The sequence below is a fragment of the Pantoea sp. BR_17 genome, from assembly GCF_041955125.1.
Classification (GTDB): Bacteria; Pseudomonadota; Gammaproteobacteria; order Enterobacterales; family Enterobacteriaceae; genus Pantoea; species Pantoea stewartii.
Window position 1 is genome coordinate 57672 of record NZ_JAVAXT010000002.1, and the last position, 115343, is coordinate 173014.

Here is a 115343-nt window from a genome sequence, read left to right on the forward strand (position 1 = left end):
CCGCGCTGATGGGGAGATCACTCACCAAAAACTCCGCTAATGGCTGTGTTAAGATGGCGCGCATTGTAGCACTCATCCGTGAGGATTACCGGAGACCGCCATGGCGTTACAGCGCTTATTTTTTGCTATTGCCCCACCCGAAGACCTGCAACAGCAACTGGTGCAGTGGCGAGCTGATACCTTCAGTGAGGAGGCAGGTCGCCCGATTGCGGCCGCGAACCTTCATCTGACGCTGGCTTTTTTGGGCGAGGTCTCAGCGGAGACCTCAAAACAGCTGCAAACCCTGGCCTCGCGCATCCATCAGCCTGCTTTTGATGTGACGTTAGATGATGCGGGGCACTGGCCGCGCCCCGGCGTGGTCTGGCTGGGCTGTCAGCGCCCACCCCGGGGATTGCTGCAGCTGGCAAGTCTGCTGCGTGCCCAGGCCGCCCGGCACGGCTGTGAGCAGCCCGCTCAGCCTTTTCATCCACACATCACCCTGCTGCGCTCGGCGACGCAACCCGTTGCCCTGCCCCCTCGCGGCTTTCTCTGGCGCTTTACGGCCAGTCAGTTTTCGCTTTTTGCCTCAGAGTACGTAAAAGGGCGGACGCGCTACCGAACACTGGCCACCTGGCCGTTACAGTCATAATCAGGAGCCCTATGCTTTTTTCTCCCGCCCTCAAACCGGCACGTCTGATTACCCGTTACAAACGCTTTCTGGCGGATGTCATTACGCCGGAAGGCGAGACGCTCACCATCCATTGTGCCAACACCGGCGCCATGACCGGTTGTGCTACGCCGGGTGATACCGTGTGGTACTCCACGTCCGACAGCCTGACACGCAAGTACCCGCACAGTTGGGAGATGACCGAGACGCAGCAAGGCCACTGGATTTGCGTGAATACGTTGCGCGCGAATCAACTGGTAAAGGAGGCGTTAAGCGAAAACCGAATTCTGCCGCTGTCGGGCTACGAAGCGTGTCGGGCTGAAGTAAAATACGGCAGCGAAAAAAGTCGAATTGATTTCCTGCTTACAGCACAGGACCGACCTGAGTGCTATATTGAGGTGAAATCCGTAACGCTTTTACAGGAAGGTAAAGGCTATTTTCCGGATGCGGTGACGATTCGAGGACAAAAACACCTGCGCGAGCTGAGTCAGGCTGCGGCAGAAGGTCATCGGGCCGTTTTGTTGTTTGCCGTTCTGCACTCGGGGATTGAGGACGTTTCCCCGGCGCGTCACATCGATGCGGCTTACGCAGAACAACTGGTACAGGCGCGGCTGAGTGGCGTGGAAATTTTGGCGTACCGGGCAGAACTGTCATCAGAAGGCATGTTTATTACAACGGCTGTTGACGTAACGTTGTAATATCAGTGGCATCCTTCTGTGATAGGACTATCTTCTGTCAGGGGCCAACTACGCTGTTCCTCACAGGCTTGTCAAGATGGGCGCAGGAATAATTGCCAACCTTGACAGCTTCTGTTATTTATAGCGGCCTGTTTTTCCCCGTTGGGGGATCGATGTACCCAAGAGTGCGTCATCAATGAAGGTTAGTGTGAATATACTGGCCGATGGCAATCGAAGGGTATAGTGCGTGTTATCCAGGAGAAACAACATGCAAGAAGGGCAAAACCGTAAAACATCGTCCCTGAGTATTCTCGCCATCGCTGGGGTGGAGCCTTATCAGGAGAAGCCGGGCGAAGAGTATATGAATGACGCGCAACTGGACCATTTTCGCAAGATTCTGGAAGCCTGGCGTAATCAATTGCGGGACGAAGTTGATCGCACCGTTACACACATGCAGGATGAAGCCGCTAACTTTCCGGACCCGGTTGACCGTGCCGCTCAGGAAGAGGAATTCAGCCTGGAACTGCGTAACCGCGATCGCGAGCGCAAGCTCATTAAAAAGATCGAAAAAACGCTGAAGAAAGTTGAAGATGACGACTTTGGCTATTGCGATTCCTGTGGCGTTGAGATCGGTATCCGCCGTCTTGAAGCGCGTCCGACGGCCGATCTGTGCATCGACTGTAAGACACTGGCAGAAATTCGTGAGAAGCAAATGGCGGGCTAATGTTGCCGTCTGACTGCAGCCATGCGGCGGGAAAAGGCCCTCTTTTTCCGCCGTCTGGTTCATGAAACCTATGGCATTCTCATCCTGTATCGGGCGCTTTGCGCCGTCTCCCTCTGGTGAACTCCACTTTGGATCGCTGATCGCTGCCTTAGGCAGTTACCTTAGCGCACGCGCGCAGCATGGCCGCTGGCTGGTGCGCATTGAGGATATTGATCCTCCCCGTGAAGTCGCAGGGGCCGCCACGCGTATTCTGCACCAGTTAGAACAGTACGGTTTGCACTGGGACGGTGAAGTCATGTGGCAGTCACAGCGCCATGACGCTTATCGGGACGCCCTGCAGTGGTTAAGAGCGCACCGGCAGAGTTATTACTGCACCTGCAGCCGAAGCCGCATTCAGCAGCTGGGTGGTTTTTACGACGGGCACTGTCGGGATGCAGGTTCAGGTCCGGAGAATGCGGCACTGCGGTTGCGTCAGCATGCGCCAGTTTTCCAGTTTGAAGACCGGTTACGGGGCACGCTTGTGGCCGATCGGCGGCTGGCTGAAGAGGATTTTATTATTCATCGTCGCGACGGCCTGTTTGCCTACAATCTGGCCGTGGTGGTTGATGACCATCATCAGGGCGTCACCGAGATCGTGCGTGGCGCAGACTTAATCGAGCCGACGGTGCGGCAGATTGCCCTTTATCGACAGTTTGGCTGGGCCGTTCCGGATTATCTGCATTTGCCGTTGGCCATCACTGCTGACGGACACAAACTTTCTAAGCAAAATCATGCGCCCGCGCTGCCGGATGGCGATCCGCGCCCGTGCCTGGTGCAGGCCTTACGGTTTCTGGGACAGCCGGTCAGCGAAGGCTGGCAGGACGATTCTCAGGAGAAACTGCTGTCTGATGCTGTGAAGCAGTGGAATATCGCTTTGATACCGCATGATAACGCCCTGAGAGCGGATGCATAGACAACAGCATTCTCAAATGATTCACAACAGGCTATGATTAGCCGCTGATTTTACCTACACCCTAATTGTCACTGTCGAGGTGTCCCATTTTTACCCGAGTCGCTAATTTTTGCCGGAAAGTCCTGAAGCGTGATGACGAGGAAGCACCAGCAGAGGTTGAACCTGAGAGTCATATGACCATCATTCCTCGTGAAAGCCACACCATCTCACGTAAAGACATCAGCGAAAATGCCCTCAAGGTGCTGTATCGTCTGAATAAAGCCGGTTATGAGGCCTACCTGGTGGGCGGTGGCGTTCGCGATTTACTGCTGGGGCAGAAGCCTAAAGACTTCGACGTGACCACAAACGCCACGCCGGAGCAGATGCGTAAACTGTTCCGCAACTGCCGTCTGGTTGGCCGCCGTTTTCGTCTGGCACATGTGATGTTTGGTCCGGAAGTGATCGAAGTGGCTACGTTCCGCGGTCATCATCAGATTGAAGAGAACAGCGAAGATCACAACAATTCCCAGCGTGCCCAGAGCGGTATGCTGCTACGGGACAATATTTTCGGCAGTATTGAAGATGATGCCCAACGGCGTGATTTAACCATTAACAGCCTGTATTACAGCGTGGCCGATTTTTCGGTGCGGGATTATGTTGGCGGCCTGAACGATCTGCAACAAGGCATCATTCGGTTGATCGGCGATCCGGAAACACGCTATCGCGAAGATCCGGTGCGCATGCTGCGCGTCGCGCGCTTCGCGGCCAAACTGAATATGCGCATTGCTCCTGAAACGGCAGAGCCCATTCCCCGCCTGGCATCGCTGTTACGCGATGTACCTGCTGCGCGCCTGTTTGAAGAGTCGCTAAAGCTGCTTCAGGCCGGTTATGGCTACAGCACCTGGCTAAAACTGTGTGAATATCAGTTATTCCAGCCGCTGTTCCCTACGCTGGCACGCAACTTTACCGAACAGGGCGACAGCCATATGGAGCGCATGCTCGCCCAGGTGCTGAAGAATACGGACAACCGCATTCAAAATGATATGCGCGTCAATCCGGCGTTTCTGTTCGCGGCCATGTTCTGGTATCCGCAGCTTGAAGCCGCCGAGCGCATTGCGCAGGAAAGCGGCCTGACTTATTACGATGCGTTTGCCCTGGCGATGAATGATACGCTGGATGAAGCCTGCCGCGCGCTGGCCATTCCTAAGCGCATTACGTCGCTGATTCGTGATATCTGGCAGTTGCAGTTACGCATGTCCCGTCGTCACGGTAAACGCGCCTGGAAGCTGATGGAGCATCCGAAGTTCCGTGCGGCTTATGATCTGCTGGCCCTGCGGGCTGAAGTGGAAAATAACCCGGAGCTGCTGCGCCTGAGTAAGTGGTGGGGAGAGTTCCAGGTCGCTGCGCCGCCGCAGCAGAAAACCATGCTCAACACGCTGGGAGACGATCCGGCACCGCGCAGCCGTACGCGCCGCCCGCGTCGTCGTTCTTCCGCGCCCCGTCGTGATAACTCTAACGCGTCATGACGCGCGTTTATCTGGCATTAGGCAGTAACCTTGCCGATCCGCTGCATCAGATTGATGCAGCGTTGTCAGCGCTGGATGCGCTCACCGGTGTTCAGCGCATCGCCACCTCGTCCTTTTACCGCACGCCACCTTATGGCCCACCCGATCAGCCCGACTATCTCAATGCGGCGGTGGCCCTCGAGACCACCTTGTCGGCTGAGGCCTTACTGGATGAGACGCAGCGCATCGAGCGGGAACATGGCCGGGTGCGCAAAGCCGAGCGCTGGGGGCCACGCACGCTGGATATTGATATTATGCTGTTTGGTTCAGAGCAGATTCACAGCGAACGCCTGATCGTCCCCCATTACGATATGCTGAACCGTGCGTTTATGCTGGTGCCGCTGCTGGAAATTGCGCCCGATCTGCGCCTGCCTGATGGCCGTCCGCTCCAGCCGATTATGGCAACGCTTGACTGCGCCAGCATCCGTCCCTGGCACAGCTGACCATCTATTCGCGCGTCACAGATTCCGCTCAGCAACGCGATACAGTAAAATGCGTTCATCTGAATTTCTGAGCTGAGATCGTCATGAAACCCACCACCCTTTCTCATCTGCGTCAGTGCAAAGCGAGCGGTAAAAAATTCGCGACGCTGACCGCTTACGATTTTAGTTTTGCCCGCCTGTTTGCTGACGAAGGCATTCAGGTTCTGCTGGTTGGTGACTCGCTTGGCATGACGGTGCAGGGTCATGATTCCACGCTGCCCGTCACGGTAAGTGATATTGCTTACCATACCGCCGCCGTCCGTCGTGGTGCGCCTCACTCGCTCCTGTTAGCCGATTTGCCTTTCATGAGTTATGCCACACCACAGCAAACTTTTGATAACGCGGCGCAGCTCATGCGCGCCGGGGCCAATATGGTGAAGCTGGAAGGCGGCGCATGGCTGGCCGACAGCGTGCGCATGCTGACCGAACGCGCCGTGCCCGTGTGTGGTCATCTGGGCTTAACGCCACAGTCCGTAAATATTTTTGGCGGCTATAAAGTGCAGGGACGTGATGAAGCCGGTGCAGAGCAGCTTATGGCTGACGCGCTGGCGCTTGAGGCCGCAGGCGCACAGCTGATGGTGCTGGAATGCGTACCGGTTGCCCTGGCCCAGCGCGTAACGCAGGCACTGGCGATTCCGGTGATTGGTATTGGCGCAGGCAACGTGACTGATGGACAAATTCTGGTGATGCACGATGCGTTTGGCATTACCGGTGGGCATATCCCTAAATTTGCAAAAAATTTCCTGGCGGAGACAGGCGATATCCGTGCCGCCATTCGCCGCTATATTGCTGAGGTTGAAGCAGGAAGCTACCCCGCAGCGGAACACAGTTTCCAGTAATTCAGGAGAATGGCAGTGCTGATCATCGACACTCTGCCCATGCTGCGCCGTGAAGTGCGCCGCTGGCGTCAGCAAGGTAAACGTATTGCGTTAGTGCCCACGATGGGCAATCTGCACGAAGGGCATTTAACGCTGGTAGATGAAGCGCGTGAGCGGGCCGATATTGTGATCGTGTCGGTTTTCGTTAACCCGATGCAGTTTGATCGGCCTGACGATCTGGCGCGCTACCCGCGCACGCTGCAGGAAGACTGTGAGAAACTGAACCGCCATGCGGTGGATGTCGTCTTTGCGCCCTCGCCTCCTGAGGTGTATCCACACGGGCTGGCTAATCAGACCTTTGTTGAAGTGCCGGTGCTTTCATCTTTACTGGAAGGCGCCAGTCGTCCCGGCCATTTTCGCGGCGTGGCGACCATCGTCAGCAAGTTGTTTAATCTGGTTCAGCCCGATATCGCCTGCTTCGGCGAGAAAGATTTCCAGCAGTTAGCCATCATTCGTAAAATGGTGGCAGACATGGGGTTCGATATCGAGATTGTCGGCGTGCCTACGGTGCGAGCCAGGGACGGTCTGGCCCTGAGTTCACGTAACGGCTACCTCACTGAAGATGAGCGTAAGCTGGCACCTGGCCTCAGCCAGGTGATGAATGCGATGGCCGCCCGACTGGCTAATGGTGAACGGCAGATTGACGATATTATTGAAGACGCAACGCGGTCGCTGCAGGAAAAAGGATTGCGTCCGGATGGCCTGGCCATCTGTGATGCGGAAACGCTGCAGCCTCTGACGGTGGACAGTCAGCGAGCCGTCGTGTTAATGGCCGCCTGGCTGGGGAATGCACGGCTGATCGATAATCAACAGGTAGACCTCACGCAGTAGTCTTGCAGGCTGAGGGTCACTCTTTTTGGCTGTATAACAAGGTTTCTGACTATGATTCGCACGGTTTTACAAGGCAAACTGCATCGCGTTAAAGTCACGCAGGCGGACCTCAACTATGAAGGCTCCTGCGCCATCGATCAGGATTTCCTTGATGCTTCTGGCATCCTGCAATATGAAGCTATCGATATTTATAACGTGACCAACGGTCAGCGTTTCTCTACTTATGCCATTGCCGCTGAACGCGGATCGAAAATCATTTCGGTCAACGGTGCGGCCGCGCGCTGTGCCTGTGAAGGCGACATCCTGATTATCTGCTCGTATGTCCAGGTCGATGATGCAGAAGCGCGCCAGTGGCAACCTAAAGTGGCCTACTTTGAAGGTGATAACCAGATGAAGCGTCTGGCGAAAGCCCTGCCGGTGCAGCTGGCCTGAGTCTGGTCGCATAAAAAAAGCAGCGCTAACGCTGCTTTTTTTTCGCCGGTATCAGGTCCGCAATCCGCGGCCCCGCTGAATCAGAAAATACACGGCGATATAAAACACCACGATAAAGGCAATCAGTACCGACATGGTCAAGGTCAGAGGAACATCGTGAATGCCCAGAAAGCCAAAGCGGAAACCGCTGATCATATAAACCACCGGATTAAGTTTTGATACTGCCTGCCAGAAGGGCGGTAACAGCGTCAGCGAATAAAACACGCCGCCCAGATACGTTAGCGGTGTCAGCACAAACGTGGGGATCAGGCTGATATCGTCAAACGTGCGGGCAAACACCGCATTAATCAGTCCCGCCAGCGAGAACAGTACCGCGGTTAGCAGCAGCGTAATGGCCACCATCAGCCATGAATGCACATGAAACGGCACAAAGAACAGCGAAACGGCGGTCACCAGCACACCGACACAGATCCCGCGCGCAACGCCGCCGCCGACATAGCCAGCGATAATAATGTGCGTCGGTACCGGTGCCACCAGCAACTCTTCAATATTGCGCTGAAACTTGGCGCTAAAGAACGACGATGCCACGTTGGCATACGCATTGGTGATCACCGACATCATAATGAGCCCTGGCACAATGAACTGCATATAGCTGAAGCCGTTCATATCGCCGATGCGCGCACCGATGAGGTTACCGAAGATGATAAAATACAGCGTCATGGTGATCACGGGCGGCACCAGCGTCTGGATCCAGATGCGGGCGAACCGGTTCACCTCTTTGGCCCAGATGCTTTTTAACGCCACCCAGTACAAATGTGTCATGCTTTTGCTCCTGTTTTTCCTTGCGTCAGGCCGACGAACAGCTCTTCCAGACGATTCGCTTTATTACGCATACTGAGAACCTGAACGCCCTGTGCGCTGAGCTGGCTAAACACGCTGTTCAGCCCCTGCTCACGCAGGACTTCAACTTCGAGCGTCGAGGTATCCACTAACCGGTACTGGAAACCTTCCAGCGACGGTAACGGGCTGCGCGGGGCCAGATCCAGAATGAAGGTTTCGGATTTGAGCTTCGACAGCAGGGATTTCATTGAGGTGTTTTCAACCAGTTCACCATTTTGAATAATGCCGATATTGCGGCACAGCATTTCCGCTTCTTCAAGATAGTGAGTCGTCAAAATGATGGTCGTCCCCTGCGCATTCAAATCTTTCAGGAAAACCCACATCGACCGACGCAGTTCAATATCCACCCCGGCGGTAGGTTCATCCAGAATCAACAGTTTGGGCGCGTGCATCAGAGCACGGGCGATCATCAGACGGCGCTTCATCCCGCCAGACAACATGCGCGCCCTTTCGTGACGTTTCTCCCACAGGTCGAGCTGTTTAAGGTACTTTTCGGCCCGCTGAAGGGCCTCACGGCGCTCGACACCATAGTAACCGGCCTGGTTCACCACGATCTGCATGACCGTCTCGAACGGGTTGAAATTGAACTCCTGCGGCACCAGGCCCAGCTGGCGTTTGGCATTGACGACATCTTTTTCCAGATCGTAACCAAAGACGCGGACGCTGCCTTCCGACTTATTCACCAGCGAACTGATAATCCCGATGGTGGTCGATTTGCCCGCGCCGTTGGGTCCCAGTAGCGCATAAAAATCACCGGCTTCAACGTTAAGATCGATGCCCTTGAGCGCCTGTACGCCGCCGGGATAGGTCTTGGTCAGCCGGGAAAGTTCCAGTGCATAGGTCATTCTGAATACATACCCTGTTTTATGGCATTGTAATGCCGTTTGAATTTAGGAAGCCTTCGCCTATAGTACGCGCACGCAAATGCGCAGTAACAGGTTGCTTAACGCCATGACAGACATTGATACCCTGATCAGTAATAACCGCGAGTGGTCCAGATTACTGGTCAAAGAAGATCCTGGTTTTTTTGAGCGACTGGCTCAGGCGCAAAAACCACGTTTCCTTTGGATTGGCTGTTCAGACAGTCGCGTCCCCGCAGAACGTCTGACCGGTCTTGAGCCAGGTGAACTGTTTGTCCACCGTAACGTTGCCAATCTGGTTATCCATACCGATCTTAACTGCCTTTCTGTGGTGCAGTACGCGGTTGAAGTGCTGGAAGTTGAACACATCATCGTGTGCGGCCACTATGGCTGCGGTGGCGTGCAGGCTGCCATGGATAACCCGGAGTTAGGGCTCATTGATAACTGGCTGCTGCACATTCGCGATCTCTGGTACAAGCATAGCGTGTTGCTGGGTGAACTGCCGCCCGATAAACGTCTGGATAAACTCTGCGAAATCAACGTTGTTGAGCAGGTCTACAATCTGGGGCATTCCACCATCTTGCAATCGGCCTGGAAGCGTGGACGTAAAGTCTCGCTACATGGCTGGGTCTACGGTATTCAGGATGGCTGCCTGCGTAACCTGAATGTTACCGCGAACAGCCGCGAAAATCTGGAGCAACGCTATCGTCACGGCATGGCTAACCTGTTAGTCAGTGGCGATTTTCACCGCCCCTGACGCACGCGCGCGACAAGCCTACACGAATCCAGAGGTCAGAGCCTTGGAAGAATGTGCGGTCACTCGCCTGAGGATTCGAGGGGAACCACTTTGCCAATGTAAGACAGATGGCGATAACGCTGCGCATAATCGATGCCAAAGCCCACCACGAATTCATCAGGGATAGCAAAGCCCACGAATTCAACCTGAACGTCGACTTCACGGCGTTCAGGCTTATCCAGCAGCGTACAGATGGCCAGAGATTTTGGCTCCCGCAGACGCAGGATTTCCCGCACTTTGCTGAGCGTATTGCCTGAATCAATGATGTCTTCAACGATTAACACGTCTTTACCGCGGATATCCTCATCCAGATCTTTGAGAATTTTGACATCGCGACTGCTGGACATCCCGCTGCCGTAACTGGAGGCGGTCATAAAATCCACTTCGTGCGGAACGTCAATCACGCGGCATAAATCCGCCATAAACATAAATGAGCCACGAAGTAGCCCTACCAGCACCATATCGCTGCCGCTGTCGCGGTAGTGGTCGGTAATTTCTTTGCCCAGTTCCGCGATGCGCGCGGCGATTGCCTGCTCAGGGATCATTACGTCAACAGTGTGTTTCATTGCCTTCAGCCCGGTCTCTCACAAAGCCACGCAGTCTACCATAACAGAAGTCCCTACTGACGCCGCGCAGAGAACGCAAACGTTTACGTGCACTAAAAATCTTCACCTGTGCGCAGGCAGTTGCACAAACAGCATTACCTTAGAACAACCCGGCATTTAGCCGCATTAATAGCTGCATGATACGATTTTATCGACATATCGTTATGCAGTTAGCGACCTTATTGGGAGATCTCAATGACTTCACCCTCAAGTAAAAAAACGCACGTCGGCGACCGCCCACTGCATCCCGAAACACAAATGCTGAACTACGGTTATGATCCGCGCCTGTCTGAAGGGGCCGTGAAACCGCCCGTCTTTTTGACCTCCACCTTTGTGTTTGACAGTGCAGAAGAAGGCCGCGATTTTTTTGATTATGTTTCCGGCCGCCGTCAGCCTCCCGAAGGTAAAAGTGGCGGACTGGTGTATTCCCGCTTTAATCATCCCAACAGTGAGATTGTTGAGGACCGCCTCGCTCTCTACGAACAGGCCGAAAGTTGCGCGCTGTTTGCCTCCGGCATGGCGGCCATTTCGACGGCGTTGCTGACCTTTACGCGACCAGGGGAAGTGATTTTGCATTCCCAGCCCCTGTACGGCGGTACGGAAACGCTGCTCAGTAAAACCCTGCACAACCTTGATATTCGTGCGGTGGGTTTCACTGACGGGCATGATGAAGCCAAAGTGCGCGAGGCCGCCCAGCGTGCAATGGCGCAGGGACGCGTCGCCATGATCCTGGTGGAAACGCCGGCAAACCCGACGAACAGCCTTGTGAATATCGCGCTGATGGCCCGTATTGCGGACGACATCGATCGTCAGCAGGGTTCACGCCCGGTCGTCGCCTGTGATAACACCTTACTGGGGCCGATTTTTCAGCAACCGCTCACGTTGGGCGCGGATTTATCGCTGTATTCCCTGACGAAATATGTGGGCGGTCACTCTGACCTGATTGCGGGTGCGGTGATGGGAAACAAAACACTTATGTCGCCGATCCGCGCTCTGCGTAGCGCTATTGGCACTCAGCTTGATCCGCATTCAAGCTGGATGATTGGCCGTTCGCTGGAAACGCTGTCGCTGCGCATGGAAAAAGCCTGCCACAACGCTGAAACCGTCGCCGCCTTTTTACGTACACATCCTGATGTCGCCGCCCTGCACTGGTTACCGTATCTGGATGCAGACAGCCCGGCAGGCAGAACCTATCGGGAACAATGCACCGGGGCCGGTTCAACCTTCTCTTTTGACATTGTCGGCGGACAACCTGCAGCGTTTCGTTTCCTGAATGCCCTGACGCTGTTTAAACAGGCCGTCAGTCTGGGCGGGACAGAATCGCTTGCCAGCCATCCTGCCACCACCACCCATTCTGGCGTGCCGGATACAGTGCGTCAGCGCATCGGGATCACCGACGCGACGATACGCTTATCCATCGGTATCGAGAACGCCGGGGATCTGGTGGAGGATATCCGTCTGGCGCTGGCGCAGGCCTGATATCAGGTCACGGTGAAGCCCAGCATCATGCCGGTGTCTTCATGCTCCAGTAAATGGCAATGCGCCATATACGCATGATCGGCGGCGGCAAGGTGGTTGAAGCGCACCAGCACTTCGCTACGCCAGCCGTCGACATTGACCATGTCTTTCCAGCCCTGACGGTGTGGCGCAGGTGGCTTGCCATTTTCAGAAAGAATACGGAACTGGGTGCCGTGAATATGGAAAGGATGCAGCATGCTGTCGCCTTCACCGGAAATGGTCCATTTTTCAACGGTGCCCTGCTTCACATCAAAGGCTGGCCGCGTCATATTAAATGGCTGGCCATTGATTTTATTGCCATTGTGAAAATCGTAGGCAGTCGCGGCCATCCCGTCATGGTCCATCTTCTGATGATCCATTCCCTGGGACGCGCTGTCGTGCTGCATCGCATGATCGTTACCGCCCATAGCCATATCATGGTGCGCACCGTTCCCCATCGCTTTTGCGCCATAGCGTGCCATCAGCGCCTGCATACCTTGCTGATCCAGTTGGGGATCCATACTGAGTTGTAACCAGCGCGATGACAGACCGTCCGTTTTCGGTATGGCCGGTAATGTGGCTAGCTGATCCGGTAAAGTCGCGCTGGCCATGATCCGCAGCGGAATGATATTGACCAGCGGCAGGGGCCGATCAAAGGGAGCCAGCGTCATGCCCATTTGCGAAACAGGTAGCGTCACGATATCAAAAGCCTTGCCATCGGACGTATCGACCATGACTTCAAAGCGCTCGCCCGGCAGGAGCGGAAGGGAATCGACCTTTATCGGCTCAGGCAGCAGACCGCCGTCACTGGCAATCACATACAGTGGGCGTTTATCGCTGGCAGCCAGATGCAGCGAACGGGCATTGCAGCCATTAAGCAAACGCAGACGTAACCATCCACGCGGTACGGCATGCTGAGGATACTGTGCACCGTTGGTCAGCATCATGTCGCCGAACCAGCCCACTGCGGCCCGCATAATATCAAGCTCATAATCGATGCGGTCACCGGATGAGGTGAGCTGTTTGTCCTGAAAAATCAGTGGAACATCGTCGGTGCCCCATTGATTAGGCAGACGAAGCGTCCCTGACGGCTGATCCTCTAACACAATCATGCCGGCCAGCCCCTGGGCAACCTGATGACCCGTTTTGCCATGCAGATGAGGATGATACCAGCAGGTGGCGGCAGGCTGGTCCGGCGTAAACGTCACCTGACGCGTGGCGCCCGGCGCAATGATTCCCTGCGGTCCACCGTCCACCTCGCCGGGGATTTCCAGACCGTGCCAGTGCAGGGTCGTCGCTTCACTAAGCCGGTTATGAATATTGATGGTGGCCGCCTTGCCACGCTGGAGCCGAATTGCGGGCCCCAACAGGCTGCCATTGTAGCCCCAGGTGGGTACGTCTTTGCCCTGCCACTGGCTGATGCCCGGCATCGCCGTCAGGCTGTACTCTCCTTTCGCATCCGCGTCCAGCAGGGAAGGAACCGGCAGCAGTGGCCGACTGGCCGCCATCAGGGATCGGCTCCAGAGCGGCAGCGCCCCTGCAGCACCCAGTGCCGCGCTCAGTTTCAGAAAGTGACGACGTTGCATAATCCGCATCCTTGTAACGAAATGACCTCAAGCCTAAACCCTGCCCTTATGGCAAGGTCAAGCATCAGCAGGCAGAATGCCCCAAAAATCGTAAATTGATCGAAAATCTTTACACAACTGTGCTAACGTCTTTCAGACGACTATTACATGAGAATATCTATGAAGAAGAGCATCAGGATCCTGCTACTGGCAGGACTCTTCGGCTTCTCCTCCACCAGCTTTGCCCTGAGCGAATCCGAAGCAGAAGATCTTGCCGATCTGACTGCGGTATTCGTTTATCTCAAGAACGACTGTGGCTATCAGGATTTGCCCGATGCGCAGATCCGCAAGGCGTTGGTGTTTTTTGCCCAGCAAAACCGCTGGGATTTAAGCAATTACAACAACTACAACATGAAAGCCCTGGGTGAAGACAGTTACCGTGATTTAAGCGGTATCGCGATTGCCAACGACAAAAAATGTAAGTCGCTGGCCAGAGATTCTCTCAGCTTGCTTGCCTATGTAAAGTAGCGCCCCAGCCCGCTCTCCCGTCAGACATTTGACCGTGCAACGACTATCATAGTTAGCTATGATGTTTCGCCGATTTTTATGGCAATGTCACGAAGGAGAGCCCCATCATGGCCCAAAACGAGATGTGGTATGAAACACTTCATACCGGCTTTGGCCAGTATTTTACCGTCGATAAAGAGCTTTATCGTGATAAAACGGCCCACCAGGATTTAATCATCTTTGAAAATGCGGCGATGGGCCGCGTTATGGCGCTGGATGGCGTGGTGCAAACGACCGAACGTGATGAATTTATCTATCACGAAATGATGACGCATGTGCCGTTGCTGGCGCATGGTGCCGCCAAAAGCGTACTGATTATTGGAGGGGGCGATGGCGCGATGTTGCGCGAAGTGTCCCGCCATACCGGCATTGAGAAAATCACCATGGTCGAGATCGACGCCGGCGTGGTGACCTTCTGTCGTCAGTATCTGCCGAACCACAGCGCCGGTGCGTACGACGATCCGCGTTTTAATCTGGTCATCGATGATGGTGTGAATTTCGTCAACCGCACCACCGAAAAGTTTGACGTTATCATCTCTGACTGTACCGATCCCATTGGGCCTGGCGAAAGCCTGTTTACGTCCGACTTTTATGCGGGCTGTAAAAATGCGCTGAATGAAAATGGGATCTTTGTTGCCCAGAACGGCGTTTGCTTCCTGCAGCAGGATGAAGCGGTTAACAGCCATCGTAAACTCAGCCATTACTTTGCCGATGTCAGTTTTTATCAGGCGGCCATCCCAACCTACTACGGCGGCATCATGACCTTTGCCTGGGCAAGCGATAATCCGGCCCTGCGCCAGCTTGATCCCGCCCTTCTGCAGGCGCGCTTTGCGGCCTCGGGCCTGAACTGCCGTTACTACACACCGGCGATCCACACGGGCAGCTTTGCTCTGCCACAATATCTGTTGAATGCTCTGTCAGAGACGCGCTGATCGATCATTTATAAGGGGGTGAATAAAATTGCAAAAGCTAAAACTGCATGGCTTCAATAATCTGACCAAAAGCCTGAGTTTTTGTATCTACGATATTTGCTATGCGAATACCGAAGCCGAGCGCGATGGTTATATTGCTTATATCGATGAGCAATACAATGCCAATCGCCTGACGGAAATTTTGACCGAAACCTGTTCGATTATTGGTGCGAATGTGCTGAACATTGCGCGCCAGGATTATGAGCCACAGGGTGCCAGCGTCACGATTTTGGTCAGTGAAGAACCTGTTGATCCTAAAGATATTGATACGTCTGAGCATCCCGGCCCGTTGCCTAATTCCGTGGTCGCGCATCTTGATAAAAGCCATATTTGTGTGCACACGTATCCGGAAAGCCATCCTGAAGGCGGCCTCTGTACCTTCCGTGCAGACATTGAGGTCTCAACCTGCGGCGTGATCTCACCGCTTAAGGCGCTCAATTACCTGATTCACCAGCTGGAATCTGACATTGTCACTGTGGATTACCGCGTACGGGGTTTTACACGTGATGTGAACGGCGTTAAACACTTTATCGACCATGAAATTAACTCCATCCAAAACTTCATGTCCGACGATATGAAGCGGATGTACGATATGGTTGATGTGAATGTTTACCAGGAAAACATCTTCCATACCAAGATGTTGCTGAAAGAATTCGATTTAAAACATTATCTCTTTAATACCCGCCCGGAAGATCTGACACCGCAGGAGCACAAACGCATTACTGACCTGCTGTGGAAAGAGATGCGTGAGATTTATTACGGTCGCAATATTCCGTCTGTGGGATTAAAAACCTACTAAGTTATGCCCCCTTTGCGGGGCATTCTCTCTTTCGTCTGCCTGTTATCTGTCACAGCCCGTTCAGGGCCACTTATTGCGCCCTGCGAACCAGGGTAGCCCCGGCTGCCTTTCTTTCGCGGCATGTGGTCTTGCGATGGTGAGACTGGCAGACCCGTTACGACGTTCTTCCGTGAAATAAATCAGCCGCCCCCTGCGTTCTGTTGTGCAGACGCTATTTCTGAGATCGTCCCGTAACGCCTGCCAGTAACAGGCCACAGTGTGGCACTAACACAAACTCACCACAGTAATCCCTGCCGAGCCGTTCGTCCCATGATAAAACATTAATTAAATTTACCATGAATACAGTAAGGATAATAAAGTTTTATGACACTATAAAAAAGACCAGCCTCCCTTTCCTCGCCTGGATTTTATGAGGAAAATCACACTTTAACGACCTGCTAAGTTACTTAATTTTCCATGAAAACTAAGATGATGGAGAAAAACCAGGAGCATTTAATTTATAAACACCTTTAAATCAATAAGATGAAAGATTGCGGATTAAAAACAGCGATAAAACATAAAAATAACTTAATGATTACCATTTGCTGTGATATACATTAGAAAACTTTAATATTTGATGATGTTTCTTGGTGGGGAGAGTGATATGAGTCACGGTTATTCTGTAGTAAACATAAATGAACTTAACATTTATGTGGAGTTAACAAAATGCAGTGTCCCGACCCGTAACAGGACCATCCTGATTAACGGTGCACTGGCAACCTCGTCTTCTTTCCGCAACTGGAAACGCTTCCTGGCGGATAAATCAGATGTCATTACGTTTGATCTTCCGTTCTCAGGCAAATCAAAACCCTTCAACGAACAGGGCTGCCATATCGTCACGCTTGATGATGAAGTCACGATTATTCGCGAGCTGATTTCAATTTATAAGCCCAATATTATTGCCTCAGCCTCCTGGGGCGGTGCATCGACTCTCAAGCTCTTGAATCACGGTGAAGAGGGCCTGGAACATGCCATCATCGCGTCCTATTCCTTTGAATTTAATGACCGTATGCGGACTTACGTGAAGCAAGCCAATCTGTTTTCAAAAGAGAAGAACTTTGTCGAGCTTGCGCATTTGATGAATGACGAAGTGGGTGCATATCTGCCGAATAAAATGAAGTTCTGCAACTTCAGGCATCTGACGTCGCTGGATGAGATTGAATACCGTCAGGGGCGTTTCCATCTTGAGCAGATTGCCACGCTGCGCAACCACGACTACAAAAACATTATTGATAACTCGGCCTGCCAGTTTCACTTTATCAACGGCGACCTGGATATTCATACGCCGCAAAAAAACATCGAAGAGATATGCGGCGAGTCGGATAAAACGCGCTTTTATCAAATCAGGGATGCGGGACATTTTCTGGATCTGGAAGGCAAGCGCAGCCGGGAAAGGACCGCAGCCGCCTTCAATACTATTTTTAGTCAGATTGGTGTCTGAGATGAAAGTGATTATTGGCGCACTGGGCTCAGCAGGCGATGTCTTTCCCTGTATTGAGATTGGCTCGCTGTTAAAAGAAAAGAATCATGATGTTTACCTGCTCGCTAACGACTATTTCAGATCTGAGGCAGTAGATCGCGGCCTGTCCTTTGTGGCGGTCGGCGACAAAGAGACTTATGTGAAAGCCGTCCAGGATCGGGCGTTATGGGACAAAAAGCACGCCCTGAAACGGATTTCACATTATATGGCGGAACAGCAGGAGGCGATGTTCGATGCCATGAGCGCTCTTGCCGAAGATGACGCCATCATCATTCACTCTTTATGGTGTTTTGCGGCGAAAGCCGTCAGCGAGAAATACCGGTTAAAGAAATATGCTATCAGCCTGACCAATTCAAATTTAAAATTGCAGCCCGGGCGTGTTATCCATGCGCTGGAAAAAAGCCTGCGTGTCAGTCTGAACTGGAAACTGGCTTTATTTCAACGGGCCCTGGTTTCGCCTGCACTCCAGCGTACCATCGACACGCTGCGACGCGACCATAATCTGCCCGCCTCTCGCAATATTTACGCTGACTGGGTCAATAACGAACCGCAGTCGATTGTGTTATACGAACCCTGGTTTTATCAAAAGAAAGCGCGCGAGGGATTTTATGCCGGTTTTTTACTGAACAAGAGCCGGGCGTCGCTGGATGACGATCGTATTACCGATTTTATTGACTCCCGTACGGTGGTCTTTTTTACCAGTTGGGCCCTGGCTGAACAATCATCCGTGACACGCGTTTTACAGGACTTAAAAACAGAAGGACTGAAGTGCGTGCTTGTTACGCCAACCGCAGCCGCGTTAGCGGTAAACGATGATGTGATGACGCTGCCGCATCTCAATATTGCCCTGACTGAAACCTGCTTATTTGCCATTCATCATGGCGGTATTGGCACCACCGCGCAGTTGCTCAAGAACGGGGTGCCTCAGCTGATTTATCCTCGCGCATTTGATCAGTTTGAAAATGCCCGCGCCCTTGAACGACTGGCCTGCGGCCTCAAGGGAAAAGGGATCAGGGAAATCAGAAAAATGGCGGCACTTGCACGTCAGAAGAAACACAACTGCGACTTTTATGCTGTGCAACTGGCTAATCAAACCCACAGAGGTCTTGAGCTGGAACGCTTTCTGACCCGTTAAACGCGTCTTCAGGCCAGGCATCGGGGTGCATGCCTGGCCTGAAGGCATCAGACTTGGAACGCCGCGGTTAACATGCGCAGACTGCGCGCCTGTTCAGTTAAGGACTGCGATGCCGAAGCCGACTGCTCCACCAGCGCGGCATTGCTTTGTGTGACGCTGTCCATCTGCGTGACGGCAATGCTGACCTGCGAAACGCCCTGCATTTGTTCCACTGATGCCAGCGCCAGACCATCCATATACTGTGCCAGTGACGCGACTTCACTTGCCGCTTTAAGAATACTCTGGGCGGTATGATCGGCCGCCTGTACGCCTTTCGCCACGCCGGTGACCGCTTCTTCAATCAGGTTACCGATTTCACGCGACGATGATGCGCTGCGCTGTGCCAGCGTACGGACTTCCGTTGCGACAACGGCAAAGCCACGACCGTGCTCACCCGCTCTTGCCGCTTCTACCGCCGCATTCAGCGCCAGAATGTTGGTCTGAAAAGCGATACTTTGAATAACCGCGGTAATCTCTTTCACTTTCGCCGCGCTCACCGAAATGCTGTGCATCGTGTGGCTCATTTCATTGACGGCTTTTTCGCTGGCGCGCGTCAGTGATTCCGTCTCCCGGGCCGAAGACGCTGTAGATTCAGCGACAGAGGTGTTATTGCGAACCGTCGCAGTAATTTGTTCCATGCTTGCCGCCGTCTGTTGCAATGCCGCAGCCTGCTCTTCCGTACGGGAGGACAGCTCGGTATTGCCCTGCGCAATTTCACTGGCCGCCAGTTCAACCGATGCCGCAGAATCTTTGATCTGGGTCACCAGGTTCCGCAAATGATTTTGCATGTTCGCCAGGGCCGTCAGCAGCTTTCCGGTTTCATCCTGACGGTTTACGGTAATCACAGAGGTCAGATCGCCCCGGGCAATGGTATCGGCCGTGTGCACCGCGACAGCCAGAGGACGAGAAATACTGCGGGAAATCAGCAGGCCCAGAATCAGGGAAATTCCCGCTGACAGTAGCAGTCCGGCCACCAGGATCACGCGCGTTTTGGTCCGCTCGCTAGTCAGTTCATCTTCACGCGATTTGAGTAATGATTTCTCCGTGACAATCATGGATTCAATCACGTTACGCATCGCATCCATTTGCACTTTACCTTTATCAGTCGCAAAGATGTCTAAAAAGTGTTGCTGGTCGAGGTTCCCCTGATTCAGACGCTCACGCGCCGCCATTACGTTACGGGCATAGCTTTCCAGCCAGTTCTTCTGTCTGCTTTCCAGATCGACTAAGCGTTGCTGCTGTACCGGATTGTCCTGCGTCAGCTGATGTGTACTCGCGGTGTAGTCGCTAAAGGCCTGTTTACCCTGATTAAAGGGTGCCAGCATTTGTGTCTGACCGCTAAGTGCATAACCCCGAAGGCCGGTTTCCATATTCAGCAGACTCTCGGTCACCTTATTCAGGCCTTCAACCACCTGATAGGTATGAACGTTAAGCTTGCTGGCCTGCGTGACGCGATTAAACCCCATATAAAACAGACTGCATACCACAATCATGACAAGCGTCATGGCACCAAACGCCATATAAAGGCGGGTTCTGATAGATGTATTGCTGAGCATAATATCTCCGCGAGTGGAAAGAGAATAATTAAATTCCATTAATTCACGAGAATAATGGCAAGGCACATTAATAAATCAGGCATATAAATTTAATGAAAAGCCTGACCACTCAACCGAACGGTGAGTGACGTAGAAGTGAACGCATCAATGTTAAGTTGATTATTAGCGCTCTCGCGGAAATTTCCACTGCGTTACAATTTAAATTAGCGTTAGCGGAAATAACGAGAAAACAGGGAGGAGGATAATTCCTGTTATCGCCCTGTTTTCACGGTGCACGTGGCAATAAATAACTGAAAAATCAAACAGATTAAGCATTCAAAAAGGACAGTGAAGCCTGTTTCGTTTTACCGAACAGTAAATTTGACTTAAGCGAGCAGTTGCATTCAGGTAACGAAATGTAACAGCATCATTGGGGAGTACAGCATTACACATCGAACAGGGAACGTAAGGATTTATTATATTTTAATAATGGAGAATATCGCGCCCTTTATTAAACAGGGCACAGCTATTCTCATCATTCCTCCAAATTTCCCCTGACTTATCCTGTCGAAACGCAATTCTGGCCTGCACATCTGCAGGCTCAGGTTTACTCATTCAGATACAGCTCCTCAATATAATGCAGCGCATCACAGAGCGTATCATCCGTCCCCAATCCCCCTGCTTTAGTGATAACGGGTAAATCATCGATGTCACTGTTTACGAAGGTGCCACACGGGATACAGGGCGCCACTTCGCCGTGGATACGGTAACCTTCTGCGCCGAGAGCATTCGCCACCGCGATCGCGATGTCGCCGCCCGTCAGGAACAGCCCACCCGTACGGGCACGATCCAGGATCGCTAAGGTGATATCCCCCATTCGCCGACTAAGCGTTTCGCCCAACGCCTCGCGACTCAATGCATATTTTCCGGTCAGCGCTGCAATCTGGTTACGGTCGTCCCCGTGGCTGCTGGTCTGCAGAACACAGTGCCTGTTCTGTGCAAGGATCTGGCACGCCTGCTCTACGATCTCTTTTTGCTCTTTCTCAGATGCAAGCAGGGTTTCGACCGCGATTCTGACCACGTCAGCCCGCCCCAGACGTTGCGCCTGGGCTACCTGACGCCGGGTCATTTCACTCATCGAGCCCGCCACCACCAGAACCGGAAGCGTTTGATCGCTGTCCATATAGCTGTCGGTCGGAAGCGCGTTGGCCAGTCCCGCCGCCCCAACCAGCAAAGGGCGCGCAGCCATTGAGAGAGCAGCCTGGGCAATCAGGGCCAGATCGTTATCGCTTTCTGCATCAATAATGACGATGCTGGCGGGCTGTTGGCGCAGGTTTTCAAGCCGGTCTGCGAGGTCGCCACGCCTGACGTCGTCCAGCGTCATCTCCCCGACAGGCAGATCGGTCTGTAAGCCGATCAGCGTGCGGATACGCGAGGAGATAATCGGTGTGCGCGGATCGCTGGCAAACTCGGTTTCCAGCAACGGGCGCTGGTGAACCCAGCATTCACCATTGCGCGTCATGCGCCCCGCAGACGGAATGGCTGCGGCGACAATCGCCAGCGTGGTTCCGCTGGCGGCCATAGCTGCAGCAATCTCTGCGCCGGGATTGCCACGAAAGGTAGAGTCGATTTTTTTATAGATCAGCACGCTGTTTTGCCCAGGGCGCACCCAGGGAGACAGCGCCTGTTTCACCGCAACCGCCGCCTGCTCAGCGCTGAGTGCCCGGCTGTCTGTGTTAATCACCAGCACATCAGCGCGACGTGAGGGCTTTTGCTGTGACGTCAGCATCACTTCCGTACGTGCCCCTTTTTTAGCCAGTTGCACGCCCGTATCATTCGCACCGGTAAAGTCGTCGGCAATAACGATCATTTTCATCGTGATTTTTCCGTAGATGAAGCGACAGCCCGTCGCTGATTACCTTTTGCCACCCAGGAAGGTCAGCATCGGCGTTAAAAGGGCGGTGACAATCACCGATGTCGCAATCAGCGGCGTTGCCGCGGCGACCACACAAGACAGAGCCGGATCGGCCTGCGCCAGCGCAGCCGGCGTGATGGCAGTTGTCCTGGCGGCGGCCCCCAGCACCAACGGGATAATCATCATTCCGCCAGGCATTTTTTCGATTGTTTCCTTAATCTTCATACCACCACCTTAGTGATTAATTATAATCACTATGATGATATTAAATCACAAGAATAAAATATGCGGCGGGAATCTCAGATTAAGACGCTGATAATTGAGCATTATCAATCAACAAAGGAGGTAAATGGCGATCGGTGTGCAAGCTTTCAATCATTTGCCCGACATAAATCGCCGCCAGGCGGCAATCACGGCCAGGAAATCTTCCTTACCGCAGAAGCACAGGCTTTCTTCATCGTAGTAATTCATGCCCTCTTCCATCTCATCGCCTTCGAAATTCAATGTATTCGCGCGGACAATGACCTCTTCATCATCCATCCAGAGCGTATATTCGCGCCCGATGCGCTGCCACTGGCGCTCACTGCCTGTAAGTTTTTGGGCTTCGGCTTCAACCTCATCCAGCACGCTGGCGTCATGCCCGACTTCTTCATTAAACCAGTGGCCTAATGCTTCATGGCCCATCGACATGCGCACTTTTACCTTGCCCGTGATGTCGCGTAAAAATTCATACTCCATGATCTTATCTCTTTGTCAGTTACTCGCGCTGTTATACCGCTATTTTTATTGCCGTGCACCTGCTTAGCGCGCCTATCCAGATTCCCTGGACGCCCCTTTTCAGGCATAAAAAAAGAGGAGCGCCGGGGCGCTCCTCTCAAACAGAACGATCGTCACCTGTCAGACTGCAGTCTGGAAAATCACGCCGTCTGCTTTTTCCGTGTACTGACTCAACTGGTCAAAGTTGAGATAGCGATAGGTGTCAGTGGCTGTTTTATCAACCTGTGCCATGAACTGCTGATACTCATCTGGCGTAGGCAGTTTACCTAACAGCGATGAGACGGCAGCCAGCTCCGCAGAGGCCAGATAGACATTAGCCCCTGTACCCAGACGGTTCGGGAAGTTACGGGTTGACGTCGAGACCACCGTTGCGCCGTCAGCCACACGTGCCTGGTTACCCATGCACAGTGAACAGCCCGGGATCTCAATACGCGCACCGCTCTTACCAAATACGCTGTAGTAACCTTCTTCTGTCAGCTGAGCCGCGTCCATTTTGGTCGGTGGTGCGACCCACAGACGGGTTGGTAACTGGCCTTTATGGCTGTCCAGCAACTTACCTGCCGCACGGAAGTGACCGATATTGGTCATGCACGAGCCGATAAAGACTTCATCAATCTTCTCGCCCTGCACATCAGACAGCAGACGCGCATCGTCCGGATCGTTTGGCGCACACAGAATCGGCTCTTTGATCTCAGCCAGATCGATGTCAATCACCGCGGCATATTCCGCATCGGCGTCGGCTTCAAGCAACTGTGGATCCGCCAGCCATTTCTCCATGCCTTCGATACGGCGCTCCAGCGTACGACGATCGCCGTAGCCTTCAGAGATCATCCATTTCAAGAGGACAATGTTAGAGGTCAGGTACTCTTTGATCGGCGCCTGATCCAGCTTAATGGTACAGCCTGCAGCAGAACGTTCTGCAGACGCATCGGTCAGTTCGAACGCCTGCTCCACTTTCAGATCGGGCAGACCTTCAATTTCAAGGATGCGGCCAGAGAAGATGTTCTTCTTGCCTTTCTTCTCGACGGTCAGCAGGCCCTGCTTAATGGCATACAGCGGAATGGCGTGAACCAGATCGCGCAGCGTAATGCCAGGCTGCATTTTACCTTTGAAACGTACCAGCACCGATTCCGGCATATCGAGCGGCATAACGCCCGTTGCCGCAGCAAAGGCGACCAGGCCCGAGCCTGCCGGGAACGAAATCCCGATAGGGAAACGCGTATGAGAATCGCCACCTGTTCCGACGGTATCCGGCAGCAGCATACGGTTCAGCCAGGAGTGAATAACCCCGTCACCCGGACGCAGAGAAACCCCGCCGCGGTTCATGATGAAGTCAGGTAACGTATGGTGCGTGTTCACATCCACCGGCTTAGGATAAGCCGCCGTGTGACAGAACGACTGCATGACCAGGTCAGCCGAAAAGCCCAGGCAGGCCAGGTCTTTCAGTTCGTCTCGGGTCATTGGACCGGTAGTATCCTGTGAGCCCACAGAGGTCATCTTAGGTTCGCAGTACGCACCGGGACGGATGCCGTCAACACCACAGGCACGGCCCACCATTTTCTGTGCCAGCGAGTAGCCACGTGTGCTTTCAGCCACGTCTTTCGCGATACGGAACACGGTACTGGCAGGCAGCCCCAGCGATTCGCGCGCTTTGGTCGTCAGGCCACGACCAATGATCAGGGGAATACGACCACCAGCACGGACTTCATCGATCAGAACGTCGGTTTTCAGTTCAAAACTGGCCAGCAGGTCGCCGGTTTCGTGGTTGCGGACTTCACCTTTGAAGGGATAGATATCAATGACATCGCCCATATTCAGGTTGTTCACATCCACTTCAATCGGCAGCGCGCCTGCATCTTCCATGGTGTTGAAGAAGATAGGGGCAATCTTGCCACCCAGCACAACGCCACCACCTTTTTTGTTTGGCACGTTCGGAATGTCATCGCCCATAAACCACAGCACCGAGTTGGTCGCCGATTTACGTGATGAACCGGTGCCTACAACGTCACCGACGTAGGCCAGCGGAAAACCTTTGGCCTGCAGCGCTTCAATTTGTTTGATCGGTCCGATGTTGCCTGGCTCATCTGGCTCAATGCCTTCGCGGGCATTTTTCAGCATTGCCAGCGCATGCAGAGGGATATCAGGACGTGACCAGGCATCCGGTGCCGGAGACAGATCGTCTGTATTGGTTTCGCCAGTGACTTTGAAAACCGTTACGGTAATTTTTTCAGCCAGCTCTGGACGTGACAGATACCATTCGGCATCCGCCCATGACTGCATCACCTGTTTCGCATGCGCGTTGCCTGCTTTGGCTTTTTCTTCAACGTCGTAAAAGCTGTCAAACATCAGCAACGTGTGGGAAAGCGCTTTTGCCGCAATCGGCGCGAGTTTCGCATCATCTAATGCTTCAATCAGAGGATGGATGTTGTAACCGCCCTGCATGGTACCGAGCAGTTCAACGGCTTTTTCAGGAGATACCAGAGGAGAGGTTGTTTCGCCTTTGGCGACAGCAGCCAGGAAACCTGCTTTAACATACGCCGCTTCATCGACGCCGGGTGGTACGCGGTTGACCAACAAATCGGTCAAAAATTCTTCTTCACCCGCAGGTGGATTTTTTAGCAGTTCAACCAGCGCGGCCATCTGGGAAGCATCTAATGGCTTAGGTACGATCCCTTGGGCAGCACGCTCGGCAACGTGCTTACGGTATTCTTCTAGCACGACGTTCTCCTCGCTCTCATTGTATGGGTTTCCGGTGCACCCTGATGACAACGCATTCCATGAGTAGGGTAAGGTGCCCGGTTCCGCGTGGGGCAGCATAGCAGGATTTCAACAGCTTGTTAATCTGTTTACAAAAAAGCAACATTGCGGTTTTCTGCAGCAGAATGCGCTACCTGAACAGAGATAAACGAAAAAAACGCAGGGCTTAATGCCCTGCCGGTTAACCCAGTCATTTCGCTGTAAGCTTAACGATCGATCATGCCATATTCTGCATCCGCATAGCGTTCACCCCGCACGTTTTGCGGCGCAAAGAGCCTGTCCAGCGTGTCACTGTCCGCCCCTGTCAGGACGACATTCGCTGCGGCACAGTTTTCTTCCAGATGATGGACCTTACTCGCTCCCGGAATCGGCACAATATCTTCCCCCTTCGCCATGACCCATGCCAGCGCCAGTTGTGCCGCAGTAATACCATAACTGTGTGCCATCTCAGTGAGCTGCGCGACTAACTTTTGGTTATGTTCCTGTGCCTGCTCCTGAAAACGGGGCAAACTGCGGCGGAAGTCATGCGGATCCAGCGCGTCCACGGACGTCAGTTTGCCCGTCAGGAAGCCCCGGCCCAACGGACTGTAAGGCACAAAACCGACATTCAGTTCACGACAGGTCGCCAGAATGTCCTGCTCGGGATCGCGGGTCCAGAGTGAGTATTCGCTTTGTAAGGCAGAGACGGGATGGACGGCACAGGCGCGCCGCAGCGTAGCAGATGAGACTTCAGACAACCCAATATAGCGGGCTTTTCCCTCTTTAATCAGATCCGCCATCGTGCCAATCACGTCTTCAATCGGTACGCTCGGATCAAAGCGGTGCTGGTAAAGCAGATCGATATGATCGGTTCCCAAACGGGTTAACGACCCTTCGACTGCGCGGCGAATATGCTGAGGCTGGCTGTTAACGCCCCTCATCTTTTCCCAGCCCTGACCTTCGCCAGTAATCGCAAAACCAAATTTTGTGGCCACTGTAATATTGTCGCGGCGGCCTTTAAGGGCTTTAGCGATGAGCACCTCGTTGGTAAAGGGACCGTAGATTTCGGCGGTATCCAGAAAGTTGATGCCCAGTTCAAACGCGCGCGACAGCGTATTTAATGCCTGCTGCTCATCATGATTGCCATAGGCGAAGGTCATGCCCATACAGCCGAGTCCCAGTGCTGAAACGCGTAATCCCTGATTACCCAATTGACGTTGTTGCATGATGTTTTCCTCTTTGTTGCGGTGTTATTGTTATAATCCTCATCAATACCAACAACAATTGCGCTATTCTTGCCCATTCAGTGAGGAAAATTCATCAATGACACTTTCGCGGGCCACCCTGCAGGAACTGGAAATGTTCAGCGCCATTGCGCACCACCGGAGCTTCCGCAAAGCCGCACAGGCACGCAACGTGACGCCGTCTGCGCTGAGCCACGCTATGCGTCATTTCGAACAACGGCTAGGAGTGAGATTACTCAACCGCACGACGCGCAGTGTCTCACTGACCGAGGCTGGACAACATTTCCTGCAGCGCATTCAGCCTGCCTTACTTGATTTATCGCAGGCCGTGGATGAACTTAACGACTGGCGAGCCCGGCCTCACGGTACGCTGAAACTCAATATGCCCCGCTCTGCAGAAGCGCTGTTTTTTGACAGCCTGATCCTGCCCTTTCTCCAGCGCTATCCGGACATTACGCTGGAAATTGACAGTAACGATGCGCTAGTGGATATCCTTGAAGCCGGTTTTGATGCAGGCATTCGCTACGGTGATGTGCTGGCGCAGGATATGATCGCCCTGCCCTTTGGCCCGGCAATGCGTACACTGGTTGTCGCAAGCCCGGCGTTTATCGAACGTCATGGTGCCCCGCAAACACCGGACGATCTGCTGCAGTTTCCCTGCATTGAGCGGCGTTTCCCGAGCGGGCAACGCTATCGCTGGGAATTCATGCACGCAGGGAAAAAGCGGGAAGTCGCCGTCAGTGGCTCTCTGGTGCTGGACAACAACGAACGAATATTGCAGGCCGCCCTTGCGGGAGCAGGGATTGCTTTTCTGCAGGAGGCCGTGGTCAGTGCCAGTCTGCGAAGTGGCTCACTCGTTGAGCTGTTAAGTCACTATACGGAGAATGCCGATGGCTTCTGGCTCTACTATCCCGGCAGGCGTTATGTCTCTGCACCATTACGTCATTTTATTGACTGGTTACGTGTTAATAATAACGAAGTGATCAACCATCAAAATTAACAGCAACATAAGAACCGAGAAATAATTATTTTAAAATAGTCATGAAAGAATCAGCATAAATAACATTTAAAATATAAAAGACAGAAATTTTTATTAATTAGCATTATGAAAAAATAAAAAACCAGGGGACAGTAAAATAATAAATGCGTAGACTGCGGTTGGGCGCCTGAAGCTTTCTGCTTTGGGTAAGAATCTGAGGTGGAAAGAGGAAGGAACCGCTCACATTAATCAGTCAACTAATGCGAGCGGAGGTCACTACCCTAACACCTCAACACTGTCAGGGTAGCCCCTCGCTCGATGAAAATCAAGAGAGGTGCCACCATGAAGTCGAAATACGGTTTGCTTGTTATTAGCGGGTTAATTCTCTTAGGATTGAGTTTATCAAACCGAGGTTCATTATGTGAGCTTCGCCTCAGAATAATGAGTGCTGAACTTTCGGCTGTCTTGAATTACGAAACCAGGCAGTAAAACTTCGTTAGTGGCGGAGTTTACTCCGCCCTATATGCCAGTGTAAATGTGTTAGCGCAGGCGCCCTTTCCTTTATTGATTTTCTTATTCGATAATAATCAGCATAAAAAAACGGCCCCATAAGGGGCCGCTATGACTGTCCTGAGACTTATTTCTTCTTCGCTTTCGCGTTAGGCAGATCGGTGATGCTGCCTTCAAAAATTTCAGCCGCCAGTCCTACGGATTCATGCAGGGTTGGGTGCGCATGAATGGTCAGCGCAATATCTTCTGCGTCACAGCCCATTTCAATGGCCAGACCGATTTCACCCAGCAGTTCACCGCCGTTCGTTCCGACAATGGCACCACCGATAACACGATGGGTCTCTTTGTCGAAAATCAGTTTGGTGATGCCATCTGCACAGTCAGAAGCAATCGCACGGCCTGATGCTGCCCACGGGAACGTGGTGGTTTCATAGCTGATGCCTTTCTCTTTCGCTTCTTTCTCAGTCAGACCGACCCAGGCAACTTCTGGCTCAGTATAGGCAATGGAAGGAATCACTTTCGGATCGAAGTAGTGTTTCAGACCTGAAATGACTTCTGCCGCAACATGGCCTTCATGCACGCCTTTGTGTGCCAGCATTGGCTGACCTACAATGTCGCCGATCGCATAAATGTGTGGCACATTGGTGCGCATCTGCTTGTCAACGCGGATGAAGCCGCGATCGTCAACTTCGACACCGGCTTTGTCAGCATCCAGGCCTTTACCGTTCGGTACACGACCAATCGCAACCAGAACCGCATCATAACGCTGAGCTTCGCCCGGCGCTTTTTTGCCTTCCATCGAAACATAGATACCGTCGTCCTTGGCTTCTACGGCGGTCACCTTGGTTTCCAGCATCAGGTTAAATTTCTTGCTGATACGTTTGGTAAAGACTTTAACCACGTCTTTATCGGCCGCCGGGATAACCTGGTCAAACATCTCGACCACGTCGATCTCTGAACCCAGCGCATGGTAAACCGTAGCCATTTCCAGACCGATGATTCCGCCACCCATAACCAGCAGACGCTTAGGCACTTCTTTCAGTTCCAGCGCGTCAGTGGAATCCCATACACGAGGATCTTCATGAGGAATGAACGGCAGTTCGATAGGACGTGAACCTGCAGCGATAATGGCGTTATCGAAGTTAATAGTGGTTGCGCCACCTTCACCTTCGACCACCAGCGTATTGGCACCGGTAAATTTGCCCAAGCCATTAACCACTTTCACTTTACGCCCTTTCGCCATGCCAGACAGGCCACCGGTCAGTTGGTTAATCACCTTCTCTTTCCAGCTACGGATTTTGTTGATATCCGTTTGCGGCTGACCAAACACAATGCCGTGTTCTTCGAGCGCTTTCGCTTCTTCAATCACTTTAGCAACGTGCAGCAGCGCTTTAGACGGGATACAGCCTACGTTAAGACAGACACCACCGAGGGTGCTGTAGCGCTCAACCAGTACGGTTTCCAGACCTAAGTCAGCGCAACGAAAAGCTGCAGAGTAACCTGCAGGACCTGCCCCAAGTACCACGACCTGAGTTTTAATCTCTGTACTCATCATGACCTCTTATTGGATTTCCGGCGGGTCAGACGCTGAGCCTATCCCATTAGGCTAGTTAACTGGCCATATTGCGTCTGCTGCTGCAAACATTCCCCTATCGGATTTGCCTGCCGTGACTCAATCTGACTGCGCCAATTATGCCTAATGGAATAGGCTCATAATGTCCTTATTCCACCGGGACATGTTCACCGCAAGAGTTTACAGAATTGTTAATAAACTGCCAACAGCGGTGCCCTGAATGTTACAAAAAGGCCGGCATTTGCCGGCCTTTTGCGCTTTTTACATAACCAGACGACGAATGTCTGACAGCATATTGCCAATAATAGTAATGAAACGTGCACCATCCGCACCGTCGATAACACGGTGATCGAAGGACAGAGAGATCGGCATCATCAGACGTGGTGCAAACTCTTTACCGTTCCATACAGGCTCCATTGCGGATTTGGACACGCCAAGGATGGCCACTTCCGGCGCGTTAACAATCGGCGCAAAGTGCGTGGTGCCCAGGCCGCCCAGGCTGGAGATGGTGAAACAACCTCCCTGCATATCGCCTGCGGTCAGTTTGCCATCGCGCGCCTTTTTAGAGACCGCCATCAGCTCACGAGACAGCTCGGTGATGCCCTTCTTGTTCACGTCTTTAAAGACCGGAACGACCAGACCATTTGGCGTATCGACCGCCACGCCGATGTTGATGTATTTTTTCAACGTCAGCTTCTGCGCGTCTTCAGACAGGGAGCTGTTGAAACGTGGCATCTGCTCAAGCGCTGCAGCGACAGCTTTCATGATGAAAACCACTGGCGTGTATTTCACGTCCAGTTTGCGCTTCTCAGCTTCGGCGTTCTGCTGCTTACGGAAAGCTTCCAGATCGGTAATATCGGTTTTATCAAAGTGGGTTACGTGTGGGATCATCACCCAGTTACGGCTCAGGTTGGCACCCGAGATTTTCTGGATACGGCCCAGTTCCACTTCTTCAACTTCACCGAACTTACTGAAGTCAACTTTCGGCCATGGCAGCATGCCCGGCAATCCGCCACCGCTGGCTGCGGCTGGCGCAGCCTCTGCGCGTTTCACTGCATCTTTCACGTAAGCCTGAACGTCTTCTTTCAGGATACGGCCTTTGCGTCCTGTGCCTTTCACCTTCGCCAGGTTAACGCCAAATTCACGCGCCAGGCGACGAATCACCGGCGTGGCATGCACATAGGCTTCATTCTCAGCAAACTCGCCTTTGCTGTCTGCCTTTGGTGCAGGGGCAGCGGCAGGCTTAGATTCCGCCGCCGCAGGCGCAGGGGCCGACTCTTTCTTAGTCGCCGATGCCGCGGCAGGGGCAGCGCCTTCCACTTCAAACACCATGATCAGCGAACCGGTGCTGACTTTATCGCCCGTCGCGACTTTCAGTTCTTTGACGGTGCCCGCGAACGGTGCCGGAACTTCCATCGACGCCTTATCGCCTTCCACTACAATCAGTGACTGCTCAGCCTCGACTTTATCGCCGACCTTCACCAGCACTTCGGTGACTTCAACTTCGTCGCCGCCGATGTCAGGTACGTTAACGTCTTTTGCCCCTGCGGCCGCAGCGGGTGCCGTCGCAGCCTCTTCTTTCACTTCTGGCTTCGCATCAGCAGCCGGTGCAGCACCCTCTGTTTCAAAGACCATGATGTGAGAGCCGGTATTCACTTTATCGCCGGTGGCGATTTTAATCGCTTTCACCACGCCCGCGAACGGTGCCGGGACTTCCATTGAGGCTTTGTCGCCTTCAACGACGATCAGCGATTGTTCAGCTTCAACTTTGTCGCCCACTTTCACCAGAATTTCGGTGACTTCGACTTCGTCACCACCGATATCTGGTACGTTAACGTCTTTGCTGGCGCTGGCAGACGCAGCGGCGGCAGGGGCGGCCTCAGCTTTTTTCTCTTGAGCTGGCGCCGGTGCCGCTTCAGCAGCACCTTCTGCGTCAAACATCATGATCAGCGAGCCGGTTTCCACTTTGTCACCGGTTGCGATTTTGATCTCTTTTACTACGCCGGCCTGCGGCGAAGGCACTTCCATAGAGGCTTTATCGCCTTCTACAGTGATCAGCGACTGCTCGGCTTCCACCTTATCGCCAACCTTGACCAGAATTTCGGTGACTTCAACTTCGTCTGACCCGATATCCGGTACCTTGATTTCAATAGCCATTACTCTGTTACCTCTTAAGCCAGACGCGGGTTAACTTTATCGGCATCGATCTTGAATTTCACGATCGCATCCGCCACGACTTTCTTATCGATTTCGCCACGTTTAGCCAGTTCACCCAGCGCGGCTACCACAACGTATGCTGCATCCACTTCAAAGTGGTGACGCAGATTTTCACGGCTGTCAGAGCGGCCAAAGCCGTCGGTGCCCAGCACACGGTAATCGCTTGAAGGCACGTAGCTGCGAACCTGCTCAGCAAACAGCTTCATGTAGTCGGTTGATGCGACAGCGGGTGCTTCATTCATCACCTGAGCGATGTAAGGCACACGCGGCGCTTCTGTCGGATGCAGCATGTTCCAGCGCTCACAATCCTGACCATCGCGGGCCAGTTCGGTGAACGAGGTGACGCTGTAAACGTCCGAACCGATGCCGTAATCAGCCGACAGGATCTGCGCGGCTTCACGCACATGGCGCAGGATAGAACCTGAACCCAACAGCTGAACTTTACCTTTGCTACCGTCTACGGTTTCCAGCTTGTAGATACCTTTACGGATACCTTCTTCGGCACCTTTCGGCATCGCTGGCATGTGGTAGTTTTCGTTCAGCGTAGTGATGTAGTAATAAATGTTTTCCTGCGCTTCACCGTACATGCGTACCAGACCGTCGTGCATGATGACAGCCACTTCGTAGGCATACGCTGGATCGTAGGAGATACAGTTTGGAATGGTCAGTGACTGAATATGGCTGTGACCATCTTCATGCTGCAGACCTTCACCATTTAGCGTAGTACGGCCTGAGGTACCGCCGACCAGGAAGCCGCGCGCCTGCTGGTCACCCGCCAGCCACATCAAATCACCAATGCGCTGGAAGCCAAACATCGAATAATAGATGTAGAACGGAATCATCGGCAGGTTGTTAGTGCTGTATGAGGTCGCCGCCGCCAGCCAGGACGATCCTGCGCCCAGCTCGTTGATCCCTTCCTGCAGAATCTGACCTTTCTCGTCTTCTTTATAGTAAGCCACCTGCTCGCGGTCCTGCGGCGTGTACTGCTGACCGTTCGGGCTGTAGATACCAATCTGACGGAACAGGCCTTCCATACCAAAGGTACGGGCTTCATCGGCAAGAATCGGTACCAGACGATCTTTAATCGACTTGTTCTTCAGCATCACATTCAGCGCACGCACAAACGCGATGGTGGTAGAGATCTCTTTGTTCTGCTCTTCCAGCAGCGCACTGAACTCTTCCAGAGCCGGCATTTCCAGCTTTTCCGTGAAGTTAGGCTGACGTGAAGGCAGGTAACCGCCTAACTTCTCGCGCTGACCATGCAGGTAGTTGTACTCTTCGGAGCCTTTCTCAAAGGTGATGTAAGGCAGCGACTCAATTTTGTCGTCTTCGACCGGCACGTTGAAACGATCACGGATATAGCGTACGCCATCCATGTTCATCTTCTTCACCTGGTGCGCGATGTTCTTGCCTTCTGCGGTGTCACCCATACCGTAACCTTTGATGGTATGAGCCAGAATCAGAACCGGCTTGCCTTTGGTGTCCTGCGCTTTTTTCAGTGCCGCGTAAATTTTCTTCGGATCGTGACCACCACGGTTCAGTGACCAAATCTCATCGTCTGACCAGTCTTTCACCAGCGCAGCGGTTTCCGGATATTTACCGAAGAAGTGCTCACGCACGTAGGCACCATCACGCGATTTAAACGTCTGGTAGTCGCCGTCGACGGTTTCATTCATCAGCTGGATCAGTTTACCGCTGGTGTCATTGCGCAGCAGTTCATCCCAACGACCGCCCCAGATAACCTTGATCACTTCCCAGCCAGCACCGGCAAAAATGCCTTCCAGCTCGTTGATGATCTTACCGTTACCGGTGACCGGTCCATCCAGACGCTGCAGGTTACAGTTGATGATAAAGACCAGGTTATCCAGTTTTTCACGGGTCGCGATAGTGATCGCACCTTTGGATTCTGGTTCATCCATCTCGCCGTCGCCCAGGAACGCGTAAACGGTCTGGCCAGAGGTGTCTTTCAGACCACGGTGTTCCAGGTACTTCAGGAACTTAGCCTGATAGATAGCATTGAGTGGGCCCAGGCCCATTGAAACGGTCGGGAACTGCCAGAACTCCGGCATCAGTTTTGGATGCGGATAAGAAGACAGGCCTTTGCCATCGACTTCCTGACGGAAGTTATTCATCTGCTCTTCGGTCAGACGGCCTTCCAGGAAAGCACGCGCATAGATACCCGGAGAAATGTGGCCCTGGAAGTACACCAGATCGCCGCCATCTTTCTCACTGCGCGCGCGGAAGAAGTGGTTAAAACACACTTCATAGATAGTGGCAGAAGACTGGAAGGAGGACATGTGGCCGCCAAGCTCCAGATCTTTCTTCGATGCGCGCAACACCGACATGATGGCATTCCAGCGGATAGCGGATCGGATACGACGTTCAAGTGAGGTGTTGCCCGGATATTCCGGTTCATCTTCAACGGCAATAGAGTTGATATAGTTACTGATAGCGGCAGCACCGCCAGCAACTTTCACACCGCCTTTACGGGCTGCACTCAGCACCTGATCAATCAGATACTGTGCACGTTCAACACCTTCTTCACGGATGACCGATTCGATCGCCTGTAGCCAGTCACGAGTTTCAATCGGATCCACGTCATTGTGTAAACGTTCTGACATGGGGGTATTCCTTATCTGTGTCTAATACGTTGAAAAATCGGGAGCCTGTTAACGTCAGGGAGACAGGCTCGTCGCACATGTCCGCACGATCTTTGCCGCGCGTTATTCCTTACGTTGCTGTAAACGACGTAGGGAGCGTTCTCGACGGCTCTGCTCCCGACTTCTGTCCAGCAAGATTTCCTCAATGAACGCCAGGTGACGGTGTGATGCCTCGCGTGCTTGTTCTGGCTCACGAGCCACAATCGCCTCAAAAATTCTGGCGCGGTGACCGCTCACTTTCGCCAGCATTTCCCGGCGAGAGTAGAGCAATTCAAAATTCTGTCGGACATTCTGTTCCAGCATAGGGCCCATTGATCGTAGCAAATGCAAAAGCACGACATTATGGGCCGCTTCTGTGACAGCGATCTGATACTTCATCACTGCGTCTGCTTCAGCGTCGAGATCGCCGCTGTCCTGCGCCTGTTGGATATGAAGATGACAGTCGCGAATACGCTGCAAATCTTCTTCTGTGCCACGCAGTGCCGCATAGTAAGCCGCAATGCCTTCTAAAGCGTGGCGCGTTTCCAGCAGATCAAACTGAGATTCCGGATGTTCGGCGAGTAGCTCTACGAGTGGATCGCTCATGCTCTGCCAGAGATGTTTTTGTACGAATGTTCCGCCGCCCTGACGGCGTAGTAACAATCCTTTCGCTTCTAATCGCTGGATTGCCTCACGGAGAGACGGACGTGAAACATCGAATTGTTTGGCGAGTTCGCGCTCGGGGAGCAACTTCTCTCCCGGCTGCAGCGTCCCTTCCATAATGAGGGATTCCAGTTGCTGCTCAATCGCATCGGAGAGTTTGGGTTGACGAATCTTGCTATAAGCCATCTTCCCTTCTTAAAGTATGCCGGTCAAACAAAGTAAATTGGTAATACCAATTCAAAAAAGGTGCCCGTAAAGTAACAAAGTATTCACCTTGTGTCTATACGGCATCTGTGACACTTCAGTGAAGGAATGCGGGATGCGCGCGTTAAATCCAGAGATAAAAGTGGAGAATCAGGCCATACCTGGACGTTAATTTTTTTAACCTTTACCAAAAATTACACAGCATGTATGACTAAACCGATTTAGCCATCAGCGCCTGGTCAGCGCGGTTTGCTGCCGTTTTTCTCATCGGGGGTTAATAAGACGGCAGACCGTTTGATTCTTTTTAAGCCAACTCGTACCGGGGCTGGCGAAAGCAGGTGCAAAGCCCTGCGCTTATCACTATTCTGTTGGTCAGGTTACAGCTGGCGGCATTACGCAAGTCTGACACCTTAAAAACATCAGTCTTAAGTGTATTTAATTCTTTACAGTCAGCACATTCTGAAGCGAAGAATAACAACATCATGAGGTGTGTATGGAACAACAGCACGGTGAATCGCTGAAGCGCGGTTTAAAAAATCGCCATATACAGTTGATCGCCTTGGGCGGTGCAGTGGGAACCGGCCTGTTTCTGGGCAGCGCGTCGGTCATCAAATCCGCAGGTCCCGCCGTTATTTTAGGCTATGCGATTGCCGGGTTTATCGCCTTTCTTATCATGCGTCAGCTGGGTGAAATGGTGGTCGAGGAGCCCGTTGCCGGGAGCTTCAGCCACTTTGCCTATAAATACTGGGGAAATTTTGCCGGTTTCGCCTCTGGCTGGAACTACTGGGTGCTGTATGTGCTGGTCGCCATGGCGGAGCTGAGTGCCGTCGGTAAATACATTCAGTTCTGGGCGCCCGATTTTCCCACCTGGGCATCAGCCGCTATCTTCTTCGTGCTGATTAATGCCATTAACCTGACGAACGTTAAGGTGTTTGGTGAAATGGAGTTCTGGTTTGCCATTATTAAAGTTATCGCGGTGATTGCGATGATCCTGTTTGGCGGCTGGTTACTGTTCAGTGGTACCGGTGGGCCGCAGGCAACCGTGCGTAACCTGTGGGAACACGGCGGCTTTATGCCGAATGGCCTCGGTGGGCTGGTGATGGTTATGGCGATTATCATGTTCTCCTTTGGCGGTCTGGAGCTGGTCGGGATTACGGCGGCAGAAGCGGACAATCCTGAAACCACGATTCCAAAAGCCACCAACCAGGTGCTGTGGCGTATCCTGATTTTCTATATCGGCTCGCTGGCAGTGCTGCTGTCATTAATGCCGTGGACGCGCGTGACTGAAGATACCAGCCCCTTTGTGTTTATCTTCCACGAACTGGGCGATGCCATGGTTGCCAATGCGCTGAACGTGGTGATCCTCACCGCCGCACTGTCGGTCTATAACAGCTGCGTTTACTGTAACAGCCGCATGTTGTTTGGTCTGGCACAGCAGGGCAATGCGCCAAAAGCGCTGCTGAGCGTGGACCGCCGCGGTGTGCCCGTGATGAGTATTCTGGTGTCAGCCGTCGCCACCGCGTTGTGCGTGCTGCTGAACTTCCTGATGCCGGGTGAGGCGTTTGGTCTGCTGATGTCGCTGGTCGTGTCTGCGCTGGTCATCAACTGGGCGATGATTAGCCTGGCGCACCTGAAATTCCGTAAAAAGAAAAACCAGCAGGGCGTTACCACCCGTTTCAAAGCGGTACTGTACCCTCTGGGTAACTGGGTTTGCCTGATCTTCCTGGCTGGCATCCTGGTCCTGATGGCGATGACGCCAGGCATGGCCATTTCCGTATGGCTCATTCCTGTCTGGCTGATCATCCTGGCTATTGGCTATTTCATCAAGAATAAGACGCAAAAAGCCTGACGGCATTGCCAGCCCGCCGACAGAAAGCGGCGGGCTGGCTCGGTAAACCCGACCCTGCTCACACTTCTCCTTGCACGGCTGTTTTGTCCATCATCCCAACAATTTCTTGCCGCGTCGTCTGTGGATTAAACATTAATAATCCTTTTATGTTTAATTCCTCTGCAGGTTACAACAATGACAGATAACCCCCTCTCATTCAGAGAAAAGCTGGGCTATGGCATGGGTGATGCGGGGTGCAACATGATCGGTGGCGCTGTCATGCTGTTCCTCAGCTATTTCTATACCGACGTTTTTGGCTTAGCACCGGCCTTAGTGGGCGTGCTGTTACTCTCGGTGCGCATTCTGGATGCCATCACCGACCCGATAATGGGCGCGATAGCTGACCGTACCAAAAGCCGCTGGGGACGTTTCCGTCCCTGGTTACTGTGGGTGTCAGTGCCCTACGTTATATTCAGTGTACTGATGTTTACCACGCCAGACTGGAGCTATCCCAGCAAGGTCGTCTGGGCCTTTACCACCTACTTTTTCATGTCCCTGGCCTATACCGCCATTAATATCCCCTACTGCTCGCTGGGTGGCGTCATGACTAACGATCCCGGTGAGCGTGTCTCCTGCCAGTCGTACCGGTTTGTCATGGTCGGCATTGCCACCCTGATTCTGTCACTGTCGTTGCTGCCGATGGCGGAATGGTTTGGCGGTGAGAACAAGGCGCGGGGTTATCAGATGGCGATGGCTGTGCTGGCCCTGGTGGGACTGGCAATGTTTCTGTTCTGCTTCGCCACCGTGCGGGAACGTATTCAGCCTGCCGTCCCTACTCATGATGAGCTGAAAAACGATTTGCGTGATGTGTGGAAGAACGATCAGTGGGTGCGCATCTTGCTGTTGACACTTTGCAATGTCTGCCCGGGTTTTATTCGTATGGCAGCAACCCTGTATTACGTGACCTGGGTCATGGGACAAACGGCGCACTTTGCCACGCTGTTTATCAGCCTGGGCGTGGTTGGCATGATGCTGGGTAGCACGCTGGCAAAAGTCCTCACCGAGCGCTGGTGTAAGTTGAAAGTCTTTTTCTGGACCAATATCGCCCTTGCCCTGTTCTCCTGCGGTTTCTACTGGCTTGATCCCCACGCCACCGTGACAGTCGTTATCGCTTACTTTCTGCTGAATGTCCTTCATCAAATTCCCTCCCCTTTACACTGGTCTTTGATGGCGGATGTGGACGATTACGGTGAATGGAAAACCGGTAAGCGTATTACCGGCATCAGCTTTTCAGGCAATCTGTTCTTTCTCAAGGTCGGACTGGCCGTCGCGGGGGCGATGGTCGGTTTTCTGCTCTCGGCTTACGGTTATGATGCAGGTGCGAAACAGCAATCGGCTCACGTGCTTAACGGCATTGTCCTGCTGTTTACCGTTATCCCCGGGGCTGGCTATTTGATTACCGCGGGCGTGGTGCGACTGATGAAAGTGGATCGCACATTAATGCAAACCATTCAACGCGATCTTGCCCTCCGCCAGATTCAGGCGCACGAAAAACACCCTACCGAGCTTCCGACTGGAGAGTTGAAATGAGCGAAAACTGGCCCAACCCCTTTATTGAACGGCGCGCCGATCCGTTTATCCTGCGCTACGGAGAACACTATTACTTTATTGCTTCCGTACCGGAATATGATCGTCTTGAGCTACGTCGTGCCAGCACGCTAACGGCCTTACGCACCGCGACACCCGTCGTGGTCTGGCGTAAACCCGATATTGGGCCGTTCAGTGAGCTGATCTGGGCACCGGAGTTGCATCGTATTGGAGAACACTGGGTTATCTATTTTGCCGCAGCGCCTTCGCGCGATATCAAAGATGGCTTGTTTCAGCACCGGATGTACGCGCTGGTGTGCAACGATGACGACCCGCTCAGTGGCCACTGGCAGCCCCCGCGCCAGGTGTTAAGTCATCTCGACAGTTTTGCGCTGGATGCCACCCACTTTGTTCACCAGGGGAAAAACTGGTACTTATGGGCGCAGAAAGATCCTGCAATTCCAGGGAATTCCAACCTCTATCTGGCTGAATTGCGTAATCCATGGACGCTCAAAGGCAAACCGGTGATGCTGAGCCGTCCGGAATATGAATGGGAGTGCGCGGGGTTTAGCGTCAACGAAGGCGCGGCAGCGATAGTGCATGGTGACTGGCTGTTTATTACCTATTCTGCCAGCGCAACGGATGAAAACTACTGCATGGGCCTGCTTTCCATTCCGCGTGATGCCGATCCGCTGAACGCGATGGCCTGGCAGAAATCAGCGCGTCCGGTCTTTGCAACCAGTTGGGAAAACCGCCAGTATGGACCGGGACACAGTTGTTTTACTCAGGATGAGGACGGGCGCGATCTGCTGGTCTATCACGCACGCAATTATACAGAAATTGAGGGCGATCCCCTTTGGGACGGTAATCGCCATACGCGTCTGAAATATTTTCACTGGCGTGAGGATGGCACACCCGACTTCGGGGTTCCCCCTGCCGACTACACCAACGTGCCGTAAATGGTCAGCAACGCCACAACCACCACCAGCACCAGCGAAATGCGCTTCGCCAGCGCCACGGCGACACGTGGCGTTGCGACCTTATCGCTGTGCGGATCGCGAGCCAGCGAAAACTGCGCCAGCGTGGTTAAAACCTGGTACTGCGAGTGGTGCCTGTCCGTCAGCGAGGCAAACCAGGCAGGCAAGGCTTTCTCACCGTGCCCCAGCAGCGCATAGGCAACGCCCGCCAGCCGCACCGGGAGCCAGTCAACCACATGCAGAATGCTGTCCACGCCAGACTGAGAGCGGGCCATGGGCGTGCAGTGTTTTGCCAGCCAGCTTTGCCAGGCGCGTAAAAACGCATACCCCACGAGTAACACCGGTCCCCAGGCACCGCCCACCACGAACCAAAACATCGGTGCCAGATAGAAACGGAAGTTAATCCAGATGAGCGCATTCTGAAGCTCACGAAGGAATTCGCGTTCGCTGCACTCAACAGGCACACCGTGGATCAGGGTTAACTCTGCCGCCATGGCCTGATGTGCCGCGGCGTCATCACGACTCGCCGCCTGCAAATACGTATGATAGTGCTGACGCACCACACCCGCTCCGATGCACAGTAACCCCACCACGATCCAGAACAGAAGCTGAGGAACACCGAACAAAATGCCTTTCAGGCTCCCGACCACCAGCGCGGTCAGGCCCATCGCGATAATCAGCATCAGCAGTGTGCGCATCACCGAAAAGTGCTGACGGCGACGAAACACAGGCTCCAGCCGGTGATCCAGTTGCCAGTGCTCCCCCAGCTTAAACAGCCGTTCCCAACCTAAAACCAGTAACAAGGTAAATAACGTCATAGTTACTCCAATTTTTGTTGCTGTAACCGCTGTTTAAAATCGTCCCAGTCAAACGCCGGGCCGGGATCGGTTTTCCGTCCCGGTGCAATATCACTGTGGCCGGTAATGCGCGCAGGCGTTAACGGATAATGGGCTAACAACGTCTGCGTGACCTGATGCAGAGCGGCGTATTGTGCCTCGGTATAAGGTTCAATATCCGTGCCCTCCAGTTCAATGCCAATTGAAAAGTCGTTGCAGTTTTCCCGCCCCTCAAACTGCGAGATGCCAGCGTGCCAGGCACGTTTATCAAAGGGAACATATTGCACGATTTCGCCATCACGTCGGATAAGGCAGTGCGCCGCAACGCGCAGATGAGCAATCTCAGCAAAGTAGGGATGCGCGTCGGCAGGCAGCGTGCCGGTGAACAGTTTATCAATCCACGGGCCGCCGAATTCGCCGGGCGGCAGGCTGATATTGTGAATGACCAGAAGGGATGGCGCTTCATTATGCGGCCGATCATTACAATGGGGGGACGGCACCTGTCGCACACCGGACAGCCAACCTTTTTCTACTTTCATGCTGGATTCTCTTCGCAGGACCGGTTTGAGAATAGCATGAATTTTAAGGGATTATTGCGTCAAAATGCGTTGCACTATCGGGCTGATAAACGCACATGTTAAGTATACTAAACAAAAAGTGACTAAGGACTGGTGCCTTCGCGCTATTCAGGCTATGGTAATCGCCTCTGTTACCTGACATTTACTGGAGCGGAACGCGTATGTCTGTGCGTCGCTATGATCCTGACAGTCGCCATCAGGCGCTGCTTGAACGTATTGAAAATGATATCCCCGAGGCCGTTGAACGCTCATTAAAGGAAGATCTCGGCGGTGAGACAGAGAGCGACCGCGACATTACCGCGCAGCTCCTGCCAGCCGACAGTCGGGCACATGCTCAGGTTATTACCCGTGAAGCCGGTGTTTTTTGTGGTAAACGCTGGGTCGAAGAGGTGTTTAACCAGCTAGGCGCGCACACCGCCCTGACATGGCATGTGGAAGATGGACAACATGTTATCCCGGATCAACCCCTGTTTGAGGTTGACGGGCCAGCCCGCCTGTTGCTGACGGCCGAACGCACCGCATTGAATTTTGTACAAACCTTGTCCGGCGTCGCCACGGAAGTCAGCCGCTATGTCGCGCTGCTGGAAGGCACACAGACACAGCTTCTGGATACACGCAAAACATTGCCAGGCCTGCGAACAGCGCTGAAATACGCCGTGCTGTGCGGTGGCGGCAGTAATCATCGCCTCGGCCTGTCCGATGCGTTTCTGATTAAAGAAAACCATATTATTGCCAGCGGCTCAATTCGTCAGGCCGTCGAAAAAGCCTTTTGGCTTTATCCGGATGTCCCTGTGGAAGTCGAAGTTGAATCGCTGAAAGAGCTGGAAGAGGCACTGGCTGCGGCGGCCGACATCATCATGCTGGACAATTTTTCCCTTCAGGCGATGCGCGAGGCGGTGAAGATCACGGCTGGTCGTGCGCTACTGGAGGTGTCAGGCAACGTCACCGAAACGACGATTCGGGACATCGCCGAGACCGGTGTGGATTATGTCTCTGTCGGCGCGCTGACCAAGCATGTGCGTGCTCTGGATCTGTCGATGCGCTTTCAGGCGCAATAATCTCTGTTGCCGTGCCGCCGGCACGGCCTGTTTTGTGCACCAGCATCCAGTGACGTAGTCCTGTTCCTGTAACCCACCAGATTTATTGCCTGCCCTTTTCCACTCTCCGGGTTTCCTGCTGTTATTACCGACAGCGTCTTCCTAGACTGCGGCCTTCTTACTCAGGAGGCACATATGCACTATCAACAAGGATTTACGTTGGTTGAACTAATGATTGTGGTCGGCATCGTGGCGATCCTCAGCGCTATCGGGCTGCCTGCCTATCAAAATTATCTGCAGCGCGCCGCGCTGACCGACATGCTGCAAACCATGGTGCCCTTTAAGACGGCCGTTGAGCTTTGCGCGATTGAACGCGGCGGGCCTGAACAGTGTCAGGCCGGGCAACGCGGTATTCCGCAGGGCACAACATCACGTTACGTGTCGGCGATCACCGTGGTCAACGGCATGATTACCCTGACCGGGCAGGAGAGCCTGAATGGATTAAGCGTAGAAATGCTGCCCGTCTGGGACAGTAACGAAGGCACGCTCGTCTGGCAGCGTACCTGTACCAGCACTAACACCACGTTACGCGACAACTGTCAGGAACAATTCCGCTTTGACAGTCGTGGGGGCACAAATGAGTAAACCCGACGATGCGGTAGCACTGATCTGTCAGCGCTACCGCGCCATCATCCTCGACCACAACGCGACGCATTTACGTCTTGCTGTCGCTGAGCAGGTTCCGCCAGGACTGGCCGAAGCCCTGCAATTTGCCAGCCCGTGTCAGATCGCTATTGAGTGCTGGCCGCAGGCCCGGCTCGAACAGGCTGAAGCGATGCATAGCCCCTTGTGTGCTAAAGAGGGTGCCGCCACAGAATCGGCAATCGATACCGCCAGCCAGCTTCTGCATCAGGCCGCACAGCGGCGGGCCTCAGACATCCATATTGAGCCTTATCAGCACAGCCTGCGTATTCGTCTGCGCATTGACGGCGTGTTGCATCCCCTGCCCCTGCAACGGGACATACAGCCAGCGGCTCTGCTGGCGCGGCTTAAAATTTTGGCCGGGCTGGATATTGCCGAACGTCGTCTGCCACAGGACGGTCAGTTCAGCCATGAGATTGACGGTCAGGTCGCTTCCTTTCGGCTCTCAACGTTGCTGACGCAGGGCGGAGAGAAAGCCGTCGTACGTTTGCTGCAGCGGGAAGGCGCTACACTGTCCCTGGACTCGCTGGGCTTACCCGCGGCACCGCTGCGCCTGCTCAAGGCTGCGCTGGCACAGCCCCAGGGCCTGATTCTGGTCACGGGCCCAACCGGCAGTGGAAAAACGTTTACCCTTTACAGCGGACTGAGCGCGATTAATCAGCCCGGAAAGAACATTTGCAGTGTGGAAGATCCCATTGAGATCCCTTTGCCGGGCATCAATCAGACGCAAATTAATCCAAAGTATGGGCTCGATTTTAATCGTGTGTTACGCGCGCTGCTTCGCCAGGATCCGGATGTCATCATGATAGGCGAAATACGTGACGGCGAGACCGCTGAAATTGCCGTAAAAGCCGCGCAAACCGGTCATCTTGTCCTCTCGACTTTGCACACTAACTCAACGGCTGAAACGCTAACGCGCTTACGCCAGATGGGCATTCCTGGTTATTTACTGGGCTCAGCGTTGCGCCTGATTATTGCTCAGCGCCTGGTCAGACGCCTGTGTCCGCACTGTCGTGAACCTGCACAGGCCGTGGCACATCTCCCGACGTCAGTCTGGCCAGGCACGTTACAAACCTGGCGGGCACCGGGTTGCGATCACTGCTTTTCGGGTTATTTTGGCCGTCTGGCTTTATTCGAACTCCTGCCCGTTACAGCCAAACTGCAAAATGCTATCGCCGCCGAAATGCCTCTGGAGGAGGTATTGGCGCTGGCAAAACAGCAAGGGATGCGCACGCTACAGGCTTCGGGGCTGGACGCTGTCAGCCGCGGCGAAACCTCTCTGGAGGAGATGCAGCGCGTTATTGGGCTCGAATCATGACGCACCTTTTTCTTTATCGCTGGTATGCTGTAGATACACAGGGCAGACTGCAAACGGGTTATCATCTGGCCCCCGACAGTGAGACGCTGTCTGACGACCTTTCGCGCCGGCACTTAGTGCCGGTGAGCGAGAAGCGGGAAAAAATGATGCGCCGACGTGACTGGCGGTCACAGCATAAAATTGATTTCATTCGCCAGCTCGCCACCCTGCTAAAGGCGGGCCTTCCTTTGTCGCAAAGCCTTGATCTGCTGGCATCAGGTCACCCGCATGCCGCCTGGCGGGCGTTGATGCAGGCCTTACAGCATCACGTCTTGCGTGGCGAGCCATTTTCGCAGGCATTACGCCAGTGGCCAGAGGTTTTTCCGCCACTTTTTGCTGCGCTGATGGCGGTCGGCGAGCTGACCGGTCAGTTGGATATCTGCTGCGAACAACTGGCGCAGCAACAAACACGTCAGCAGCATTTGCGCGCTAAGGTTCTGAAAGCCCTGCGTTATCCCCTGTTTATTCTGTTCGTGGCGTTGGCAGTCACCTGCGGTATGTTGCTGTTTGTGTTGCCGGAGTTTGTTTCCGTCTATGCCTCGTTTGACGCGCCTTTACCCGCCTTCACCGCCGCCGTTATCACCCTGTCCGACGCATTACAGGCGGGCGGATTGCCGTTAATCGGGGGCATTGCCCTGCTGGCGACGGGCTGGTACCACGCGCGGCGGTGCTCTGAAAACTGGCAGCGCTGTGAGCAACGCGCCCTGCTGCGTGTGCCGGTTATCGCCGGGCTATGGCAGGGCAGTCAACTGACGCAAATCTACAGTGTGTTGCAACTGACCCAGCAGGCAGGATTAACCCTGCTCCAGGGTCTTGATGCGGCCTGTGTCACGTTGTCATCGCGGCTGTGGCAGGATGCCATCAAGGCTATTCAGCAGCACATTGCGCAAGGCAATCCTCTGCATCAGGCGTTGCACGCGCATCCCCTGTTTACGCCACTTTGTCGTCAGTTGATTCGTGTGGGCGAAGAGTCAGGCGCACTGGATGTGATGCTGGCGCGTCTGGCTGAATGGCATGAAAGAGAAACGCTGACGCGGGCTGATAATCTGGCCGCCTCGCTGGAGCCCGTGATGATGGTGGTGATTGGCGGCATTGTCGGCACACTGGTGATCGCCATGTATCTGCCTGTGTTTGGGCTAGGTGAGGCCATGCAGTAAAGGTGCTCCGTTCCTTTACTGCATGCTGAGCAGGCGGGGTTAACGGGAAAAGATGCGGTTTTCCTGCTCGGCCACCCGAATAAACGTGGTGCGCTTGGTTAACTCTTTTAGCCGCTCAGCTCCCACATAGGTGCAGGCAGAACGAAGCCCGCCGAGAATATCGCGAAGGGTTTCTTCTACCGGCCCGCGCAAGGGGAGTTTCACTGTTTTCCCTTCTGCCGCACGATATTCCGCCACGCTTCCCGCATGACGTTTCATTGCGGATTCTGAGCTCATGCCGTAAAACAGCATAAACCGCTCGCCGTTTTCTTCTGTAATTCGGCCTTCGCACTCATCATGTGCCGCCAGCATACCGCCCAGCATGACAAAATCCGCGCCGCCACCAAACGCTTTGGCGATATCACCCGGCACAGCGCATCCGCCATCGCTGACGATTTGCCCACTCAGGCCGTGCGCCGCATCGGCGCACTCAATCACGGCAGAGAGCTGCGGATATCCCACGCCGGTTTTGACGCGCGTGGTGCAGACTGAGCCCGGTCCAATCCCCACCTTCACGATATCGGCTCCGGACAGGATTAGCTCTTCGACCATTTCCCCCGTGACGACGTTACCCGCACAAATCGTTTTGCCCGGGAAGATCTCACGCGCACGCTTCAGGAAATCGACAAAGTGCTCAGAATAACCATTGGCAACGTCAATACAGATGAACTGCAGGTCATCGCAAATGGCCATGACCGCGATAAGTTTGGTGAGATCGGCGTCTGAGGTGCCGGTAGATACCATCACATATTTCAGTACTGATGCCGGTACGCGTTGAACAAACGCCCGCCAGTCTTCCACACTGTAGTGTTTGTGTACGGCTGTTAAGACATTGAAACTGGCCAGCGCCTCGGCCATTGAAAAAGTCCCCACCGTATCCATGTTGGCCGCGATAACAGGTACGCCGCGCCAGTCCAGGCCGGAGTGTTTGAACGTAAAGCTGCGATCCAGTTCGACCTGAGATCGGCTTTTCAGCGTGGAGCGCTTTGGACGAATCAGTACGTCTTTAAAGCCCAGTTTCAAATCTTCTTCAATGCGCATACATAGTGTCCTGGTAAGAGGTTATTCATCGCCATGAAGGGCGTTATCACAAAGCCAGTCACCTCATGATACGCGCCATTTGCACCGCAACAAGAGTGCGAATTTCACTTTATTTACGCTACAATCCATCAGATTCGACGGCGTCTTTCTAACGAAATCGGACGCGCAACATGATCGTGTCGTAACGCTTTGGCTTACCTGTGACTGAACGACTATGAGAGTGAGAGTGAGAGATACGCCCTACACGGTGGCGCTGACCGGTGGCATTGGCAGCGGCAAGAGCACTATTGCCGCGTACTTTGCTGCAGAAGGCGTGACGATCATTGACGCTGATGTCATTGCCCGCGAGGTCGTCGAGCCGGGCACGCCTGCTCTGCAGGCGATTGTTGCACGCTATGGTGACAGTATTCTGACCGATCAGGGAACACTGCAACGTGCGCGATTAAGAGAGATTATTTTTGCGGCACCTGATGAAAAAAACTGGCTAAACGCGCTGCTTCATCCCCTGATTAACGCCCGCACACAGCAGCTTAAAGCGCAGGCGACCTCACCTTATGTCCTGTGGGTCGTGCCGTTGCTGGTTGAAAACCAGCTCCAGCATCAGGCCGATCGGGTTTTGGTTATCGACACCGATGAAGAAACACAGCTGAAACGTACGCTCGCACGCGACAACGTTTCTCCTGAGCAGGCTAAACGCATTCTTGCGGCACAGGCGACGCGCCAACAGCGCCTCGCCTGTGCCGATGATATTATTGATAACAGTGGCGCGCCTGAAAATGCGCTACCCCAGGTTGCCAGACTTCATCAGCGTTATCTGAAGCTTGCGGCAGCGAAACAGGATTAATCCATGAGTACAGTCGTTCTGTTTGAACATCCACTGAATGAAAAAATGCGCACCTGGCTGCGTGTCGAATTCCTGATCGATCAGTTGCATCAGGTTACGCCATTGGAAAATACCGCCACGGCACTGACTTTTTTTCGTCTGATCGGCGAACTGCTGGATATCTTTGAACGCGGCGACATGCGCACCGAATTGCTGAAAGAGCTTGAGCGTCAGCAAACCAAACTGCGCGCGTGGGCAGATGTGCCCGGCGTCGATATGTCCGTGGTGGATGCATTGCGCGACAAACTAAAAGCACAATCTGTTCTGCTTAACAGTGCGCCACGTATGGGGCAGCAACTGAGGGAAGATCGTCTGATTGCTCTGGTTCGTCAGCGGCTCAGTATTCCGGGCGGGTGCTGCAGTTTCGATCTGCCTGGTCTGCACATCTGGCTGCATCTGCCGCAGACAACACGTGATGCGCAGGTGACAAGCTGGATGGAAACCCTGATACCGCTGCACAGCACACTGGCCATGTTGCTCGATTTAATCCGTCAGTCGGGCACTTACCGTTTACAAACCAGTCTGAACGGTTTTTATCAGGATAATGCCGAAGGCGCCGATCTTCTGCGTCTGCAACTGGACATAGAGGACGCACTTTATCCTCAGGTATCCGGTCATAAGAGCCGTTTTGCGATACGTTTTATGCCACTGGACAGTGAGCGCGGTGAAGTCCCTGCGCGCCTCAACTTCCAACTGGCCTGTTGTTAGAGGTGAACATGCAGGAAGAAATTATGACCGTTAACTGTCCGCAGTGCGGTAAAACGGTTATCTGGGATGAACTGAGCCCGTGGCGGCCGTTTTGCAGCAAACGTTGTCAGTTAATTGACCTTGGCGAATGGGCTGCGGAAGAAAAGCGCATACCCAGCAGCGATGAGTTGAACGACAGTGACAACTGGAGTGAAGAAGAACGCTAAGTCACGCGGTGGGGCATAATGCCCCACCCTGTTACAGTTCGCCCGCCACCAGACGCGCTATCAGTTCATGATTTGCCGCCGGAAATTCTTCAGCGATCAGCGCCCGCTGTTCGACCCAACGCTGTGGCTGCCCCTCTTTGCCCCAGGGTTCACCTTTCCAGCCTTCGACCAGGAAAAAATGCAGCGTCACACGCAGATCGTCATAGGTATGATCTTTGATGCTAATGGCGCGGGCATCAGTCACCTCAATGCCGGTTTCTTCGAGCAGTTCGCGCACTAAACCCTGCTCAGGGCTTTCACCCGCTTCAATTTTACCGCCGGGAAATTCCCACTTATTGGCCATGTAGGAGGAAGCCGCACGCTGGGCAAGAAAAATGTGTTTATCGGCATTGCGGATAATGCCGACGGCAACCTGCAGGTGCTTCATGAAGGTATCCTGAAGAGTGGGTGAATGAGCGCTGATTCTAAAACATGTTAAGCGGGTTGTTAACCGCGCCATCGTTCAGCGGACAAAAAGCCAAAAAAAAGGAGCCAGAGGCTCCTTTTCAGTCAATACGTTATCAGGCCAGGCGACCATGACACTGTTTGTATTTCTTACCTGAACCGCATGGGCAAGGATCGTTACGTCCGACTTTACGCTCGCCGCCCTGCTGGGCAAGCGACTCGGCCGCCAGCACATCTTCGCTGACATGGCTGAGATGCTGCTGCTGCGCCAGACGCTCTGCCTCTTCGCGACGTTGCTGCTCCATCGCTTCCACTTCTTCTGGCATTCGCACCTGCACCTTGCTCAGTGTGCTGATGACTTCATACTTCAGCGTTTCAAGCATGGCGGCAAACATGGCAAACGATTCACGTTTATATTCCTGCTTCGGATCTTTCTGCGCGTAGCCACGTAAGTGGATGCCCTGACGCAGATAATCCATTGCCGCCAGGTGCTCTTTCCACAGGGAGTCCAGCGTTTGCAGCATCACGCCTTTCTCAAAGTTACGCATCATCTCCGCGCCCACGATCTCTTCTTTCGCCGCATAGCTATCGGCAGCGTGTTTCATAATGCGCTCACGCAGCGTCTCTTCATGCAGGTCCGGTTCTTTATCCAGCCATTCACTGATTGGCAGATCCAGATCGAAATCGTTACGCAGGCGCTCTTCCAGTCCCGGTACGTCCCACATTTCTTCCAGTGACTGCGGTGGAATGTAGCTGTCGATAATCGATTTATAGACGTCTTCGCGAATACTGTTGATGGTATCGGAGACATCAGAAACATCCAGCAGCTCATTACGCTGGCTATAGATCGCGCGGCGTTGGTCATTCGCCACATCATCGTATTCCAGCAGTTGCTTACGAATATCGAAGTTACGGCTTTCCACTTTACGCTGTGCGTTGGCAATCGCTTTGGTTACCCACGGGTGCTCAATGGCCTCGCCCGGCTTCATTCCCAGCTTGCGCATCATGTTAGAAACACGATCAGAGGCAAAAATACGCATCAGCGCATCTTCCATTGACAGGTAGAAACGTGAAGAACCCGCGTCCCCCTGACGACCCGCACGACCGCGCAGCTGGTTGTCAATACGACGCGATTCATGGCGTTCCGTACCGACGATATGTAAGCCACCTGACGCCAGCACGGCATCGTGACGAACCTGCCAGGCCGCTTTAATCGCCTCGATCTGCTCTTCAGTCGGATCCTGCAGCTCAGCGACTTCGGCATGCCAGCTACCGCCCAGCATAATATCGGTACCACGGCCCGCCATGTTGGTGGCGATGGTCACGGCACCCGGCTGACCAGCCTGAGCAACAATATCCGCTTCGCGGGCGTGGAATTTGGCGTTCAGAACATTGTGCTTAATGCCTGCGCGTGTCAGCTCGTTTGATACAACTTCTGACTTCTCGATCGAAATCGTACCTACCAGTACCGGTTGCCCTTTCGCGGTACGTTCGCGAATATCCTCAATAATGGCATCGATCTTCTCTTTCTCTGTCATGTAGACCAGATCGGCCAGATCTTTACGCACCATCGGACGGTTGGTTGGCACAACGATGGTATCGAGCTTGTAGATGGAGCTGAACTCAAACGCTTCTGTATCAGCCGTACCCGTCATACCGGCCAGCTTTTCATAGAGGCGGAAGTAGTTCTGGAAGGTGATCGATGCCAGCGTCTGGTTTTCGTTCTGGATTTCAACGCCTTCTTTGGCTTCAACGGCCTGATGCAGACCATCAGACCAGCGACGTCCTTGCATGGTACGACCGGTATGCTCATCGACAATGATGACTTCGCCATCTTTAACGATGTAATCAACATCGCGCGTGAACAGCGCATGTGCACGCAGCGCAGCCGTCACGTGATGCATCAGCATGATATTCGTCGGTGAATAGAGGGATTCACCTTCCACCATAATGCCCTGGCTCACCAGCAGCTCTTCGACTTTCACCAGGCCGCGCTCGGTCATGTGCGCCTGACGCGCTTTCTCGTCAACCCAGAAATCGCCTTCACCCTGGAAGTGGTCAGAATCTTCTTTTTCCTGACGGATCAGGTGAGGAATGATTTTGTTCACTTTGGTATAGAGTTCAGAGCTGTCTTCTGCCGGACCTGAGATGATCAGTGGCGTTCGCGCTTCGTCAATGAGGATGGAGTCGACCTCATCCACCAGCGCATAGTGCAGTTTACGCTGTACGCGCTCTTCAGGGCTGAACGCCATGTTGTCGCGCAGATAGTCGAAGCCATATTCGTTGTTCGTACCGTAAGTGATGTCCGCTGCATAGGCTTCACGTTTGGCAACGGAAGGCAGACCTGACATGTTGATACCGACACTCAGACCAAGAAATTCAAACAACGGGCGGTTATTTTCCGCATCACGCTGGGCCAGGTAATCGTTGACGGTAACAACATGAACGCCTTTACCGGTCAGGGCATTCAGGTAGGCTGGCAGCGTTGCCGTAAGCGTTTTACCTTCACCGGTACGCATCTCAGCAATACAGCGGTTGTTGAGTACCATACCGCCAATCAGCTGGACATCAAAGTGACGCATGCCAAAGACGCGTTTACTGGCTTCACGCACGGTTGCAAAGGCTTCCGGAAGTAAACTCTCCAGCGACTCGCCTTTTTTCAGGCGCTCACGGAACAGTTCCGTTTTCGCTTTCAGTTCTTCATCAGAGAGCTTTTCAAAATCCGGTTCCATCTTGTTGATGATATCAACGGTTTTACGCATGCGGCGCAAAGTACGATCATTGCTGCTACCAAAAACCTTGGTTAACATTTTGATTAACATAATAAATATATTCTCAATTCAGCCGAATCGTCGGACTGCGAAATCTAAAAGGGTGTAATGAAAGTGATTAGCAGAACAATGAAGCGGGGCCAGCACGGATACCGTGCACTTTGCCATGCCAGGCTGCTCGCGTCAGGGCAGGCGCGTCAGACACAGGCAGCAGAGACAAACCAAAGGCGTCGTATGTCTGTGCTGTCTGGGAGGTCAATAAGGCATGAAGTGAATCGATTAACGCCAGCTTTTGCGCGGCCAGCGGATGTACCTGCTCTTCCGCCTGAGACTGCGGCGTCAGCGTGAAAGAGAGGTGGCGGATAACCGTGCGAATGGCATGCTGGTGCCAGTAGTCAACCGTAAAACTGGGACGTCGCGAGGCTTCCTGAAGACGAATAAGATGATCGAAACGAACGGCATTGCCGATGAACAGGCTGCTGGCTGAGGATTCGGATCCGGTGTTAAGTTCCGCTGTTTGCGCACACGCCGGCAAGCCGAGACTGGCCGCCACCATTCCTAGCAGGAAATGAGGCCAGAAATAGCGTCTACCTATTTGTCGCCAGCGTAGAAGGATTCCGATCACAATTGTTCCATTGCGCATAACAATTTCATTATTCACTGCTGTTTTCAGCAGCATGCAGCCTGTAAAAGCGCCAGAGATAGTAACACTAATGTGGCGTGCCGACACCTGCGTTTAAAGCGACAACGGAAGAAATCGCACCTGATTGTGCAGCAATTCAGCAATTGTTTGCTTTAGCATGTGAAGAGTGTCGCAACACACAGAGAGCGAGGGCGGGGCAATAAAAAACGGCCGGAGCGACTGACCGGAGAGAGTGTCAGCGCAACCAGCCGTTTTTACGTTCTGATCAGGAATTAAGCCAGAACCAGATTTGGTGCTTTAAACGCCAGTGGCAATTCAGCTTCGTCTTCGAAGGTCGCCCATTCCCAGGCTTCCTGCTTAGCCAAAACGGCCTGCAGCAGTTTGTTGTTCAATGCATGGCCCGATTTGTACGCGGTAAACGCGCCGATAATGTTATGGCCACACATAAACAGATCGCCGATAGCGTCCAGCATTTTGTGACGGACAAACTCGTCTTCAAAACGCAGACCTTCTTCATTAAGCACGCGGAAATCATCAAGGCCTATCGCACAATCTAAACTACCGCCCAGGCACAGGCCTTTAGACTGCAGATATTCGATTTCATGCATGAAGCCAAAGGTGCGTGCACGGCTAATCTGACGAACAAACGCTTCGGCAGAAAATTTCATCTGGTAACGCTGAGAGCTGGCATCGATAGCCGGGTGTTTGAAATCAATAGTGAAATCAAGCGAAAAACCGTTATACGGTTTAATTTCCGCCCATTTATCACCATCTTCAACACGCACGGTTTGCTTAACGCGCACAAACTTCTTGGCGCTACTGAGCTGCTCGATACCTGCATCCATCAGCAGATAGATAAAAGGCGCTGCGCTGCCATCCATAATCGGGATTTCAGGTGCATCGACTTCCACAATAATGTTGTCGATGCCCAGGCCCGCCAGTGCGGCATTTAAGTGTTCAACTGTCGAAATACGCACGCCTTCATCATTCACCAGGCAGGTACTCAGCATGGTGTCGCGCACGTATTTTGCATCAGCCGGAAAATCAACCGGGGGATTCAAGTCGGTGCGACGATAGATGACCCCGGTATTAGCCGGTGCAGGGCGCAACGTCAGGCTGACTTTCTTGCCGGTATGTAAACCGACACCTGTCGCCTGAACAATACGTTTTAATGTCCTTTGTTTGATCATCGTAATTATCTCGCAATATTACTTTCCGACCGCCAGTATACGTTACCAGCGGGCGAACACTTTAGCACAAAGAGCGGGAAAACCCAATTATAAGGTTATTCCTAGTCGGCCTGCTTACGCAAAAACGCCGGGATATCAAGGTAATCTGGCTCTTTGTTCGATTGCGCATTCTGATCGTTCACCACTTTCGCTGCAGGTTTCTGCTCCTGCGGCAGCGGCGACATACCGTGCTGCTGGTAACGGTGATCCATCACTGGCTGGCTGGCCGGTTTGTTGGTGACCAGCGTGATTTCAGGACGCTTGTCCATACCAATACCGGTTGCCACCACGGTGACGCGCAGTTCATCGTTCATTTCTGGATCCAGAGAGGTACCGATAACCACGGTGGCGTTGTCTGAGGCGAAGGCGCGGATGGTATTACCCACGGTTTCGAACTCATCCAGACGCAGGTCAAAGCCCGCCGTGATGTTGACCAGCACGCCACGCGCACCAGACAGGTCGATATCTTCCAGCAGTGGGCTGGAAATCGCCATCTCAGCAGCTTCTTCCGCACGATCTTCACCGCATGCCACGCCAGAGCCCATCATGGCATAACCCATTTCTGACATGACGGTACGCACGTCAGCAAAGTCGACGTTCATCAGGCCAGGGCGGGTAATCAGTTCAGCGATACCCTGCACTGCGCCTTTCAGTACGTCGTTGGCTGCGCCAAAAGCGTCGAGCAGCGAAATGCCGCGCCCAAGCACTTTTAACAGCTTGTCGTTAGGAATGGTGATCAGTGAATCGACGTGCTTAGACAGCTCTGCGATCCCCTGCTCGGCAAACGCCATGCGCTTCTTGCCTTCGAAGTTGAAAGGCTTGGTCACGACCGCAACGGTCAGAATACCTAAATCTTTCGCCACTTCAGCTACAACAGGCGCTGCACCGGTACCGGTACCGCCACCCATTCCCGCTGCGATGAACACCATGTCTGCCCCTTCCAGCGCAGAACGCAGTGCTTCGCGATCTTCCTCTGCAGAGTTACGGCCCACTTCCGGGTTCGCACCCGCACCCAGCCCTTTGGTAATGTTATTACCGATCTGGATGGTCTGGCCGACCGCTGTTTTACGCAGCGCCTGGGCGTCGGTGTTAACAGCGAAGAATTCCACACCTTCGATACGCTCGCGTACCATGTGCTCTACGGCGTTGCCGCCGCCACCGCCGACGCCGATGACTTTAATCACCGCGTCATTGGTTAATTCCATAGGTTCAAACATGATTTCTCTCCGTTATGTGCCTGTCGCCTGGAGATCACAAAAGAAAACAGCATGATCCCCTTTTACAAAAATTAAAACTCTTTTTTTAACCAACTATTGATACGTTTAAACCAGTTGCCGACTGAAACCCGCTTTTCCGCCTCTGCGTCACCGTTCATGTGTGACTCTTTGCCGTAATGCAACAGCCCTACCGCCGTGGAATAGTAAGACTCCTGCGCGTAGTCCGTCAGGCCAGTAATGTTCAGCGGCTGTCCAATGCGCACCTGCGTATGGAATACGCGCTGCGCGCAGGCGGCCAGACCTTCAATCTGCGCCGCACCGCCGGTTAATACAATCCCCGCAGCAAGATGGTGTTTCACTCCCTGCTGGCGAAGCTGCTCTTGCAACTGCAAAATCTCGTCATTGACCAGATTTAAAAGTTCGGTGTAACGCGGCTCAATTACCTCAGCCAGCGTCTGACGCTGTAAGCTCCGTGGCGGACGTCCGCCAACGCTCGGCACTTCAACGTTCTCATCTTTTCCAACAATCGATCCCAGCGCGCAACCATGCCGGACTTTAATCGCTTCCGCATCGGTAGGCGGCGTGCCAAAGGCGTACGCAATATCGCTGGTAACTACATTGCCCGCATAGGGAATGACCTTCGTGTGGCGCAGTGCACCGCCAGTATAGACGGCGATATCCATTGTGCCGCCCCCGATATCCACCACGCAAACGCCCAGTTCGCGTTCATCTTCGGTCAGTACAGCAAAGCTGGACGCCAGACCGGCAAAAATCAGTTGGTCAACTTTGAGGCCACAACGTTCAACGGCTTTAACAATATTTTTCGCCATATCATTGTGACAGGTGATCAAATGGACTTTCGCCTGCATACGTACACCGGAAAGGCCGACCGGGTTCTTGATGCCTTCCTGGTAATCGATGGCATATTCCTGAGGAATAACGTGCAGAATGCGATGCTCGTCACGAACGCGCACAGACTTTGCCGTGTGCACCACATTCTCTACATCATCCTGAGTCACTTCCTCTTCTGAAATCGGAACCATCCCGATTTCGTTCTGGCAGCTGATATGTTTGCCCGATAATGCAAGGTAGACGGAGGAAATCTGGCAATCCGCCATCAACTCAGCCTGATCAATGGCGCGCTGTACGCATTTCACCACCGACTCAAGATCGTTAACGCCACCTTTATCCATACCGCGGGACGGACAACTGCCGACCCCAATAATATTGACCATACCATCGGGCAGAATTTCCCCAACCAGGGCGGCGACTTTCGCAGTGCCGATTTCGAGTCCAACTACCAGTTTTCTGTCCGTTGCCTTGATCATTGTTGTTTAGCCTGTGCCTGGTTTTGTTGCTGATTACTGTCCTGTGGCTCCATCACTATCGGTGTCCAGCCAACGGAGGCGCCAGAGTCATAGCGTAAATCAACGGAGTTGATGCGCTTGTGTTCATTCTCGCCTTGTTGCTGCAACACCGGATAAAGCTCAATAAAACGATTCAGACGCTTCATGGTATCGGTACGGCCCAGTTCGATACGTACATCGTCACTGGTCACCAGCTGCCATGAACGTCGTGCCGTCATCGACGCCACCTTCAGGGTAAACTTCCTGGCTTTCAGCACATCATCCATACTGTGATAGCCCGCCAGGACCTCTTTTTCACTGCCTTCTGGCCCATACAACATGGGCAACGCTTCTTTGCCCATATGATTGGCCGGTACGCTAAATGACACGCCGTCGCTGTCCACCATATGCGCGTCGTTCCAGCGTGCCACCGGCGTGTACTCAACCAGATGAATCTTCAGTTCATCAGGCCACTGTTTGCGCACACTGACCTGTTTAATCCACGGCAACCGTTCAATCTGCTGCTGGATAATGTTCACATCCTGCGACATAAAGGTGCCGGGTGGCCCCAGGGATAAAATCGCCTGGCGGATGTCGTCGTGGGTGGTGTAATGCAACTCACCGGTGACCACCAGTTTCGACAGGGGTAAGCGGGATGCATCGTTCATCCACTTCAGCACCACTAATCCACCCGCAATCATTATGCCCATCACCATCAGCAGAAAGACGATGCCAAACAGCCGGGCACCGTTACTGCGGCCGGTGCGTGCCCGCTCCTGCGCCTCACGATTGCGTACATTCATCGCCGCCTGTGACATATCAGTCGGCCAGTTCCAGAATGCGTACGACCAGTTGAGAAAAGGTCAGTCCCGCCTGCTTTGCTGCCATCGGCACTAAGCTGTGGCTGGTCATGCCCGGGGAAGTATTGGCTTCCAGCAACTGAAAGCGGCCTTCACCATCGGTCATCACATCGACACGACCCCAACCCTGACATCCCAGCGCCTGCCAGGCAGACCACACCAGCTGTTGTAATTCTGCTTCACGCTCTGCACTCAGCCCTGCGGGACAGAAGTACTGAGTATCGTCAGAAATGTATTTAGCTTCATAGTCATAGAACTCGCTGGCAGTCTTTATTTTTATCGCTGGCAGAATCTGATCGCCCAGAATCCCCACGGTATATTCTTCACCACTCAGAAACGCCTCGATAAGCACGTTATCGTCGTGACGAAATGCCTCTTCCAGCGCGGCCATCAGATCACCCTGCTGATTAACCCGGCTGATGCCAACGCTGGATCCTTCACTGCTCGGTTTAACAAACAGAGGGAAGCCCAGCGCGGCAATCGCCGCCGCTGTCGCAGCGTCCAGACCCGACTGCATCTGTGCACGGGTCATCCAGACAAACTTACCTGCCGGCAGTCCCCTGCCCTGCCACAGTAATTTGGTACGCAGCTTATCCATGGTCACCGCCGACGCCATGACCCCGCTGCCGGTATAAGGCAGTTGCAGGAATTCAAGCACGGCCTGAAGCGTGCCGTCTTCGCCACCGCGACCATGCAGCGCGATAAAGACTTTGTCGAAGCCCTGCGCTTTCAGATCCAGTACAGACTGCTCGCGTGTATCAATACCGTGCGCATCAATGCCCGCTTCACGTAAACCGGCCAGTACGGCAGCCCCGGACATCAGGGAGACCTCGCGTTCGGCTGAGGTGCCACCCATCAAAACAGCCACTTTAGACATGACGGCCCTCCACTTTGCGCTCTGGCTGCAGTTTGCATTCCGCCAGTTTACGCGCCACTTTCCCGACGTTACCTGCGCCCTGAACCAGAATCAGATCGTTACCTGACAATAACGGCGCCAGCATCTCGACTAACGCATCATGCTCCGGCACCAGAATGGGGTCGACTTTACCGCGGTTGCGGATTGCACGACACAGCGCACGGCTGTCAGCACCCGGAATCGGCGTTTCGCCGGCGGCATACACATCCAGCATCAGTAAAACGTCGACCTGTGACAGCACGTTGGCAAAATCGTCAAACAGGTCGCGCGTGCGGGTATACCGGTGAGGCTGAAAGACCATCGCCAGTTTTTTATCCGGCCAGCCTGCGCGCGCCGCTTTAATGGTGGCATCCACTTCCGTTGGATGATGGCCATAATCATCAACCAGCATAGCCGTGCCAGGCGTGCCGTTGACCGGTTCGGTAGCAAACTCGCCCAACTGATCGAAACGACGGCCGGTTCCCTGGAAGCTCTCCAGCGCCGCCAGAATCGCGCTGTCTTCAATGCCTTCTTCGCTGGCAACCGCAACCGCTGCCGCCGCATTCAACGCGTTATGCCGTCCCGGCGCATTCAGCGTGATCGCGAGTGGTGCCTTGTCCTGACGAATCAGGTTGAAATGCACCTGAGCGCCACGCTGTTCAAAATCTTCAATGCGGAAGTCCGCATCCTCGCTGAAACCATAGGTCGTAATCTGACGTCCTACACGCGGTAACAAGTCGCGAATCACCGCATCATCAACGCACATCACCGCACGGCCATAGAAGGGCAGGTTGTGCAGAAAATTGATAAACGTCTGCTTCAGGTTTTCGAAATCACCCTGATACGTGTCCATATGATCGGCTTCGATATTGGTCACGACGGCAACCATCGGCTGCAGATGCAGGAAGGACGCATCGCTCTCATCCGCCTCAGCGATCAGATAACGGCTGCTGCCCAGACGCGCATGCGTGCCCGCCGCTTTCACCAATCCACCGTTAACGAAGGTCGGATCCAGACCACCTTCGGCATAAATGCTGGAGACCATCGCCGTTGTCGTGGTTTTGCCGTGCGTTCCGGCGATCGCAATGCCATGACGAAAGCGCATCAGTTCTGCCAGCATCTCAGCGCGACGAATCACCGGGATACGTTGCTCGCGTGCCGCAACCAGCTCAGGGTTATCCTGAGAAACCGCACTGGAGACCACGACGACACTGGCATCCGTCACGTTTTCCGGGCGGTGATTGAAGTAAATCGTTGCGCCCAGATTGATCAGATTTTGGGTTACCGGGTTAGGCGCCAGATCAGAACCGCTAATATGGTAGCCTTCATTCGCTAACACTTCGGCAATACCGCCCATGCCAGCACCGCCGATGCCGACAAAGTGAATGTGCCGGACGCGACGCATCTCGGGCACGATTGAACGCAGTTTTGCCAGTTGTTGTGTATTCATTACGCTTTCTTATACCTACTCATTCAGTTTGTGCTCAGGTTGTTGAGCACGGGCCAGCCAGGCTGACCTGATTCTTTAACGTGCGGCGCGAGCCACTTCCTGTGCAACCCGTTCGGTGGCATCAGGTACCGCTACCGCGTGGGCCTTTTCTGCCATCGCGAGTAATGTTGGACGGTCCCAGTGACGCAACGTTTCCGCTACCGCCTCCGCAGTAAACTGCGGCTGCTCAAAAATTTTGGCTGCCCCTGCGCCTTCAAGCGGCAGGGCATTCCAGTACTGCTGGCGATCTTTGTGCTGAAACGGCACGAAAATCGCCGGTAAGCCTGCGGCAGCGATTTCGCTTACCGTTAATGCGCCAGAGCGGCAAATCACCACGTCGGCCCAGGCATACGCAGCGGCCATATCATCAATAAACTCGGTCACTTTATGCTGCGGCTGACCGGCTTGCTGATAGGCCTGTTGGACTTCTTGCAAGGCGCCCTTACCCGTTTGATGCCAGAGGGTAATGGTCTCGCCCAACCTGGCGGCAATCTGAGGCAACGTCTGGTTCAGAATGCGCGCGCCCTGACTGCCCCCGATAACCAGAATACGAATCGGTCCACTGCGGCCAGCCAGCCGTTGAGCCGGTGACGGCAGCGCCAGCACATCGGTACGCACCGGATTACCCACAACGTCCGCGTGCGGAAAGGCGCCCGGGAAGGCCTGCATGACCTTGGTGGCAATTTTAGCCAGCCATTTATTGGTGAGCCCGGCAATACCGTTCTGCTCATGGAGTACCACTGGCACCCCGCAACTCCAGGCGGCCAGACCACCGGGCCCCGATACATAACCGCCCATGCCGAGCACCACATCGGGCTTCCAGGCTTTGATAATCTTGCGCGCCTGACGCCAGGCGTTGAAGATGCGTACCGGCGCTAACAACAGCGCTTTACTGCCTTTACCGCGTAATCCACTGATGCGGATAAAATCAATGTCGATACCGTGCTTCGGTACCAGGTCGGCTTCCATACGATCGGCCGTGCCTAACCAGCGCACCTGCCAGCCCTGCGCCTCAAGATGATGCGCCACAGCCAGCCCCGGGAAAACATGCCCACCGGTTCCTCCTGCCATGACCATCAATCGTTTACCGCTCATCGACCACCCCGGGTAAACGCCTGCGCTTTAGCCAGACGCGTTTCATAATCAATACGTAACAAAAATACGATGGCCGTCGACATAATGAGCAGGCTCGAGCCACCGTAACTAATCAGCGGTAATGTCAGACCTTTTGTCGGCAACATCCCCGCCGCCGCACCCACGTTGACCAGCGCCTGAAAGCTGAACCAGACGCCGATTGAGCAGGCCAGAAAGCCGGAGAAACGTTGGTCAAGTTCAAGTGCGCGGCGGCCAATCGACATGGCGCGAAAAGCCACGAAGAATACCATTAACAGGGCTAAAACCACACCGATGTAACCCAGTTCTTCTCCGATAATCGAGAAAATAAAGTCGGTATGTGCTTCCGGCAGGTATTCCAGTTTCTGTACCGAATTGCCCAGTCCCTGGCCCCAGAATTCGCCGCGGCCAAACGCCATCAGTGACTGAGTAAGCTGGTAGCCGCTGCCGAACGGATCTTCCCACGGATTCCAGAAAGAGGTCACACGGCGCATACGATAGGGCTCGGCGATGATTAACAACACTACTGCGAAGATGCCGGAACCGATAATCGCCAGGAACTGCCACAGCTTTGCCCCCGCCAGGAAGAGCATCGCGAGCGTCGTGACAAACAGCACCACCACCGTACCCAGATCGGGCTGAGCGAGCAGCAGCACCGCCAGCACGACCATCACCCCCATCGGCTTACAGAAGCCCCAGAAGTTATTGCGGACTTCCTCAACCTTACGCACCAGATAACTGGCGAGATAACAGAAGAGCGTGAGCTTAGACAGTTCCGCTGGCTGAATACGCAGTGGACCCAGTGCAATCCAGCGTGATGCCCCGTTTACGGAGCTTCCTACGACCAGCACAATCAGCAGCATGACGACCGACGCCATCAACATCACGTTGCTGTAGCGCTGCCAGAAATCCATGGGTACGCGCAGCGTGACCAGGGCGATACCAAACGCCAGCGCAATATAGAACGCATCACGCTTGGCAAAGTAGAACGGATCGTCATTCAGACGCTGTCCCACCGGCATTGAAGCCGATGTCACCATCACAAACCCGATTGCAGCCAGCCCCAGGGTCAGCCAGAGCAAAGTCCGGTCATAGAGCACCTGCGAGGTATCGTCGCTCTCACGCGCGCCCATCACCCAGTTACTCAGGCGACCTGACAGATAATTCACAATGCCCGCTCCAGGAATACGCATCAGCTTAACTCCCTGGCCAGTTGCGCGAAGACATCGCCGCGCTGTTCAAAATTGCGGAACTGGTCAAGGCTGGCGCAGGCCGGGGAAAGCAGGACCATGTCGCCTGGCTGTACCTGTTTTGCAATCTGCGCCATTGCCTCCTGCAGCGTTTCGGTCCTGACCGCCACGTCAAGGCGGAGCGCGGCCAGTGCATCACCATCGCGCCCAAAGCAAAACAGCCGGATACGATCGCCCTGCAGATACGGCTGCAATGGAGAGAAATCCGCAGATTTGCCATCACCTCCCAGCAGTAACCAGAGCGTACCGTCAACCTGTAATCCCTTCAGAGCCGCTTCCGTACTGCCCACATTGGTTGCTTTTGAATCATTGATCCAGCGCACACCGCGGCTTTCATGAACCAGCTGGAAACGGTGCGCCAGACCTGAATAAGCCGCCAGTGCGGACAGACTGGTCGAGCGTGGCAGACCAACCGCATCGGCCAGCGCCAGCGCGGCGAGCGCATTGGTGTAGTTATGCTGTCCGACCAGCGTCATCTCGTCTGTGTTCAGGACTTTTTCGCCTTTCGCCCGCAGCCAGACACTGCCCTGCTGCTTGTTCAGGTGATAATCGCCGATATCAATACCGAAACTGACACAGCGTGCGTCGGCGCCGCGTACCGGCATGGTCATGCCATCGTCGGCATTCACCACGCAAACCTGAGCGTTCTCGTAAATCCGCAGTTTTGCCGCGCGATACTGCTGCATACCTAACGGATAGCGATCCATATGATCTTCGGTCACGTTCAGGATCGTGGCCGCTGCGGCCTTCAGGCTGTAGGTGGTTTCTAACTGGAAGCTGGAAAGCTCCAGAACATAGAGCTGAGCGGGGACTTTCAGCAGGCTCAGCGCGGGCAACCCAATGTTACCGCCGACGCCTACCTGCCAACCGGCGGCTTTCGCCATTTCGCCGACTAACGTAGTGACCGTACTCTTTCCGTTTGAACCGGTGATCGCCACGATCGGTGCCTGTGCTTCCCGGCAAAACAGCTCAATGTCGCCGACGATTTCAATGCCCGCGTCTGCCGCTTCACACAATGCGGGATGGGCCAGGGCAATGCCGGGGCTGGCCACGATGAGATCCGCAGCCAGCAGCCAGTCGCGATTGAGACCGCCCACATAACGTTCCACCTGCTCAGGCAGTTTATCCAGCCCGGGCGGTGATACACGGGTATCCATCACGCGGGGCGTTACGCCCTGCGCTATAAAGAAATCAACACAGGACAGGCCGGTCAGGCCTAATCCGATGATGACGACTTTTCTCCCGCGGTAATCAGCCATGATTAACGTACCTTCAGCGTCGCCAGGCCAATCAGCACCAGCATGAGCGAAATAATCCAGAAGCGCACAATCACGCGCGGCTCTGGCCAGCCTTTCAGTTCGTAATGGTGATGGATCGGTGCCATGCGGAAAATACGCTGGCCACGCAGCTTGAACGATCCCACCTGCAGGATCACCGACAGCGTTTCAACCACAAACACGCCGCCCATAATCACTAATAAAAATTCCTGGCGCAGCAGGACAGCGATGGTACCGAGCGCGCCGCCCAGTGCCAGCGAGCCGACATCGCCCATAAAGACCTGAGCCGGATAAGTGTTAAACCAGAGGAAACCTAATCCAGCCCCAACAATCGCCGTACAGACGATAACCAGCTCACCTGCGTGACGCAGATAAGGAATGTGCAGGTAATCGGCAAACTTCACGTTACCGGTCGCCCAGGCGACCAGGGCGAAACCGGCCGCAACAAACACTGTCGGCATAATGGCCAGACCATCCAGCCCATCAGTCAGGTTGACGGCATTGCCGGTACCGACGATGACGAAATAGGCCAGCACAATGTAAAACAGGCCAAGCTGTGGCATCACATCTTTGAAAAACGGCACCACGAGTTCCGTCGCAGGCGTATCTTTACCGGCCAGATAGAGCGCAAAGGCGACACCGAGCGAAATCACCGACATCCAGAAGTATTTCCAGCGGGCAATCAGCCCCCTGGTATCCTTGCGAACCACTTTACGGTAATCATCAACAAAGCCAATGACGCCAAAGCCCACCAGCACCACCAGCACGCACCAGACGTAGGGATTAGAAGGATAAGCCCACATCAGCACCGACAACGTAATCGACGTCAGAATCATGATGCCGCCCATCGTCGGCGTTCCCCGCTTGCTGAAGTGCGATTCGGGACCATCATTACGGACAACCTGCCCGATCTGCAGCTTTTGCAGCCAGGCAATCAGACGCGGCCCCATCCACAGCGAAATAAACAGTGCGGTCAGCAGGCTGACAATGGCGCGAAACGTCAAATACGAAAAGACGTTAAAACCGGAATAAAATGCGACCAGATGCTCGGCCAGCCAAACTAACATGTTCCTTTCTCCTGTAAGCTCTGTACTACCTGCTCCATGGCGGCACTACGCGAACCTTTAATCAATACGGTCATTTCTTTGTGTTCGGACAGCAACTGGCGTAATCGTTCAGTCAGCGCCGTTTTATCGCTGAAATGTTCGCCAACTTCGCTACTTTCACTCATAAAGTGGCTGAACTGCCCGGTGCTTAATACCCGGTCAACGCCCGCAGCTTTGGCGGCCAGACCGACTTCGCGATGAAGTTGTTCACTTTCATCCCCTAATTCAGCCATATCGCCCACCACCATCACACGGTAGCCGGGCATTTCAGACAGCACCTGTGCCGCCGCAACCATCGATCCTACATTGGCGTTATAGCTGTCATCCAGGAGCAGTTGATGATCTGAGAGCCGGACAGGAAATAAGCGACCAGGAACGGACTGCAGGCTTTTCAGCCCGGTCTGCACCGCGCTAAGCGGTGCATCGACCGACAACGCAAGCGCCGCCGCCGCCAGAGCATTGGCGATATTGTGCCGACCGGGCAGAGGCAGAATAATGTCGATGTCACCACGGGGCGTATGCATGACAAAATGGGTGCCATCCTGGCGAATACGGATATCGCGCGCACCAAAGTCGCAGTCTGCGGCCTGCGGCGAGAAGCGCCATACCGTTTTACCGTGCAGGTTCTCCTGCCAGCGTGGCCAGTCATTGCTGTCAGCATTTAAAATCGCCGTTCCCTTTGCGGGCAGGCCGTAAAAAATTTCACCCTTCGCTTTTGCGACACCTTCAAGCGACCCGAAACCCTCAAGGTGCGCGGCAGCCAGATTATTGACCAGCGCCGCTTCCGGACGAACCAGGTCGGTGGTATAGGCGATTTCACCCTGATGATTAGCGCCAAGCTCAATCACGGCATACTGATGTTCTGGCGTGAGACGCAGCAGGGTCATGGGCACGCCAAAATCGTTATTCAGGTTACCGGCGGTATGCAGCGTTTCGCCGCACTGGCGTAAAATCGCTGCGGTCATTTCTTTCACTGACGTTTTACCGGATGAGCCGGTCAGCGCAACGACGCGGGCACTGACCTGCTGACGCACCCAGGACGCCAGCTTACCAAAGGCGATGCGCGTGTCTTTGACAACGACCTGCGGCACCGACACAGGTAAATGCTTACTTACCAGCAAGGCTTTCGCGCCCTTGGCAATCGCATCCTCGGCAAAGTCATGTGCATCGAAGCGCTCACCCACAATGGCAACAAACAGACTGTCTGCGGTGACCTTGCGGGTGTCTGTCGTGACGGTGTTGAACGTCAAATCGTCGCCGTGCAGCGTACCGCTGGTGACCTGCGCTAAGGTGCGTAATGAAACCGGAATCATGCAATGCCTCCTAACAGCGTGGCGACCGTAGCACGATCGGAGTAGTCCAGCCGCTGATGACCAATAATTTGATAATCTTCGTGGCCTTTACCGGCGACTAACACAATGTCGTCGGGCTGAGCCTGCATAATAGTGCTGGTGACTGCCTGTGCACGGCCCGCGACAACGCGAGCGCGGCCCGGATCAAGGAGGCCGCTCAGAATGTCCTGCACAATCGCCGCAGGATCTTCGCTGCGCGGATTATCGTCAGTAATCACGACCACATCGGCAAACTGTTCCGCAATGGCACCCATAAGTGGGCGCTTACCTTTGTCGCGATCGCCGCCACAGCCGAACAGGCACCATAGTTTACCTTTACAATGCAGGCGGGCGGCGGCCAGTGCTTTCTCTAATGCGTCGGGCGTGTGGGCATAATCCACCACGACAGTGGGTTTGCCCGGTGCGGTGAAGACTTCCATCCGTCCGGTAACCGGCTGCAGTTTTGCGGCAACGCGCAGTAAATCATCCAGTGCATAACCCAGCGCCAGCAGTGTGGCCAGCGCCAGCAACACGTTACTGACGTTAAAAGCCCCCATCAGACGACTGTCCAGTTCGCCATCGCCCCAACTGGAGCGGAAACGAATGTGGGCACCATTGTCGTGATAGTTCACCTCGGTTGCGCGAAGCCAGCGACCGTGGCAGCCAGGCTGCAGGTTATTTTCCATCGAGACAGCAACCGCATCAGGCAGGTTTGCCAGCCAGCGGCGTCCGACTTCATCGTCGGCATTCAGGATGGCCACGCCCACCTGATGTTCAGAGAAGAGCAGCCATTTAGCTGATTCGTACTGTTGCATATCGCCGTGATAATCCAGGTGATCGCGACTGAGGTTGGTAAAGACAGCAGCAGCGAACGGCAAGGCTGCGACACGATGCTGCACCAGACCGTGGGAGGAGATTTCCATGGCGGTCAGCGACGCGCCCTTGCTGGCCAGTTCATCCAGAGTATGCTGGACGTCCACAGCGGAGCCGGTGGTGTTTTCGGCAGGCACGAGCTGGCCGACCAGACCATTTCCCACCGTCCCCATCACCGCGCTGGTTTCACCCATCAGCTCAGCCCACTGGGCCAGCAGCTGACTCGTGGTCGTTTTGCCATTAGTGCCGGTGATGCCAATCAGTTTTTGTCTTTCGCCCGGCTGTTGGTAAAAACGCCCCGCCAGAGCGGAAAGACGCTGGGGTAACTGTGCAAGATAGATAACCGGCACGCCGTGCATTTCGCGTATTTCACCGTCGCTCGCTTCCCCTTCGGCTTCCGCAATCACGGCGGCCACGCCCTGGGCAATGGCCTGAGGAATGAAGCGGCGTCCATCAACCTGATGGCCGGCGATAGCGACAAACAGATCACCCGCAGCCGCCACGCGACTGTCCAGCGTCATGTCACGCAACGGGCGCGCAGGTGCACCGGGCACCCACGGTCCGAGTAAGTCGCGCAGGTTACGATCTGTCACTTGTTTCCTCACTTCTGTTTGTCACCAACTCGTTCTTGTCATTGGTCGGCAGCGCATCCGGCTCGATGTTCATGGTGCGCAGTACGCCGCCCATGATGGCACCAAACACCGGTGCAGAAACCGCACCACCATAATATTTACCGGCCTGAGGATCGTTGATGACCACAACAAGCGCAAAACGAGGACGGCTGGCAGGTGCCACGCCTGCGGTATAGGCGATGTATTTGTTCACATAACGCCCGTCCGGTCCGACTTTTTTCGCCGTACCGGTTTTAATGGCGACGCGATAACCTTTAATGGCGGCTTTCACGCCGCCCCCGCCCGGCAATGCAACGCTTTCCATCATATGCACCACGGTTTTCACCAGAGCTTCAGGAAATACGCGCTCACCGCCCACCGGCGGATCCACTTTGGTAATTGAGAGCGGGCGGGCGATACCAAAGCTGCCAATCGTTGCGTAGACTCGCGCTAACTGTAACGGCGTTACCATTAGCCCGTAGCCGAAAGAGAAGGTGGCCCTCTCTATGTCAGACCACCGTTGTTTTTTAGGGTATAAGCCACTGCTTTCCCCGACCAGCCCCAAATTGGTCGGTTTACCCAGACCAAAGCGCGAGTAAGTTTCTACCAGCGCTGAGGAGGGCATCGCTAACGCCAGTCGGGAAACACCGACGTTACTCGATTTCTGTAGTACGCCAGTCAGCGTGAGTTCGTTATAGCGCGCTACGTCTTTAATCTCATGACCATTTACGCGATACGGCACGGTGTTCAAAACGCTGTTCTCTTTCACCACGCCGCGTTGCAGCGCGGTCATCACCACCATCGGTTTTACCGTCGAGCCGGGTTCGAAAATGTCGGTGATGGCCCGGTTGCGCATCAGATCTTTTGGCGTGTCGCTGAGGTTATTGGGGTTATAGGCAGGGCTGTTCGCCATCGCCAGGACCTCACCGGTATTCACATCCACCAGAACCGCCGTTCCCGATTCGGCTTTGTTAAAGGCGACCGCATTATTCAGCTCACGGTACACCAGCGCCTGTAAACGCTCGTCAATACTCAGAGTGAGGTTATGTGCCGCACGACTGTCCACCGATGAAATGTCTTCGATAACGCGCCCATAGCGATCTTTACGCACGGTACGCTCGCCGGGCTCACCCGTCAGCCATTTGTCAAAGCTCTTTTCGATGCCTTCGATTCCCTGACCATCGATATTGGTGAAGCCAATCAGATGTGAGGTGACCTGTCCGGCAGGGTAATAACGGCGTGATTCTTCGCGCAGATGGATACCGGGCAGCTTGAGTTTTTTGACGTATTCACCAATGGCGGGATTGACCTGGCGGGCCAGATAGATGAACCGGCCTTTAGGATTGGCATTCACGCGGGCGGCCAGTTGATCAATGGGAACAGAAAGCGCATCTGAGAGCGCACGCCAGCGACTGTCGAGCGTGACACCGCCCGCATCATGCAGCTCTTTGGGATCGGCCCAGATGGCGTTAACCGGCACGCTGACCGCCAGCGGACGCCCGCCGCGGTCGCTGATCATCCCCCGCGAGGTGGGCACGGCCTGAACGCGCAGTGAACGTAAATCGCCCTCTTTAACCAGTTTGTCCGGATTAATGACCTGCAGCCAGGCCACGCGTGATAACAGCCCACCTAAGGCCAGTAAAATGCAACCGCATAACAACGCAAAACGCCAGCTTACAAAGCTGGCTTTATCTTCTGGTTTTTTTAACTTCAGCGTTCTTTTTACGCCGCTCATTAGCAGTAACAGGTCCTTATTTTTGCACCACGATGTTTTCCTGCGAAGGATCAACGTGCTGCATCTGCAGCTTCTCGGTGGCGATCCGCTCAACGCGGCTGTGATCGCCAAGGGCATTCTCTTCCAGAATTAAGTTGCGCCACTCAATGTCCAGCGCATCACGCTCAAGCACCAGTTGCTCTCGCTGGGCAGTCAGCAAGCGTGTTTTGTGCGTCGTTGTCACGACCAGCACGGCAGAAACCAGCACAGCAATCAGCAACAGAAAAGGGAGTTTCCCTTTACGCATAATGTCGCCCGCGATGACAGCGGGTAAGCTGTGCCGTTCGTTGCCAATCATGCGTCAGTTCGCTCCGCAATTCGTAAAACGGAACTGCGCGCACGGGGATTCTCTTTCACCTCCGTGTCGCCAGGTACCATTTTGCCCAGCAGCTTCAACTGACGCCCACCCAGTGCATTCAGTTGCTGCTCGGTCATGGGTAAGCCATGGGGCACCTGCGGCCCGCGGCTCTGATCGCGCATAAACCGCTTCACCAACCGGTCTTCCAGCGAATGGAAGCTGATGACAGACAAACGCCCTTGCGGAGCCAGCACATCGACTGCACCTTTTAATGCGGTGTCGATCTCTTCCAGTTCGCTGTTGATCCAGATGCGAATGGCCTGGAAACTACGGGTCGCCGGGTGTTTGAACTTGTCTTTAACCGGTGTTGCTGCGGCAATCACCTCTGCCAGCTCTTTCGTGCGCGTCATCGGTTGATCCCGGTTGCGTTCCACAATCGCCCGCGCAATCCGCTTCGCAAATCGTTCTTCACCATAGGTTTTCAGCACAAAGGCGATATCGGCCTCTTCTGCCTGCATCAACCATTCGGCGGCAGAGTGGCCGCGCGTGGGATCCATGCGCATATCCAGCGGCCCGTCGCGCATAAATGAAAACCCGCGTTCGGCATCATCCAACTGCGGGGATGACACGCCCAGATCCAGTAATATGCCGTCAATCTGACCTGCCAGTTCACGCTCTGCCACATACTCCGCCAGCGCGGAAAAGGGGCCATGAACAATGGAAAAACGCGGATCCTTTATTTCAGCGGCCGCGGCGATAGCTTGCGGATCACGGTCAATGGCGATGAGCTTTCCGTTGGCGCCAAGCTGCGCCAGAATCAAGCGTGAGTGACCGCCACGACCAAAGGTGCCGTCAATATAGATTCCGTCTTCCTTGATGTTGAGGCCATTCACTGCCTCATCCAACAGCACGGTGGTGTGTTTATAATTTTCCTGCATAGCTATAGCGATAAATCCTGCAACCGCTCAGATAAAGGCGACTGAGCTGACTGTTCTGCGTCAATATCATCCCTGACTTGTTGATACCAGGTCTGTTCATCCCACAGTTCAAACTTGTTGAACTGCCCAACCAGCATCACTTCTTTGCTTAAATTTGCATGCTGGCGAAGGGTATTCGCCAGCAATAAGCGGCCCGCATTATCCATCTGACACTCACTGGCATGTCCCAACAGTAAACGCTGCACGCGGCGCTCCATCGGATTCATGCTGGACAGACTCGCCAGTTTTTTCTCAATGATTTCCCATGCGGGTAAGGTGTAAAGCAACAGGCATGGCTGATGGAGGTCGATGGTACAAACCATCTGCCCCTGCGATTCCTCGTTCAGCAAATTACGGTAACGGGTTGGTACCGCCAGTCGTCCTTTGCTGTCGAGATTGACTAACGTTGCTCCACGGAACATGTCAGTCTCACCCCTCAGTTACCCATTTGCACCACTTTATCCCACTTTTTACCACAAAACGAGTTTAAGGATCGTAGGAAATCATTGTCAAGCCGGAGCGGCAGTAGAATATGATTATTTACCGAGGCGGGAATTAACACTGAAAAGGTTTCAAAACGCCGGAAGATGATTAATCAAAATTAAACTAATGAATAATTGAATAAAAAATTCAGCTCTGAAAAAAAACGGCGAAAATTAACACGTTTATTACGGTTGAATAATCCGATGCCGTTTTGAGACAGGGGACGCATTTTAGGGGATTTCTTAACGGAAGCCTAGCCACTCGCCTGATGTTAAGGGGCTAAACCAGCGTTAAGTTGTAAGTAAACAAGAATGGTCTGTTAACTTAATTTGTTAGAATGAATGTTAAACGCTTACGCTTTTTTACTTTGGATAAGAAAGAGTTTAAAAACAGCATTTAAACATCGGGGCAGACAAATCGCTGCCCGTATTATTAATTAGAAATTCTGCTTAATTGTCCGCGACGTAATAAATTGCGGCGAATACGCGTTAATCCAGGCTTGGGTTTACGCGGTTCATCGAGAGACGCTAATACCAATTCCAGTACCCGTTCGGCTACATCACGATGACGCTGGCCTACCGATAACACCGGGCACTCCAGGAAGTCCAGCAGTTCATGATCGCCAAAGGTGGCGATCGCCAGATTGGACGGCAGGCGGCCGTTACGCTTCAGGGTCACATCCATCACACCCTGTAACAGGCCGAATGACGTGGTGAACAGCGCGTCTGGCATTGAGTGATCCTGCAAATACTTTTCGAACACGGCGGCCGACGCCGTGCGCTCAAAACTATTGCAATAGAGGAAGTCGATGGGACGCTCATCCCCTTTCCAGGCTTCTCTGAATCCCAGTTCACGCAGAAAGCTGACCGATAATTCTGGTAACGCGCCCATGAACAGAACGTTGCTGACCTTAAGCTGACGCAGTTCAGCCGCCAGGGCATAAGCATCGTCCTGGTCAGCACCGACCACGCTGGTAAAGTGTTCACGATCCAGCGCGCGGTCCAGTGCGATGATGGGCAGGGGATTGTTAATCCAGCGCTGATAAAAAGGATGCTCAGGAGGAAGTGAAGTGGATACGATAATGGCGTCCACCTGGCGTTGCAGCAGATGCTCAATACAGCGCATTTCATTGTCAGGCTGATCTTCAGAACAGGCGATCAATAACTGGTAGCCACGCTGGCGGGCCTGACGCTCAAGATAGTTAGCAATACGTGTATAACTGGTGTTTTCCAGATCGGGAATCACCAGACCGATCGAGCGCGTGCGCCCGGCGCGCAGCCCTGCCGCCACAGCATTAGGATGATAGTTATGCTCGCGGACCACCGCCATGACTTTCTCAACGGTTTTATCGCTGACACGATACTGCCGTGCCTTTCCATTAATGACGTAACTGGCCGTGGTGCGCGATACACCCGCCAGGCGCGCAATTTCATCCAGTTTCACTGTAACCCCACCGTTAAGCGGGTCTGATAACCCGCAGATAAGCTATGGACATTCTTTTATCACATCTAACAGCAGAAAAGTGCGCGGAGCAACCGCTTTTCTGATGGTGAACCTTGTTCTGCACAAAAAAGAAAAAACCCGGCATTTCGCCGGGTTACATTCGTTTTAGATCGTTACGGCGCGTGATTAACGCATTATTCGTTCGCCACGTGAAACACCGACGATGCCGGAGCGCGCGACTTCTACAATTTCAGCCACTTCGCGTACCGTGCTTAAGAATGCATCCAGCTTATCGCTGGTGCCTGCCAGCTGAACCGTGTAAAGCGAAGGCGTCACATCAATAATCTGGCCCCGGAAAATTTCTGCGCTGCGCTTTACCTCTTCGCGGCCATAACCTGTCGCCTGAATTTTCACCAGCATAATTTCACGTTCGACGTAAGCGCCCTGCCCTAACTCGGTCACACGCAAAACATCGACCAGTTTGTGCAGCTGTTTCTCAATCTGCTCCAGGACTTTCTGGTCGCCAACAGTCTGAATCGTCATGCGTGACAGCGTAGGATCGTCCGTGGGCGCAACCGTCAGGCTCTCAATGTTGTAGCCACGCTGTGAAAACAGGCCAACAACACGAGACAATGCGCCGGATTCGTTTTCCAGCAAAACCGATAAAATGCGACGCATAATTAAGTCCTCTCCGTTTTGCTCAACCACATCTCATCCATACTGCCACCGCGAATCTGCATCGGGTAAACATGCTCACTGCCGTCAACGTTAACATCAACAAACACCAGTCGTCCTTTTGCCAGAGTTTCCAGTGCCAGCGTCAGCTTCTCTTCCAGCTCCGCAGGATGACTGATGGCAATGCCTACGTGACCATAGGCCTCCGCCAGGCGAACGAAATCAGGCAATGATTCCATATAAGACTGAGAATGGCGGCCAGAGTAAATCATGTCCTGCCACTGTTTCACCATGCCCAGGAAGCGGTTGTTCAGGTTCAGCACTAATACCGGCAGATCATACTGGAGCGCGGTCGAAAGCTCCTGAATGTTCATCTGAATACTGCCATCGCCCGTCACGCAAATCACCGTTTCGTCAGGCAGCGCCATTTTGACACCCAGCGCGGCAGGCAGGCCGAAGCCCATGGTGCCGAGGCCACCAGAGTTAATCCAGCGACGGGGTTTATCAAAGGTGTAGTAGAGCGCGGCAAACATCTGATGCTGCCCTACGTCCGATGTCACGTAAGCATCACCATTAGTAAGACGGCAGATGGTTTCGATCACGGCCTGGGGTTTGATTTTGTCACTGGTACGATCGTAGGCAAGGCACTGACGTCCGCGCCAGGTCTCAATCGACTGCCACCAGTCACGCAGACTGTCTAACTGCTGCTTCGCCTCCGTGTGATCAAGCAGTTCCAGCATCTGCTGTAACGTCTGTTTTGCATCGCCCACAATCGGAATATCTGCGGAGACCGTTTTGGAAATCGACGTCGGATCGATATCAATATGCATCACGGTGGCGTTCGGGCAGTATTTTGCCAGATTGTTGGTGGTGCGATCGTCAAAACGTACACCAACGCCGAAGATCAAATCGGCATTGTGCATCGTCATATTCGCTTCGTAGGTGCCGTGCATACCGAGCATACCTACGCACTGGCGATGGCTGCCAGGGAACGCGCCCAGCCCCATCAGTGAAGTCGTGACCGGAATATTCAGGCGCTCAGCCAGCTGCAACAGCTCGGCTTCACACGACGACGTAATGGCACCGCCGCCGGCATAGATAACCGGCTTATGCGCCGCCAGTAAGGTTTGTAACGCACGCTTAATCTGGCCTTTATGGCCCTGAATTGTCGGATTATACGAGCGCATGCTCACTTCCTGCGGATAGTGATAAGGCAGCTTATTCGCAGGATTAAGGATATCTTTTGGCAGATCGATAACCACCGGTCCCGGGCGACCGCTGGATGCCAGCCAGAAAGCTTTTTTCAGTACCGTCGGGATCTCTTCGGTGTTTTTCACCAGAAAACTGTGTTTCACCACCGGGCGGGAAATCCCCACCATGTCACATTCCTGGAAGGCATCATAACCAATCAGCGAAGACGGCACCTGACCCGACAGAATGACTAATGGAATAGAATCCATATAGGCGGTCGCGATACCGGTGATCGCATTGGTTGCACCCGGCCCGGACGTCACCAGCACCACACCGACTTCACCGGTTGCGCGTGCCAGACCATCGGCCATGTGGACCGCACCCTGCTCGTGGCGGACCAGAACATGGTCGATGCCCCCCACAGTTTGCAGTGCATCATAGATATCGAGTACTGCGCCACCCGGATAACCGAACACTTGCTTCACGCCCTGGTCGATCAACGACCGGACGACCATTTCGGCTCCTGACAACATCTCCATTTTCTGCCTCCCGGCTTGAGGAACTGAATCCACTGGCGACGGCTTTTCCGCTAGCCATATGCATCCTGCCCTGTTTCGCCAATTAAAATCAAAACCTTATGTTTTTGCTAAGACCGCAGAACTCATTTCTGCGATCCAGATACAGAGAATTCTGCTGGGTTAATTTTTCTAAGAGTAGGTCGATTACCATAACCGTAGAAAAACGGGCTGGCAAACGCCAAACGCATTTGATGAAAGGCGGCGGGATTCAAAGCCTCTGCCCGCCAACTTTTGCCTGCGATTATTAAACTAAATACGTTCAATAATGGCAGAGGAAAATGCTGTGAATGATATTTTTTGTAGCCATATCTAAGAAATAAAAAAAACCTATGACGAACGGACTCAGCCAGCCATCTTTTCCTCATGCGTTTTTATGGCGTAATTATCTTATAAAAATTTAAAGCGCATGAGATTATGCTGCCTGAGATGGCCTGATTATGGATAAAGCGATACTGGAATATTAATTTATCATTATATTTCATCACCTTAAAAAGCAGCCTTTCTTCTGTAACCCCGTATCAGCAGTAATGAACGTCATGGGTTCTGTCCGCCTCGTTTAATACTCTGTGAGCGTCAAAAATGTCAGAACATTTTTCTTTGTGGCGGCTGAAAATAACCCTTCGCTTATGGTTGACATCGATTGTTGATTCCAGTACCAATAGATGCAGCAAAAAATTCACGGGGTTTGAAACATGTCACGTTCTTTTCGTCTATCAGGTCTACTACTTATCGCAAATTCTCTGCGCGGTAGACTTGTGGGCGAAATCAAACACTGATTCGAACCTGCTAAAAGTTAAAAACCCGCGCCTGTCGCGGGTTTTTTTATGCTCGTTGCAAGGCAAGAAACGCAAAAGGATGAACACGATGAGCCAGCAAGTTATTATTTTCGATACCACTCTGCGTGATGGTGAACAGGCCTTACAGGCCAGCCTGAGTGTGAAAGAAAAACTGCAGATTGCGTTAGCGCTGGAACGTATGGGCGTTGATGTGATGGAAGTCGGCTTCCCCGTCTCGTCACCAGGTGATTTTGAATCCGTACAAACCATTGCGCGTACTATTAAAAACAGTCGGGTTTGCGGCCTGGCGCGCTGCGTTGAGCAGGACATTGATGCCGCCTACGAATCATTGCGGGTTGCCGAGGCCTTCCGCATCCATACCTTTATTGCCACCTCGCCGATGCATATCGCCACGAAACTGCGCAGCACCTTACCCGAGGTAATTGAGCGGGCGGTGCGCATGGTAAAACGTGCCCGTAACTATACGGACGATGTTGAATTCTCCTGTGAAGACGGTGGTCGTACGCCCATTGACGACCTGTGCCGCATGGTCGAAGCCGCCATAAATGCGGGCGCAACCACCATCAATATCCCTGATACCGTTGGCTATACCCTGCCGAATGAATACGCCAACATTATCAGCCAGTTAATCAACCGCGTACCGAATATCAACAAAGCGATTCTGTCTGTGCACACACACGACGATTTAGGCATGGCCACCGGCAATGCGATTGCAGCGGTGCAGGCCGGGGCGCGTCAGGTGGAAGGGACATTGAACGGCCTGGGTGAACGTGCCGGTAACTGTGCGCTGGAAGAAGTGATCATGGCGATTAAAACCCGCCAGCAGATCATGAATGTCCATACCAACATTCACCATCATGAAATTTATCGTACCAGCCAGATGATAAGCCAGATCTGCAATATGCCGATTCCGGCCAACAAAGCGGTTGTCGGATCGAACGCGTTTGCCCACTCGTCGGGCATTCATCAGGACGGCGTGATTAAGAATCGTGAAAACTATGAAATCCTGACGCCAGAATCCATTGGCCTGCATAAAATTCAGCTTAATCTGACATCCCGTTCCGGTCGTGCAGCGGTAAAACATCGCATGGAAGAGATGGGCTACACAGAGAGCGAATACAATCTGGATTCCCTGTATGACGCTTTCCTGAAACTGGCGGACAAGAAAGGTCAGGTTTTTGACTACGACCTGGAAGCGCTGGCTTTCATCGACAAACAAAACGAAGAGCCTGAATTTTTCCAACTGAATGATTTCACTGTGCAGTCAGGCTCCAGTATTACGGCGACCGCGTCGGTCAATCTGGGTTGTGGCGAACAGACGAAATCAGAAGCGGCGACCGGGAACGGTCCGGTTGATGCGGTTTATCAGGCCATTAACCGAATTACCCAGTTCAATGCCGAGCTGGTTAATTACAAGCTGACGGCAAAAGGCCACGGCGAAAATGCCCTGGGCCAGGTCGATATTGTGGTGAGCTACAACAACCGCAAATTCCACGGCGTTGGTCTGGCGACAGATATCGTCGAATCGTCTGCCAAAGCGATGGTGAACGCCTTAAACAACATCTGGCGAGCCAAACAGGTCGAGAAAGAGTTACAGCGCAAGTCTAAAGATCAGAAGGAAACGGTGTAATCATGTCAAACTCTTCACATATCGCAGTACTGGCGGGCGACGGTATCGGCCCGGAAGTGATGGCGCAGGCTATCAAGGTATTAGATGCCGTTCGTCAGCGCTTTAATCTGCGTATTACCACCAGCGAATACGATGTGGGTGGCATCGCCATTGACCGCCATGGTGAACCGCTCCCCTCGGCCACTGTAGCCGGTTGTGAGCAGGCTAATGCGATTCTGTTCGGTTCCGTGGGCGGGCCAAAATGGGAGCACCTGCCCCCGGCTTCACAGCCCGAACGTGGCGCGCTGCTTCCCCTGCGTAAGCATTTTAAACTGTTCAGTAACCTGCGCCCGGCGGCGCTGTACAGTGGTCTCGAAGCGTTTTGTCCACTGCGCAGCGATATCGCGGCACGCGGTTTCGACATTCTGTGTGTCCGTGAACTGACCGGCGGCATCTATTTTGGTCAGCCGAAAGGACGTGAAGGCAGCGGTCCGCATGAACGCGCGTTTGATACCGAAGTCTACCATCGCTTTGAAATCGAACGTATTGCACGTCAGGCTTTCGAGTCCGCCCGCAAGCGCCGCAACAAAGTGACCTCCGTGGATAAAGCCAACGTACTGCAAACCTCGGTCATGTGGCGCGAGATCGTCAACGAGATTGCGAAAGATTATCCCGATGTGCAGTTGAGCCATATGTACATCGACAATGCCACCATGCAGCTGATTAAAGATCCTTCTCAGTTCGACGTGCTGCTGTGCTCAAACCTGTTTGGCGACATTCTGTCAGACGAGTGCGCGATGATCACCGGTTCTATGGGCATGCTGCCCTCAGCCAGCCTGAGCGAAGACGGCTTTGGCCTCTACGAACCGGCTGGCGGCTCCGCACCGGATATCGCCGGGCAGAACATTGCCAACCCGATTGCTCAGATTTTGTCGCTGTCACTGCTGCTGCGCTACAGCCTGAACGCCGATGAGGCCGCTGCCAGTATTGAACGCGCCATCAGCCGTGCGTTAGCCGAAGGTTACCGCACCAAAGATTTAGCCGGTGATGGCCCTGCGATTAGCACCGATGAGATGGGCAGCATCATTGCTCGCTTTGTCGCCGAGGAAAAATAATAAAATGAAAACGTTATACCAGAAGTTATTTGATGCACATGTCGTTCACGAAGCGCCGAATGAAACGCCGCTGCTCTATATTGACCGTCACCTGATTCATGAGGTGACCTCACCGCAGGCGTTTGATGGCTTGCGGGCGCACGGTCGTAAAGTGCGCCAGCCGTCGAAAACCTTCGCCACCATGGATCACAACGTTTCTACCCAGACCAAAGATATTCATGCCTCGGGTGAAATGGCCCGTATTCAGATGCAGGAGCTGATCAAGAACTGTGCGGAATTTGGCGTGCAGTTATATGACCTGAATCACCCGTTCCAGGGCATCGTGCACGTCATCGGTCCGGAACAAGGCATGACCTTACCGGGCATGACCATTGTCTGCGGTGACTCGCACACGGCTACACACGGCGCTTTTGGCTCGCTGGCCTTCGGTATCGGTACCTCTGAAGTCGAGCATGTTTTTGCCACCCAAACCCTGAAACAGGGCCGTGCTAAAACCATGAAGATTGAAGTGACAGGTACGGTTGCCCCGGGCATTACGGCGAAAGACATCGTGCTGGCCATTATCGGCAAAACCGGCAGCGCGGGCGGTACCGGCCATGTTGTCGAATTCTGTGGTTCCGCGATCGAAGCGCTGAGCATGGAAGGGCGCATGACGCTGTGTAACATGGCTATCGAGATGGGCGCAAAAGCCGGTCTGGTGGCCCCCGATGAAACCACCTTCGCCTACCTGAAAGGACGTCAGTTTTCACCGGAAGGTGAGAAATGGGCGCAGGCCGTTGAATACTGGCGCACGCTGAAGTCCGATCCGGACGCAAAATTTGACCGCGTCGTGACGCTGCGTGCAGAAGAGATCGCCCCGCAGGTTACCTGGGGAACGAACCCTGGGCAGGTTATCGCGGTGGATGCGCAGATTCCCGACCCGGCCTCGTTTGCGGATCCCGTGGAGCGGGCATCCGCAGAGAAGGCGCTGGCTTATATGAACCTGCAACCCGGTATCAAACTGACCGACGTCAGCATCGATAAAGTCTTTATTGGTTCCTGCACTAACTCGCGCATCGAAGATCTGCGCGCCGCCGCCGCGATTGCCAAAGGGCGCAAAGTTGCGCCGGGCGTTCAGGCTCTGGTGGTGCCAGGTTCAGGCCCGGTTAAAGCCCAGGCCGAAGCCGAAGGGCTGGATAAGATCTTTATTGAGGCCGGATTTGAATGGCGCCTGCCTGGCTGCTCCATGTGTCTGGCGATGAATAACGACCGCCTGAATCCCGGCGAGCGTTGTGCTTCAACCAGTAACCGTAACTTCGAAGGCCGCCAGGGCCGTGGCGGACGGACACATTTGGTCAGCCCGGCGATGGCCGCTGCTGCTGCCGTTAATGGCCATTTCGCTGATATTCGCAGCCTGACATAAGGACTCCATCATGGCAGAAAAATTTACGCAACATACGGGTTTGGTGGTGCCACTGGATGCCGCTAACGTCGACACCGACGCCATCATTCCAAAGCAGTTTTTGCAGAAAGTGACGCGTGTTGGTTTCGGTGCGCATCTGTTTAACGACTGGCGTTTCCTGGACGATCACGGCCTGGAGCCCAATCCGGATTTCGTGCTCAATTTCCCGGAGTACAAAGGGGCGTCCATCCTGCTGGCACGTGAAAACTTTGGCTGTGGTTCGTCACGTGAGCATGCGCCATGGGCACTGACCGATTACGGTTTTAAAGTCGTCATCGCGCCGAGCTTTGCCGATATTTTTTATGGCAACAGCTTTAATAACCAACTGCTGCCGGTCACGTTGACTGAGGAGCAGGTAGACGAATTGTTTACCCTGGTAAAAGCCCGTCCGGGCATCCGCTTCGAAGTGGATCTGGAAGCGCAGGTGGTTAAAGCCGGCGACAAGACCTACAGCTTTAAGATTGATGATTTTCGTCGCCACTGCATGCTGAATGGACTGGACAGCATCGGCCTGACGCTGCAGCACGAAAGCGCGATTTCAGCTTACGAAAATAACCAGCCCGCCTTTATGCGCTAAGCTTCGTTATCACCGTACGGCCCGGTCTGCTGACCGGGCTTTTTTTTTGCCCTGCGCATCTCACAGGCGCGGATCACGCCTCTTTGACTCTTCTGATCATCACCAACGTAACCAGCGAAATCGCTGCAATCACCCAGTACACACTGCCGTGCCCAAAATGTTCAACCAGCGCACCCTGACATAGCCCCGCCAGGATAATCCCGGTCGAAATGCTGTTAGTAAACAGGGTGGTGGCCGCGCCCGCCCGTCCAGGCATCAGATCCTGAAACCACAACATGCCAATGCCTGCGACCACGCCGATAAACAGGGCGTTAAACACCTGCAGAATCAGCAGCGCCAGATGGCTGTGAAACAGGATAAGGCCGCTGTAGAACACGACGGCAGCAGCCACGGCGGCGGCCATCATATTCCGCTTGCCCCATCGTTTGGCGTAAAAGCCCGCCACGATCATGACCGGGATCTCCAGCCCGGCAGCCGTGCCCATTAAGATTCCGGCCAGATTTTCAGGTAAGCCCAGATCCGTACTGATCCATAACGGCATGTCGATGATATACATGGTGTTGCAGGTCCACATCAGCGTCGATGCGGCAAACAAAATACGCACATCACGAATACGCCAGCCACTCAGCGGAATTCCGCCTGACTGCATCAGGGACGCGGTGCGCGGCACCGAGGGCACCGTGAACCAGATCAGCAGAAAACAGAGAAAAAACAGCCCGGCGGCCACGCTGAACAACGTGACAAAGCCAAAATTCAGCGCCAGCGCAAATGACAATGGCGGGCCAATCACCCAGGCCAGCGAGACCTGAGCACGCATGACAGAGCTGAACATCACCACTTCGCGCGAAGCACTGTCGGCATATTCACGCGCCAGGGCAAAAAGCTGCGGCATGGCGACATTCGCCAGCGACGACAGCAGTACGCCCAGCGTTATCAGCGTCAGATAATGGCGGGTAAAGGCGAACAGGAGCGCGTTTGCCAATGCCAGCATGCAGCACAGCAAGATGATATTGCGGCGATCGCCGACCCGGTCGGAACGTTTTGCGATCATCATGCTCACCACAATCCCGGCAACGGCATTGAGGGTAAAAAACAGCCCAACCCACAGCGGCGGCACCTGCACTTCTCGCGATAAAAACAGGCTCAGCGTCGGTGCCTGAAGCGCGCCCGCTACGCCGAGGATAAAGGCGGTCACCATAAAAGCGAAAAACACTGGATTGAAACGGCGCGAGAATGCTAACAAAGATTTCATGCCTTATCCCTGACAGAACAACAATAGAAACGGGAAGCGTGTCCCCCGACCATAACCTGCAACGTAAAAAAAACCAGCAGAATAACTCTGCTGGCAAAATCGTAGCACACTACTCAGAAGGGACGGGCATCGCTGCCGTCCATGTCAGAGCGCCATCCATCGCTGAATGCCTCCCGCTCTTCCAATGCGAGAAAGTTTGCCTCTAAAATAGGGCAGGAAAAACAGAGCAGGTTTCAGAGGGAGTTCCTCTTTTATGTCGTCATCACGCCTGAAGCAGCAGTTCATTCGTCTGTGGCAGAGCTGTCAGGGGCAATCGCAGGAAACCACCCTGGGTGAACTGGCCGACGCCCTGCACTGTTCACGTCGCCATATGCGGAACCTGCTTAACAGGATGCAGGAAGCCGGCTGGCTCACCTGGCAGGCGGAGGCCGGACGGGGCAAGCGATCCGTGCTCACCTTCTGCTACACCGGACTAACCCTGCAGCAGCAGCGCGCTGAAGACCTGCTGGAACAGGATCGTATTGATCAACTGGTGCAGCTTGTCGGCGATAAAGATCAGGTCAGACAGATGATCAGCGCGCATCTGGGCCGCAGTTTCCGGCAGGGAAAACATATTCTTCGCGTCCTCTACTACCGCCCTCTGCTCAATCTGCTGCCTGGATCGCCCCTGCGCCGGTCAGAAACCCATATCGCTCGCCAGATTTTTAGCGGTCTGACACGCATAAATGAGGAAAAGGGGGAAATCGAAGCCGATATCGCTCATCACTGGCAGCAACATTCGGATCGACACTGGCGCTTTTATTTACGTCCGGCTATCCGTTTCCATCATGGCCGGGAACTCGACATGGACGATGTGATTGCCAGCCTTGAGCGCCTGCGCCAGCATCCGCTGTTTTCCCATCTTCAGCGACTTGACTCCCCTGCCCCCTGGACGCTGGATATCTATTTAGATCAGCCCGACCGCTGGCTACCCTGGCTGTTGGGCAGCGTCAGCGCCATGATTCTGCCGCGCGAGTGGCCCGATATGCGCGATTTTGCCCGTCAGCCCATAGGGACAGGGCCCTATCGGGTCATCCGCAATCAGCAAAGTCAGCTGAAGATCGAAGCCTTCGACGACTACTTTGGCTATCGCGCCTTGATCGATGACGTGTCGGTATGGGTGCTGCCCGAAATCAGTGACGAAGTGGTTTATGCCGGTGTTCGCCTGCAGGGCGAACAGGCCGATGAGAAACAGGAAGAGAGTCGGCTTGAAGAGGGCTGCTACTTTTTACTGTTTGACCAGCGCTCCGCGAAGGCAGGCGAACCGGGCATTCGACGCTGGCTTAGCTTCCTGCTTAACCCCATTGCCTTACTGAACAATGCGGATCTGGGTTACCAGCGTTACTGGTTTCCTGCTTACGGCCTGCTGCCCCGCTGGCACCACCGGCGTGATTTGACACCGGTAGAAAAACCCGCAGGCCTGACACACCTGACGCTGACCGTTTATAACCAGCACATTGAGCACGTCAGTATCACCGATGCCTTGCGTCCACTACTGGCGCAACACGACGTGACGCTGGACGTGCGTGAGGTCAGTTATGAATCCTGGCATCAGGGCACAGGTGAAAGCGATATCTGGCTCGGCAGCGTCAACTTTACCCTGCCCCTGGACTATTCTCTGTTTGCGCTGTTATACGAAGTCCCGTTGTTGCAGCACTGCCTGCCGGTGAACTGGCAGCAGGATGCTGCGCGCTGGCGTGAGAAAACGCTCCCCCTTGCTGAATGGGCGAAACAGCTGGTTGAAAGCAACTGGCTTCATCCGTTGTTTCATCACTGGCTGCTGCTGGAAGGCCAGCGCAGTATGCGCGGGGTACGGATGAATACGCTGGGGTGGTTTGACTTTAAATCCGCCTGGTTTGCACCGCCCACGCTGTGATCCTTTCCCGGCGGGCATTAAATGACTAGAATGTGACGTTCTCAACGGGGTGCCTCTTTCCATCATGTCAGAGCGCTGAGATATACCCGTCGAACCTGAATCGGTTAATGCCGACGTAGGGATTTGAGAGGCAACTTTGCTCAGATCCTTTGCGACTCAACCCTGCCGCTATAGGAGCGCAAAGTGTTAAAAAACGTCCTGCCCGTGCTGCTGTTACTCTCTGCCCCGGTCTTCGCGGCCAAACCTGTCCTGACGGTTTACACCTATGATTCGTTTTCCGCTGACTGGGGACCCGGTCCGGCCGTTAAAAAAGCCTTTGAAACCCAGTGCGGTTGCGAACTGAAATATGTGGCCCTGGAAGACGGGGTTTCGCTGCTGAATCGCGTCCGTCTGGAAGGCAAGAACAGCAAGGCCGATGTGGTATTAGGGCTGGATAACAACCTTCTGCAGGCCGCGCAACAAACCGGGCTGTTTGCCAAAAGCGACGTTGATACCGGTAAATTGCAGGTTCCCGGCGGCTGGAAGGACACCACCTTTGTGCCCTTCGATTACGGCTACTTCGCGTTCGTCTATAACAAAAACACGCTGAAAAACCCACCAAAGAGCCTCAAAGAACTGGTCGAAAGCCCCGAAAAATGGCGCGTGATTTATGAAGATCCCCGCACCAGCACGCCGGGCCTTGGCCTGCTGCTGTGGATGCAAAAAGTCTACGGAGACAAGGCGCCTGAAGCCTGGCAAAAGCTGGCAAAGAAAACCGTCACGGTGACCAAAGGGTGGAGTGAAGCCTACGGTCTGTTTCTGAAAGGCGAGAGCGATCTGGTGTTGAGCTATACCACGTCGCCGGCTTATCACATTATTGAAGAGAAGAAGGATAACTATGCCGCGGCACCGTTTGCCGAAGGCAACTATCTGCAGGTGGAAGTGGCAGCCCGCCTAGCTAACAGCAAACAACCAAAACTGGCAGAGCAGTTTATGCAGTTCATGGTCACGCCCGCTTTCCAGAATACGATTCCAACCGGCAACTGGATGTACCCGGTGATCAAAACCGACCTGCCTGCAGGCTTTGCTTCACTCAGCGTGCCGAAGACGGCATTACAGTTTTCGCCTGAAGCCGTCGCCAGCCACCGTTCACAATGGGTCAGCCAATGGCAACGCGCCGTGAGCCGCTGATCCCCTTCTGGCTGATTCCGGGTTCACTCGCCACGTTGCTGCTCTGCAGCGTGGCGTTGTCAGCTTTTGCTGCACTGTGGATGGCGGCCCCGGCGATCGACTGGCGCGCGGTTCTGCAGGATACCTATCTGCATCATGTGATTGGCTTTTCATTTACGCAGGCGCTGCTCTCCGCCCTGCTCTCTTTGCTGCCGGCCATTCCGCTGTCCCGGGCTCTTTATCGACGCCGTTTTCCTGGCCGTCAGGGATTATTACGCCTGTGCGCCATGACGCTGGTCTTGCCGGTGCTGGTCGCGGTATTTGGTCTGCTCACTGTCTATGGTCGGGTGGGCTGGCTGGCCCGGCTTTGCGCCTGGCTTGGCGTGGACTATCACTTCTCACCTTACGGGCTTCAGGGCATTTTGCTGGCCCATGTTTTTTTCAACCTGCCGCTGGCCACGCGCCTGATGCTGCAGGCGCTGGAAAGCATTCCGGCCGAACAGCGTCAGCTTGCTGCACAGCTGAATATCCGTGGCTGGCATCACTTTCGGCTCCTTGAATGGCCGTGGCTACGTCGCCAGTTACTGCCTACCGGTGCGTTGATTTTCATGCTCTGCTTCGCCAGTTTTGCCACGGTTCTTTCACTGGGTGGCGGGCCGCGGGCCACCACTATCGAACTGGCCATTTTTCAGGCTTTAAGTTATGACTACGATCCGGGACGCGCCGCACTCCTGGCGTTGATTCAGCTTGGCTGCTGCCTGGTGCTGGTGCTTCTCAGTCAGCGCTTCAGTCACGCCATTCCCGCTGGCAACACGCAGCGCCAGGGCTGGCGCGATCCGCAGGATTCCGTGCTGGCGCGCATCAGCGACATCGCCCTCATCGGTTTAGCCTTGCTGTTACTGCTACCGCCCCTGATCGCAGTGATTATTAATGGCCTGGACGGCGGACTGCGCGGCGCCTTGCAACAACCGGCGTTGTGGCAGGCAACATTCACCTCACTGCGCATCGCCCTGGGCGCTGGCGTGCTGTGCGTGTTACTGACGACCATGCTGCTCTGGAGCAGCCGCGAACTGCGCCTGCGCCAGCGTAAACTTGCCGCACAATTTATGGACACCAGCGGCATGCTGATTCTGGCCATGCCGGGTATCGTGCTGGCAACCGGCTTTTTCCTGCTGCTGAATGCCACTACAGGGCTGCCCGATGCGGCGGATGGCGTAGTGATGTTCGCCAATGCCCTGATCGCCATTCCCTATGCCCTGAAAGTGCTGGAAAACCCGATGCGGGATATCGCAGAACGCTACAACCACCTGTGCGGCGCATTAGGGATCAGCGGATGGAACCGCCTGACGCTGATAGAACTCCGTGCACTGAAGCGGCCACTGGCACAGGCGCTGGCGTTTGCCTGCGTACTGTCAATTGGAGACTTTGGCGTCGTGGCGCTGTTCGGTAACGCCGATTTCCGTACGCTGCCGTTCTACCTCTATCAGCAGATTGGTGCCTATCGCGGGGCCGACGGAGCCGTTACCGCATTACTGTTGCTGGTGCTCTGCCTGTCTCTGTTTACTCTGATGGAAAAATTACCGGGTCGCCATGCTGACACTGAATAATCTGACTTACCTGTATCAGCATTTGCCGATGCGTTTTTCCCTTCACGCCGGACGCGGCGAACGGCTGGCGATTCTTGGTCCAAGCGGCGCGGGTAAGAGTACGTTGTTAAATCTGATTGCCGGCTTTCTGCCCGTCAGCCAGGGCAGTCTGATAATGGATGGCGTCGATCATACCCACAGCGTGCCCGCTCAGCGCCCGGTATCGATGCTGTTTCAGGAAAACAACCTGTTTCCGCATCTCAGCGTGGAACAGAATCTGGGGCTGGGCTTACATCCCGGGCTCAGGCTGACTGCGGACCAGCGTCAGCAGGTCGCCACCATTGCACAGCAGGTCGGGCTCAGTGAGATGCTGTCGCGCCTGCCAGGCCAGCTCTCAGGTGGACAACGTCAGCGCGTAGCGCTGGCACGCTGCCTGCTGCGCGAGCGGCCGGTATTACTGCTGGATGAACCTTTCTCGGCGCTTGATCCGGCACTGCGTGGCGAGATGCTCAACCTGGTGCGTACCGTCTGCGAAGCCCGTGAAATCACATTACTTATGGTGTCGCACAGTCTTGAAGATGCGCAGCAGATTGCGCCACGCAGCGTGGTGGTGGTAGATGGACGGGTTTACTGGGATGGCGCAACGGACCGGCTGCTGTCAGGGGACGTGCGGGAAGCCGATGTGCTCGGCATCCCACGTCGTTAACCGATAAAGACCTGCCACAGCAGGTGGCGGAAAACTGGCATCATCGGGTGAAACTGAATACCGACGAAGGCCGCAACGGCCACGACCAGGCCCAGCGGCGCGAGCCAGCGCAGTCGTTCAGGCGGCAAATACGCGGTGGCCCAGTCGCGGGTCTTTTCACCGCGCCACCAGCGCCAGCACAGCCAGCATCCCAGCCACACCACAAGGGCAACGGCAACCAGCAGCCAGATAAAGTGACCGCCCCGGGCTTCTTTCGGGACATCAATCGCCACGCCTGCCAGAATCCCCGGCAACAGATAAAGCGGGGGCCATAAAATACAGCCGATCAGATTGGGGGGCAGAAACTTGCGTACCGGCAATTCCAGCATACCTGCCGCCAGCGGGATCAGCGGGCGAGTGGGTCCCACAAAACGGCCGACCAGAATGGTAAACATGCTGTGCTGATAGAGCGCATGTTCGGTTTTATCCAGCAGCCCTTTGTATTTTTGCAGGTATTTCCAGCGATGAAGCGGCCCCTGAAATTTCCAGCCAATCCCGTAAGAAACCCAGTCGCCAAGCAGACAACCGACGAAGCCAGCGGCCCAGGCGGGATACAAACCGATCTGCCCACTGCCCACCAGCGCGCCAAGGCTCGCCATCATCACGGTGCCGGGGAGCAGCAGCCCCACAAACGCCAGTGACTCCAGAAACGTCACCAGCGCCACGGCAAACAGCGCCCACTCCAGCGACTGTGTAATCAGGTGTTGAACCCAGGCTTCCATATCAATCCTCAGAAAAAGCAGAAGGCTGGATTGTCCAGAGCAGACATCACAGCGTCAAGGCAAGAATTGTAGGCCAATATTGACAAAACGCACCGGGAGACACTGTATAAATATCCATGTTATACTTTTTAACCGCATGTCCGATTCGCTATCAGCCTGGAGAATACGTGAATAAGCCCCGCGCAGGGTTTCTGCTGAGCCGTCACTGGCGCGATACGCCGCAAGGCACCGAAATTACGCTCTGGCTGGCCACCGATGACGGTGCTCAGCGCGTCGTGCTGCCTGTGCAGGAATCGGTGACGTTTATTCCCTGCGAGTACCAGGCGCAGGTCGAAACGCTGCTACAGGACGAGCGCCAGGTGCGCATGCAGCCTCTCCAGTTAACCGATTTTCGCCGCCGGCCGGTATTTGGCCTTTACTGCCGCCAGCATCGCCAGCTTCAGTGGATTGAAAAGAAACTGCGCGAAAACGGCATTCCCCTTTACGAATCCGATATTCGTCCGCCTGAACGCTATCTGATGGAACGGTTTATCACCGCGCCCGTGTGGTTCGATGGTGACGCGCAGGGCGATGCGCTGGTTAACGCCCGGCTCAAACCGCATCCTGACTACCGCCCACCGCTGAAATGGGTCTCTCTGGATATCGAAACCACCCAGCATGGCGAGCTTTACTGCATTGGCCTTGAAGGCTGCGGCCAGCGTCAGGTTTACATGCTGGGACCGCCTAACGGCGATGCCAGCGCACTGGATTTCGAACTCATTTACCAGGAAACCCGCCCTCAACTGCTGGAGGCGCTCAATCGCTGGTTTGCCGACCACGACCCCGATGTGGTGATCGGCTGGAACGTGGTGCAGTTTGACCTGCGCGTTCTGCAGAAACATGCCGACCGCTATGGCATTCCGTTACGCCTGGGCCGCCAGCAGGCTGTACTGGAATGGCGTGAGCACGGTTTTAAACCCGGCGTGTTTTTTGCCCAGGCGCCAGGTCGGCTGATCATTGATGGTATTGATGCGCTGAAATCCGCCTTCTGGGATTTCCCCTCTTTTAGTCTGGAGTCGGTTTCACAAAAACTGCTCGGCGAAGGCAAAGCTATCGATAACCCGTGGCAGCGCATGGAAGAGATCAACTGGCGTTTTGCCAACGATAAACCGGCGCTGGCACGCTATAACCTGAAGGACTGCGAACTAGTCACACGCATCTTCCATAAAACCGAAATCATGCCGTTTTTGCTGGAGCGCGCCGCCGTTAACGGGCTGGCGGTCGATCGCCACGGCGGCTCTGTGGCGGCCTTCAGCCATCTGTATATTCCCCGCATGCATCGGGTCGGTTTTGTCGCCCCCAATCTCGGCGATGTTGCGCCGGAAGCCAGCCCCGGCGGCTATGTGATGGATTCCCGGCCAGGCCTGTATGATTCCGTATTGGTGCTGGATTACAAAAGTCTTTATCCCTCGATTATCCGCACCTTTCTGATCGATCCCGTTGGCCTCATCGAAGGGCTGGCGCACCCAACGGATGCGGATTCGGTGCCCGGCTTTCGTGAGGCGCGCTTCTCACGCGAAACGCATTGCCTGCCCGCGATTGTGGAACAGATTTGGCAGGGGCGCGAAACCGCGAAAAAACAGGGCAATAAGCCCCTGTCGCAGGCCCTGAAAATCATTATGAATGCGTTTTATGGCGTGCTGGGCACCAGCGCCTGCCGCTTTTTTGATCCTCGCCTGGCCTCGTCGATTACGCTGCGCGGTCATGCCATCATGCAGCAAACCCGCGAGCTGATTGAAGCCGAAGGCTATGATGTGATCTATGGCGATACGGATTCTACCTTTGTCTGGCTCAAGTCCGCCCGGGATGAAGCCGAGGCGGAAGCAACAGGCCGCGCACTGGCCGCGAAGGTCAATGACTGGTGGCGTGAACATCTCCAGCAGCAATATGGCCTGACAAGCGCACTCGAACTGGAATATGAAAATCACTTTTGCCGTTTCCTGATGCCAACCATTCGCGGTGCCGAACAGGGCAGTAAGAAACGCTACGCGGGATTAATTCGTGAAGGCGACAGTGAACGTATGGTATTTAAAGGGCTGGAGTCCGTCCGGACCGACTGGACGCCACTGGCGCAGCAGTTTCAGCAGGAACTCTACAGCCGGATATTTCATCGTCAGCCCTGGGAAGAGTACGTCCGCACAACCGTAACACAGCTGCTGGCGGGCGAACTGGACGATCAGCTCATTTATAAGAAACGCCTGCGTCGTCCGCTGAAGGAGTATGAACGCAATGTGCCGCCTCACGTGCGCGCCGCCCGTCTGGCGGATGAACACAACCGTAAACTGGGTCGGCCGCTGCAATATCAGACCGGTGGCCGTATTCGCTATGTGATAGCGACGGGTGGCCCCGAACCCGTTGAAGCCCGGACCACGCCGCTCGACTACGATCACTACGTTACGAAACAGCTGCAACCTGTTGCCGAAGGCATTTTGCCTTTCGTCGAGGGTGACTTTGCTACACTGATTACCGGGCAACTGGGGCTTTTTTGACAGGTGACGAATGCCCTGCCATCCAGTACCATAACGCCCTTCCTCAAAACTCACCGCTCTGACATACGCACCAGGCCCCTTTTGCCTGGTTGACATGCTATTGCCTGAGAATGGGGAACACCTTCAAAAACGTTAAAAATTCGAGCAAAAATTATATGGTTTTTACATTAGGTCAGCGTTGGATTAGTGATACAGAAAGTGAACTGGGATTAGGTACCGTGGTGGCGATCGATACTCGCATGATCACGCTGCTCTTCCCGGCCACAGGGGAAAATCGCCTCTACGCTCGCAGCGACTCGCCCGTCACCCGCGTGATTTTTAACCCGGGCGATACCGTGACCAGCCATGAGGGCTGGCAAATGCGGGTGGATGAAGTCCGTAATGACAATGACCTGATAACCTATATCGGTACGCGCCTGGATACTGAAGAAACCAACGTGATGCTGCGTGAAGTCATGCTCGACAGCAAACTGGTGTTCAGCAAGCCCCAGGATCGTCTGTTCGCTGGCCAGCTCGATCGCATGGATCGCTTCGCCCTGCGTTTTCGTGCGCGTAAATATCAAAGTGAACAGTACCGCCTGCCCGTCAGTGGCCTGCGTGGGATGCGTACCAACCTGATTCCCCACCAGTTGCATATCGCCCATGATGTGGGCCGTCGCCATGCACCGCGCGTTCTGCTGGCGGATGAAGTGGGTCTGGGTAAAACCATCGAAGCCGGTATGATCATTCAGCAGCAGCTGTTGGCTGGCCGCGCTGAGCGCGTACTGATTGTGGTACCAGAAACGCTGCAACATCAGTGGCTGGTTGAAATGCTGCGCCGCTTCAACCTGCGCTTTGCGCTATTCGATGACGATCGTTACGCCGAAGCCCAGCACGACAGCGACAATGCCTTCGATACGGAACAACTGATTATCTGTTCGCTGGACTTTGTTCGTCGCAATAAGCTGCGTCTTGATAAGCTGGCCGACGCGGACTGGGATCTCCTGGTGGTCGATGAAGCGCATCACCTGGCCTGGTCTGAAGGTGAGCCAAGTCGTGAATATCAGGTCATTGAAAAGCTCGCCGAAAACACACCAGGCGTCCTGCTACTGACCGCCACGCCAGAACAACTGGGCATGGAAAGCCACTTCGCACGCCTGCGCCTGCTCGATCCCGATCGTTTCCACGACTTCGCCGCCTTCGTCGAAGAGCAACAGCATTTCCGTCCGATTGCCGATGCGGTCACCTCACTGCTGGCGGATAATCCCATCTCGCAAGACGAGATGAATATGATTAATGAGCTGGTTGGCGAGCAGGATATCGAACCGCTGCTACAGGTCGCCAACAGTGACCGCGAGGGCAAACAAGAGGCGCGCCAGGAACTCATTTCCATGCTGATGGATCGCCACGGCACCAGCCGCGTGTTGTTCCGTAACACCCGTAACGGCGTGAAGGGCTTCCCGAAACGGGAATTGCATACCATTCGCCTGCCGTTGCCGGCTCAGTACCAGACGGCCATCAAAGTTTCCAGCATCATGGGCGCGCGTAAAAGCGCCGAAGAACGCGCGCGCGACCTGCTCTATCCGGAGCAGATTTATCAAGAGTTTGAAGGCGACACCGGCACCTGGTGGAACTTCGATCCACGTGTAGAATGGCTTATGGGCTATCTGACCAGCAACCGTAAAGAGAAGGTGCTGGTGATTTGCGCGCAGGCCGCAACCGCTCTGCAACTGGAGCAGGTATTACGCGAGCGTGAAGGTATCCGTGCCGCCGTATTCCACGAAGGGCTGTCGATTATTGAACGCGATCGGGCTGCGGCCTGGTTTGCCTCAGAAGAAAACGGCGCACAGGTTCTGCTGTGTTCAGAAATCGGCTCTGAAGGCCGTAACTTCCAGTTCGCCAGCCGCCTGGTTATGTTCGATCTGCCGTTTAACCCGGATCTGCTGGAGCAGCGCATCGGTCGTCTGGATCGTATCGGTCAGGCGCATGACATTCAGATTCTGGTGCCATGGCTGGAAAAAACCGCTCAGGCGGTCCTGCTGCGCTGGTATCACGAAGGGCTGGATGCCTTTGAGCACACCTGTCCGACCGGCAGAACCCTCTATGACAGCGTGCACGCTGAACTGATTAATTATCTGGCTGCGCCGGAAAACAGTGAAGGCTTTGATGACTTTATCGACGCCTGCCGTAAACAGCATGACGCGCTGAAATCTCAGCTTGAACAAGGTCGGGATCGGTTACTGGAGTTGAACTCGAACGGCGGCGACGCCGCGCAGATGCTGGCGAATACCATTGCCGAGCAGGATAACGACACCGAGCTGGTCAACTTTGCCCTGAATCTGTTTGATATCGTGGGCATCAATCAGGAAGATCGTAGCGATAACCTGATTGTGCTGACGCCGTCAGATCATATGTTAGTCCCGGATTTCCCGGGCTTACCTGAAGACGGTTGCACCATCACGTTCAACCGCGATCAGGCCCTGTCGCGTGAAGATACCCAGTTTATTACCTGGGAACATCCGCTGATCCGTAACGGCCTGGATCTGATCCTGTCGGGCGACACGGGCAGTTGTGCGCTGTCGCTGCTGAAGAATAAGGCATTGCCTGTCGGCACGCTGCTGGTAGAACTGATTTACGTGGTGGAATCTCAGGCACCTAAGCATCTGCAGTTAACCCGTTTCCTGCCGCCAACGCCTGTGCGTTTGCTGTTAGATCGCAAGGGCACTAACCTGGCAGGTAAAGTGGAGTTCGAGAGCTTCAACCGTCAGTTGAATGCGGTCAACCGCCATACAGGCAGTAAGCTGGTGAACGCCGTTCAGCAGGATGTTCACGCTATTCTTACCCTGGCGGAGAAAGAAGTCGTCAGCGAAGCACGTGCCATAATCGATACGGCACGGCGCGAAGCGAGTGAAAAGCTGGGGGCCGAGTTATCGCGTCTGGAAGCCCTGAAAGCCGTCAACCCCAATATTCGTGACGATGAAGTTGACGCGCTGGAAAGCAATCGCGAGCAGGTGCTGGAAAGTCTTGATGAAGCCACCTGGCGCCTGGATGCGCTGCGTCTGATTGTGGTTACGCATCAGTAAGTTCAGGGCCGCAAGGCCCTCTTTTTTGGAATAATGTATGGAACCCTATAATCCGCCGCTTGAGCCCCGGCTGCACATTCTCTATCAGGATGCGCACATCATGGTGGTGAATAAGCCCAGCGGCCTGCTTTCCGTGCCGGGTCGACTTGAGGCGCACAAAGACAGCGTGATGACGCGGATCCAGCGGGATTATCCTGAAGCCGAATCGGTGCATCGGCTGGATATGGCCACCAGCGGCGTGATTGTCGTCGCACTGACGAAAGCCGCTGAGCGTGAACTAAAACGTCAGTTTCGCGAGCGCGAACCCGCCAAAACCTATGTCGCTCAGGTCTGGGGACATCCGGCAGGGGAAAAAGGCCTGGTGGATTTGCCCTTGATTTGTGACTGGCCCAACCGGCCAAAACAGAAAGTGTGTTTTGAGACGGGTAAGTCGGCACAAACCGAGTATCAGGTGGTGGAATATCGGGACGATAACAGCGCACGCGTCACGTTGAAGCCCATTACCGGCCGTTCGCACCAGTTGCGCGTGCATATGCTGGCGCTGGGCCATCCGATACTTGGGGACGGGTTTTATGCTCACCCGGAAGCCAGGGCAATGGCAAGCCGGCTTCTGCTGCATGCCGAATCGCTGACCATCACGCATCCTGAGTTTGGCAGTACGATGACCTTCAAGCAGCCCGCCGATTTCTGACCGGCCCGTTTATGACTCGCGCGCCCCGCGGATGAATCACCGGGGCGCACGCCGCTTACTTAAAGCCTTTTTCTTTGCGAATCAGATCGTAAGCCGACTGAATGTCCTGCGCTTTCTGTTTGGCCATTTCCATCATTTCTGGCGGTAACCCTTTTGCCACCAGCTTATCGGGATGGTGCTCACTCATCAGTTTGCGATAGGCTCGCTTGATGGTAGTGGCATCATCACTGCTTTTCACGCCCAGCACATTACAGGCATCGTCCAGCGTAGGACCGCGTTGTGCCTGCTGGAAACCGCCTTGAGAATAATTGCGGCCGCCGCCAAACTGCTGGCCGCCTTCCATCATGCGCAGAAACTGATCGAACTGGCTGTGTGAAATGCCCAACTCTTCACCAATAACGTACAGGACCTGACGTTCGTTGGGATGCAGTGTGCCGTCGGCAAACGCAGCCTGAATCTGAATTTCCAGAAACATCCGAATCAGGTCAAAACGACCAAAGCAGGCACTGCGTAATTCGCGCAGTTTGGTCCGCAACGGATATTCGCCCTGTTTGCCCTCACGAAAAGCACGTTGTGCGGCAGTACGCGCCTCACCGTGAAGCTGCATGCGGTCCATAAACAGAGACGCAATCTGGATGTCCGCTTCCGTTACGCGCCCTTTCGATTTGGTTAAATGCCCCATCACCTGAAACGTGGTGCTGAAAAACAGTGACTGTCGGGTCTGGGTGTTTGAAAAGTACGCCTTGCTTTGTGCGCCGCGAACCTTGTCAAATCCATGCCCAATGATCAGGCCGATTACAATTCCCCAAAAGCCCGCGCCAGACAATAATCCCAGCACCAGACCTATAACTTTTCCCCAGTAGCGCATAAACTCCTCAATTCGCCATGCTTACGGCTGAAAATTGCATTATCATACCTGTCATTTATCTCAGCGCCTAACGGCAGCGCGGACAGAAAAGGATTAACACTGGCGCAACGCCAGGCAGTGCGTTAGTCTCTGACCCGATTGTCGGCATGATGCCAGTTTTCATGGAATTCTCGATACCGCGTATGAAAAAACGTATACCTACTCTGCTGGCCACCCTGATCGGCGCAGCCATTAGCCAGCAAGCCTTCGCCGACGATTTAATGTCGCAGTGTATGTTAGGCGTGCCGAGTTATAATCGCCCTCTGGTCAATGGCGATCCCAATCAGTTGCCCGTTACTATTCACTCGGATTCCGTGAAAGGCAACTATCCTGATGATGCCATTTTCAAAGGTGATGTAGACGTCAGCCAGGGCAACAGCCGCATGCTGGCTGATGAGGTGCAACTTCATCAACGCCAGCCAGAAGGTCAGACGACGCCCGTCCGGACCGTCGATGCGCTAGGTAATGTGCACTACGACGATAATCAGGTCATCCTGAAAGGTCCGAAAGCCTGGTCGAATCTTAACACCAAAGATACTAACGTCTGGGACGGTGATTATCAGATGGTCGGCCGCCAGGGGCGGGGTACGGGCGATCAAATGAAGCTGCGTGGACAAAACCGTTACACCATCATGGAAAACGGCACCTTCACGTCCTGTCTGCCCGGCAGTAACAGCTGGAGCGTGGCGGGGTCCGAAATCATTCAGGATCGCCAGGAAGAAGTGGCAGAGATCTGGAACGCGCGCTTTAAGCTCGGTTCCGTCCCGGTATTCTACAGCCCGTATCTGCAGTTGCCGCTGGGCGACCGTCGCCGCTCAGGCTTCCTGATCCCTAATGCCAAATACGGCAGCAATAATGGTTTCGAGTTTATTCTGCCTTACTACTGGAACATCGCGCCTCAGGCCGATGCCACCATTACGCCGCACTATATGAGTAAACGTGGTCTGCAATTGCAGAACGAATTCCGTTACCTCACAGAAGCGGGCGCAGGTCTGGTCGAATTTGATTACCTGGCGTCGGATAAGCAGTACGACAATGAAAAAGCAGCGCGCGGCATAGCCCAAAGCGACAGTTCAGACCGCTGGTTATTTTACTGGCGTCATGCCGGTGTATATGACCAGCACTGGCGCTTTAACGCCGACTATACCAAGGTCAGCGATCAGTATTACTTCAACGATCTGACGTCGCCTTATTACAGCTCGACTGACGGCTATGCCTCACAGAAATTCAGCGTCGGTTATGCGGATACTAACTGGGACGCAACCCTGTCGACCAAAGATTTCCAGATTTTTGGTAATACCAGTAACAGCAATGTCTATCGTGCCTTTCCGCAACTGGACCTGAACTGGTACCAGAACGATGTCGGCCCGTTTGACACCCGCATCTATGCCCAGGCCGTAAAGTTTACTAACGTGAACAGCAGTTTCCCCGAAACCACGCGTTTACATGTTGAACCTACGCTCGATCTGCCGTTATCAAACAGCTGGGCCAGCCTGGATACTGAAGCCAAATTTCTGGCCACGCACTATCAGCAAAAAGATGTTGATTACTACAACGCTAACTTTGCCCCCACCAGCACTACCAGCGGTGTGCTGAAAGGCTCCGTTAACCGCACATTGCCGCAGTTTAAAGTCGATGGGCGCATGGTATTTGATCGTGATATGGACTGGGCGCAGGGTTACACCCAAACGCTGGAGCCAAGGGTTCAGTACCTGTATATCCCGTATCGGGACCAGAGCGACATTTATCCTTACGACTCCACGCTGCTGCAAACGGACTACACCGGCCTGTTCCGCGATCGCTCTTACAGCGGTCTGGATCGCATCGCCTCAGCGAACCAGGTCGCGACCGGTGTGACTACACGAATTTATGATAATGATCTGGTTGAACGTTTTAACGTTTCTGTGGGTCAAATCTATTCGTTCACGCCTTCGCGTACAGGCGTTAACCAGACCAATAAAGATGACGATACCGGCAGTCTTCTTTGGGCCGGGGATACGTACTGGAAGATCAGCGAACGCTGGGGCGTGCGTGGCGGGCTGCAATACGATACCCGCTTGAATAACGTGGCGCAGGGCAATACCGTGCTGGAATACCGTCGTGATGCTGACCGTATGGTGCAGTTGAGCTACCGTTACAGCAGCCCGGAGTATGTTGCTTCTGCGCTTAACGACAGCTCACTGGTGAATAACCCGATTTATAAAAACGGGATTTCACAGGTTGGCACCACGGCAAGTTGGCCAATTCATGATGCCTGGTCGGTGGTTGGCGCGTATTACTACGATACGCGCAATAATCGCCCGGCATCACAGCTGGTTGGCCTGCAGTACAGCTCGTGTTGCTACGCGATTCGTCTGGGATATGAACGTAAAATCAACGGTTGGGAAAACAACGACAGTAAGTACGACAACCAAATCTCATTCAACATTGAGTTACGTGGCCTGAGCTCGAATTATGGCCTGGGCACTGGCCAGATGCTGAGTCAGGGGATCATCCCTTACCAGCGTGCATTCTGATGTTGTGATGTTTGACAGGCAATCCCGCAGTGCGGAACCAATAATGGATAAAGTATGAAGAACTGGAGAATGCTGATTCTTGGTGTGGCGATCAGTGCCAACACCGTGTTCGCAGCACCACAAGTGGTTGATAAAGTTGCAGCTGTGGTTAATAACGGCGTGGTCCTTGAGAGTGACGTGGACAGCATGATGAACACCGTTAAATCTCAGGCGAAACAGGCCGGCCAGCAGCTACCGGACGATAAAACCTTACGCCATCAGATCCTTGAGCGTGAGATTATGGACGCGATCATTCTGCAGTTAGGCGATAAAGCCGGTTTGCAAATCAGCGATCAGCAGTTGGATCAGGCCATTCAGAATATTGCCGCTCAAAACCACATGACCCTCGATCAGCTGCGCAGTCGTCTGGCCTATGACGGTATGGACTACAACACGTATCGGGCGCAGATTCGTAAAGAGATGCTGATCTCTGAAGTCCGTAATAACGAAGTCCGCCGTCGCGTCACCATCCTGCCACAGGAAGTGGATACGCTGGCAAAACAGGTGGGTGCGCAGAATACTCAAGGGACTGAGATGAATATCAGCACCATTCTTCTGCCGCTGCCTGAAAACCCGACACAACAGCAGGTTGACGACCAGGAAAAACTGGCAAAACAGCTGGTGAGCGAACTGAAGGGCGGTGCTGATTTCGGCAAACTGGCCGTTACCTACTCCGCTGACTCCCAGGCCCTGAAAGGCGGCAATATGGGCTGGTCAAAAATTGAAGAGCTGCCGACGTTGTTTGCTCAGGCTCTGGCCACGGCAAAAAAAGGCGATATCGTTGGTCCGATTCGTTCCGGTGTGGGCTTCCATATTCTGAAAGTGAACGATTTGCGTGGCGAAAGCAAAAACATCTCTGTCACCGAGGTGCACGCACGCCATATTCTGCTGAAGCCGTCACCGATCATGACTGACGATCAGGCCCGCGCGAAGCTGGAACAAATTGCCGCCGATATCCGCAGCGGTAAAACCACTTTTGCGGCCGCCGCAAAACAATTCTCTGACGATCCGGGCTCGGCTAACCAGGGCGGCGATCTGGGATGGACCTCGCCTGAAGTCTTTGACCCGGCGTTCCGCGATGCGCTGCTACGCCTGAAAAAAGGGGAAATTAGCCAGCCCGTTCATTCCTCTTTCGGCTGGCATTTGATTCAGTTGCTGGACACGCGTCAGGTTGATAAAACGGATGCAGCCCAGAAAGAGCGTGCTTACCGCATGCTGTTCAACCGCAAGTTCGCGGAAGAAGCGCAGACCTGGATGCAGGAGCAGCGTGCAGGGGCTTACGTGAAAATTCTGGATAACAATGCGCAGTGATTGTCGTGTGGTGATTACGCCCGGCGAACCCGCCGGGATTGGTCCCGATCTGGCTGTGCAACTGGCTCAACAGGCCTGGCCTGTTGAGCTGGTCGTTTGTGCGTCTCCCCAGCTCTTGCTGCAGCGCGCCGCATCGCTGGGTTTGCCTCTGACCCTTCGTCTTTACGATTCTGCCGAGCCTCCAGTGCCCCAGCAGGCCGGTACACTCACCGTCCTTCCCGTTGAACTCCCGCAGCCCGTCACACCCGGTACGCTTTGTGTCGACAACGGTCACTATGTACTGGAAACGCTGGCTCGCGCCTGCGACGGCTGCTTGTCCGGTGAGTTTGCTGCATTGATTACCGGCCCTGTGCATAAGGGCGTGATCAATGATGCGGGGATACCGTTTACAGGCCATACCGAATTCTTTGCCGAGCGTGCAGGCGCGCACCGCGTGGTCATGATGCTGGCAACAGAGCAGTTACGCGTCGCGCTTGCGACTACGCACCTGCCGTTAAAAGCGGTCGCTGACGCCGTCACCCGGGATTGCCTGCATGAAGTGATCACGATCCTGCATCAGGATCTCAAAGAGAAATTCGCGATCGCCCAGCCGCATATTTTTGTTTGTGGGCTGAATCCTCATGCGGGTGAAGGCGGCCACATGGGTCGGGAAGAGATAGACACGATTATCCCGGCACTGAATGAACTCCGCCAGCAGGGTATTCAGCTGACTGGCCCATTGCCCGCGGACACACTTTTCCAGCCCAAATATCTGCAACATGCCGATGCGGTGCTGGCGATGTATCACGATCAGGGCTTACCGGTTCTCAAATTTCAGGGATTTGGTCGCGCGGTAAATATTACCCTCGGCCTGCCGTTTATCCGTACCTCAGTCGATCACGGCACCGCGCTTGAACTAGCCGGGCTGGGTCAGGCTGACGCGGGCAGCTTTATCACGGCGCTTAATCTCGCCATCACTATGATCAAGAGCAGTAATGAATAATCGCGTCCATCAGGGGCACTACGCCCGTAAACGTTTCGGGCAGAACTTCCTGAACGATCAATACATTATCGACAGCATTGTCTCCGCCATTCATCCGCAACGCGACGAAGCGTTAGTCGAGATTGGGCCGGGCCTCGGTGCCCTGACAGAACCGGTCGGCGAACGTCTCGACAGCTTAACGGTTGTGGAGCTTGACCGCGATCTGGCAGCCCGTCTGCAGACACATCCGTTTTTAGGTCCTAAGCTGACGATTTATCAGCAGGATGCCATGACCTTTGATTTTGCCGCGCTGGCTAAAGAGAAAGGCCAGCCGCTACGCGTCTTTGGTAATCTGCCCTACAACATTTCGACCCCGCTGATGTTTCATCTGTTCAGCTATACTGGTTCGATTAAAGATATGCACTTCATGCTGCAGAAAGAAGTGGTTAATCGCCTGGTGGCCGGTCCGGGCAGCAAAGCATATGGTCGCCTGAGCGTCATGGCGCAGTATTACTGCCAGGTCATCCCGGTGCTGGAAGTGCCACCGCACGCTTTTACGCCGCCTCCGAAGGTGGATTCAGCGGTAGTACGTTTGGTGCCTTTTATGACGCCACCGCATCCGGTAAAAGACGTGCGTATTTTAAGCCGTATTACCACGGAAGCGTTCGGCCAACGTCGTAAAACGCTGCGTAACAGCCTGAGCCATATGGTGACTGCGGGTGCGCTGGAAGACTTGTCGATCGATACGGGCCTGCGTGCAGAAAACGTGTCGGTTGCGCAATATTGTCAGTTAGCAAACTGGTTGGCAGACCATCTGGATAAACCGCAGGAGTAACCTATGAGTGAACCGGCCCGCGTATCGATCCACGTCCAAAGCCTTTATGTCGCCTCGCAATCCTCACCGGAAGAAGAGCGTTATGTTTTTGCTTATACCGTTACGATCCGCAATTTAGGCCGCTCCTCTGTGCAACTGCTCGGGCGCTACTGGTTGATCACCAACGGCAATGGACGTGAAACAGAAGTTCAGGGTGAAGGCGTAATCGGTGAACAACCACACATTGCGTCCGGTAGTGAATACCAATATACCAGTGGCGCGGTGCTTGAAACGCCTATGGGCACGATGCAGGGCCACTATGTGATGGTGGATGAGCAAGGCGATACGTTTCACGTCGACATCCCCGTTTTCCGCCTGGCTGTTGAAAGCCATATTCACTGAACCTGATGCCTTTCGCCCGACTAACGGGCGACTGTTTTTAGTTGGATAATTCACAATGAATACTTACCTGATTGGCGACGTTCACGGTTGTTATGATGAATTACGTGCTCTGCTAAACCAGGTGAACTATGATCCTGGTCAGGATACCTTGTGGCTGACAGGTGATCTGGTCGCACGTGGGCCCGGCTCGCTGGAGGTACTACGCTACGTCAAATCGCTGGGAGACAGCGTTCGCCTGGTTCTGGGCAATCACGATCTGCATTTGCTGGCCGTTTATGCCGGCATCAGCCGCAATAAACCTAAAGATCGCCTGACGCCACTGCTGGAAGCGGAAGACGCAGATGAATTGATCAACTGGCTACGTCGGCAGCCTCTGCTGCAGGTTGATGAAGAAAAGAAGCTGGTGATGGGCCATGCGGGCATTACGCCGCAGTGGGATCTGGAGACGGCGCAACGCTGCGCGCGTGAAGTCGAAGCCGTCCTGGCCAGTGACAGCTATCCGCTGTTCCTTGATGCCATGTATGGCGACATGCCGAATAACTGGAGCGAATCCCTGTCCGGCCTGGCGCGGCTACGTTTCTCTACTAACGCGCTGACCCGTATGCGTTTTTGCTTCCCAAACGGACAGCTCGATATGATTTGTAAGGATGCGCCTGAATCAGCGCCGCCACCGCTTAAACCCTGGTTTACGATTGAAGGGCCCGTTGCCCGCGATCACACCATTGTGTTTGGGCACTGGGCATCACTGGAAGGCAAAGGGACACCAGAGGGCATTATCGGTCTGGATACCGGTTGCTGCTGGGGTGGGAATCTGACCCTGCTGCACTGGGAAACGCAGCGTTATTATGTTCAGCCTTCCAACCGCCAGCTTTCTGTACCAGACGATCTGTCACCCCAACAGTCAGCCAGCTGATCCACCGCCATAAAAACGCCTTGTCCCAACAACAAGGCGTTTTTCGATCCCCCATTAACAACGTCGTTCGAGGATCTCGAAGCAGTAGCTGTGCGAATTCTGCTCGTCAGCGTCATGGAATTCGCTAAAGGTAGAATGCCATTCATCCGGTTCGTAGTCCGGGAACTGGGTATCCCCTTCTACTTCAGCATCAATATGCGTCAGATAAAGGCGGTCAGCGCGGGCTAACATCTGTTCATAAATGCGGCCGCCGCCAATGACCATGATCTCTTCAGCTTCGCCCGCAGCATTTACTGCGTCATCCAGCGACGTTACCCAGGTAACGCCTTCTGCGTGACCGGGTTTACTGCTGACCACAATATTCAACCGGCCCGGTAAAGGCCGGCCGATCGATTCAAAAGTCAGCCTGCCCATAATGACGGGCTTTTTCAGTGTGTTGCGCTTAAACCACGCCAGATCTGCAGGCAGGTCCCACGGCATGGCGTTTTCCATTCCAATAATGCGATCTGCTGCTAATGCCGCGATAAGACTAATCATGTTAAAAAGCTCGCTGAAAAAAAACAGGCGCCATGATACGTAAAGGTTAAACCTTCGTCGATAGCAGGAACGGGCTTCTTAAATAAAGCGGCATAGACACCGCCTTTCAGAGTTTGTACAGGGTTTTACTCCGCAAAAATCGCGGTTATAACCCTTAAATCGCCAGATAATGACGTGAGTGCGTGATAAACACAGAGAATAAAACGGCTCCAGACGGAGCCGTTGGGATTATCAGAAATCGTAGCGGAAGCGAACCAGATTCATGTCGCCCTGATTATCCGTGCTGGACGTGAAGACATGTTCGTAATCCACACGGAAACCATAGTCAAGGAACAGCGTTACGCCCAGACCATTGTCGATGCGCTGGTAGTTACGGCCATTCGCATATTCTAAACGGTCACCCATGACATAAGGCTGAACGGCTTTGACACCATATTGCGCCACCGGGATTTTATATCCGGCGTAATATTCGATGCCCCAGGCATCATCCGCAAAATAGTTATTCACGTTGCGCTGTTTGGTGGTCAGGAAGTTTTGGTACCAGCCACCCCCTGCTGACAGGGTCCAGTTACCTGGCGTCCAGCTCAATGCTGTTCCAAAAATGTTTTGGTCGTAATCTTTACTGTTGCCAGTAGCAGGATTACGCATGCTGGCGCGGGTGTAGTTCCAGGCCGTGCCCCATGCCAGGGTAGGCGTAATATTGTAATTCACACCCAGCGAGCCACCGCCCTGGCGCTTATAGCGCAGCCCGTTGCCCGGCAGATACTCGTTATCGCTAAACAGGTAAGAGGCGTAAAGATCGACCGCCCCATAACTGTTTTTGTATTTCAGCTGCTTACGAGAACGGTAGGAACCATCGTAATCACCGTTAATGCCGTTGCCCGGTGCCTGGGCCAGCATGTCGTAATCCCAGATATCCGTCTTGGCACCCACAATATCGTAATAAACGCTGTTCTGCTGACCAAAGGTTAACTGGCCCCAGGTTTTACTTTTCAGGCCGGTATAAAGCTGGCGGCGAGTAGTCTCGTGCGCACCTTCAGCGTAGTGATTATCCCAGTTGAACACGGCCGGAATGTTAACGCCCAGTTCATAGTAGCTGGTCCAGCTAATATCATCGAACAGGTAGTAGTCGGCGCTGAAACGGAAACGGGATCCGCCGTCAAAGCCATTACGCTTGTAAGATTTATCGTTGACGCCGGTTTGATGATTAAACTGGGGGCGAATGCTGCCACCAAATTTGAAATCGAGACGGCTAAGGGGATCGCCTGCTTGTGGGTCTTGTTTAAGAAGAGTGATTTCAGCCTGGCTGGAAAACGTGACCAGAGCCAACAGTGCAGCCACTGCACTCAGTGCAAAATTACGCGCTTTCATTGTTATGAATATCCTGTTTACGCTCTCTTCATGAGCGGGCAGGATATTACATTGGCCATGCATGACTTGGTAGTACTTTGTATTATAAATTCGTGCGAAAAAGCGAATCAGGCATGATTTGATAATAATTAAATCAAATTTCTTAAATTGTTTAACCACCTCTCTCTTTTGCCGGAATCGTATCAGACATCGTACGGCTTTTTTGCTTCAGTCATTTCCTGAAAAACGGTAAGAGAAACAGGCACGCCTGGTAACTGTTATTGAAGATAAGACGCGTTCTCACAACGCACTGACTTCAGATAATGACGCGTCCATTAGGCACAGCATGGCACCATCTGTTTTTGTACTCTCCTGACATCGAACCATAGGAATAATAGAGAGGAACCTGTTTATCAGACGCCTCCTGATGCAAAGATGTAAGATTCTTCCACATCAGCATCGTCCCCACTGCGCCCGCATTGCTGTCCATCCGGTAGCCAATATTGATAAAGTCCACAAACATGCCAACCTGGCTATTTACAGAGACCAGTAATTGCAGCCCGATTGGCTCATTGTTCAGGAACATCATATGCCCTTTGAAGCAGTGCTGGAACTCACGGAAAAAGGCTTTATTGATATCTCTTTCAGCAATTGGCTGCTCCCGTCTCGCGCGATATAACGCTTCGAAAACCTCAAAAATATGCTCACCCTCAAGATGATTTACATTAAGCAAACTTCCGCCATCAGCGAGGAATTTTCTTAATTCGCGTTCGCGGGTTGAGACAGTTTTTCGTGAGAAGTCGACAGCAGGATTTTTCGTCAATGCTGCTTTATTCTTGCTCAACAAACGATAAGACGCATTAAGAAACGTATTACCGTGCAGATGATGCAACGACTTACAACGAAAGGGCAAAAGGACCTTTGTTTTGGTGTCGCGACAAAAGGGTATATAAACGGATGTTGATGGGGTCAGTAGCGCAGGAAGCGAACGCTGAGGGTTTTTACCATCGTTGGCGAGCCAGCCTTTTTCAACGCAAACGCTCCCTACCATAGCCCCTTTCACCTTATAGGCATAAAACGTGAAAGGCTGCTGATGGCGCATCCGGAAAGCGATAAATTCCGGCGCTGACTCACAGTTGTACCCAAAATCATCACACGCTTTTTGATAGTCGTTAAAAGAGCACTGCTCCCATCTGAAAAACCTGGGGATCAACATGGCAAATACGCACTTATATTAGCGAAAAAGGTTCACAGTACCTGTCGGCACGCCGGAACAGCATGGCCTTAACCAATTCCGCATTGTAATGTTAAGCACAAAAACAGAACAGTTTGTTATTCGAGACTTTATATAATAATGGCCTCCCGTTTAGATTTCGTTGATTTTTTGGCAATGGTTTAAAATAACAGGGCGAAACCTGACGAGTAATATTAAAAACAAGAGTAACGAGAAAAATAAACAATTTGATGAATAGCCAGCTAAAACCAATTAAATATGAAAAACAAATTAACTTATAATTAATCTTTTTTAAATGGATGATCCATTGGCAACACAACATTCTTATTTTTTATAAAATAAACTTTTCATCTGATTCAGAGCATATCTGGAATATTACAGCGCCGTTTAAACCTGCGGGCTGTGGGGCGGCCCTGGCCAGGGATGAAGCATAGCCGAGAGCCACAGCCGCATTTAGACGGGGTGCGAATGGTGGCGTGAGACAGAAAAGGCACGCTGGTCAGGCTGTTGCAATACAACACTCTCTGCATCAGCTTTACAGGCACATCGTGTAAACACATGCGATGTGAACTGGACGTACTGCAAAAAAAAAGCCCCTGCCAGAAGCGCTCTGCTTATGGCAGATGCTCCCGACAGGGGCCTGAGCGCTCAGTCTGCGCTATTTATGCGCAAGGATTTGCGCATGCATCTCCTGCACCGAAATGACTTTTTCGGTTGGATCGGCATTTAGCGCCATTGCCGTTGCGAAGCCACCGTTCAGCGTCGTGTCGTAATGCACCTTATATTGCAGTGCGCTGCGACGAATCAGCTTGGAGTCTTCAATCGCCTGACGACCTGCTGTGGTATTTACGATATAGGCGTACTCACCGTTTTTCAGGCGGTCCTGAATGTGCGGGCGGCCTTCGTGAACCTTATTCACCAGGCGCGGGTTAATACCGGCCTCGCCCAGTACCACAGCCGTACCGTGCGTCGCATCCAGTTCAAAACCAAACTTCTGCAACTTCGCCGCGAGGTCAACGATACGTTTCTTGTCGCCTTCACGAACGGACAGCAGCGCACGTCCGGTTTTCTTCATGTTGCTTTGCGCACCCAGCATCGCCTTGGCAAACGCCTCGGCAAAGGTACGGCCCACGCCCATGACTTCCCCGGTTGAACGCATCTCAGGTCCCAGAATCGGGTCAACGCCCTGGAATTTGTTAAACGGCAGCACCACTTCTTTGACAGAGTAGTAAGGTGGAATCACCTCTTTGGTGACGCCCTGCTCCGACAGCGTTTTGCCTGCCATTACGCGGGCTGCCACTTTTGCCAGCGGAACGCCGGTTGCTTTTGACACGAACGGGACGGTACGCGCCGCACGCGGGTTAACTTCAATCAGGTAAACTTCGTTGTCTTTGACCGCAAACTGTACGTTCATCAGGCCACGCACATTCAGCTCAAACGCCAGTTTTTCAACCTGCTGACGCATGACATTCTGAATATCCTGACTCAAGGTGTAGGCCGGCAGTGAACAGGCCGAGTCACCCGAGTGAACGCCAGCCTGCTCAATATGTTCCATGATACCGCCGATCAGCACGCGCTCACCGTCGCAGATAGCATCCACATCGACTTCGACGGCATCATCCAGGAAGCGATCCAGCAAGACCGGCGCATCGTTGGACACTGACACCGCCGTCTGGAAATAGCGTTTCAGGTCGATTTCGTCGTAGACAATTTCCATGGCGCGTCCGCCCAGGACATAAGACGGGCGGACCACCAGCGGATAACCAATGCCCGCCGCTTTTTCAACCGCCTGCTCCAGCGTGGTAACGGTGGCGTTAGCTGGCTGCTTCAGACTCAGACGGTCAACCGCCTGCTGAAAACGTTCACGGTCTTCTGCGCGATCGATGGCATCCGGGCTGGTGCCAATGACCGGCACACCTGCCGCTTCCAGCGCGCGAGCCAGTTTCAGTGGCGTTTGTCCACCGTACTGCACGATAACGCCTTTCGGTTTTTCGATGCGCACGATTTCCAGCACGTCTTCCAGCGTGACAGGTTCAAAGTAGAGGCGGTCAGAAGTGTCGTAATCGGTGGACACGGTTTCCGGGTTACAGTTGACCATGATGGTTTCATAGCCATCTTCACGCAGCGCCAGTGCTGCGTGGACACAGCAGTAGTCAAACTCAATGCCCTGACCAATACGGTTTGGTCCGCCACCCAGCACCATAATCTTGTCGCGATCCTGATTAGGATGAGCTTCGCACTCTTCTTCATAGGTGGAGTACATATAAGCGGTGTCTGTTGCAAATTCCGCCGCACAGGTATCCACGCGCTTATAGACTGGGTGAAGATGATGCTGCTGACGCAGTTTACGAATCTCGCCTTCCGCGACGCCCGCCAGGGCTGCCAGACGTGCGTCGGCAAAACCTTTGCGCTTCAGCGCGCGCAGGAAATCCGCGTTAAGGCCATTGATGCCTTCACGCGCTACCTGCTCTTCCAGGCGAACCAGCTCTTCAATCTGCACCAGGAACCAGCGATCAATATTGGTAAGATTAAATACGCCATCGATCGACATGCCTGCACGGAACGCGTCCGCGATGTACCAGATACGATCCGAACCGGCATCTTTCAGCTCACGACGAATGCGGGTCAACGCTTCCGCATCATCCAGATGCACTTTCGGGTCAAAACCATTAGCTCCCACTTCCAGACCACGCAGTGCTTTCTGCACCGACTCCTGGAAAGTACGGCCAATCGCCATGACTTCACCCACCGATTTCATCTGGGTGGTCAGACGGTCATTCGCACCGGCAAATTTTTCAAAGTTGAAGCGAGGAATTTTTGTCACGACATAATCGATAGACGGCTCGAACGAGGCTGGTGTGCGTCCCCCAGTGATATCGTTCATCAGCTCATCCAGCGTAAAGCCTACCGCCAGTTTCGCGGCCACTTTGGCAATCGGGAATCCGGTGGCCTTCGATGCCAGCGCTGAAGAGCGTGACACACGCGGGTTCATCTCAATGACGATCAGACGGCCATTTTTTGGGTTCACCGCGAACTGGACGTTGGAGCCACCGGTTTCCACGCCGATCTCACGCAGTACCGCCAGCGAGGCGTTACGCATGATCTGGTACTCTTTGTCGGTCAGCGTCTGTGCGGGCGCCACCGTAATGGAGTCACCGGTGTGAATGCCCATGGCGTCAAAGTTTTCGATAGAGCAGACAATGATGCAGTTGTCGTTTTTGTCACGCACAACTTCCATCTCATACTCTTTCCAGCCAATCAGCGATTCGTCGATTAACAGCTCGTTGGTAGGCGAAAGATCGAGTCCGCGTTCGCAGATCTCTTCAAACTCTTCGCGGTTATACGCGATACCGCCACCGGTGCCGCCCATAGTGAACGACGGACGAATAATGCAGGGGAAGCCGACATCGGCAGCCACCGCCAGCGCTTCTTCCATCGTATGTGCGATACCGGAGCGCGCCGTATCCAGACCAATGCTTTTCATCGCCACGTCGAAGCGGCGGCGGTCTTCCGCTTTATCGATCGCATCGGCCGTGGCACCGATCATGGTTACGCCAAACTCGTCAAGAACGCCCTGACGTTCCAGCTCCAGCGCACAGTTCAGCGCCGTCTGGCCGCCCATGGTTGGCAACACCGCATCCGGGCGCTCTTTCTCAATAATCTTACGTACCACTTCCCAGTGAATCGGCTCGATGTAGGTTGCATCGGCCATTTCCGGGTCGGTCATAATGGTCGCCGGGTTCGAGTTCACCAGAATGACGCGGTAACCCTCTTCGCGCAGGGCTTTACAGGCCTGGGCACCGGAATAGTCGAATTCGCAGGCCTGACCGATCACAATCGGACCGGCACCAAGAATCAGGATGGATTTTATATCTGTACGTTTTGGCATGATTAGCTCCTGATTACTTTGCTTTCGAACGGAATGCGTCAATCAACTCGATAAAGTGGTCAAATAACGGTGCGGCATCACCCGGCCCCGGGCTGGCTTCAGGATGGCCCTGGAAGCTGAACGCAGGCTTGTCGGTGCGATGGATACCCTGCACGGTTTTATCAAACAGCGAAATATGCGTTACCCGCAGATTGGCGGGCAGATGGGTTTCATCCACCGCAAAGCCGTGGTTCTGTGCCGTAATCATGACGCGATTGTTATCGAGATCTTTCACCGGGTGGTTACCACCGTGGTGACCCAGCTTCATTTTTACGGTTTTTGCGCCGCTGGCCAGTGCCAGCAACTGGTGGCCAAGGCAAATGCCAAACACCGGAATGTCGGTTTTCAGAAAGGCTTCAATCGCCTCAATGGCGTAATCGCAGGGCTCCGGATCACCCGGACCGTTTGACAGGAAGATGCCATCCGGATTCATCGCCAGAACGGTTTCGGCGGGCGTTTTAGCCGGGACAACCGTCAGACGGCAGCCGCGGTCGACCAGCATGCGCAGAATATTGCGCTTAGCACCATAATCGTAAGCCACAACATGGTAGGGCAGCGCTTCTGCTGACGTCTGCGCGGGTAAATCCCCTTCCAGCGTCCAGCTCCCCTGCAACCAGGTATAGGTTTCTGGCGTCGTCACTTCCTTCGCCAGATCCATCCCTTTCAACCCCGGGAAGGCCTGCGCTTTCTGTAAGGCCAGAGCGGCATCCGGATTGTCGCCCGCGATAATGCAGCCATTCTGTGCGCCTTTCTCGCGCAGCAGACGTGTCAGCTTACGTGTATCAATATCGGCAATAGCAACAATGTTATTGCGCTGCAGATAGGCTGACAGGCTCTCTTCGCTGCGGTAGTTGCTGGCAATAAGTGGCAGGTCCCGAATGACAAGCCCCTGAGCGTGAATCTGACTGGATTCTTCATCGGCGGGGTTGACACCAACGTTGCCGATATGGGGATAAGTGAGAGTAACGATTTGACGAGAATAGGAAGGATCAGTGAGGATTTCTTGATAACCAGTCATTGACGTATTGAAAACGACTTCCCCCACTGCCGACCCTGTAGCCCCGATGGCCCGACCGTGGAATTGGGTTCCGTCTTCCAGAACCAAGAGCGCTGACTTAATCAAAACATCCTCCAGGGAATAAACAGTCACAATATCTGCATATTAATTCATAATGATGATCTGAATCAATGCAAAAACGGCCTGAGTGGTCAATTTTTGGCAAATTGCGCGCATTCTAATGATCGCTCTGCTACTTGTCCACCCTGAAGCCACTTTTTTAACATCTTTTCAGGCTCAGAGCGGAAAAAAAGAGGATAAGGGACAAAAACAGGGACAAACATCATCGAATAATCGTTTGCTCATCGTGGAGAAGCATTATTCTGCCTGAGAAGGCTATGAATTTTGACCAAATGGTCAAAATTAACAGGTTTACCGTTAAGATGAAGAGAGAAAAAATAAGTTTATGAGCATTTATACAGAAAAAATAAACAAGAGGCTTATTTTTTACAAAATTAAGGGCAATAATATTATTGCCCTTTTTCAATCAATGAATTAGCGATTGAAATCACCACATCACACAGGTAAAACCCATTACAAACTGGCTAAATCAAGGACATCACGCATATCGTAAAGCCCTTTTTTCTTCGCACTTACCCATAATGCCGCCTTAACCGCGCCATTAGCAAACGTCATACGGCTTGACGCCTTATGAGTAATCTCTACACGCTCTCCCTCGTCTGCAAACATGGCCGTGTGTTCGCCGACAATGTCACCGGCTCGCACTGTTGCAAAACCAATGGTTTGAGCCTTACGTTCGCCGGTGTGCCCTTCGCGACTGTAAACGGCATGATCAGCCAGTTTCCAGTCCATGGCGTCGGCAATGGCTTCCCCCATGGCCAGCGCCGTTCCTGAAGGAGCGTCCACTTTGTGACGATGATGCGCTTCGATAATCTCAATATCCGCATAATCGCCCATCACGGTAGCGGCTTTCTCCAGCAGCTTCAGAACCAGATTGACGCCAACGCTGAAGTTCGCCGCAAAGACAATCCCCGTCTCTGTTGCCGCATCACGAATCGCCGCCTTACCGGCTTCGTCAAATCCGGTCGTACCAATAATCATTGCCTTGCGGTGTTCACGGCACAGTGCCAGGTAGGCCAGCGTCCCTTCGGGACGGGTGAAATCGATTAAGACGTCAAAATCATCCATCACAGCACGCAGATCATCGACAATGGGAACGTCCAGTTTGCCCACGCCCGCCAGTTCACCAGCATCGGTGCCGATTAATGACGAGCCCGGACGTGCCAGTGCCGCGCCCAGATCCACGCCGTTGGCGTGAACGACCGCCTGAATCAGGTTACGGCCCATGCGTCCCGGCGCACCCACGATGGCAATGCGGATATTCTTCATATTTATTCATTCCTAAAACAAAACTATGCATGCAAGCGCAATCAGGTTAACCATGAGATAACAACTGCGCCACTTTTTCTCGGGGATAATAAGAATTTTTATGCCAGGCGAAGGCGATTATCAGTAAAAGCAATTTCACCTCGTCGTTGGCCGGGCGGCGGATAGCAAAAAGGCCGAACAGAGTCGGCCTTTTTGCTACTACAGGTTTGTTGTCACTGCACGTTGCGGACATCAACCCGCAACTCTTTGGGGACTTCAAACACGATATTTTCTTCCCGCCCTTCCAGGACTCTGGCTTCGCCGCCACCTAACGCCTGCAGACGGCTGATGACATTCTGCACCAGAATATCCGGTGCCGATGCACCCGCGGTGACGCCAACACAGCGGGCCGTGGCGATCCATTCGGGCTGGATATCCTCTGCATCGTCGATCAGATAAGCCGCTTTACCCATGCGCTGCGCCAGTTCGGCCAGACGGTTAGAGTTTGACGAGTTTTTAGATCCGACTACCAGCACGACATCCGCCTCTTCAGCGAGTGCCCTTACCGCTTCCTGCCGGTTTGTCGTGGCATAGCAAATATCATCTTTACGTGGGCCGACAATTTTCGGGAAACGGGCACGCAACGCATCAATCACTTCGGAGGTATCATCGACCGACAGCGTGGTTTGCGTCATGAAAGACAGCCGGTCATGATCTTTAACGTCCAGTTTCCAGACGTCATCCGGGGACTCCACCAGATACATGCCGCCCTTGGGGTTATTGTACTGCCCCATGGTGCCTTCGACTTCCGGGTGCCCGGCGTGACCAATCAGCACCGACTCTTCGCCCCGGCGGCTGGCGCGCGCGACTTCCATGTGCACCTTGGTCACCAGGGGGCAGGTCGCATCAAAGACCGTGAGATCACGGCTTTTCGCTTCGTTACGTACCGCCTGAGAAACGCCATGGGCAGAGAAAATCAGGATAGCACCATCCGGCACTTCGCTGATTTGCTCAATAAAAATTGCGCCGCGCTGACGCAGGCTGTCCACCACGTAGCGGTTATGTACCACTTCATGACGCACATAGACCGGCGCACCAAACAGCGTCAGTGCGTTTTCAACAATGCTGATGGCGCGATCGACGCCAGCACAAAAACCACGTGGATTAGCCAGCAGAATTTGCATGGTTCGCCTCCAGTACCGGATCGATTTCCAGCACCTCAATGTCAAACTGAACGCGATGGCCTGCCAGCGGATGGTTAAAATCAACGGTGATCGAATCACCATTGATTTCGCGAATCACGCCCGGCATTTCACTGCCGCCCATGCCGGTAAACAGCATAATAGCCCCAATCTCAGGCTCGCCCGCTTCATTAAAGTCGCGACGCGAAAAGTACTGGATCAGATCAGGACTGACACCGCCAAACGCCTCTTCCGGTGCCAGTGAGAACTGATGTTTATCCCCGGCTTTTAAGCCCAGCAGTGCCTGTTCCAGCGCGCCGGACAGGCTACCGTCACCCAGACGAAACAGCGCAGGTTTACCGCTGGCGCGGGTGGATTCCGCCACTGAGCCATCTTCCAGCTTCAGAACGAAATGCAACAACACCGCGCTGTCGCGCTGTACAGACTCAGACATGGTTTACCCTTTTTTAACCTGCTTGCTGGACGGATTAAAAAACCCCTCCAGCACCACCAACGCCGCACCGATACAGATGCCGCAGTCAGCGATATTAAATGTAGCAAAGTGCCAGTTACCGATATAGAAATCGATAAAATCCACCACGAAGCCATGATACGCACGATCAAACAGATTACCGACAGCGCCGCCGATAATGAGCGCATAAGCACTGTTGGCGATCTTCTGTTGGGCGCTGTTGCGATACATCATCACCAGCAGCGACACCACAATCGCCAGCGCAATACCGGCGAAGAACCAGCGCTGCCAGCCGCCTTTATCCGCGAGGAAACTGAACGCCGCGCCGTAATTGTGCGCGTAAAACAGGTTAAGGAACGGCATCAGCGGCTGCGTTTCATGCAGCATCATGTTGTTCATTACCCACTGCTTGCTGACAAAATCAACAACGATAACAACCAGCACCAGCCACAGCCAGCGCAATCCGGTGGAGAAAACAGGTCTACTCATCAGGCAAACTTACGCTCTTCACCGTTTCCGGCTACGTTAGTGTAACAGCGACCGCACACCGCAGCGTGCTCAGGGTTCTGACCGACGTCAGTAGTGTAGTGCCAGCAGCGCGGACATTTCTCGCCTTCGGCTTTGTGCAGGCCGATTTTCAGACCTTTTACCAGTTCACTTTGCTGCGCATCAGCGTCAGCCTGAGCGTAGTCGGCAACCTCAGCACCGGAGGTCAGCAGCACAAAGCGCAGCTCATTACCCAGCGCCTTCAGCTTCGCCGCCAGCTCGGCATCAGCATACAGCGTGACAGAGGCTTCCAGCGCGCCACCAATGCGTTTATCGCTACGTGCCTGCTCAATCACCTTGTTCACTTCACCGCGCACTTTAAGCAGTTCAGCCCAGTACGCATCGTTCAGCGCTTCGTTTTCAGGCAGACCAAACAGGCCGGTGTACCACTCTTCAGTGAACACATACTTCGCGCGCTCGCCCGGCAAATAGCCCCAGATCTCATCAGCTGTGAAAGACATGATCGGCGCCATCCAGCGCACCAGCGCTTCCACAATGTGCCACAGCGCAGACTGACAGCTACGGCGCGCCAGGCTGTCACCTTTCGCGGTGTACTGACGGTCTTTGATGATATCCAGATAGAAGGAGCCCATCTCAATGGAGCAGAACTGCATCAGGCGCTGAATCACTTCGTGAAAATCGTAGTGCTCGTAGGAAGCCACGATATCCGCCTGCGCCGCCTGCGCACGTCCTACCGCCCAGCGATCGACCACCACCATCTCTTCCGGTTTAACCAGATCGGTGGCCGGATTAAAGCCGCTCAGGTTCGCTAACAGGAAACGCGCCGTGTTACGGATACGACGATAGGCATCGGCAGAGCGCTTCAGGATTTCGTCAGAAACGGCCATTTCGCCCGAGTAATCGGTCGAAGCAACCCACAGGCGCAGAATGTCTGCCCCGAGCTTATCCATCACATCCTGCGGCGCAACGGTATTACCAATGGATTTGGACATCTTGCGGCCCTGACCATCAACGGTAAAGCCATGCGTCAGCACCTGACGATAAGGCGCTTTGCCTTTCATCGCTGTCGAGATCATGAGCGAGGACATAAACCAGCCACGGTGCTGATCCGATCCTTCCAGATACATATCCGGCGTATTACCGCCAAATTCCGGGCGCGCATCCACGACGGAATAGCTGGTCGATCCTGAATCGAACCAGACGTCCAGCGTATCCGGCACCTTCACATAGTTGTCGGCATCATCGCCCATCAGATCGCGGGGATCGAGATCCCACCATGCCTGAATACCGTCCTGCTCAACGCGCTGCGCCACTTTTTCCATCAACGACAGGGTGTCCGGGTGCAGTTCTTCGGTCTCTTTATGGACGAAAAGCGCCATTGGGACGCCCCAGGTACGCTGACGGGAAATACACCAGTCAGGACGGTTGGCGACCATGGATTCAATACGCGCCTGACCCCAGTCCGGGATCCACTGAACGCCTTTAATCTCTTTCAGGGACTGCGCACGCAGGCCTTTCTGATCCATGCTGATAAACCACTGCGGGGTAGCACGGAAGATGATCGGGGTTTTATGGCGCCAGCAGTGCGGGTAGCTGTGCAGCAGTTTTTCAACATGCAGCAACGCGCCCTTCTCTTTCAGCAGTTCAACGATCAACTCGTTAGCTTTAAAGACGTTAATGCCGTCAAGCCCGGGATAGGTACCGGGCAGGTAAGCGCCATCAGGCCCAACCGGATTCGCCGTTTCCAGACCGTATTTCTGACCGATCACATAGTCATCCGGACCGTGACCCGGTGCTGTGTGAACCGCACCGGTACCGGCATCCAGCGTCACGTGATCGCCCAGAACCACCTTCGACTGGATCTGCGCCAGGAAAGGGTGCTGGAACAGTTGAAGCTCCAGTGCTGCGCCCTGGCAGGTGCTCAGCACAGTCCAGTCGCTGACGCCCGCGCGTTTCATGACGCTCTCAACCAGATCCTTCGCCAGGATTAGGGTGCGGCCCTCAATCTGCAACAGCTGATAGTCAAATTCGGGGTGCAGAGAGATGCCGCGGTTAGCAGGCATGGTCCACGGCGTGGTTGTCCAGATGACCAGCGAAACGGGGCCTTCTGAGGCCGTTACCCCAAATGCCGCACGCACGGCATCCGCATCCACGGCATTAAACATGACATCGATGGAAGGCGACGTTTTGTCATAATACTCAACTTCCGCTTCCGCCAGCGCAGAGCGGCAATCCATGCACCAGTGCACCGGCTTGGCGCCTTTGTGCAGGTGGCCATTACCGATGATTTTGCCCAGCGCACGAATGATATTCGCTTCGGTCGTGAAATCCATCGTCAGGTAAGGACGATCCCAGTCGCCCAGCACGCCCAGACGAATGAAGTCGGCTTTCTGTCCTTCAACCTGTTCGGCCGCGTATTTACGGCAGGCTTCGCGGAATTCGGCGGCGGTGACTTTCTCGCCCGGCTTACCGATC

General features: G+C 54.0%; 97 protein-coding genes and 1 riboswitch (2 of these 98 cut by a window edge). Of the genes, 44 read left to right on the plus strand and 53 right to left on the minus strand.

Annotated features, from left to right (window positions below; all coding sequences use genetic code 11):
• On the minus strand, positions 1 to 64 hold the beginning of the coding sequence (hrpB, locus tag RAC60_RS03920) for an ATP-dependent helicase HrpB (RefSeq protein ID WP_324029027.1). Its footprint begins 2432 nt before the window's first position; 64 of the gene's 2496 nt are visible here — the first part of the coding sequence; the start codon lies at positions 62 to 64; the stop codon falls past the left edge of the window.
• A 36-nt stretch (positions 65 to 100) separates the two neighbouring features.
• On the opposite strand from hrpB, the gene thpR reads away from it, so the two are divergent.
• The 9 genes from thpR (at position 101) to panD (ending at position 7166) form a co-directional block, all read left to right on the plus strand.
• Positions 101 to 628, plus strand: a complete 528-nt coding sequence (gene thpR / locus RAC60_RS03925) for an RNA 2',3'-cyclic phosphodiesterase (protein ID WP_033740295.1) — start codon at positions 101 to 103, stop codon at positions 626 to 628.
• Between the two features lie 11 nt (positions 629 to 639).
• Entirely contained in the window at positions 640 to 1344 is a 705-nt protein-coding gene (gene sfsA, locus RAC60_RS03930; RefSeq protein ID WP_033740294.1) for a DNA/RNA nuclease SfsA, read from the plus strand.
• 247 nt (positions 1345 to 1591) lie between these two features.
• The gene (gene dksA, locus RAC60_RS03935; protein ID WP_006117731.1) at positions 1592 to 2047 is read left to right on the plus strand and encodes an RNA polymerase-binding protein DksA; all 456 of its coding nucleotides are present in this window, start codon (positions 1592 to 1594) and stop codon (positions 2045 to 2047) included.
• A gap of 70 nt (positions 2048 to 2117) precedes the next feature.
• Positions 2118 to 2999 carry a tRNA glutamyl-Q(34) synthetase GluQRS gene (gluQRS, locus tag RAC60_RS03940; protein WP_058708999.1) on the plus strand — a complete coding sequence of 294 codons (882 nt, stop codon included), beginning with the start codon at positions 2118 to 2120 and terminating at the stop codon, positions 2997 to 2999.
• An 86-nt stretch (positions 3000 to 3085) separates the two neighbouring features.
• On the plus strand, positions 3086 to 4504 hold the full coding sequence (gene pcnB / locus RAC60_RS03945; protein ID WP_203232196.1) for a polynucleotide adenylyltransferase PcnB: 1419 nt from the start codon (positions 3086 to 3088) through the stop codon (positions 4502 to 4504).
• A complete protein-coding gene (gene folK / locus RAC60_RS03950) occupies positions 4501 to 4986 on the plus strand; it encodes a 2-amino-4-hydroxy-6-hydroxymethyldihydropteridine diphosphokinase (protein WP_185199901.1) in 486 nt (161 codons plus the stop codon). Before pcnB ends, folK begins: the two co-directional genes overlap by 4 nt.
• 83 nt (positions 4987 to 5069) lie before the next feature.
• Positions 5070 to 5864 (plus strand): 3-methyl-2-oxobutanoate hydroxymethyltransferase, encoded by a 795-nt coding sequence (panB, locus tag RAC60_RS03955; RefSeq protein WP_324029029.1) that lies wholly within the window; start codon positions 5070 to 5072, stop codon positions 5862 to 5864.
• Positions 5865 to 5879: 15 nt separating this feature from the next.
• The gene (panC, locus tag RAC60_RS03960) at positions 5880 to 6734 is read left to right on the plus strand and encodes a pantoate--beta-alanine ligase (RefSeq protein ID WP_375092718.1); all 855 of its coding nucleotides are present in this window, start codon (positions 5880 to 5882) and stop codon (positions 6732 to 6734) included.
• Between the two features lie 51 nt (positions 6735 to 6785).
• A complete protein-coding gene (gene panD, locus RAC60_RS03965) occupies positions 6786 to 7166 on the plus strand; it encodes an aspartate 1-decarboxylase (RefSeq protein WP_033740289.1) in 381 nt (126 codons plus the stop codon).
• A 51-nt stretch (positions 7167 to 7217) separates the two neighbouring features.
• Here panD and RAC60_RS03970 read toward each other — a convergent pair whose 3' ends face one another.
• Positions 7218 to 7988, minus strand: a complete 771-nt coding sequence (locus tag RAC60_RS03970) for an ABC transporter permease (RefSeq protein ID WP_006117722.1) — start codon at positions 7986 to 7988, stop codon at positions 7218 to 7220.
• Positions 7985 to 8911: an ABC transporter ATP-binding protein gene (locus RAC60_RS03975; RefSeq protein ID WP_006117721.1), complete on the minus strand. Its 927-nt coding sequence runs from the start codon at positions 8909 to 8911 to the stop codon at positions 7985 to 7987. Before RAC60_RS03975 ends, RAC60_RS03970 begins: the two co-directional genes overlap by 4 nt.
• 106 nt (positions 8912 to 9017) lie before the next feature.
• On the opposite strand from RAC60_RS03975, the gene can reads away from it, so the two are divergent.
• A complete protein-coding gene (gene can / locus RAC60_RS03980) occupies positions 9018 to 9683 on the plus strand; it encodes a carbonate dehydratase (RefSeq protein WP_033740288.1) in 666 nt (221 codons plus the stop codon).
• 59 nt (positions 9684 to 9742) lie between these two features.
• On the opposite strand, the gene hpt is transcribed toward can, so the two are convergent.
• Positions 9743 to 10288, minus strand: coding sequence for a hypoxanthine phosphoribosyltransferase (hpt, locus tag RAC60_RS03985; protein ID WP_324029030.1), 546 nt, complete (start codon positions 10286 to 10288; stop codon positions 9743 to 9745).
• Between the two features lie 234 nt (positions 10289 to 10522).
• Between hpt and RAC60_RS03990 the strand changes: the two genes are divergently transcribed.
• Positions 10523 to 11806: a cystathionine gamma-synthase family protein gene (locus RAC60_RS03990; protein ID WP_324029032.1), complete on the plus strand. Its 1284-nt coding sequence runs from the start codon at positions 10523 to 10525 to the stop codon at positions 11804 to 11806.
• Positions 11807 to 11808: 2 nt separating this feature from the next.
• Here the strand turns inward: RAC60_RS03990 and cueO are convergent, their stop codons facing one another.
• Positions 11809 to 13410, minus strand: a complete 1602-nt coding sequence (cueO, locus tag RAC60_RS03995) for a multicopper oxidase CueO (protein ID WP_375092721.1) — start codon at positions 13408 to 13410, stop codon at positions 11809 to 11811.
• Between the two features lie 159 nt (positions 13411 to 13569).
• Here cueO and RAC60_RS04000 point away from each other — a divergent pair, with 159 nt between their 5' ends.
• From RAC60_RS04000 to RAC60_RS04020, 5 genes are all read left to right on the plus strand, one after another.
• The gene (locus RAC60_RS04000) at positions 13570 to 13917 is read left to right on the plus strand and encodes a YacC family pilotin-like protein (protein WP_006117717.1); all 348 of its coding nucleotides are present in this window, start codon (positions 13570 to 13572) and stop codon (positions 13915 to 13917) included.
• 107 nt (positions 13918 to 14024) lie between these two features.
• Entirely contained in the window at positions 14025 to 14888 is an 864-nt protein-coding gene (gene speE / locus RAC60_RS04005; RefSeq protein WP_006117716.1) for a polyamine aminopropyltransferase, read from the plus strand.
• 28 nt (positions 14889 to 14916) lie between these two features.
• The gene (gene speD, locus RAC60_RS04010) at positions 14917 to 15726 is read left to right on the plus strand and encodes an adenosylmethionine decarboxylase (protein WP_033740284.1); all 810 of its coding nucleotides are present in this window, start codon (positions 14917 to 14919) and stop codon (positions 15724 to 15726) included.
• Positions 15727 to 16369: 643 nt separating this feature from the next.
• A complete protein-coding gene (locus RAC60_RS04015; protein WP_033740283.1) occupies positions 16370 to 17206 on the plus strand; it encodes an alpha/beta fold hydrolase in 837 nt (278 codons plus the stop codon).
• A 1-nt stretch (position 17207) separates the two neighbouring features.
• Complete coding sequence (locus tag RAC60_RS04020; protein ID WP_162286049.1) at positions 17208 to 18380, plus strand: nucleotide disphospho-sugar-binding domain-containing protein; 1173 nt, start codon at positions 17208 to 17210, stop codon at positions 18378 to 18380.
• A gap of 47 nt (positions 18381 to 18427) precedes the next feature.
• On the opposite strand, the gene RAC60_RS04025 is transcribed toward RAC60_RS04020, so the two are convergent.
• The 6 genes from RAC60_RS04025 to RAC60_RS04050 all read right to left on the minus strand — a co-directional run bounded on the left by RAC60_RS04025 (position 18428) and on the right by RAC60_RS04050 (position 26608).
• The gene (locus RAC60_RS04025) at positions 18428 to 19975 is read right to left on the minus strand and encodes a methyl-accepting chemotaxis protein (RefSeq protein WP_375092723.1); all 1548 of its coding nucleotides are present in this window, start codon (positions 19973 to 19975) and stop codon (positions 18428 to 18430) included.
• A 586-nt stretch (positions 19976 to 20561) separates the two neighbouring features.
• Positions 20562 to 21830 carry a four-carbon acid sugar kinase family protein gene (locus tag RAC60_RS04030; RefSeq protein WP_375092725.1) on the minus strand — a complete coding sequence of 423 codons (1269 nt, stop codon included), beginning with the start codon at positions 21828 to 21830 and terminating at the stop codon, positions 20562 to 20564.
• Between the two features lie 39 nt (positions 21831 to 21869).
• Positions 21870 to 22094, minus strand: a complete 225-nt coding sequence (locus tag RAC60_RS04035; RefSeq protein ID WP_375092727.1) for a 2-keto-3-deoxygluconate permease — start codon at positions 22092 to 22094, stop codon at positions 21870 to 21872.
• Between the two features lie 150 nt (positions 22095 to 22244).
• Positions 22245 to 22607: a protein YacL gene (yacL, locus tag RAC60_RS04040; protein ID WP_006117708.1), complete on the minus strand. Its 363-nt coding sequence runs from the start codon at positions 22605 to 22607 to the stop codon at positions 22245 to 22247.
• Between the two features lie 159 nt (positions 22608 to 22766).
• On the minus strand, positions 22767 to 25364 hold the full coding sequence (acnB, locus tag RAC60_RS04045; RefSeq protein ID WP_072021701.1) for a bifunctional aconitate hydratase 2/2-methylisocitrate dehydratase: 2598 nt from the start codon (positions 25362 to 25364) through the stop codon (positions 22767 to 22769).
• A gap of 245 nt (positions 25365 to 25609) precedes the next feature.
• Positions 25610 to 26608, minus strand: a complete 999-nt coding sequence (locus tag RAC60_RS04050; RefSeq protein ID WP_058709145.1) for an aldo/keto reductase — start codon at positions 26606 to 26608, stop codon at positions 25610 to 25612.
• Between the two features lie 97 nt (positions 26609 to 26705).
• On the opposite strand from RAC60_RS04050, the gene RAC60_RS04055 reads away from it, so the two are divergent.
• Positions 26706 to 27626 carry a LysR family transcriptional regulator gene (locus RAC60_RS04055; protein WP_058702052.1) on the plus strand — a complete coding sequence of 307 codons (921 nt, stop codon included), beginning with the start codon at positions 26706 to 26708 and terminating at the stop codon, positions 27624 to 27626.
• Between the two features lie 616 nt (positions 27627 to 28242).
• Here RAC60_RS04055 and lpdA read toward each other — a convergent pair.
• The 4 genes from lpdA to pdhR form a co-directional block, all read right to left on the minus strand.
• On the minus strand, positions 28243 to 29667 hold the full coding sequence (lpdA, locus tag RAC60_RS04060) for a dihydrolipoyl dehydrogenase (RefSeq protein WP_375092981.1): 1425 nt from the start codon (positions 29665 to 29667) through the stop codon (positions 28243 to 28245).
• A gap of 282 nt (positions 29668 to 29949) precedes the next feature.
• Entirely contained in the window at positions 29950 to 31845 is a 1896-nt protein-coding gene (aceF, locus tag RAC60_RS04065) for a pyruvate dehydrogenase complex dihydrolipoyllysine-residue acetyltransferase (protein ID WP_375092730.1), read from the minus strand.
• 14 nt (positions 31846 to 31859) lie between these two features.
• Positions 31860 to 34526 carry a pyruvate dehydrogenase (acetyl-transferring), homodimeric type gene (aceE, locus tag RAC60_RS04070; RefSeq protein WP_033740274.1) on the minus strand — a complete coding sequence of 889 codons (2667 nt, stop codon included), beginning with the start codon at positions 34524 to 34526 and terminating at the stop codon, positions 31860 to 31862.
• Between the two features lie 102 nt (positions 34527 to 34628).
• Positions 34629 to 35393 carry a pyruvate dehydrogenase complex transcriptional repressor PdhR gene (gene pdhR / locus RAC60_RS04075; protein ID WP_033740273.1) on the minus strand — a complete coding sequence of 255 codons (765 nt, stop codon included), beginning with the start codon at positions 35391 to 35393 and terminating at the stop codon, positions 34629 to 34631.
• 511 nt (positions 35394 to 35904) lie between these two features.
• Here pdhR and aroP point away from each other — a divergent pair.
• The 3 genes from aroP to RAC60_RS04090 all read left to right on the plus strand — a co-directional run bounded on the left by aroP (position 35905) and on the right by RAC60_RS04090 (position 39785).
• Positions 35905 to 37260: an aromatic amino acid transporter AroP gene (aroP, locus tag RAC60_RS04080; RefSeq protein ID WP_324029044.1), complete on the plus strand. Its 1356-nt coding sequence runs from the start codon at positions 35905 to 35907 to the stop codon at positions 37258 to 37260.
• A gap of 174 nt (positions 37261 to 37434) precedes the next feature.
• A complete protein-coding gene (locus RAC60_RS04085) occupies positions 37435 to 38829 on the plus strand; it encodes an MFS transporter (protein WP_324029046.1) in 1395 nt (464 codons plus the stop codon).
• Positions 38826 to 39785: a family 43 glycosylhydrolase gene (locus RAC60_RS04090; RefSeq protein WP_375092733.1), complete on the plus strand. Its 960-nt coding sequence runs from the start codon at positions 38826 to 38828 to the stop codon at positions 39783 to 39785. The genes RAC60_RS04085 and RAC60_RS04090 overlap by 4 nt, the downstream gene beginning before the upstream one ends.
• Here the strand turns inward: RAC60_RS04090 and ampE are convergent.
• Entirely contained in the window at positions 39767 to 40621 is an 855-nt protein-coding gene (gene ampE, locus RAC60_RS04095) for a beta-lactamase regulator AmpE (protein WP_172913143.1), read from the minus strand. The genes RAC60_RS04090 and ampE overlap by 19 nt on opposite strands.
• A gap of 2 nt (positions 40622 to 40623) precedes the next feature.
• The gene (gene ampD / locus RAC60_RS04100) at positions 40624 to 41178 is read right to left on the minus strand and encodes a 1,6-anhydro-N-acetylmuramyl-L-alanine amidase AmpD (protein ID WP_006117696.1); all 555 of its coding nucleotides are present in this window, start codon (positions 41176 to 41178) and stop codon (positions 40624 to 40626) included.
• Between the two features lie 200 nt (positions 41179 to 41378).
• Here ampD and nadC point away from each other — a divergent pair, with 200 nt between their 5' ends.
• From nadC to hofC, 4 genes are all read left to right on the plus strand, one after another.
• Entirely contained in the window at positions 41379 to 42275 is an 897-nt protein-coding gene (nadC, locus tag RAC60_RS04105; RefSeq protein ID WP_324029050.1) for a carboxylating nicotinate-nucleotide diphosphorylase, read from the plus strand.
• A gap of 174 nt (positions 42276 to 42449) precedes the next feature.
• Positions 42450 to 42899 (plus strand): prepilin peptidase-dependent pilin, encoded by a 450-nt coding sequence (gene ppdD / locus RAC60_RS04110; RefSeq protein ID WP_006117693.1) that lies wholly within the window; start codon positions 42450 to 42452, stop codon positions 42897 to 42899.
• Positions 42892 to 44274, plus strand: a complete 1383-nt coding sequence (gene gspE / locus RAC60_RS04115) for a type II secretion system protein GspE (RefSeq protein WP_375092737.1) — start codon at positions 42892 to 42894, stop codon at positions 44272 to 44274. The genes ppdD and gspE overlap by 8 nt, the downstream gene beginning before the upstream one ends.
• A complete protein-coding gene (gene hofC, locus RAC60_RS04120) occupies positions 44271 to 45470 on the plus strand; it encodes a protein transport protein HofC (protein WP_324029054.1) in 1200 nt (399 codons plus the stop codon). The genes gspE and hofC overlap by 4 nt, the downstream gene beginning before the upstream one ends.
• Positions 45471 to 45509: 39 nt before the next feature.
• Here hofC and RAC60_RS04125 read toward each other — a convergent pair whose 3' ends face one another.
• Entirely contained in the window at positions 45510 to 46550 is a 1041-nt protein-coding gene (locus RAC60_RS04125; RefSeq protein ID WP_033740262.1) for a GMP reductase, read from the minus strand.
• Positions 46551 to 46764: 214 nt separating this feature from the next.
• Here RAC60_RS04125 and coaE point away from each other — a divergent pair, with 214 nt between their 5' ends.
• The 3 genes from coaE to yacG are packed head-to-tail and all read left to right on the plus strand — an operon-like array spanning position 46765 to position 48347.
• Positions 46765 to 47394, plus strand: a complete 630-nt coding sequence (coaE, locus tag RAC60_RS04130) for a dephospho-CoA kinase (RefSeq protein ID WP_324029056.1) — start codon at positions 46765 to 46767, stop codon at positions 47392 to 47394.
• 3 nt (positions 47395 to 47397) lie between these two features.
• Positions 47398 to 48141, plus strand: a complete 744-nt coding sequence (gene zapD, locus RAC60_RS04135) for a cell division protein ZapD (RefSeq protein WP_006117688.1) — start codon at positions 47398 to 47400, stop codon at positions 48139 to 48141.
• A gap of 8 nt (positions 48142 to 48149) precedes the next feature.
• Positions 48150 to 48347, plus strand: a complete 198-nt coding sequence (gene yacG / locus RAC60_RS04140; protein ID WP_006117687.1) for a DNA gyrase inhibitor YacG — start codon at positions 48150 to 48152, stop codon at positions 48345 to 48347.
• Positions 48348 to 48378: 31 nt separating this feature from the next.
• Here yacG and mutT read toward each other — a convergent pair whose 3' ends face one another.
• The 22 genes from mutT to ilvI form a co-directional block, all read right to left on the minus strand.
• The gene (mutT, locus tag RAC60_RS04145; RefSeq protein ID WP_324029058.1) at positions 48379 to 48774 is read right to left on the minus strand and encodes an 8-oxo-dGTP diphosphatase MutT; all 396 of its coding nucleotides are present in this window, start codon (positions 48772 to 48774) and stop codon (positions 48379 to 48381) included.
• Positions 48775 to 48907: 133 nt separating this feature from the next.
• A complete protein-coding gene (gene secA / locus RAC60_RS04150) occupies positions 48908 to 51613 on the minus strand; it encodes a preprotein translocase subunit SecA (RefSeq protein ID WP_033740260.1) in 2706 nt (901 codons plus the stop codon).
• A gap of 67 nt (positions 51614 to 51680) precedes the next feature.
• Positions 51681 to 52187 carry a secA translation cis-regulator SecM gene (secM, locus tag RAC60_RS04155; protein WP_233255760.1) on the minus strand — a complete coding sequence of 169 codons (507 nt, stop codon included), beginning with the start codon at positions 52185 to 52187 and terminating at the stop codon, positions 51681 to 51683.
• A 290-nt stretch (positions 52188 to 52477) separates the two neighbouring features.
• Positions 52478 to 53395 (minus strand): UDP-3-O-acyl-N-acetylglucosamine deacetylase, encoded by a 918-nt coding sequence (lpxC, locus tag RAC60_RS04160; protein ID WP_033740259.1) that lies wholly within the window; start codon positions 53393 to 53395, stop codon positions 52478 to 52480.
• Positions 53396 to 53496: 101 nt separating this feature from the next.
• Positions 53497 to 54651: a cell division protein FtsZ gene (gene ftsZ, locus RAC60_RS04165; RefSeq protein ID WP_006117682.1), complete on the minus strand. Its 1155-nt coding sequence runs from the start codon at positions 54649 to 54651 to the stop codon at positions 53497 to 53499.
• A 71-nt stretch (positions 54652 to 54722) separates the two neighbouring features.
• The gene (gene ftsA / locus RAC60_RS04170) at positions 54723 to 55979 is read right to left on the minus strand and encodes a cell division protein FtsA (RefSeq protein WP_006117681.1); all 1257 of its coding nucleotides are present in this window, start codon (positions 55977 to 55979) and stop codon (positions 54723 to 54725) included.
• Positions 55976 to 56815, minus strand: a complete 840-nt coding sequence (gene ftsQ / locus RAC60_RS04175) for a cell division protein FtsQ (RefSeq protein WP_033740258.1) — start codon at positions 56813 to 56815, stop codon at positions 55976 to 55978. The genes ftsA and ftsQ overlap by 4 nt, the downstream gene beginning before the upstream one ends.
• A 1-nt stretch (position 56816) precedes the next feature.
• Complete coding sequence (locus RAC60_RS04180; RefSeq protein ID WP_054634501.1) at positions 56817 to 57734, minus strand: D-alanine--D-alanine ligase; 918 nt, start codon at positions 57732 to 57734, stop codon at positions 56817 to 56819.
• Positions 57727 to 59202 carry a UDP-N-acetylmuramate--L-alanine ligase gene (gene murC / locus RAC60_RS04185; protein ID WP_006117678.1) on the minus strand — a complete coding sequence of 492 codons (1476 nt, stop codon included), beginning with the start codon at positions 59200 to 59202 and terminating at the stop codon, positions 57727 to 57729. Before murC ends, RAC60_RS04180 begins: the two co-directional genes overlap by 8 nt.
• Before the next feature lie 75 nt (positions 59203 to 59277).
• Positions 59278 to 60336, minus strand: coding sequence for an undecaprenyldiphospho-muramoylpentapeptide beta-N-acetylglucosaminyltransferase (murG, locus tag RAC60_RS04190; protein WP_058702059.1), 1059 nt, complete (start codon positions 60334 to 60336; stop codon positions 59278 to 59280).
• Complete coding sequence (gene ftsW / locus RAC60_RS04195; RefSeq protein WP_033740255.1) at positions 60333 to 61547, minus strand: cell division protein FtsW; 1215 nt, start codon at positions 61545 to 61547, stop codon at positions 60333 to 60335. The genes murG and ftsW overlap by 4 nt, the downstream gene beginning before the upstream one ends.
• Positions 61547 to 62863, minus strand: a complete 1317-nt coding sequence (gene murD / locus RAC60_RS04200; RefSeq protein WP_375092742.1) for a UDP-N-acetylmuramoyl-L-alanine--D-glutamate ligase — start codon at positions 62861 to 62863, stop codon at positions 61547 to 61549. Before murD ends, ftsW begins: the two co-directional genes overlap by 1 nt.
• A gap of 2 nt (positions 62864 to 62865) precedes the next feature.
• Positions 62866 to 63948 carry a phospho-N-acetylmuramoyl-pentapeptide-transferase gene (gene mraY / locus RAC60_RS04205; RefSeq protein WP_033740254.1) on the minus strand — a complete coding sequence of 361 codons (1083 nt, stop codon included), beginning with the start codon at positions 63946 to 63948 and terminating at the stop codon, positions 62866 to 62868.
• The gene (murF, locus tag RAC60_RS04210; protein ID WP_006117673.1) at positions 63942 to 65300 is read right to left on the minus strand and encodes a UDP-N-acetylmuramoyl-tripeptide--D-alanyl-D-alanine ligase; all 1359 of its coding nucleotides are present in this window, start codon (positions 65298 to 65300) and stop codon (positions 63942 to 63944) included. The genes mraY and murF overlap by 7 nt, the downstream gene beginning before the upstream one ends.
• Positions 65297 to 66784, minus strand: coding sequence for a UDP-N-acetylmuramoyl-L-alanyl-D-glutamate--2,6-diaminopimelate ligase (gene murE, locus RAC60_RS04215; RefSeq protein WP_058702061.1), 1488 nt, complete (start codon positions 66782 to 66784; stop codon positions 65297 to 65299). Before murE ends, murF begins: the two co-directional genes overlap by 4 nt.
• Positions 66771 to 68537 (minus strand): peptidoglycan glycosyltransferase FtsI, encoded by a 1767-nt coding sequence (locus tag RAC60_RS04220; RefSeq protein WP_006117671.1) that lies wholly within the window; start codon positions 68535 to 68537, stop codon positions 66771 to 66773. The genes murE and RAC60_RS04220 overlap by 14 nt, the downstream gene beginning before the upstream one ends.
• A 16-nt stretch (positions 68538 to 68553) precedes the next feature.
• Positions 68554 to 68874: a cell division protein FtsL gene (ftsL, locus tag RAC60_RS04225; protein WP_006117670.1), complete on the minus strand. Its 321-nt coding sequence runs from the start codon at positions 68872 to 68874 to the stop codon at positions 68554 to 68556.
• Positions 68871 to 69812 (minus strand): 16S rRNA (cytosine(1402)-N(4))-methyltransferase RsmH, encoded by a 942-nt coding sequence (rsmH, locus tag RAC60_RS04230; protein WP_054634505.1) that lies wholly within the window; start codon positions 69810 to 69812, stop codon positions 68871 to 68873. The genes ftsL and rsmH overlap by 4 nt, the downstream gene beginning before the upstream one ends.
• 2 nt (positions 69813 to 69814) lie before the next feature.
• Positions 69815 to 70273, minus strand: coding sequence for a division/cell wall cluster transcriptional repressor MraZ (gene mraZ / locus RAC60_RS04235; protein WP_006117668.1), 459 nt, complete (start codon positions 70271 to 70273; stop codon positions 69815 to 69817).
• Positions 70274 to 70766: 493 nt separating this feature from the next.
• Entirely contained in the window at positions 70767 to 71777 is a 1011-nt protein-coding gene (gene cra, locus RAC60_RS04240; RefSeq protein ID WP_006117666.1) for a catabolite repressor/activator, read from the minus strand.
• Between the two features lie 186 nt (positions 71778 to 71963).
• Positions 71964 to 72455: an acetolactate synthase small subunit gene (gene ilvN, locus RAC60_RS04245; protein ID WP_006117664.1), complete on the minus strand. Its 492-nt coding sequence runs from the start codon at positions 72453 to 72455 to the stop codon at positions 71964 to 71966.
• A 2-nt stretch (positions 72456 to 72457) separates the two neighbouring features.
• Positions 72458 to 74182, minus strand: a complete 1725-nt coding sequence (ilvI, locus tag RAC60_RS04250) for an acetolactate synthase 3 large subunit (RefSeq protein WP_006117663.1) — start codon at positions 74180 to 74182, stop codon at positions 72458 to 72460.
• 903 nt (positions 74183 to 75085) lie between these two features.
• Here ilvI and leuA point away from each other — a divergent pair.
• From leuA to leuD, 4 genes are read left to right on the plus strand one after another with little or no spacing between them, the layout of a single operon-like run.
• Positions 75086 to 76648, plus strand: a complete 1563-nt coding sequence (gene leuA / locus RAC60_RS04255; protein ID WP_058709131.1) for a 2-isopropylmalate synthase — start codon at positions 75086 to 75088, stop codon at positions 76646 to 76648.
• A gap of 2 nt (positions 76649 to 76650) precedes the next feature.
• Complete coding sequence (gene leuB / locus RAC60_RS04260; protein WP_058702063.1) at positions 76651 to 77742, plus strand: 3-isopropylmalate dehydrogenase; 1092 nt, start codon at positions 76651 to 76653, stop codon at positions 77740 to 77742.
• A 4-nt stretch (positions 77743 to 77746) separates the two neighbouring features.
• Complete coding sequence (gene leuC / locus RAC60_RS04265; protein WP_006117660.1) at positions 77747 to 79144, plus strand: 3-isopropylmalate dehydratase large subunit; 1398 nt, start codon at positions 77747 to 77749, stop codon at positions 79142 to 79144.
• A gap of 10 nt (positions 79145 to 79154) precedes the next feature.
• The gene (leuD, locus tag RAC60_RS04270; RefSeq protein ID WP_033740246.1) at positions 79155 to 79760 is read left to right on the plus strand and encodes a 3-isopropylmalate dehydratase small subunit; all 606 of its coding nucleotides are present in this window, start codon (positions 79155 to 79157) and stop codon (positions 79758 to 79760) included.
• 73 nt (positions 79761 to 79833) lie between these two features.
• Here the strand turns inward: leuD and RAC60_RS04275 are convergent, their stop codons facing one another.
• The gene (locus RAC60_RS04275) at positions 79834 to 81012 is read right to left on the minus strand and encodes an MFS transporter (RefSeq protein WP_033740244.1); all 1179 of its coding nucleotides are present in this window, start codon (positions 81010 to 81012) and stop codon (positions 79834 to 79836) included.
• Between the two features lie 253 nt (positions 81013 to 81265).
• On the opposite strand from RAC60_RS04275, the gene sgrR reads away from it, so the two are divergent.
• From sgrR to thiQ, 4 genes are all read left to right on the plus strand, one after another.
• On the plus strand, positions 81266 to 82927 hold the full coding sequence (sgrR, locus tag RAC60_RS04280; RefSeq protein ID WP_058702064.1) for an HTH-type transcriptional regulator SgrR: 1662 nt from the start codon (positions 81266 to 81268) through the stop codon (positions 82925 to 82927).
• A 35-nt stretch (positions 82928 to 82962) separates the two neighbouring features.
• Positions 82963 to 83067: riboswitch (TPP riboswitch) on the plus strand.
• Between the two features lie 43 nt (positions 83068 to 83110).
• On the plus strand, positions 83111 to 84097 hold the full coding sequence (gene thiB / locus RAC60_RS04285; RefSeq protein ID WP_039339092.1) for a thiamine ABC transporter substrate binding subunit: 987 nt from the start codon (positions 83111 to 83113) through the stop codon (positions 84095 to 84097).
• Entirely contained in the window at positions 84073 to 85683 is a 1611-nt protein-coding gene (gene thiP, locus RAC60_RS04290; RefSeq protein ID WP_375092746.1) for a thiamine/thiamine pyrophosphate ABC transporter permease ThiP, read from the plus strand. Before thiB ends, thiP begins: the two co-directional genes overlap by 25 nt.
• Positions 85667 to 86368, plus strand: a complete 702-nt coding sequence (thiQ, locus tag RAC60_RS04295; protein WP_006117655.1) for a thiamine ABC transporter ATP-binding protein ThiQ — start codon at positions 85667 to 85669, stop codon at positions 86366 to 86368. The genes thiP and thiQ overlap by 17 nt, the downstream gene beginning before the upstream one ends.
• Here thiQ and RAC60_RS04300 read toward each other — a convergent pair.
• Positions 86365 to 87129: a DedA family protein gene (locus RAC60_RS04300; protein WP_058702067.1), complete on the minus strand. Its 765-nt coding sequence runs from the start codon at positions 87127 to 87129 to the stop codon at positions 86365 to 86367. The genes thiQ and RAC60_RS04300 overlap by 4 nt on opposite strands.
• A gap of 167 nt (positions 87130 to 87296) precedes the next feature.
• Here RAC60_RS04300 and polB point away from each other — a divergent pair, with 167 nt between their 5' ends.
• From polB to rluA, 3 genes are all read left to right on the plus strand, one after another.
• Positions 87297 to 89657 carry a DNA polymerase II gene (polB, locus tag RAC60_RS04305; RefSeq protein WP_152998363.1) on the plus strand — a complete coding sequence of 787 codons (2361 nt, stop codon included), beginning with the start codon at positions 87297 to 87299 and terminating at the stop codon, positions 89655 to 89657.
• 155 nt (positions 89658 to 89812) lie between these two features.
• Positions 89813 to 92719 carry an RNA polymerase-associated protein RapA gene (gene rapA / locus RAC60_RS04310; RefSeq protein ID WP_033740345.1) on the plus strand — a complete coding sequence of 969 codons (2907 nt, stop codon included), beginning with the start codon at positions 89813 to 89815 and terminating at the stop codon, positions 92717 to 92719.
• A 37-nt stretch (positions 92720 to 92756) separates the two neighbouring features.
• Positions 92757 to 93410, plus strand: a complete 654-nt coding sequence (gene rluA, locus RAC60_RS04315) for a bifunctional tRNA pseudouridine(32) synthase/23S rRNA pseudouridine(746) synthase RluA (protein ID WP_058702069.1) — start codon at positions 92757 to 92759, stop codon at positions 93408 to 93410.
• Between the two features lie 55 nt (positions 93411 to 93465).
• Here rluA and djlA read toward each other — a convergent pair whose 3' ends face one another.
• The gene (gene djlA, locus RAC60_RS04320; RefSeq protein ID WP_039338763.1) at positions 93466 to 94278 is read right to left on the minus strand and encodes a co-chaperone DjlA; all 813 of its coding nucleotides are present in this window, start codon (positions 94276 to 94278) and stop codon (positions 93466 to 93468) included.
• A gap of 182 nt (positions 94279 to 94460) precedes the next feature.
• On the opposite strand from djlA, the gene lptD reads away from it, so the two are divergent.
• The 6 genes from lptD to apaH are packed head-to-tail and all read left to right on the plus strand — an operon-like array spanning position 94461 to position 101273.
• A complete protein-coding gene (lptD, locus tag RAC60_RS04325) occupies positions 94461 to 96833 on the plus strand; it encodes an LPS assembly protein LptD (protein ID WP_052133197.1) in 2373 nt (790 codons plus the stop codon).
• A gap of 54 nt (positions 96834 to 96887) precedes the next feature.
• Positions 96888 to 98183, plus strand: a complete 1296-nt coding sequence (gene surA / locus RAC60_RS04330; RefSeq protein ID WP_058702070.1) for a peptidylprolyl isomerase SurA — start codon at positions 96888 to 96890, stop codon at positions 98181 to 98183.
• Positions 98173 to 99165 carry a 4-hydroxythreonine-4-phosphate dehydrogenase PdxA gene (gene pdxA, locus RAC60_RS04335; RefSeq protein ID WP_058702071.1) on the plus strand — a complete coding sequence of 331 codons (993 nt, stop codon included), beginning with the start codon at positions 98173 to 98175 and terminating at the stop codon, positions 99163 to 99165. Before surA ends, pdxA begins: the two co-directional genes overlap by 11 nt.
• Positions 99158 to 99979 carry a 16S rRNA (adenine(1518)-N(6)/adenine(1519)-N(6))-dimethyltransferase RsmA gene (rsmA, locus tag RAC60_RS04340; RefSeq protein ID WP_033740232.1) on the plus strand — a complete coding sequence of 274 codons (822 nt, stop codon included), beginning with the start codon at positions 99158 to 99160 and terminating at the stop codon, positions 99977 to 99979. Before pdxA ends, rsmA begins: the two co-directional genes overlap by 8 nt.
• A gap of 3 nt (positions 99980 to 99982) precedes the next feature.
• Positions 99983 to 100360 carry a Co2+/Mg2+ efflux protein ApaG gene (gene apaG, locus RAC60_RS04345; RefSeq protein WP_006117645.1) on the plus strand — a complete coding sequence of 126 codons (378 nt, stop codon included), beginning with the start codon at positions 99983 to 99985 and terminating at the stop codon, positions 100358 to 100360.
• Between the two features lie 55 nt (positions 100361 to 100415).
• Positions 100416 to 101273 carry a bis(5'-nucleosyl)-tetraphosphatase (symmetrical) ApaH gene (gene apaH, locus RAC60_RS04350; protein ID WP_033740231.1) on the plus strand — a complete coding sequence of 286 codons (858 nt, stop codon included), beginning with the start codon at positions 100416 to 100418 and terminating at the stop codon, positions 101271 to 101273.
• Positions 101274 to 101327: 54 nt separating this feature from the next.
• On the opposite strand, the gene folA is transcribed toward apaH, so the two are convergent.
• From folA to ileS, 10 genes are all read right to left on the minus strand, one after another.
• Positions 101328 to 101810 (minus strand): type 3 dihydrofolate reductase, encoded by a 483-nt coding sequence (gene folA / locus RAC60_RS04355; RefSeq protein WP_058702073.1) that lies wholly within the window; start codon positions 101808 to 101810, stop codon positions 101328 to 101330.
• Positions 101811 to 102041: 231 nt separating this feature from the next.
• Positions 102042 to 103181 (minus strand): porin, encoded by a 1140-nt coding sequence (locus tag RAC60_RS04360; RefSeq protein ID WP_058702074.1) that lies wholly within the window; start codon positions 103179 to 103181, stop codon positions 102042 to 102044.
• A gap of 295 nt (positions 103182 to 103476) precedes the next feature.
• The gene (locus RAC60_RS04365; protein WP_081049521.1) at positions 103477 to 104376 is read right to left on the minus strand and encodes a transcriptional regulator; all 900 of its coding nucleotides are present in this window, start codon (positions 104374 to 104376) and stop codon (positions 103477 to 103479) included.
• Between the two features lie 676 nt (positions 104377 to 105052).
• Positions 105053 to 108283 carry a carbamoyl-phosphate synthase large subunit gene (gene carB / locus RAC60_RS04370; protein ID WP_058702075.1) on the minus strand — a complete coding sequence of 1077 codons (3231 nt, stop codon included), beginning with the start codon at positions 108281 to 108283 and terminating at the stop codon, positions 105053 to 105055.
• A 13-nt stretch (positions 108284 to 108296) separates the two neighbouring features.
• On the minus strand, positions 108297 to 109445 hold the full coding sequence (gene carA / locus RAC60_RS04375) for a glutamine-hydrolyzing carbamoyl-phosphate synthase small subunit (RefSeq protein WP_058702076.1): 1149 nt from the start codon (positions 109443 to 109445) through the stop codon (positions 108297 to 108299).
• 468 nt (positions 109446 to 109913) lie between these two features.
• Entirely contained in the window at positions 109914 to 110729 is an 816-nt protein-coding gene (dapB, locus tag RAC60_RS04380) for a 4-hydroxy-tetrahydrodipicolinate reductase (RefSeq protein WP_058709130.1), read from the minus strand.
• A gap of 212 nt (positions 110730 to 110941) precedes the next feature.
• Entirely contained in the window at positions 110942 to 111892 is a 951-nt protein-coding gene (gene ispH, locus RAC60_RS04385) for a 4-hydroxy-3-methylbut-2-enyl diphosphate reductase (RefSeq protein ID WP_039338773.1), read from the minus strand.
• Positions 111873 to 112343, minus strand: a complete 471-nt coding sequence (gene fkpB, locus RAC60_RS04390; protein WP_006117637.1) for an FKBP-type peptidyl-prolyl cis-trans isomerase — start codon at positions 112341 to 112343, stop codon at positions 111873 to 111875. Before fkpB ends, ispH begins: the two co-directional genes overlap by 20 nt.
• 3 nt (positions 112344 to 112346) lie before the next feature.
• Positions 112347 to 112850, minus strand: a complete 504-nt coding sequence (lspA, locus tag RAC60_RS04395) for a signal peptidase II (protein ID WP_006117636.1) — start codon at positions 112848 to 112850, stop codon at positions 112347 to 112349.
• Positions 112850 to 115343, minus strand: the 3' portion of a protein-coding gene (gene ileS, locus RAC60_RS04400; protein WP_058702078.1) for an isoleucine--tRNA ligase. The gene runs 326 nt beyond the window's last position; 2494 of the gene's 2820 nt are visible here — the last part of the coding sequence; its start codon lies beyond the right edge, outside the window; the stop codon is at positions 112850 to 112852. The genes lspA and ileS overlap by 1 nt, the downstream gene beginning before the upstream one ends.

Excerpts from the sequence above, each read along its gene's own strand:
- thpR (WP_033740295.1), top strand. The coding sequence starts at position 101 with ATGGCGTTACAGCGCTTATTTTTTGCTATTGCCCCACCCGAAGACCTG.
- sfsA (WP_033740294.1), top strand. The coding sequence starts at position 640 with ATGCTTTTTTCTCCCGCCCTCAAACCGGCACGTCTGATTACCCGTTAC.
- dksA (WP_006117731.1), top strand. The coding sequence starts at position 1,592 with ATGCAAGAAGGGCAAAACCGTAAAACATCGTCCCTGAGTATTCTCGCC.
- gluQRS (WP_058708999.1), top strand. The coding sequence starts at position 2,118 with ATGGCATTCTCATCCTGTATCGGGCGCTTTGCGCCGTCTCCCTCTGGT.
- folK (WP_185199901.1), top strand. The coding sequence starts at position 4,501 with ATGACGCGCGTTTATCTGGCATTAGGCAGTAACCTTGCCGATCCGCTG.
- panB (WP_324029029.1), top strand. The coding sequence starts at position 5,070 with ATGAAACCCACCACCCTTTCTCATCTGCGTCAGTGCAAAGCGAGCGGT.
- panD (WP_033740289.1), top strand. The coding sequence starts at position 6,786 with ATGATTCGCACGGTTTTACAAGGCAAACTGCATCGCGTTAAAGTCACG.
- RAC60_RS03970 (WP_006117722.1), bottom strand. The coding sequence starts at position 7,988 with ATGACACATTTGTACTGGGTGGCGTTAAAAAGCATCTGGGCCAAAGAG.
- RAC60_RS03975 (WP_006117721.1), bottom strand. The coding sequence starts at position 8,911 with ATGACCTATGCACTGGAACTTTCCCGGCTGACCAAGACCTATCCCGGC.
- can (WP_033740288.1), top strand. The coding sequence starts at position 9,018 with ATGACAGACATTGATACCCTGATCAGTAATAACCGCGAGTGGTCCAGA.
- hpt (WP_324029030.1), bottom strand. The coding sequence starts at position 10,288 with ATGAAACACACTGTTGACGTAATGATCCCTGAGCAGGCAATCGCCGCG.
- RAC60_RS03990 (WP_324029032.1), top strand. The coding sequence starts at position 10,523 with ATGACTTCACCCTCAAGTAAAAAAACGCACGTCGGCGACCGCCCACTG.
- cueO (WP_375092721.1), bottom strand. The coding sequence starts at position 13,410 with ATGCAACGTCGTCACTTTCTGAAACTGAGCGCGGCACTGGGTGCTGCA.
- RAC60_RS04000 (WP_006117717.1), top strand. The coding sequence starts at position 13,570 with ATGAAGAAGAGCATCAGGATCCTGCTACTGGCAGGACTCTTCGGCTTC.
- speE (WP_006117716.1), top strand. The coding sequence starts at position 14,025 with ATGGCCCAAAACGAGATGTGGTATGAAACACTTCATACCGGCTTTGGC.
- RAC60_RS04015 (WP_033740283.1), top strand. The coding sequence starts at position 16,370 with ATGAGTCACGGTTATTCTGTAGTAAACATAAATGAACTTAACATTTAT.
- RAC60_RS04020 (WP_162286049.1), top strand. The coding sequence starts at position 17,208 with ATGAAAGTGATTATTGGCGCACTGGGCTCAGCAGGCGATGTCTTTCCC.
- RAC60_RS04025 (WP_375092723.1), bottom strand. The coding sequence starts at position 19,975 with ATGCTCAGCAATACATCTATCAGAACCCGCCTTTATATGGCGTTTGGT.
- RAC60_RS04030 (WP_375092725.1), bottom strand. The coding sequence starts at position 21,830 with ATGAAAATGATCGTTATTGCCGACGACTTTACCGGTGCGAATGATACG.
- RAC60_RS04035 (WP_375092727.1), bottom strand. The coding sequence starts at position 22,094 with ATGAAGATTAAGGAAACAATCGAAAAAATGCCTGGCGGAATGATGATT.
- yacL (WP_006117708.1), bottom strand. The coding sequence starts at position 22,607 with ATGGAGTATGAATTTTTACGCGACATCACGGGCAAGGTAAAAGTGCGC.
- RAC60_RS04050 (WP_058709145.1), bottom strand. The coding sequence starts at position 26,608 with ATGCAACAACGTCAATTGGGTAATCAGGGATTACGCGTTTCAGCACTG.
- RAC60_RS04055 (WP_058702052.1), top strand. The coding sequence starts at position 26,706 with ATGACACTTTCGCGGGCCACCCTGCAGGAACTGGAAATGTTCAGCGCC.
- lpdA (WP_375092981.1), bottom strand. The coding sequence starts at position 29,667 with ATGAGTACAGAGATTAAAACTCAGGTCGTGGTACTTGGGGCAGGTCCT.
- aceF (WP_375092730.1), bottom strand. The coding sequence starts at position 31,845 with ATGGCTATTGAAATCAAGGTACCGGATATCGGGTCAGACGAAGTTGAA.
- aceE (WP_033740274.1), bottom strand. The coding sequence starts at position 34,526 with ATGTCAGAACGTTTACACAATGACGTGGATCCGATTGAAACTCGTGAC.
- pdhR (WP_033740273.1), bottom strand. The coding sequence starts at position 35,393 with ATGGCTTATAGCAAGATTCGTCAACCCAAACTCTCCGATGCGATTGAG.
- aroP (WP_324029044.1), top strand. The coding sequence starts at position 35,905 with ATGGAACAACAGCACGGTGAATCGCTGAAGCGCGGTTTAAAAAATCGC.
- RAC60_RS04085 (WP_324029046.1), top strand. The coding sequence starts at position 37,435 with ATGACAGATAACCCCCTCTCATTCAGAGAAAAGCTGGGCTATGGCATG.
- RAC60_RS04090 (WP_375092733.1), top strand. The coding sequence starts at position 38,826 with ATGAGCGAAAACTGGCCCAACCCCTTTATTGAACGGCGCGCCGATCCG.
- ampE (WP_172913143.1), bottom strand. The coding sequence starts at position 40,621 with ATGACGTTATTTACCTTGTTACTGGTTTTAGGTTGGGAACGGCTGTTT.
- ampD (WP_006117696.1), bottom strand. The coding sequence starts at position 41,178 with ATGAAAGTAGAAAAAGGTTGGCTGTCCGGTGTGCGACAGGTGCCGTCC.
- nadC (WP_324029050.1), top strand. The coding sequence starts at position 41,379 with ATGTCTGTGCGTCGCTATGATCCTGACAGTCGCCATCAGGCGCTGCTT.
- ppdD (WP_006117693.1), top strand. The coding sequence starts at position 42,450 with ATGCACTATCAACAAGGATTTACGTTGGTTGAACTAATGATTGTGGTC.
- gspE (WP_375092737.1), top strand. The coding sequence starts at position 42,892 with ATGAGTAAACCCGACGATGCGGTAGCACTGATCTGTCAGCGCTACCGC.
- hofC (WP_324029054.1), top strand. The coding sequence starts at position 44,271 with ATGACGCACCTTTTTCTTTATCGCTGGTATGCTGTAGATACACAGGGC.
- RAC60_RS04125 (WP_033740262.1), bottom strand. The coding sequence starts at position 46,550 with ATGCGCATTGAAGAAGATTTGAAACTGGGCTTTAAAGACGTACTGATT.
- coaE (WP_324029056.1), top strand. The coding sequence starts at position 46,765 with ATGAGAGTGAGAGTGAGAGATACGCCCTACACGGTGGCGCTGACCGGT.
- zapD (WP_006117688.1), top strand. The coding sequence starts at position 47,398 with ATGAGTACAGTCGTTCTGTTTGAACATCCACTGAATGAAAAAATGCGC.
- yacG (WP_006117687.1), top strand. The coding sequence starts at position 48,150 with ATGCAGGAAGAAATTATGACCGTTAACTGTCCGCAGTGCGGTAAAACG.
- mutT (WP_324029058.1), bottom strand. The coding sequence starts at position 48,774 with ATGAAGCACCTGCAGGTTGCCGTCGGCATTATCCGCAATGCCGATAAA.
- secA (WP_033740260.1), bottom strand. The coding sequence starts at position 51,613 with ATGTTAATCAAAATGTTAACCAAGGTTTTTGGTAGCAGCAATGATCGT.
- lpxC (WP_033740259.1), bottom strand. The coding sequence starts at position 53,395 with ATGATCAAACAAAGGACATTAAAACGTATTGTTCAGGCGACAGGTGTC.
- ftsZ (WP_006117682.1), bottom strand. The coding sequence starts at position 54,651 with ATGTTTGAACCTATGGAATTAACCAATGACGCGGTGATTAAAGTCATC.
- ftsA (WP_006117681.1), bottom strand. The coding sequence starts at position 55,979 with ATGATCAAGGCAACGGACAGAAAACTGGTAGTTGGACTCGAAATCGGC.
- ftsQ (WP_033740258.1), bottom strand. The coding sequence starts at position 56,815 with ATGTCACAGGCGGCGATGAATGTACGCAATCGTGAGGCGCAGGAGCGG.
- RAC60_RS04180 (WP_054634501.1), bottom strand. The coding sequence starts at position 57,734 with ATGTCTAAAGTGGCTGTTTTGATGGGTGGCACCTCAGCCGAACGCGAG.
- murC (WP_006117678.1), bottom strand. The coding sequence starts at position 59,202 with ATGAATACACAACAACTGGCAAAACTGCGTTCAATCGTGCCCGAGATG.
- murG (WP_058702059.1), bottom strand. The coding sequence starts at position 60,336 with ATGAGCGGTAAACGATTGATGGTCATGGCAGGAGGAACCGGTGGGCAT.
- ftsW (WP_033740255.1), bottom strand. The coding sequence starts at position 61,547 with ATGCGTATTCCTGGAGCGGGCATTGTGAATTATCTGTCAGGTCGCCTG.
- murD (WP_375092742.1), bottom strand. The coding sequence starts at position 62,863 with ATGGCTGATTACCGCGGGAGAAAAGTCGTCATCATCGGATTAGGCCTG.
- mraY (WP_033740254.1), bottom strand. The coding sequence starts at position 63,948 with ATGTTAGTTTGGCTGGCCGAGCATCTGGTCGCATTTTATTCCGGTTTT.
- murF (WP_006117673.1), bottom strand. The coding sequence starts at position 65,300 with ATGATTCCGGTTTCATTACGCACCTTAGCGCAGGTCACCAGCGGTACG.
- RAC60_RS04220 (WP_006117671.1), bottom strand. The coding sequence starts at position 68,537 with ATGAGCGGCGTAAAAAGAACGCTGAAGTTAAAAAAACCAGAAGATAAA.
- ftsL (WP_006117670.1), bottom strand. The coding sequence starts at position 68,874 with ATGATTGGCAACGAACGGCACAGCTTACCCGCTGTCATCGCGGGCGAC.
- rsmH (WP_054634505.1), bottom strand. The coding sequence starts at position 69,812 with ATGCAGGAAAATTATAAACACACCACCGTGCTGTTGGATGAGGCAGTG.
- mraZ (WP_006117668.1), bottom strand. The coding sequence starts at position 70,273 with ATGTTCCGTGGAGCAACGTTAGTCAATCTCGACAGCAAAGGACGACTG.
- ilvN (WP_006117664.1), bottom strand. The coding sequence starts at position 72,455 with ATGCGTCGCATTTTATCGGTTTTGCTGGAAAACGAATCCGGCGCATTG.
- ilvI (WP_006117663.1), bottom strand. The coding sequence starts at position 74,182 with ATGGAGATGTTGTCAGGAGCCGAAATGGTCGTCCGGTCGTTGATCGAC.
- leuA (WP_058709131.1), top strand. The coding sequence starts at position 75,086 with ATGAGCCAGCAAGTTATTATTTTCGATACCACTCTGCGTGATGGTGAA.
- leuB (WP_058702063.1), top strand. The coding sequence starts at position 76,651 with ATGTCAAACTCTTCACATATCGCAGTACTGGCGGGCGACGGTATCGGC.
- leuC (WP_006117660.1), top strand. The coding sequence starts at position 77,747 with ATGAAAACGTTATACCAGAAGTTATTTGATGCACATGTCGTTCACGAA.
- leuD (WP_033740246.1), top strand. The coding sequence starts at position 79,155 with ATGGCAGAAAAATTTACGCAACATACGGGTTTGGTGGTGCCACTGGAT.
- RAC60_RS04275 (WP_033740244.1), bottom strand. The coding sequence starts at position 81,012 with ATGAAATCTTTGTTAGCATTCTCGCGCCGTTTCAATCCAGTGTTTTTC.
- sgrR (WP_058702064.1), top strand. The coding sequence starts at position 81,266 with ATGTCGTCATCACGCCTGAAGCAGCAGTTCATTCGTCTGTGGCAGAGC.
- thiP (WP_375092746.1), top strand. The coding sequence starts at position 84,073 with ATGGCAACGCGCCGTGAGCCGCTGATCCCCTTCTGGCTGATTCCGGGT.
- thiQ (WP_006117655.1), top strand. The coding sequence starts at position 85,667 with ATGCTGACACTGAATAATCTGACTTACCTGTATCAGCATTTGCCGATG.
- RAC60_RS04300 (WP_058702067.1), bottom strand. The coding sequence starts at position 87,129 with ATGGAAGCCTGGGTTCAACACCTGATTACACAGTCGCTGGAGTGGGCG.
- rapA (WP_033740345.1), top strand. The coding sequence starts at position 89,813 with ATGGTTTTTACATTAGGTCAGCGTTGGATTAGTGATACAGAAAGTGAA.
- rluA (WP_058702069.1), top strand. The coding sequence starts at position 92,757 with ATGGAACCCTATAATCCGCCGCTTGAGCCCCGGCTGCACATTCTCTAT.
- djlA (WP_039338763.1), bottom strand. The coding sequence starts at position 94,278 with ATGCGCTACTGGGGAAAAGTTATAGGTCTGGTGCTGGGATTATTGTCT.
- lptD (WP_052133197.1), top strand. The coding sequence starts at position 94,461 with ATGAAAAAACGTATACCTACTCTGCTGGCCACCCTGATCGGCGCAGCC.
- surA (WP_058702070.1), top strand. The coding sequence starts at position 96,888 with ATGAAGAACTGGAGAATGCTGATTCTTGGTGTGGCGATCAGTGCCAAC.
- pdxA (WP_058702071.1), top strand. The coding sequence starts at position 98,173 with ATGCGCAGTGATTGTCGTGTGGTGATTACGCCCGGCGAACCCGCCGGG.
- rsmA (WP_033740232.1), top strand. The coding sequence starts at position 99,158 with ATGAATAATCGCGTCCATCAGGGGCACTACGCCCGTAAACGTTTCGGG.
- apaG (WP_006117645.1), top strand. The coding sequence starts at position 99,983 with ATGAGTGAACCGGCCCGCGTATCGATCCACGTCCAAAGCCTTTATGTC.
- apaH (WP_033740231.1), top strand. The coding sequence starts at position 100,416 with ATGAATACTTACCTGATTGGCGACGTTCACGGTTGTTATGATGAATTA.
- folA (WP_058702073.1), bottom strand. The coding sequence starts at position 101,810 with ATGATTAGTCTTATCGCGGCATTAGCAGCAGATCGCATTATTGGAATG.
- RAC60_RS04360 (WP_058702074.1), bottom strand. The coding sequence starts at position 103,181 with ATGAAAGCGCGTAATTTTGCACTGAGTGCAGTGGCTGCACTGTTGGCT.
- RAC60_RS04365 (WP_081049521.1), bottom strand. The coding sequence starts at position 104,376 with ATGTTGATCCCCAGGTTTTTCAGATGGGAGCAGTGCTCTTTTAACGAC.
- carB (WP_058702075.1), bottom strand. The coding sequence starts at position 108,283 with ATGCCAAAACGTACAGATATAAAATCCATCCTGATTCTTGGTGCCGGT.
- dapB (WP_058709130.1), bottom strand. The coding sequence starts at position 110,729 with ATGAAGAATATCCGCATTGCCATCGTGGGTGCGCCGGGACGCATGGGC.
- ispH (WP_039338773.1), bottom strand. The coding sequence starts at position 111,892 with ATGCAAATTCTGCTGGCTAATCCACGTGGTTTTTGTGCTGGCGTCGAT.
- fkpB (WP_006117637.1), bottom strand. The coding sequence starts at position 112,343 with ATGTCTGAGTCTGTACAGCGCGACAGCGCGGTGTTGTTGCATTTCGTT.
- lspA (WP_006117636.1), bottom strand. The coding sequence starts at position 112,850 with ATGAGTAGACCTGTTTTCTCCACCGGATTGCGCTGGCTGTGGCTGGTG.